The sequence below is a fragment of the Streptomyces sp. NPDC050315 genome, from assembly GCF_040655775.1.
Classification (GTDB): Bacteria; Actinomycetota; Actinomycetes; order Streptomycetales; family Streptomycetaceae; genus Streptomyces.
On sequence record NZ_JBFAKN010000003.1, the window covers coordinates 57,672 to 169,390 of the forward strand.

General features: G+C 71.2%; 108 protein-coding genes and 1 pseudogene (2 of these 109 cut by a window edge). 54 read left to right on the top strand and 55 right to left on the bottom strand.

Annotated features, from left to right (window positions below):
- Positions 1–547 carry the 5' portion of an SDR family oxidoreductase gene (locus AB0I82_RS11460; RefSeq protein WP_363256982.1) on the bottom strand. 506 nt of this gene lie to the left of the window's left edge, so the window shows 547 of its 1,053 coding nt (coding positions 1–547); it begins with the start codon at positions 545–547; the stop codon falls past the left edge of the window.
- A 261-nt stretch (positions 548–808) separates the two neighbouring features.
- Here AB0I82_RS11460 and AB0I82_RS11465 point away from each other — a divergent pair, with 261 nt between their 5' ends.
- The gene (locus AB0I82_RS11465; RefSeq protein ID WP_363256983.1) at positions 809–1,678 is read left to right on the top strand and encodes a helix-turn-helix transcriptional regulator; all 870 of its coding nucleotides are present in this window, start codon (positions 809–811) and stop codon (positions 1,676–1,678) included.
- 192 nt (positions 1,679–1,870) lie between these two features.
- Here the strand turns inward: AB0I82_RS11465 and AB0I82_RS11470 are convergent, their stop codons facing one another.
- A complete protein-coding gene (locus tag AB0I82_RS11470) occupies positions 1,871–2,284 on the bottom strand; it encodes a cupin domain-containing protein (RefSeq protein ID WP_363256984.1) in 414 nt (137 codons plus the stop codon).
- A gap of 61 nt (positions 2,285–2,345) precedes the next feature.
- Positions 2,346–2,666, bottom strand: coding sequence for a carboxymuconolactone decarboxylase family protein (locus AB0I82_RS11475; RefSeq protein ID WP_363256985.1), 321 nt, complete (start codon positions 2,664–2,666; stop codon positions 2,346–2,348).
- A gap of 218 nt (positions 2,667–2,884) precedes the next feature.
- On the opposite strand from AB0I82_RS11475, the gene AB0I82_RS11480 reads away from it, so the two are divergent.
- The 3 genes from AB0I82_RS11480 (at position 2,885) to AB0I82_RS11490 (ending at position 5,274) form a co-directional block, all read left to right on the top strand.
- Positions 2,885–3,763 carry a helix-turn-helix transcriptional regulator gene (locus AB0I82_RS11480; RefSeq protein WP_363256986.1) on the top strand — a complete coding sequence of 293 codons (879 nt, stop codon included), beginning with the start codon at positions 2,885–2,887 and terminating at the stop codon, positions 3,761–3,763.
- Between the two features lie 163 nt (positions 3,764–3,926).
- Entirely contained in the window at positions 3,927–4,589 is a 663-nt protein-coding gene (locus tag AB0I82_RS11485) for a class I SAM-dependent methyltransferase (protein WP_363256987.1), read from the top strand.
- A 229-nt stretch (positions 4,590–4,818) separates the two neighbouring features.
- Complete coding sequence (locus tag AB0I82_RS11490; RefSeq protein ID WP_363256988.1) at positions 4,819–5,274, top strand: hypothetical protein; 456 nt, start codon at positions 4,819–4,821, stop codon at positions 5,272–5,274.
- Between the two features lie 88 nt (positions 5,275–5,362).
- Here the strand turns inward: AB0I82_RS11490 and AB0I82_RS11495 are convergent.
- A protein-coding gene (locus AB0I82_RS11495; RefSeq protein WP_363256989.1) for an IS5 family transposase occupies positions 5,363–6,240 on the bottom strand; the annotation gives its coding sequence in 2 pieces (ribosomal slippage) (positions 5,363–6,216 and positions 6,216–6,240; 879 coding nt in all).
- 184 nt (positions 6,241–6,424) lie between these two features.
- Between AB0I82_RS11495 and AB0I82_RS11500 the strand changes: the two genes are divergently transcribed.
- From AB0I82_RS11500 to AB0I82_RS11530, 7 genes are all read left to right on the top strand, one after another.
- Positions 6,425–7,042 carry an AAA family ATPase gene (locus tag AB0I82_RS11500; protein WP_363256990.1) on the top strand — a complete coding sequence of 206 codons (618 nt, stop codon included), beginning with the start codon at positions 6,425–6,427 and terminating at the stop codon, positions 7,040–7,042.
- A gap of 79 nt (positions 7,043–7,121) precedes the next feature.
- Positions 7,122–7,658: a DUF2243 domain-containing protein gene (locus AB0I82_RS11505; RefSeq protein ID WP_363256991.1), complete on the top strand. Its 537-nt coding sequence runs from the start codon at positions 7,122–7,124 to the stop codon at positions 7,656–7,658.
- Positions 7,658–8,473 carry a cytochrome c oxidase assembly protein gene (locus AB0I82_RS11510; RefSeq protein WP_363256992.1) on the top strand — a complete coding sequence of 272 codons (816 nt, stop codon included), beginning with the start codon at positions 7,658–7,660 and terminating at the stop codon, positions 8,471–8,473. Before AB0I82_RS11505 ends, AB0I82_RS11510 begins: the two co-directional genes overlap by 1 nt.
- 318 nt (positions 8,474–8,791) lie before the next feature.
- Positions 8,792–9,016, top strand: a complete 225-nt coding sequence (locus AB0I82_RS11515; protein WP_363256993.1) for a hypothetical protein — start codon at positions 8,792–8,794, stop codon at positions 9,014–9,016.
- Between the two features lie 234 nt (positions 9,017–9,250).
- Positions 9,251–10,717, top strand: coding sequence for an aldehyde dehydrogenase family protein (locus AB0I82_RS11520; protein WP_363256994.1), 1,467 nt, complete (start codon positions 9,251–9,253; stop codon positions 10,715–10,717).
- Between the two features lie 39 nt (positions 10,718–10,756).
- On the top strand, positions 10,757–12,301 hold the full coding sequence (locus tag AB0I82_RS11525) for a GMC oxidoreductase (protein WP_363256995.1): 1,545 nt from the start codon (positions 10,757–10,759) through the stop codon (positions 12,299–12,301).
- Positions 12,301–13,764 (top strand): APC family permease, encoded by a 1,464-nt coding sequence (locus AB0I82_RS11530; RefSeq protein WP_363256996.1) that lies wholly within the window; start codon positions 12,301–12,303, stop codon positions 13,762–13,764. Before AB0I82_RS11525 ends, AB0I82_RS11530 begins: the two co-directional genes overlap by 1 nt.
- Here AB0I82_RS11530 and AB0I82_RS11535 read toward each other — a convergent pair.
- Complete coding sequence (locus AB0I82_RS11535; RefSeq protein WP_363256997.1) at positions 13,697–14,761, bottom strand: SDR family oxidoreductase; 1,065 nt, start codon at positions 14,759–14,761, stop codon at positions 13,697–13,699. The two genes, AB0I82_RS11530 and AB0I82_RS11535, sit on opposite strands and share 68 nt — an antisense overlap.
- Positions 14,762–14,895: 134 nt before the next feature.
- Here AB0I82_RS11535 and AB0I82_RS11540 point away from each other — a divergent pair, with 134 nt between their 5' ends.
- The 10 genes from AB0I82_RS11540 (at position 14,896) to AB0I82_RS11585 (ending at position 24,949) form a co-directional block, all read left to right on the top strand.
- Positions 14,896–15,369 carry an SRPBCC family protein gene (locus AB0I82_RS11540; RefSeq protein WP_363256998.1) on the top strand — a complete coding sequence of 158 codons (474 nt, stop codon included), beginning with the start codon at positions 14,896–14,898 and terminating at the stop codon, positions 15,367–15,369.
- A 1-nt stretch (position 15,370) separates the two neighbouring features.
- On the top strand, positions 15,371–16,999 hold the full coding sequence (locus AB0I82_RS11545; RefSeq protein ID WP_363256999.1) for an NAD(P)/FAD-dependent oxidoreductase: 1,629 nt from the start codon (positions 15,371–15,373) through the stop codon (positions 16,997–16,999).
- Between the two features lie 131 nt (positions 17,000–17,130).
- Positions 17,131–18,303, top strand: coding sequence for a Gfo/Idh/MocA family oxidoreductase (locus AB0I82_RS11550; RefSeq protein WP_363257000.1), 1,173 nt, complete (start codon positions 17,131–17,133; stop codon positions 18,301–18,303).
- An 8-nt stretch (positions 18,304–18,311) separates the two neighbouring features.
- Positions 18,312–19,247, top strand: a complete 936-nt coding sequence (locus AB0I82_RS11555; RefSeq protein WP_363257001.1) for a PmoA family protein — start codon at positions 18,312–18,314, stop codon at positions 19,245–19,247.
- Between the two features lie 14 nt (positions 19,248–19,261).
- The gene (locus AB0I82_RS11560) at positions 19,262–20,008 is read left to right on the top strand and encodes a cupin domain-containing protein (RefSeq protein WP_363257002.1); all 747 of its coding nucleotides are present in this window, start codon (positions 19,262–19,264) and stop codon (positions 20,006–20,008) included.
- A gap of 3 nt (positions 20,009–20,011) precedes the next feature.
- Positions 20,012–21,286, top strand: a complete 1,275-nt coding sequence (locus AB0I82_RS11565) for an extracellular solute-binding protein (protein WP_363257003.1) — start codon at positions 20,012–20,014, stop codon at positions 21,284–21,286.
- Positions 21,287–21,297: 11 nt separating this feature from the next.
- Positions 21,298–22,257: a sugar ABC transporter permease gene (locus tag AB0I82_RS11570; RefSeq protein ID WP_363257713.1), complete on the top strand. Its 960-nt coding sequence runs from the start codon at positions 21,298–21,300 to the stop codon at positions 22,255–22,257.
- Complete coding sequence (locus tag AB0I82_RS11575) at positions 22,257–23,123, top strand: carbohydrate ABC transporter permease (RefSeq protein WP_363257004.1); 867 nt, start codon at positions 22,257–22,259, stop codon at positions 23,121–23,123. Before AB0I82_RS11570 ends, AB0I82_RS11575 begins: the two co-directional genes overlap by 1 nt.
- Complete coding sequence (locus tag AB0I82_RS11580) at positions 23,120–23,800, top strand: hypothetical protein (protein ID WP_363257005.1); 681 nt, start codon at positions 23,120–23,122, stop codon at positions 23,798–23,800. The genes AB0I82_RS11575 and AB0I82_RS11580 overlap by 4 nt, the downstream gene beginning before the upstream one ends.
- Before the next feature lie 111 nt (positions 23,801–23,911).
- Positions 23,912–24,949, top strand: coding sequence for a CDP-alcohol phosphatidyltransferase family protein (locus AB0I82_RS11585; protein WP_363257006.1), 1,038 nt, complete (start codon positions 23,912–23,914; stop codon positions 24,947–24,949).
- A gap of 15 nt (positions 24,950–24,964) precedes the next feature.
- Here AB0I82_RS11585 and AB0I82_RS11590 read toward each other — a convergent pair whose 3' ends face one another.
- Entirely contained in the window at positions 24,965–25,732 is a 768-nt protein-coding gene (locus AB0I82_RS11590; protein WP_363257007.1) for an SDR family oxidoreductase, read from the bottom strand.
- 200 nt (positions 25,733–25,932) lie between these two features.
- On the opposite strand from AB0I82_RS11590, the gene AB0I82_RS11595 reads away from it, so the two are divergent.
- Complete coding sequence (locus AB0I82_RS11595; RefSeq protein ID WP_363257008.1) at positions 25,933–26,442, top strand: cupin domain-containing protein; 510 nt, start codon at positions 25,933–25,935, stop codon at positions 26,440–26,442.
- Positions 26,435–27,241 (top strand): SDR family NAD(P)-dependent oxidoreductase, encoded by an 807-nt coding sequence (locus AB0I82_RS11600; RefSeq protein WP_363257009.1) that lies wholly within the window; start codon positions 26,435–26,437, stop codon positions 27,239–27,241. The genes AB0I82_RS11595 and AB0I82_RS11600 overlap by 8 nt, the downstream gene beginning before the upstream one ends.
- Here the strand turns inward: AB0I82_RS11600 and AB0I82_RS11605 are convergent.
- The 8 genes from AB0I82_RS11605 to AB0I82_RS11640 form a co-directional block, all read right to left on the bottom strand.
- Positions 27,231–28,175: a LysR family transcriptional regulator gene (locus AB0I82_RS11605; protein ID WP_363257010.1), complete on the bottom strand. Its 945-nt coding sequence runs from the start codon at positions 28,173–28,175 to the stop codon at positions 27,231–27,233. The genes AB0I82_RS11600 and AB0I82_RS11605 overlap by 11 nt on opposite strands.
- Positions 28,176–28,283: 108 nt before the next feature.
- Positions 28,284–28,535, bottom strand: a complete 252-nt coding sequence (locus AB0I82_RS11610; protein ID WP_363257011.1) for a hypothetical protein — start codon at positions 28,533–28,535, stop codon at positions 28,284–28,286.
- Between the two features lie 175 nt (positions 28,536–28,710).
- The gene (locus AB0I82_RS11615) at positions 28,711–30,027 is read right to left on the bottom strand and encodes a cysteine desulfurase (protein ID WP_363257012.1); all 1,317 of its coding nucleotides are present in this window, start codon (positions 30,025–30,027) and stop codon (positions 28,711–28,713) included.
- The gene (locus AB0I82_RS11620; RefSeq protein ID WP_363257013.1) at positions 30,014–31,405 is read right to left on the bottom strand and encodes a family 2B encapsulin nanocompartment shell protein; all 1,392 of its coding nucleotides are present in this window, start codon (positions 31,403–31,405) and stop codon (positions 30,014–30,016) included. Before AB0I82_RS11620 ends, AB0I82_RS11615 begins: the two co-directional genes overlap by 14 nt.
- 322 nt (positions 31,406–31,727) lie before the next feature.
- Positions 31,728–32,513 carry a class I SAM-dependent methyltransferase gene (locus AB0I82_RS11625; RefSeq protein WP_363257014.1) on the bottom strand — a complete coding sequence of 262 codons (786 nt, stop codon included), beginning with the start codon at positions 32,511–32,513 and terminating at the stop codon, positions 31,728–31,730.
- Positions 32,514–32,555: 42 nt separating this feature from the next.
- The gene (locus AB0I82_RS11630) at positions 32,556–33,746 is read right to left on the bottom strand and encodes an aminotransferase class V-fold PLP-dependent enzyme (protein ID WP_363257015.1); all 1,191 of its coding nucleotides are present in this window, start codon (positions 33,744–33,746) and stop codon (positions 32,556–32,558) included.
- Between the two features lie 4 nt (positions 33,747–33,750).
- Positions 33,751–35,070, bottom strand: coding sequence for a pyridoxal-phosphate dependent enzyme (locus tag AB0I82_RS11635; RefSeq protein ID WP_363257016.1), 1,320 nt, complete (start codon positions 35,068–35,070; stop codon positions 33,751–33,753).
- Positions 35,060–36,562, bottom strand: a complete 1,503-nt coding sequence (locus tag AB0I82_RS11640; protein WP_363257017.1) for a Y4yA family PLP-dependent enzyme — start codon at positions 36,560–36,562, stop codon at positions 35,060–35,062. The genes AB0I82_RS11635 and AB0I82_RS11640 overlap by 11 nt, the downstream gene beginning before the upstream one ends.
- Positions 36,563–36,936: 374 nt before the next feature.
- Between AB0I82_RS11640 and AB0I82_RS11645 the strand changes: the two genes are divergently transcribed.
- Complete coding sequence (locus tag AB0I82_RS11645; RefSeq protein ID WP_363257018.1) at positions 36,937–37,236, top strand: hypothetical protein; 300 nt, start codon at positions 36,937–36,939, stop codon at positions 37,234–37,236.
- Positions 37,237–37,252: 16 nt separating this feature from the next.
- Here the strand turns inward: AB0I82_RS11645 and AB0I82_RS11650 are convergent, their stop codons facing one another.
- The 4 genes from AB0I82_RS11650 to AB0I82_RS11665 form a co-directional block, all read right to left on the bottom strand.
- The gene (locus AB0I82_RS11650; protein WP_363257019.1) at positions 37,253–39,391 is read right to left on the bottom strand and encodes a glycoside hydrolase family 3 N-terminal domain-containing protein; all 2,139 of its coding nucleotides are present in this window, start codon (positions 39,389–39,391) and stop codon (positions 37,253–37,255) included.
- 299 nt (positions 39,392–39,690) lie between these two features.
- Positions 39,691–41,334 carry an MDR family MFS transporter gene (locus tag AB0I82_RS11655; protein ID WP_363257020.1) on the bottom strand — a complete coding sequence of 548 codons (1,644 nt, stop codon included), beginning with the start codon at positions 41,332–41,334 and terminating at the stop codon, positions 39,691–39,693.
- Complete coding sequence (locus AB0I82_RS11660; RefSeq protein WP_363257021.1) at positions 41,331–42,563, bottom strand: glycosyltransferase; 1,233 nt, start codon at positions 42,561–42,563, stop codon at positions 41,331–41,333. The genes AB0I82_RS11655 and AB0I82_RS11660 overlap by 4 nt, the downstream gene beginning before the upstream one ends.
- 251 nt (positions 42,564–42,814) lie before the next feature.
- Positions 42,815–44,128 (bottom strand): UDP-glucose/GDP-mannose dehydrogenase family protein, encoded by a 1,314-nt coding sequence (locus AB0I82_RS11665; protein WP_363257022.1) that lies wholly within the window; start codon positions 44,126–44,128, stop codon positions 42,815–42,817.
- Between the two features lie 155 nt (positions 44,129–44,283).
- Here AB0I82_RS11665 and AB0I82_RS11670 point away from each other — a divergent pair, with 155 nt between their 5' ends.
- Positions 44,284–44,937 carry a TetR/AcrR family transcriptional regulator gene (locus tag AB0I82_RS11670; RefSeq protein ID WP_363257023.1) on the top strand — a complete coding sequence of 218 codons (654 nt, stop codon included), beginning with the start codon at positions 44,284–44,286 and terminating at the stop codon, positions 44,935–44,937.
- Between the two features lie 10 nt (positions 44,938–44,947).
- Here AB0I82_RS11670 and AB0I82_RS11675 read toward each other — a convergent pair whose 3' ends face one another.
- On the bottom strand, positions 44,948–47,068 hold the full coding sequence (locus AB0I82_RS11675) for an NB-ARC domain-containing protein (protein WP_363257024.1): 2,121 nt from the start codon (positions 47,066–47,068) through the stop codon (positions 44,948–44,950).
- A gap of 219 nt (positions 47,069–47,287) precedes the next feature.
- On the opposite strand from AB0I82_RS11675, the gene AB0I82_RS11680 reads away from it, so the two are divergent.
- On the top strand, positions 47,288–48,418 hold the full coding sequence (locus AB0I82_RS11680) for an LLM class flavin-dependent oxidoreductase (RefSeq protein ID WP_363257025.1): 1,131 nt from the start codon (positions 47,288–47,290) through the stop codon (positions 48,416–48,418).
- Positions 48,418–49,164 (top strand): glucose 1-dehydrogenase, encoded by a 747-nt coding sequence (locus AB0I82_RS11685; RefSeq protein ID WP_363257026.1) that lies wholly within the window; start codon positions 48,418–48,420, stop codon positions 49,162–49,164. The genes AB0I82_RS11680 and AB0I82_RS11685 overlap by 1 nt, the downstream gene beginning before the upstream one ends.
- A gap of 58 nt (positions 49,165–49,222) precedes the next feature.
- Here the strand turns inward: AB0I82_RS11685 and AB0I82_RS11690 are convergent, their stop codons facing one another.
- The 5 genes from AB0I82_RS11690 to hsaA are packed head-to-tail and all read right to left on the bottom strand — an operon-like array spanning position 49,223 to position 54,413.
- Complete coding sequence (locus AB0I82_RS11690) at positions 49,223–50,893, bottom strand: FAD-dependent oxidoreductase (protein ID WP_363257027.1); 1,671 nt, start codon at positions 50,891–50,893, stop codon at positions 49,223–49,225.
- On the bottom strand, positions 50,893–51,417 hold the full coding sequence (locus AB0I82_RS11695; RefSeq protein WP_363257028.1) for a flavin reductase family protein: 525 nt from the start codon (positions 51,415–51,417) through the stop codon (positions 50,893–50,895). The genes AB0I82_RS11690 and AB0I82_RS11695 overlap by 1 nt, the downstream gene beginning before the upstream one ends.
- Positions 51,405–52,316 (bottom strand): VOC family protein, encoded by a 912-nt coding sequence (locus AB0I82_RS11700; protein ID WP_363257029.1) that lies wholly within the window; start codon positions 52,314–52,316, stop codon positions 51,405–51,407. Before AB0I82_RS11700 ends, AB0I82_RS11695 begins: the two co-directional genes overlap by 13 nt.
- A 34-nt stretch (positions 52,317–52,350) precedes the next feature.
- The gene (gene hsaD, locus AB0I82_RS11705; protein WP_363257030.1) at positions 52,351–53,244 is read right to left on the bottom strand and encodes a 4,5:9,10-diseco-3-hydroxy-5,9,17-trioxoandrosta-1(10),2-diene-4-oate hydrolase; all 894 of its coding nucleotides are present in this window, start codon (positions 53,242–53,244) and stop codon (positions 52,351–52,353) included.
- The gene (gene hsaA / locus AB0I82_RS11710) at positions 53,244–54,413 is read right to left on the bottom strand and encodes a 3-hydroxy-9,10-secoandrosta-1,3,5(10)-triene-9,17-dione monooxygenase oxygenase subunit (protein WP_363257031.1); all 1,170 of its coding nucleotides are present in this window, start codon (positions 54,411–54,413) and stop codon (positions 53,244–53,246) included. Before hsaA ends, hsaD begins: the two co-directional genes overlap by 1 nt.
- A 142-nt stretch (positions 54,414–54,555) precedes the next feature.
- On the opposite strand from hsaA, the gene AB0I82_RS11715 reads away from it, so the two are divergent.
- Entirely contained in the window at positions 54,556–55,419 is an 864-nt protein-coding gene (locus tag AB0I82_RS11715) for an IclR family transcriptional regulator (RefSeq protein WP_363257032.1), read from the top strand.
- Between the two features lie 24 nt (positions 55,420–55,443).
- Here the strand turns inward: AB0I82_RS11715 and AB0I82_RS11720 are convergent, their stop codons facing one another.
- The 5 genes from AB0I82_RS11720 to AB0I82_RS11740 form a co-directional block, all read right to left on the bottom strand.
- Positions 55,444–56,457, bottom strand: a complete 1,014-nt coding sequence (locus AB0I82_RS11720; RefSeq protein ID WP_363257033.1) for a ferredoxin--NADP reductase — start codon at positions 56,455–56,457, stop codon at positions 55,444–55,446.
- Complete coding sequence (locus AB0I82_RS11725) at positions 56,450–56,692, bottom strand: hypothetical protein (RefSeq protein ID WP_363257034.1); 243 nt, start codon at positions 56,690–56,692, stop codon at positions 56,450–56,452. Before AB0I82_RS11725 ends, AB0I82_RS11720 begins: the two co-directional genes overlap by 8 nt.
- A gap of 1 nt (position 56,693) precedes the next feature.
- Positions 56,694–57,842, bottom strand: a complete 1,149-nt coding sequence (locus tag AB0I82_RS11730; protein WP_363257035.1) for a Rieske 2Fe-2S domain-containing protein — start codon at positions 57,840–57,842, stop codon at positions 56,694–56,696.
- Between the two features lie 118 nt (positions 57,843–57,960).
- Positions 57,961–58,875: an SDR family oxidoreductase gene (locus AB0I82_RS11735; RefSeq protein ID WP_363257036.1), complete on the bottom strand. Its 915-nt coding sequence runs from the start codon at positions 58,873–58,875 to the stop codon at positions 57,961–57,963.
- Positions 58,872–59,669, bottom strand: coding sequence for an SDR family oxidoreductase (locus AB0I82_RS11740; protein ID WP_363257037.1), 798 nt, complete (start codon positions 59,667–59,669; stop codon positions 58,872–58,874). The genes AB0I82_RS11735 and AB0I82_RS11740 overlap by 4 nt, the downstream gene beginning before the upstream one ends.
- A gap of 89 nt (positions 59,670–59,758) precedes the next feature.
- Here AB0I82_RS11740 and AB0I82_RS11745 point away from each other — a divergent pair, with 89 nt between their 5' ends.
- From AB0I82_RS11745 to AB0I82_RS11780, 8 genes are read left to right on the top strand one after another with little or no spacing between them, the layout of a single operon-like run.
- Positions 59,759–60,523, top strand: a complete 765-nt coding sequence (locus AB0I82_RS11745) for an enoyl-CoA hydratase family protein (protein WP_363257038.1) — start codon at positions 59,759–59,761, stop codon at positions 60,521–60,523.
- Positions 60,520–61,383, top strand: a complete 864-nt coding sequence (locus tag AB0I82_RS11750) for a CoA-transferase (protein ID WP_363257039.1) — start codon at positions 60,520–60,522, stop codon at positions 61,381–61,383. Before AB0I82_RS11745 ends, AB0I82_RS11750 begins: the two co-directional genes overlap by 4 nt.
- On the top strand, positions 61,380–62,162 hold the full coding sequence (locus AB0I82_RS11755; protein WP_363257040.1) for a CoA-transferase: 783 nt from the start codon (positions 61,380–61,382) through the stop codon (positions 62,160–62,162). Before AB0I82_RS11750 ends, AB0I82_RS11755 begins: the two co-directional genes overlap by 4 nt.
- On the top strand, positions 62,162–63,235 hold the full coding sequence (locus tag AB0I82_RS11760; protein ID WP_363257041.1) for a nitronate monooxygenase: 1,074 nt from the start codon (positions 62,162–62,164) through the stop codon (positions 63,233–63,235). Before AB0I82_RS11755 ends, AB0I82_RS11760 begins: the two co-directional genes overlap by 1 nt.
- Before the next feature lie 45 nt (positions 63,236–63,280).
- Positions 63,281–64,210 (top strand): tyrosine-protein phosphatase, encoded by a 930-nt coding sequence (locus AB0I82_RS11765; RefSeq protein WP_363257042.1) that lies wholly within the window; start codon positions 63,281–63,283, stop codon positions 64,208–64,210.
- A gap of 13 nt (positions 64,211–64,223) precedes the next feature.
- Positions 64,224–65,141 (top strand): LLM class F420-dependent oxidoreductase, encoded by a 918-nt coding sequence (locus AB0I82_RS11770; protein WP_363257043.1) that lies wholly within the window; start codon positions 64,224–64,226, stop codon positions 65,139–65,141.
- Positions 65,138–65,482, top strand: coding sequence for a hypothetical protein (locus tag AB0I82_RS11775; protein ID WP_363257044.1), 345 nt, complete (start codon positions 65,138–65,140; stop codon positions 65,480–65,482). Before AB0I82_RS11770 ends, AB0I82_RS11775 begins: the two co-directional genes overlap by 4 nt.
- Positions 65,479–66,075, top strand: a complete 597-nt coding sequence (locus AB0I82_RS11780) for a Dabb family protein (protein ID WP_363257045.1) — start codon at positions 65,479–65,481, stop codon at positions 66,073–66,075. The genes AB0I82_RS11775 and AB0I82_RS11780 overlap by 4 nt, the downstream gene beginning before the upstream one ends.
- A 37-nt stretch (positions 66,076–66,112) precedes the next feature.
- Here the strand turns inward: AB0I82_RS11780 and AB0I82_RS11785 are convergent, their stop codons facing one another.
- Genes AB0I82_RS11785 through AB0I82_RS11800 form a run of 4 tightly spaced genes read right to left on the bottom strand, consistent with a single transcriptional unit; the run spans position 66,113 to position 69,878 of the window.
- The gene (locus AB0I82_RS11785) at positions 66,113–67,270 is read right to left on the bottom strand and encodes an acetyl-CoA C-acetyltransferase (RefSeq protein ID WP_363257046.1); all 1,158 of its coding nucleotides are present in this window, start codon (positions 67,268–67,270) and stop codon (positions 66,113–66,115) included.
- 23 nt (positions 67,271–67,293) lie between these two features.
- Positions 67,294–67,908 carry a TetR/AcrR family transcriptional regulator gene (locus tag AB0I82_RS11790; RefSeq protein ID WP_363257047.1) on the bottom strand — a complete coding sequence of 205 codons (615 nt, stop codon included), beginning with the start codon at positions 67,906–67,908 and terminating at the stop codon, positions 67,294–67,296.
- Between the two features lie 21 nt (positions 67,909–67,929).
- Positions 67,930–68,715 (bottom strand): SDR family oxidoreductase, encoded by a 786-nt coding sequence (locus tag AB0I82_RS11795; RefSeq protein WP_363257048.1) that lies wholly within the window; start codon positions 68,713–68,715, stop codon positions 67,930–67,932.
- Entirely contained in the window at positions 68,712–69,878 is a 1,167-nt protein-coding gene (locus tag AB0I82_RS11800; protein ID WP_363257049.1) for an acyl-CoA dehydrogenase family protein, read from the bottom strand. The genes AB0I82_RS11795 and AB0I82_RS11800 overlap by 4 nt, the downstream gene beginning before the upstream one ends.
- Before the next feature lie 65 nt (positions 69,879–69,943).
- On the opposite strand from AB0I82_RS11800, the gene AB0I82_RS11805 reads away from it, so the two are divergent.
- The 4 genes from AB0I82_RS11805 to AB0I82_RS11820 are packed head-to-tail and all read left to right on the top strand — an operon-like array spanning position 69,944 to position 74,053.
- On the top strand, positions 69,944–70,795 hold the full coding sequence (locus tag AB0I82_RS11805; protein ID WP_363257050.1) for an enoyl-CoA hydratase: 852 nt from the start codon (positions 69,944–69,946) through the stop codon (positions 70,793–70,795).
- The gene (locus AB0I82_RS11810; RefSeq protein WP_363257051.1) at positions 70,795–71,973 is read left to right on the top strand and encodes an acyl-CoA dehydrogenase family protein; all 1,179 of its coding nucleotides are present in this window, start codon (positions 70,795–70,797) and stop codon (positions 71,971–71,973) included. Before AB0I82_RS11805 ends, AB0I82_RS11810 begins: the two co-directional genes overlap by 1 nt.
- Positions 71,973–72,962 (top strand): acyl-CoA dehydrogenase family protein, encoded by a 990-nt coding sequence (locus tag AB0I82_RS11815; protein ID WP_363257052.1) that lies wholly within the window; start codon positions 71,973–71,975, stop codon positions 72,960–72,962. Before AB0I82_RS11810 ends, AB0I82_RS11815 begins: the two co-directional genes overlap by 1 nt.
- Positions 72,959–74,053, top strand: coding sequence for an acyl-CoA dehydrogenase family protein (locus AB0I82_RS11820; RefSeq protein ID WP_363257053.1), 1,095 nt, complete (start codon positions 72,959–72,961; stop codon positions 74,051–74,053). The genes AB0I82_RS11815 and AB0I82_RS11820 overlap by 4 nt, the downstream gene beginning before the upstream one ends.
- On the opposite strand, the gene AB0I82_RS11825 is transcribed toward AB0I82_RS11820, so the two are convergent.
- Positions 74,050–74,652, bottom strand: a complete 603-nt coding sequence (locus AB0I82_RS11825) for a PadR family transcriptional regulator (RefSeq protein ID WP_363257054.1) — start codon at positions 74,650–74,652, stop codon at positions 74,050–74,052. The two genes, AB0I82_RS11820 and AB0I82_RS11825, sit on opposite strands and share 4 nt — an antisense overlap.
- A gap of 131 nt (positions 74,653–74,783) precedes the next feature.
- Here AB0I82_RS11825 and AB0I82_RS11830 point away from each other — a divergent pair, with 131 nt between their 5' ends.
- Positions 74,784–76,454 (top strand): FadD3 family acyl-CoA ligase, encoded by a 1,671-nt coding sequence (locus AB0I82_RS11830; protein WP_363257714.1) that lies wholly within the window; start codon positions 74,784–74,786, stop codon positions 76,452–76,454.
- 108 nt (positions 76,455–76,562) lie between these two features.
- Positions 76,563–77,171, top strand: a complete 609-nt coding sequence (locus AB0I82_RS11835) for a PadR family transcriptional regulator (protein WP_363257055.1) — start codon at positions 76,563–76,565, stop codon at positions 77,169–77,171.
- A gap of 13 nt (positions 77,172–77,184) precedes the next feature.
- Here AB0I82_RS11835 and AB0I82_RS11840 read toward each other — a convergent pair.
- A pseudogene (locus AB0I82_RS11840) lies at positions 77,185–77,903 on the bottom strand (DinB family protein).
- 183 nt (positions 77,904–78,086) lie between these two features.
- Here AB0I82_RS11840 and AB0I82_RS11845 point away from each other — a divergent pair.
- On the top strand, positions 78,087–79,070 hold the full coding sequence (locus AB0I82_RS11845; RefSeq protein WP_363257056.1) for an alpha/beta hydrolase: 984 nt from the start codon (positions 78,087–78,089) through the stop codon (positions 79,068–79,070).
- Positions 79,071–79,077: 7 nt separating this feature from the next.
- Here the strand turns inward: AB0I82_RS11845 and AB0I82_RS11850 are convergent, their stop codons facing one another.
- Entirely contained in the window at positions 79,078–79,782 is a 705-nt protein-coding gene (locus AB0I82_RS11850) for a TetR family transcriptional regulator (RefSeq protein ID WP_363257057.1), read from the bottom strand.
- A 179-nt stretch (positions 79,783–79,961) separates the two neighbouring features.
- Between AB0I82_RS11850 and AB0I82_RS11855 the strand changes: the two genes are divergently transcribed.
- Together AB0I82_RS11855 and AB0I82_RS11860 are read left to right on the top strand one after the other, a co-directional pair.
- Positions 79,962–81,557, top strand: coding sequence for an APC family permease (locus AB0I82_RS11855; protein WP_363257058.1), 1,596 nt, complete (start codon positions 79,962–79,964; stop codon positions 81,555–81,557).
- Positions 81,558–81,615: 58 nt separating this feature from the next.
- The gene (locus AB0I82_RS11860; protein ID WP_363257059.1) at positions 81,616–83,277 is read left to right on the top strand and encodes an amidohydrolase; all 1,662 of its coding nucleotides are present in this window, start codon (positions 81,616–81,618) and stop codon (positions 83,275–83,277) included.
- A gap of 15 nt (positions 83,278–83,292) precedes the next feature.
- Here AB0I82_RS11860 and AB0I82_RS11865 read toward each other — a convergent pair whose 3' ends face one another.
- Together AB0I82_RS11865 and AB0I82_RS11870 are read right to left on the bottom strand one after the other, a co-directional pair.
- Complete coding sequence (locus AB0I82_RS11865) at positions 83,293–84,366, bottom strand: glutathione S-transferase C-terminal domain-containing protein (protein WP_363257060.1); 1,074 nt, start codon at positions 84,364–84,366, stop codon at positions 83,293–83,295.
- Positions 84,367–84,445: 79 nt separating this feature from the next.
- Positions 84,446–85,330, bottom strand: a complete 885-nt coding sequence (locus tag AB0I82_RS11870) for a putative protein N(5)-glutamine methyltransferase (RefSeq protein ID WP_363257061.1) — start codon at positions 85,328–85,330, stop codon at positions 84,446–84,448.
- Positions 85,331–85,849: 519 nt separating this feature from the next.
- Here AB0I82_RS11870 and AB0I82_RS11875 point away from each other — a divergent pair.
- From AB0I82_RS11875 to AB0I82_RS11890, 4 genes are all read left to right on the top strand, one after another.
- Positions 85,850–86,254, top strand: a complete 405-nt coding sequence (locus tag AB0I82_RS11875; RefSeq protein ID WP_363257062.1) for a rodlin — start codon at positions 85,850–85,852, stop codon at positions 86,252–86,254.
- A gap of 169 nt (positions 86,255–86,423) precedes the next feature.
- On the top strand, positions 86,424–86,843 hold the full coding sequence (locus AB0I82_RS11880; protein WP_363257063.1) for a CBS domain-containing protein: 420 nt from the start codon (positions 86,424–86,426) through the stop codon (positions 86,841–86,843).
- 155 nt (positions 86,844–86,998) lie between these two features.
- Positions 86,999–87,274, top strand: a complete 276-nt coding sequence (locus AB0I82_RS11885) for a hypothetical protein (protein WP_363257064.1) — start codon at positions 86,999–87,001, stop codon at positions 87,272–87,274.
- A 50-nt stretch (positions 87,275–87,324) separates the two neighbouring features.
- A complete protein-coding gene (locus tag AB0I82_RS11890) occupies positions 87,325–87,516 on the top strand; it encodes a hypothetical protein (RefSeq protein ID WP_363257065.1) in 192 nt (63 codons plus the stop codon).
- 39 nt (positions 87,517–87,555) lie between these two features.
- Here the strand turns inward: AB0I82_RS11890 and AB0I82_RS11895 are convergent, their stop codons facing one another.
- The 4 genes from AB0I82_RS11895 to bla form a co-directional block, all read right to left on the bottom strand.
- Positions 87,556–88,983 (bottom strand): hypothetical protein, encoded by a 1,428-nt coding sequence (locus tag AB0I82_RS11895; protein WP_363257066.1) that lies wholly within the window; start codon positions 88,981–88,983, stop codon positions 87,556–87,558.
- 90 nt (positions 88,984–89,073) lie between these two features.
- On the bottom strand, positions 89,074–89,799 hold the full coding sequence (locus tag AB0I82_RS11900) for an FCD domain-containing protein (RefSeq protein WP_363257067.1): 726 nt from the start codon (positions 89,797–89,799) through the stop codon (positions 89,074–89,076).
- 8 nt (positions 89,800–89,807) lie between these two features.
- Positions 89,808–91,559, bottom strand: a complete 1,752-nt coding sequence (locus tag AB0I82_RS11905) for an IlvD/Edd family dehydratase (protein ID WP_363257068.1) — start codon at positions 91,557–91,559, stop codon at positions 89,808–89,810.
- Positions 91,560–91,703: 144 nt separating this feature from the next.
- Positions 91,704–92,648 (bottom strand): class A beta-lactamase, encoded by a 945-nt coding sequence (bla, locus tag AB0I82_RS11910; protein WP_363257069.1) that lies wholly within the window; start codon positions 92,646–92,648, stop codon positions 91,704–91,706.
- A gap of 303 nt (positions 92,649–92,951) precedes the next feature.
- Here bla and AB0I82_RS11915 point away from each other — a divergent pair, with 303 nt between their 5' ends.
- Positions 92,952–95,207 carry a glycosyltransferase family 4 protein gene (locus AB0I82_RS11915; RefSeq protein WP_363257070.1) on the top strand — a complete coding sequence of 752 codons (2,256 nt, stop codon included), beginning with the start codon at positions 92,952–92,954 and terminating at the stop codon, positions 95,205–95,207.
- 33 nt (positions 95,208–95,240) lie between these two features.
- On the opposite strand, the gene AB0I82_RS11920 is transcribed toward AB0I82_RS11915, so the two are convergent.
- The 5 genes from AB0I82_RS11920 to AB0I82_RS11940 form a co-directional block, all read right to left on the bottom strand.
- Positions 95,241–96,269 carry a hypothetical protein gene (locus tag AB0I82_RS11920; protein WP_363257071.1) on the bottom strand — a complete coding sequence of 343 codons (1,029 nt, stop codon included), beginning with the start codon at positions 96,267–96,269 and terminating at the stop codon, positions 95,241–95,243.
- 527 nt (positions 96,270–96,796) lie between these two features.
- Positions 96,797–97,312 (bottom strand): GNAT family protein, encoded by a 516-nt coding sequence (locus AB0I82_RS11925; RefSeq protein WP_363257072.1) that lies wholly within the window; start codon positions 97,310–97,312, stop codon positions 96,797–96,799.
- Between the two features lie 77 nt (positions 97,313–97,389).
- Complete coding sequence (locus AB0I82_RS11930) at positions 97,390–97,554, bottom strand: hypothetical protein (RefSeq protein WP_363257073.1); 165 nt, start codon at positions 97,552–97,554, stop codon at positions 97,390–97,392.
- A gap of 18 nt (positions 97,555–97,572) precedes the next feature.
- On the bottom strand, positions 97,573–98,331 hold the full coding sequence (locus AB0I82_RS11935) for a glucose 1-dehydrogenase (RefSeq protein WP_363257074.1): 759 nt from the start codon (positions 98,329–98,331) through the stop codon (positions 97,573–97,575).
- Between the two features lie 150 nt (positions 98,332–98,481).
- Positions 98,482–98,748 carry an Atu4866 domain-containing protein gene (locus AB0I82_RS11940; protein ID WP_363257075.1) on the bottom strand — a complete coding sequence of 89 codons (267 nt, stop codon included), beginning with the start codon at positions 98,746–98,748 and terminating at the stop codon, positions 98,482–98,484.
- 139 nt (positions 98,749–98,887) lie between these two features.
- Here AB0I82_RS11940 and AB0I82_RS11945 point away from each other — a divergent pair, with 139 nt between their 5' ends.
- The gene (locus tag AB0I82_RS11945) at positions 98,888–99,736 is read left to right on the top strand and encodes a helix-turn-helix transcriptional regulator (protein WP_363257076.1); all 849 of its coding nucleotides are present in this window, start codon (positions 98,888–98,890) and stop codon (positions 99,734–99,736) included.
- 413 nt (positions 99,737–100,149) lie between these two features.
- Here AB0I82_RS11945 and AB0I82_RS11950 read toward each other — a convergent pair whose 3' ends face one another.
- The 7 genes from AB0I82_RS11950 to AB0I82_RS11980 all read right to left on the bottom strand — a co-directional run bounded on the left by AB0I82_RS11950 (position 100,150) and on the right by AB0I82_RS11980 (position 108,597).
- Positions 100,150–100,692 (bottom strand): SUKH-4 family immunity protein, encoded by a 543-nt coding sequence (locus AB0I82_RS11950; RefSeq protein ID WP_031057753.1) that lies wholly within the window; start codon positions 100,690–100,692, stop codon positions 100,150–100,152.
- A 213-nt stretch (positions 100,693–100,905) separates the two neighbouring features.
- Positions 100,906–101,520 carry a TetR/AcrR family transcriptional regulator gene (locus AB0I82_RS11955; protein ID WP_363257077.1) on the bottom strand — a complete coding sequence of 205 codons (615 nt, stop codon included), beginning with the start codon at positions 101,518–101,520 and terminating at the stop codon, positions 100,906–100,908.
- A 142-nt stretch (positions 101,521–101,662) separates the two neighbouring features.
- Positions 101,663–102,562, bottom strand: a complete 900-nt coding sequence (locus AB0I82_RS11960; protein ID WP_363257078.1) for a 2-hydroxy-3-oxopropionate reductase — start codon at positions 102,560–102,562, stop codon at positions 101,663–101,665.
- A gap of 58 nt (positions 102,563–102,620) precedes the next feature.
- Entirely contained in the window at positions 102,621–103,445 is an 825-nt protein-coding gene (locus tag AB0I82_RS11965) for a TIM barrel protein (protein ID WP_363257079.1), read from the bottom strand.
- Positions 103,446–103,559: 114 nt separating this feature from the next.
- Positions 103,560–105,347 (bottom strand): glyoxylate carboligase, encoded by a 1,788-nt coding sequence (gcl, locus tag AB0I82_RS11970; RefSeq protein ID WP_363257080.1) that lies wholly within the window; start codon positions 105,345–105,347, stop codon positions 103,560–103,562.
- 249 nt (positions 105,348–105,596) lie between these two features.
- Positions 105,597–107,261 carry a pentapeptide repeat-containing protein gene (locus tag AB0I82_RS11975; protein ID WP_363257082.1) on the bottom strand — a complete coding sequence of 555 codons (1,665 nt, stop codon included), beginning with the start codon at positions 107,259–107,261 and terminating at the stop codon, positions 105,597–105,599.
- 79 nt (positions 107,262–107,340) lie between these two features.
- Complete coding sequence (locus tag AB0I82_RS11980; protein WP_363257083.1) at positions 107,341–108,597, bottom strand: acyl-CoA dehydrogenase family protein; 1,257 nt, start codon at positions 108,595–108,597, stop codon at positions 107,341–107,343.
- Between the two features lie 150 nt (positions 108,598–108,747).
- Here AB0I82_RS11980 and AB0I82_RS11985 point away from each other — a divergent pair, with 150 nt between their 5' ends.
- Positions 108,748–109,389, top strand: a complete 642-nt coding sequence (locus AB0I82_RS11985) for a TetR family transcriptional regulator (RefSeq protein ID WP_223734609.1) — start codon at positions 108,748–108,750, stop codon at positions 109,387–109,389.
- Between the two features lie 12 nt (positions 109,390–109,401).
- Here the strand turns inward: AB0I82_RS11985 and def are convergent, their stop codons facing one another.
- Positions 109,402–109,956 (bottom strand): peptide deformylase, encoded by a 555-nt coding sequence (gene def / locus AB0I82_RS11990; RefSeq protein WP_363257084.1) that lies wholly within the window; start codon positions 109,954–109,956, stop codon positions 109,402–109,404.
- A 438-nt stretch (positions 109,957–110,394) separates the two neighbouring features.
- On the opposite strand from def, the gene AB0I82_RS11995 reads away from it, so the two are divergent.
- Both AB0I82_RS11995 and AB0I82_RS12000 read left to right on the top strand, forming a co-directional pair.
- Positions 110,395–111,639: a MurT ligase domain-containing protein gene (locus AB0I82_RS11995; RefSeq protein ID WP_363257085.1), complete on the top strand. Its 1,245-nt coding sequence runs from the start codon at positions 110,395–110,397 to the stop codon at positions 111,637–111,639.
- A gap of 31 nt (positions 111,640–111,670) precedes the next feature.
- Positions 111,671–111,719, top strand: the start of a protein-coding gene (locus tag AB0I82_RS12000) for a glutamine amidotransferase (RefSeq protein WP_363257086.1). The gene runs 680 nt beyond the window's last position; the window shows 49 of its 729 coding nt (coding positions 1–49); it begins with the start codon at positions 111,671–111,673; its stop codon lies off the right edge, out of view.

Genomic DNA, 111,719 nt, shown 5'->3' on the forward strand with positions numbered 1-111,719 from the left:
TGCGGAAGAATCCCGGCTCCACGATGGTGGTCCTGATGCCGTAGGGCTCGACGTCGTAGCGCAACGACTCCATCCAGCCCTCGACGGCGAATTTCGAGGTCGCGTACGCGGCGCAGAACTCCAGGCCCACAACGCCCGCCAGGGACGAGAGGGTGATGACGTGGCCGGAGTGCTGCTTGCGCAGCACTGGCAGGATCGCGCGGGTGATGTTCATCGGTCCGAAGACGTTCGTGTCGATCTGCGCACGCATCTGCTCCGGGGAAATCTCCTCGAAGTAGCCGGCATAGAAGTTCGCCGCGTTGTTGATCAGTACGTCGATGCGGCCGAATCGCTCGACGGCCTGTGTGGCGGCCGCGTGGGCGTTGTCCAGGTCGGTGATGTCCAGGCGGGTGACCAGCAGATTGTCCTGCTCTCCGCCGAGCGCTTCGAGGACCTTGGCGGGAGTACGACCGGTGGCGACGACCTGGTGGCCGGCCTTGAGGGCGGCGCGGGCGATGTCGGCGCCCATGCCGCGGCCGGCGCCGGTGATGAAAATGACCTTGCCCATGAGGGTTCCTTCGCGGCGCCGTCCTCGGCGCCTGGTGGTTGGGATTCGCGGGGAAGGCAGGAGTCCGTCTTCACGCCCCGCACTCGCCTCCGCAATAAATGATCTGCCGGTGCAGCAGAATTCATTTCTGCGTCTCGCTGAATTCGACGTTCGCACGCCCACGCGCACCCGCAAAGGGGAGAGCTTCCTCCTGGGAAGAAAACATCATGGGAAGAAACTTTCCCCCTCTCTTTTACAGAGAATGGTGCGAAACTCATCCACATGACTCGCCACGCGCATCGCAACGAGCTGGGCGAGTTCCTCAAGCAGCGGCGCTCCGAGCTCAACCCCCGCACCGTGGGGCTGCCGGAGTCCGCCGGTCCGCGGCGGGTCAAGGGCCTGCGCCGCGAGGAGGTCGCCCAGCTCGCCGCCATCAGCACCGACTACTACACCCGCATCGAGCAAGGCCGTCTGCAGGCATCGACACCGGTGGTCTACACACTGGCCCAGGCGCTACACCTCGACGACGACCAACGAGCCTACTTGTTGGAGCTCGCCGGCAAGACCGGCGCGCGCCCCCGGCGGCGCCCCGTCCAGAAGGTGCAGCCGCAGCTGCAGCGCCTGCTGGACGATTTGAGCTCCACCCCAGCACTCGTCATGGGACGCCGCATGGACATTCTGGCGTGGAATTCCCTCGCGGCGGCGCTCGTCACCAACTATGCGCAGGTCCCGGAGAAGAAGAGGAACTACACCCGGATTCTCTTCTCCGACCCTTTGATGCGGACCTTGTATGCCGACTGGGAGGGCGTCGCCCGCATGGCGGTGGCCCAGCTACGGATGGAGGCGGCGAAGTACCCGGACGACGCGCGTCTCATGGCCCTCGTCGGGGAGCTGTGCGTTCAGGACCCGGACTTCCGCAAGTGGTGGGCTGCCCACCATGTCTCGTCCCTCACCGTCGGCACCAAGACACTGCACCATCCCGTGGCCGGTGAACTCGTGCTCGACTGGGACACCCTGACCGCCAGCACGGACCCGGACCAGCAGCTGATCGTGTGGACCGCAGCAGTGGGCACACCGGCCCACGACGGTCTGCGCATACTCGCTTCCTGGGCCGCCGACCAGAACCTGCCCGCCTCGAACACGGCGGGATGACGGGCCCGGCCGCTGAGCCGACGGCCGCACGCGCGGCCGTCGGCTCAGCGGTCGAGGTCACCGTCGATGGAAACGCCGTGCGGGATGCTGGCATCGGAGCGGCGAACGAGGCGATGACGAGCTGACCGACCTGGACGCTCTTCATGTCACTGCCGGTTTCCTCGACGATGCCGCCAGGCGTGTTCGAGGCTCTCAGCGGCTGACGGCGGCCAGTGCGGTCTTGTACTGCTCGTCGGTGACAGGCTCCAGCCAGGTGGTGCCGTCGCCGCTCTCGTCGCCCACGACGATGGCGATGTGAGCCATCAGCGTCGTGTCGGTGCCACCGTGCCAGTGCTCCTCGCCCGCCGGGCACTTGACGATGTCACCGGCGGTGATGCGCGCCACCTCGCCGTCTCGCGTGCCGACCAAGCCGATGCCGTCGGTGACATACAGAACCTGGCCCTTGGCGTGGGAGTGCCAGTTGGTCCGGGCGCCGGGGGTAAAGCGCACCAGACCGGATGCAAGACAGGCCGGGGCGGAGGGCGCCTCGATCGGGTTGAGGTAGACATCGCCGGTGAAGCGCTCGGCCGGGGCCTTGAGGGTGGAGGTTTCCGTGATGTGTTCCACGATTGCGTTCCTTACTCCAAAGACGTGGGCGGCTGCGGGCAAAGCCGGGGACGGCTCGATGTCAGGCCGCCCGCTCGTCGGCGATCTTCTTCAGCTGAGAGATCGCGGTCATGGCGTTGGGCCATCCGGCGTAAAAGGCCAGGTGAGTGATGGCCTCCGACAGCTCCTCGACGGTGAGACCGTTCTCCAGGGCCACACCTAGGTGGTACGGCAGCTGCTCGCTGCGGTACAGCGCAGCCAGCACACTGACCGTCACCAGGCTCCGGTCCCGCGGAGACAGCTCAACGCGTTCCCACACGTCACCGAAGAGAACATCGTCGGTGACCTCCACGAGTTTGGGCGCAATCTGGCCCAGCTCCCGAGGTGCGGACTGCTTCGCCATCTCATAACTCCCTGCAGTGGTTCGAATACGTTCCGATGGAAACACTGTCCGCGAGACCTCCTTCGGTCGCAGCCCGGACAGGCGGCACAAAGGGGGCCAGCCGGTACGCAGCGCCACCGACATCGAGGGAACCGCAGGTCACCTGCGTACGGAAGGTACTGTCGTTACAGGTACTCGCAGGCCCCCCACATCGATCAGGGCATGCTTAACCTGGCCATATGGACAGCGCCAACGACATCCGCGAGTTCCTCACCAGCCGCCGCGCCAAGCTGACCCCCCAGCAAGCCGGCCTGCCCGCCTTCGGTGGGAACCGCCGCGTACCTGGCCTGCGCCGCGAAGAAGTCGCCCTCTTGGCCGGTGTCAGCATCGACTATTACGTCCGCCTCGAGCGCGGCCGCCTAGCCGGCGCCTCCGAGGAAGTACTCAACGCCGTTGCGAACGCGCTCCAGCTCGACGAAGCCGAACGCTCGCACCTTTACGACTTGGCAGCCGCCCAGCGCACCAGGCCCGCCCGCCGCGCCGGCAAGCCGCGCGTGAGCGTCCCCGCCAGCATGCAGCGGATCCTTGATTCGATGACCGACAGCCCGGCCTTCATCCGCAACGGCCGCCTGGACATCCTGGCCATCAACCGGCTCGGCCGAGCCCTGTACGCCCCGCTGTTCACCACGGCAGCACCGCTCCCAGTCAATATCGCCCGCTTCCAGTTCCTCGATCCCACGAGCCGGGACTTCTTTCCCGACTGGGAAGCCTCCCTGAACACCACCGTCTCGCTCCTACGGACCGAAGCCGGCCGCGCCCCGCATGACACGGAACTCACCAGCCTGATCGGGGAACTGGTCACCCGCAGCGACGAGTTCCGAATCGCCTGGGCCAAGCACAACGTTCGCCTACACCACACCGGCCGCAAACCCTTCCACCACCCACACGTTGGCGACCTCGTCCTCGACTTCGACGCCTTGGCGCTGCCCGCCCAACCGGGGCTGACTCTCACCGCTTACAGCGCCGAGCCCGGAACCCCGGATCATGACGCATTGCGGCTGCTGTCCAACTGGGCTGCCACGCGGGATTCCCAGCGCGAACCCATCTCGCGAGATTGACAGCAGGTCGCTGCCGCCGCGACGCCTCGCTGCGGGGCTCCGCAGTGCAGCCGAGACTGACATCGTCGAGGTCGAGCAAGGTCTCGTGCTTGTGCTGCTTGTTCCAGACTTGGCAGCCGGTGCCGAGGGCGCCCGCCGCCGTGCGCCCGGCTAACGTGCTGCCATGGTGATGCTGTCTCATCTTCACCGCTTCAACCAGAGGCACCCGTGGAGTCACAACGACCACTACGGCCCCTGGGTTGACGACCAGGTGGCCGCGTCCGGAGCCCGCCACGTCCTCGACGTCGGGTGTGGCACGGGCAATCTCGCCGTACTGCTCCGCCGTCGCGCCGCCACCGTCACCGGCCTCGAACCCGACCCTGCGACCGCACGCGCCGCGGCAAAACGCTTCGCCGACGACCCTGCCGTCACCATCGTCGAAACCGACTTCGCCGGGCGCGACCGGCAGCGGCGCTGGGACGCCATCACCCTCGTCGCCGTCCTGCACCACCTCCCGCTGGTGCCCACCTTGCGCGAGCTCCGCGGCTGTCTCGCGCCGGGCGGGCGCCTGGTGATCGTCGGCTGCTACCGCGAGGCCGGGCTCCCCGACCTGCTCGCCACCCTGCCGGCCGCGCTCGCGAACCCAGTCATCGGGCTGGCCAAACACCCGGCCCGCGCCACTGCCCCGCCGCTGCACCTGACCGCACCCACTACCGATCCGCGGGAGACGCTGGGCGACATCCGGGCTGCGGCCGCATTGGAACTGCCCGGCGCCCGGATACGCCGTCGCCTGTTCTGGCGGTACACCCTGGTCTACGACGCCCCCGCCGGACGCAACCGGACCTGACCCGCGCGTCCCCCTCGAGGCGCTCCGTCGATCGCATCCGCGCGGTGCCACTGGGCGGGCTCGGCTGCGAAACGGCTCAGTGACATCAATTCACAGGTTCTGGTCCACTTTCCGTAGAGCCGGTCGACATTGTGGTCGCCCCGACACGGCAGAACCGATGCGGCCTAGGTCCTGCCTGGCAATTGGTCTCGCTGTGGCAAGCTTCCTCACGGGGGAAGGAGAAGCACTGGTGCGGCTGGAGCGTGGAGCGACTGGGTTCTGGAGTCACGGCGACGAACCGGTTGCGGAGACTGACGTAACACTCTTGCGTAGCGTCTGCTGGGAAGCAGCAAGACGGATTGCCGGCCGTGTCAGCGAATCAGCCTTTGCCGGAGCGTCCAGCTTCCACGCACTCACCATCACCAGCCCCTCGAAGACGTACGACGTTCTGTGCCACAAGAACCTGTCGGTTGTCGCCTTCGCCAGTGCACCCCTTGTGCCCGGACAGCCGCTGTCAGGCTTCGGGGACCCGCCGCCGTGGGCGGACGACCTTGAGGTTGCCGGTTTCCGCTGCCTGACTGTTGAGGACTTGCGGATGCCGATGTCCAAAGTGAAGGTGACGGAGCTGGCGGAAGCAGAGCTCACTCAGATCCGTTACTGGCGCCCCGAGGTGTTGGGCGACTTGCTGTTCAACTGGTGGGACTGATTCCTCGCCGTCGGGCCGCCTGTAGCGCTCAGCGGGCTCACGGACCCAGAGGATGAGCGAGGCGACGTGAGGACTGTCTGTCACCTCCTCACCGGAGCCAGAGCCGGATCGCGGCGAGGGCGACCGTGCCCTGGAACACGTACGCCCTCTTGTCGTATCTGGTTGCTACGGCCCGGAAGCCCTTGAGGACGTTGACGGTTCGCTCGGCTTCGTTCCTGCGGGCATAGCGGCCCCGGTCGAAACCGGTGGGCCTGCCACCGCGGCTTCCACGACGTTGGCGGTTGGCCTGCTGGTCCCGGCGCTCGGGAATCGTGTGCCGAATCTGCCGTCGCCGCAGGTACCGACGGTTACGGCGAGAACTGTACGCTTTGTCACCGCAGACGTGGTCCGATCGCGTCCTCGGATGCCCGCCGGTCGACTGCGGAACACGCATACGATCCAGGATTGGAATCATCTGCGGGGCGCCACCCCACTGCCCGGGTATGACCAGAACAGCCAGCGGACGGCAACCGCCGTCGCTCGCCAGGTGAATCTTGGTGGTGAGCCCGCCGCGTGAACGGCCGAGCGCCTCGTCGGGCCGGTGGTGGGCGGGCTGCCCGCGTCGGCCTGATATCTGCGCCGGGCGGTGACGTGCCCCGGCGGCATGCTGATGGGCACGGCGAGAAGTGGAATCGACGCCGGCCATCGACCAGTCGATGCGGCCCTCCACATCAGCGTCGGCCTGAACAGCCCGCAGGATCCTGTCCCCCATACCATCGGCTGACCACCTGCGATGCCGGTCATGACCGGTCTGCCCCTTTCCGCATCGCCTCGGCAGGTCCCGCCACGGAACACCGGTTCGCTGCCGAAACGGGACCCCGTTGATTACCTTGCCGTGGCACGTCCATCGCCTGCCCCGACCCGTGTTCTTCGGCAAGTGCCGCTCAAGACGAGCCCACTCCGATCCGACAGATCACCTCGCCCCACGCCGACCGGAGCGACACCAGCACGGCTCCGTCACGCGATCCGTCGGACACGGCCTAGGCCAGAAGCCTCTGCCAGAACCGCGCGGAGACGCTCTTGCCCGGCATCACAGAAAGATTTTCGGCCCCCCGCAGGCTGCCATGCCACCCCCCCCATTCCCCACCCAACGGCGCGAAAGGTGTCCGCCATGTCGTCCACGTCCGCATCCACATCCACGTCCGCATGTCCGCCCGCCGACCGTTTCGTCGTTGTCACCGGCGGCCCCGGGGCCGGGAAGAGCACGCTCATCGACCGGCTGGCGGCCGCGGGGTACGCCCGCTCGGAGGAGGCGGGACGAGGAGTGATACGGGATCAGATGGCCATCGGAGGCCGCGGCCTGCCCTGGGCCGACCGGGAGCTGTTCGCCGAGCTGATGCTGTGCTGGGAGCTGCGCTCGTACCGGATCGCCGCGAAGCCGTCGGCCTCCGGGGAGCCGGCCACCGGGCCCGTCTTCTCCGACCGCGGCGTCCCCGACATCGTCGGCTATCTGCGCCTGCAGGGGCTCCCCGTGCCGGCCCATGTGCACGCCGCCGCGCAGGCGTACCGGTACCACCGCCGGGTGTACGTCGCCCCCTTCTGGCCGGAGATCTACGCCGCGGACGCGGAGCGGAAGCAGTCCCCGGAGGAGGCGGAGCGGACGTATCACGTGATGGTCGAGACGTACGCGGAGTACGGCTACGAGCCGGTCGAGCTGGCGCGGGTGCCGGTCGAGGAGCGGGTGCGGGACGTGCTGCGGATGGTGGATGGGTTTCGGACGGGTGAGTGACGGTCGGGCGGGTGCGGGAAACCGGTACGGGGATCGGGGGCAGCGGAGTACGGAAGTACGGACCGGAAGGAGCGACCGTATGGCCATCGCCACGGGCGAGGTACGGGACGGGCCGGATCCCCGCAGCATTCGGCTGCCGGGGATCGTGTTGGGTGTGGGGCTCGGTGGGTTCGTCGACGGGATTCTGTTGCACCAGCTCCTGCAGTGGCATCACATGCTGACCAGTACGAACACCGACCGCATCGGCATCAAGTACTACTCGCCGCACACGGTGTCCGGGTTGCGGATGAACACCGTGTGGGACGGCATCTTTCACACCGTGTGCTGGCTCGCGGTGCTCATCGGGCTGGCGCTGCTGTACTCCCGGGTCACGCACGGGCGGCGGCGGGTGTGGGGGTCGCGGGTGTTGTGGGGCTGGGTGCTGGCGGGCTGGGGGCTGTTCAACCTCGTCGAGGGGCTGCTGGACCATCAGATTCTCGGTATTCATCACGTGCATGGCGGGCCGTACCAGGTCTGGTGGGACATCGGCTTTCTGGTGATGGGGGCGTTGCTGCTCGTCGGGGGTTGGGCGCTTCAGCGCGGCGGGCGGGCCCTTCCCCCTGAGCGGGGTGCCTGATGGGTGGTCATGAGCACCACGCCGGGGGCGGGCACTCGCTGCCCGGTGGCCCGCTTCCGACGCTGGTGGCCGTGGCCGGGCTATTACTGCTCGCCGTCGCCTATCTGCTGCTCGTACGGCGGGCCGCCCGGCGCCGCCCCGCCAAGGGGTGGAGCCCCTGGCGTACCGCGAGTTTCCTGACGGGGTGTGCGGTGGTGGCCGGGGCGCTGCTGCCCCCGCTGGGGACGTTCGCGCACGGGGACTTCCGCGGTCACATGCTGCAGCACCTGCTGATCGGGATGTACGCGCCGCTCGGGCTCGTCCTCGGCGCGCCGATCACACTGCTGCTGCGGACGCTGCCGCCCCGCCGCGCCCGGCGGCTGGCCGGCCTGCTGCACAGCCGCCCGCTGCGGCCGGTGGCCCACCCGGTCACCGCCCTCCTGCTGAGCACCGGCTCGCTGGCGCTCCTGTACGGCACCCCGCTGTACGACGCGACCGCGGCGCGCCCCGCACTGCACTGGCTGGTGCACGCGCACTTCCTGCTCTCGGGCTGCCTCTTCGCCTGGGTCGTGGCGGGGCCGGACCCCGCTCCGGCGCGGCCGGGTGTGCCGGCCCGGCTGGTCCTCCTTGGCGTCGCCGTCGCCCTCCACGCGACGTTCTCGCAGCTCCTGTACGGCGGCTTCCTCATCGGCGTGCACGCGCCGATCGACCAGGTACGGGGCGGCGCGGAGCTCATGTACTACGGCGGCGACCTCGCCGAGCTGCTGCTGGCCGGCGCGCTGGTTGCCACCTGGCGCCCGGCACCGCTTCGCGCGCGCATGGGAGGACTTCCGTAAACCGGAACGCCGGTGTACCGTCCTAATCAGACATTTCGGACAGCGAGGGAGTTGCGTGGGCCCCACTGGGGCGACGGCGGCAAAGGGGAATGCCCCAGTGCGGCCACGCATCACCGATGACCGAATGACCGCAGCGATCATCGCTGCATCCGGCGCGAGACGGTCCGCGAGACGGTCGGTGACAACCTGACCCTGCCGTTCATTTCCGCCCGGCAAAAGCAGTGGCAGGCAAATCCGCGCCCTCATGCGAATTCACCATGCATTGGCTCGCCGGCAAGGGCGAAGCCATCATGAAAAACACCGATTAAGGAGTCGGTCATGATGAAGAAACTCATTGCCACCATTTTCGCCGCGGCCCTGCTCAGCGTCGGCGGTATGGGAGTCGCGTCGGCCCACACGCCGGACGTGCCGCCGACGACATCTGTTACGCACACCTATAAGTGCGGGTTCCCGCTCGGCACATTCAAGGTGACCGCCCCGCAGTACCTGATCGCGCAGTACGACGCGCGGCTCGCCGCTTACGGCTGCACCCACGCCCCGTAGCCGCACCCCTACCCCGTAAAGGAAAAGTGCCGGTGGCCCCACCCGCGGGTGGGGCCACCGGCAGTCTTCTGTGAGGTCCGTCCTCTTAGCCCGACCGAGTCACTTTCCCCGCCCTCGCCGGGGCCCTTCGGTGTGCCCCGCCGCGCGCCGGGCCGGACTCGGAACGATGGTGCGGGTCCAGGCCCCGGCGTAGGCGTACGGCCCCGGAGTGGCGGGGAGCGAGGAGACCAGCAGATGGCTGACCTGTACATCGATGGTGCGTGGACGGGGGCGGCGGCGGGCGGCCGGCGTGATGTGGTCAATCCGTTCGACGCCTCCGTGGTGACGACCGTCGACGACGCGGACGGTACGGACGTCGACCGGGCGGTGCGGGCCGCCCGGCACGCGTTCGACGACGGCGAGTGGGCCAACGCCGCGACCCGGCGCCGCGCCGACATCCTGCACCGGGTGTACGAACTGCTGCTGCGCGACCTGGAGGACATCGCCCGCACGGAGACGCAGGACACCGGCAAGACGATCGCGGAGTCCCGGCTCGACATCGAGGACATCGCGAATGCCTTTCGGTATTTCGCCGAGATTGCTGATAAAGACGGCGGGCGGGTCGTAGATGTCGGCCCGGACGTGCTGAGCCGGGTGGTGTATCAGCCGGTCGGAGTGTGTGCGCTGATCGCGCCGTGGAATTATCCGCTGCTGCAGGCGACCTGGAAGGTGGCGCCCGCGCTCGCGGCCGGGAACACCTTCGTCCTGAAGCCGAGCGAGACGACGCCGCTGACGACGATCATTCTGTTCCGGCTGCTGGAGGAGGCGGGCACGCCGCCCGGAGTGGCGAATCTCGTCCTCGGTCCGGGCTCGACGGTCGGTGCCGCGATGACCCAGCACCCGGACGTGGACATGGTGTCCTTCACGGGCGGGCTGGCCACCGGCCGCACGATCATGGCGGGCGCCGCGGCGGACGTGAAGAACATCGCGCTGGAGCTGGGCGGCAAGAACCCCAATGTGGTCTTCGAGGACTGCGACTTCGACGCGGCGGTGGATTACGCGCTGGATGCCTCCTTCCTGCACTCGGGGCAGGTGTGTTCGGCGGGGTCGCGGCTGATCGTGCAGGAAGGGCTGTACGACCGGTTCGTCGAGGCGCTGGCCGCGCGGGCGCAGCGCATCCGGCTCGGCAACGGCATGCACGAGGACACCGAGAGCGGGCCGCTCAGCTCCGCCGAGCACCGCGAGAAGGTGGAGGGCTATCTGGAGGTCGCCCGCAACGAGGGCGCGCGGCTGGTGTGCGGCGGGCGCCGCCCCGACGACCCCGAGCTGTCCCGCGGCTTCTTCGTGCTGCCGACGATCTACGCCGACTGCGACCGCTCGATGCGGATCGTGCAGGAGGAGGTGTTCGGCCCGGTGGTGACGGTGGAGCGGTTCCGGGACGAGGAGGACGCGGTACGGCTCGCCAATGACACCAAATACGGGCTGGCGGGCGCCGTGTGGACCAGTGACGCGAGCCGGGCGCAGCGGGTGGCGCAGCGGCTGCGGCACGGCACGGTCTGGATCAACGACTTCCATCCGTACGTCCCGCAGGCCGAGTGGGGCGGCTTCGGGCACTCCGGCGTCGGGCGCGAGCTGGGGCCGACCGGGCTGCGCGAGTACCAGGAGGCCAAGCACATCTACCAGAACCTGCGGCCGGCCCCGTCCGGCTGGTTCAAGGGCTGAGGCGCGGACGTGACGACCGGAGGGAGCGAGGAGCGGGGCATGGGTGAGGACGAGACGGAGTACGACTACGTCATTGTGGGCGGGGGCACGGCCGGGTGCGTGCTGGCCGCGCGGCTGACCGAGGATCCGGACTGCCGGGTGTGCGTGGTCGAGGGCGGGCCCAGCGATGTGGGCGACGAGAAGATCCTGCGGCTGCGCAACTGGATCAATCTGCTGGATTCGGAGTACGACTACGGCTACACGACCGTGGAGCAGCCGCGCGGCAATTCGCACATCCTGCACTCGCGGGCGCGTGTGCTCGGCGGCTGTTCCTCGCACAACACCCTGATCAGCTTTCTGCCGCTGCCGGAGGACATGGACGAGTGGGCGGCGCTGGGCTGTACCGGCTGGGACGCCTCGACGGTACTGCCGTACCGCGACCGGCTGCAGAACCGCATCGTCCCGGTGGCGGAACAGGACCGCAATCCGATCGCGAAGGACTTCGTGACGGCCGCGGCGTCCGCGCTGGGCGTGCCGGTGGTCGAGGACTTCAACGTCCGGCCGTTCGCGGACGGGGTGGGCTTCTTCTCGCTGGCGTACGAGGCGGAGGGCAACAAGCGCTCGTCGGCGTCGGTGGCGTATCTGCATCCGGTCCTGGACCGGCCCAACCTGACGCTGAAGCTGGAGACCTGGGCGTACGAGGTGGTGCCGGGCGGGGACGGCCGGACGACGTGTGTTCGGGTGCGCGGCAAGGACGGTGGCGAGGCGACGCTGCGTGCCGAGCGCGAACTGCTGCTGTGCGCGGGCGCGATCGACACGCCGCGGCTGCTGATGCTCTCCGGCATCGGCCCGGCGGACCGGCTTCGCGAGCTGGGTATCGAGGTGCGGGTCGATCTGCCGGGAGTCGGTGAGAATCTCCTCGACCACCCGGAGTCGGTGATCCTCTGGGAGACGGAGGGGCCGCTGCCGCCGAACTCGGCGATGGATTCCGACGCGGGGCTGTTTTTGCGCCGCGATCCGGACGGCGGGCCGCGACCCGACCTGATGTTCCACTTCTACCAAGTGCCGTTCACCGTCAACACGGAGCGGCTGGGCTATCCGCGGCTGGAGCACGGCGTGTGCATGACGCCGAACGTGCCGCGGGCCCGCTCCGTGGGCCGGATGTGGCTGCGCAGCGCGGACCCCGCGGAGAAACCGGCGCTGGATTTCCGGTACTTCACCGATCCGGACGGGCACGACGAGAAGACGATCGTGGACGGGCTGAAGGTGGCGCGCGAGGTGGCGGCGGCGCCCCCGCTGCGGGACTGGCTGAAGCGGGAGGTGGCGCCGGGCCCCGATGTCACCTCGGACGCGGCACTGTCCGAGTACGGGCGCCGGGCCGCGCACACCGTGTACCACCCCGCGGGCACCTGCAGGATGGGCGGGGACGACGACCCCATGGCCGTACTCGATCCCCAGCTGCGGGTGCGCGGTCTGGACGGCATCCGCGTCGTGGACGCCTCCCTCTTCCCGACGATGCCGACGATCAACCCGATGGTGACGGTCCTGCTGGCGGCCGAACGGGCGGCGGACCTGCTCCGGGGCACGGGCGGAGGCGGTCGGTGATGACCACGGCGAACACTCCCACTGAGCCCGGTGACGGGTCCGTCCCCGGCTCGGAGTTCCGCAAGGACATGGGCCCGTGGGCGAACTTCGCGCTCGGGTTCACCTACCTCTCCCCCGTCGTCAGCACCTACACCCTCTTCGCCACGGCGCTCGGCGAGGGCGGCCCGCCCATGGTGTGGGCATTCGTGCTGGCCGGGTGCGGACAGTTCCTGGTCGCGCTGATCTTCGGTGAGGTGGTCGCGCAGTTCCCCATCGCGGGCGGCGTCTACCCGTGGGCCCGGCACCTGTGGGGCAAGCGCTGGGCGTGGATGACCGGCTGGGTCTACATGTGGGCCCTACTGGTCACGATCACGTCGGTGGCGTACGGCGCGGGCCCGTACATCGCCATCCTGATCGGCTTCAAACCCACCGTCCACACCACCGTCCTGTGCACGGTGATCCTCATCATCGTCGCCGTACTCATCAACTACGCGGGTACGAAGTGGCTTTCGTGGGCGGCCGTGATCGGTTTCGGCGCGGAGCTGATCGGCGCGCTGATCGTCGGCGTCTATCTGCTGGCCACCCACCGCGAGCACAATCTCGGCGTCATCTTCGACACCTACGGCACCGAGGGCGACGGCAGCTATCTGCCGGTCTTCCTGGCCGCCGCGATCATCGGCTTCTACCAGTACTACGGCTTCGAGGCGTGCGGGGACACCGCCGAGGAGGTCGCGCACCCGGGCCGGGTGATCCCGAAGGCGATGCGCCGCACGATCTACGTGGGCGGCGCGGCGGCCACCTTCACCTGTCTGTCCCTGCTGCTCTCCGTCACCGACTACCGCGCGGTGATCTCCGGCAAGGACACCGACCCGGTGGTGCATCTGCTGTACGACGCGCTGGGCGAGGCCGGGGCCCGGCTGGTGATGGCCGTGGTCCTCATCTCCTTCCTCTCCTGCACGATCAGCCTCCAGGCGGCGGCCGGCCGGCTGATCTACTCGTACGCGCGCGACCAGATGATCGTCGGGCACCGGCTGCTGCGGAAGTTCGCGCACGCCAGGGCGGTGCCGGGCTGGGCGCTCTTCGTGTCGGCCGTCATCCCGGCGATCATCGCCTTCGGCTCCCTGGTGTCGGAGGACGCGCTCACCAAGATCGTGTCGTTCGCGATCCTGGGCATCTACGGCTCGTTCCAGATGGTGGTACTGGCCGCCTTGCGCGCCCGGCTGAAGGGCTGGCAGCCGAGCGGCGAGTACCGGCTCGGCCGCTGGGGCCTGGTGGTGAACGTCGGGGCGCTGGCGTACGGCATCTTCGCCATCATCAACATCTGCTGGGCGCGCACGCCCGAGGCCCCCTGGTACGACAACTACATCGTGCTGCTGTGCGGTGGCGTCGTCGTCCTGGTGGGCGTGATCTACATGTTCACCACGCACCATTACGGGCGCAGCGACGCACCGTGCGGGGACGCGATCCCGGAGTCGCGGCGCTGAGCTGTCGGCTGCCGGGGGCGCGGCCACCCGTCACCCGAAGAGCCGCGTACGCGGCGCCCGTCAGCGCCGCCGCGGTGAGCAGGCGGCGGGCGGCCGTCCGGCGGCCGCCGGCCCAGCCGCCGCGGACGGCGCCGCCCGGCAGCGGGTGCGGCACGTTGCCGACGCTGTCCGGTGCGGATTCGGTGCGGGACAGGTGCGCGCGGTTCATCTGGTACGCGAGGACCTTCTCCATCAGGCGCGGCGTGAGCTTGGTCTGTGCGGCCAGGAACGCGGCGGCGGGGCCTACGTAGGCCTCGCGGCGCGGCGAGCGGACCAGTTGGAGTGCCTTACGGGCCGCCCGTTCGGGGGTGTAGACGGGGGCCATCGGGATGACCTTGCGGCCCGAGTAGTTGGCGGCGCTCTCGAAGAACGGGGTGTCCATGGTGGCGGGCAGCATCGTGCAGACGTGCACGTCCCGGTGGCCCTCCAGCCACAGTTCCTGGCGCAGACTGCTGCCCAGCGACCGGACGGCGGCCTTGGCCAGCGCGTAGGGCGCGTTGTACGGGACGGGCGAGACGCCGACGACCGAGGAGACGTTGATGAGGGTGCCGCTGCCCTGGCGGCGCATCACGGTGAGCGCGGCGCGGGCTCCGTACACATAGCCCATGACGTCGGTGTCGATCACCTTGCGGCAGACGTCCGCGGGGATCTCGTCGAGCGCGCCGAAGGCGGCGACGGCGGCGTTGTTGATCCAGACGTCGATCCGGCCGAAGGCCGCGACGGCCTCCCGGGCGAGCCGGTCCACCGCGGCGGCGTCGGTCACCTCGGTGGGGACGGGGAGCGCACGCCCGTTGCCGCGTCGGCGGCAGCGGCGGGCGACCTCGTTCAGCTCCTCGGCGCGCCGCGCGGCCAGTACGACGTGCCAGCCGCGGTCCGCGAACGCCTCGGCGCACGCCCGCCCGACGCCACTGGACGCACCGGTGATCACCACGACACGGCCCTCACCCTGGGACACCATGGCCGCCTCCTCCATACGTACGGTCGCGGACCGGTCCGCGGTGGCTGTGAGGCTCACACGTACCCGGACGGGCATAATGCACACATATCGGATCTTCGACCGACCTCCCTCCGTCACCCCGCATGGAGCGCGTCATGGCTGTACGGCACCAGCTCATCGCACGGAAGCCGGCCGCCGTCTGGGCGGTTCTCGAGGACTGCACCCGGTACGGCGACTGGGTGGTCGGGCCCTCGCACTCCGACCCGCAGGACGGCGACTGGCCGAACGTCGGCTCCTCCCTCTGCTACAAGCTCCGGCTGGGCGGCCGGGAGCTGGCGGGCCATACCGTCGTCCGGCGGCACGAGCCGCCGCGGTGGCTGGAGCTGGAGGCGTACTGCGACCCGCTCGGCTCGGCCCGGATCGCGCTGGACATCCGGCCCTGGGGCGAGGAGACGCTGGTCATCCTTGATGAGCACCCGTTGCGCGGCTACGGCGGCCTGCTCCACAACTTCGCCCTGGACGCCCTGCTGCAGCTGCGCCACCGCAACATGCTCAAGCGCCTCGCGACGGTGGTCGAGGAGCTGCCCCGGGACGCGGAGGCCGGGGCCGGGCGCGCGATGGGGCGGTGACATGCCCGACGCGGTGGTGATCGGCGCGGGGCCCAACGGCCTGGTGGCCGCCAACCTCCTCGCCGACGCGGGCTGGAGCGTCACCGTGCTGGAGGCGCAGCCCGAGCCCGGCGGTGCCGTCCGCAGCGACCGGGGCGTCCACCCGGACTACATCAGCGACATCTTCAGCGCGTTCTACCCGCTCGCGGCCGCCTCGCCGGTCGTGCGCGGGCTGGAGCTGTACCGGTACGGCCTGCGCTGGAGCCACGCGCCGCACGTTCTCGCGCACCCGCTGACCGACGGCAGCTGCGCGGTGCTGGCCCGCGACCGCGCGGTGACCGCGGCCGGACTGGAGGGCTTCGCGGCGGGGGACGGCGAGGCGTGGGAACACCTGTGCCGCATCTGGGACCGGCTCGGCGACGACATCATGCGGGCGCTGTTCACGCCGTTCCCGCCGGTGCGCGCCACGGCCCGGCTGGCGGCCCGGCTGCGCGGCGCCGGGGGGCTGCGGCTGGCCCGCAGCCTGGTGCTGCCGGTACGCCGTCTGGGTGAGGAGGAGTTCGCGGGCGACGGCGGGCGGCTGCTGCTGGCGGGCAACGCGCTCCACGCGGACCTGGCGCCGGAGGCCGCGGGCAGCGGCGGGTACGGCTGGCTGCTGGCCATGCTCGGGCAGGCGGTCGGCTTCCCGGTGCCGGTCGGCGGGTCGAGCGCGCTGACCACCGCGCTGGTCACCCGGCTGACGGAGCGCGGCGTCGCCGTGCGCTGCGGGGAACGGGTCACCGAGGTCGTCGTGCGGCACGGCCGCGCCGTGGGGGTCCGCACGGCGGGCGGCGAAACGGTCCCGGCCGACCGGGCGGTACTGGCGGATGTACCGGCGCCGGACCTGTACGGGGAGCTGGTCGGCGCCGGGCACCTGCCGGCGCGGATCTTCGACGATCTGCGCCGTTTCCAGTGGGACTTCGCGACGTTCAAGGTCGACTGGGCGCTGGACGGCCCGGTGCCGTGGACCGCGCCGGAGGCGGCCGGAGCCGGAACCGTCCATCTCGCCGACGGCGTGGACGAGTTGACCCGCTTCGCCGCGCAAATCGCCATGGGCCTGGTCCCCGACCGACCGTTCGCGCTCTTCGGCCAGATGACGACGGCGGACGCCACCCGCTCGCCCGCCGGTACGGAGTCGGCGTGGGCGTACACCCACGTACCGCAGACCGTGAAGGGAGACGCGGGGCCCGACGACCTGACGGGCCGTTGGGACCCGGGCGAGCAGGAGGCGATGGCCGACCGCCTGGAGGAGCAGGTGGAGCGGTTCGCGTCCGGCTTCCGCGGCCGCGTCCGGGCCCGGCGCATCCTCGCGCCACCCACCCTCCAGACCATGAACGGCAACCTGCACGGCGGCGCGCTCAACGGCGGCACCGCAGGCATGCACCAGCAACTGATCTTCCGCCCGCTCCCCGGCACGGGCCGCCCGGAGACCCCGCTCCCCGGCCTCTACCTCGCCTCGGCCTCCGCCCACCCCGGCGGCGGAGTACACGGCGCCCCCGGCGCCAACGCGGCCCGTGCCGCCCTCCGCGCGGGCGGTCCCTCCCGCTTCCTCGCCACGGCACAGGGCGCGCTCGCCAAACGGGGGCGGGGCGGCGAGAAGGGCCGTACGTAAGCCGTTCCAGCATTCGGCCACCGTTCGTCCCACCGAACTTCCATTCCTGCACGGGTCTTGTCGTGGTGCGCGGCGCGGGCCTAGTGTCGCCAGCCGGTAAGCGCTTTCTATCCGAGGGAGCTGTTCCCGGCATGCCCGTTGCCGAACCGCCCGCCCAGCCGCCGTCCCACCCCGTCTCCCCCACTTCCCCCGTCCGCGCCGTAGTCGTCGGCACCGGCGGCATCGTCACCGGCAGCCATCTGCCGGCCCTGCGCGAACTGCACGGTCGCGTACGGCTGGTGGCCGCCGTCGACACCGATCCCGCGCGGCTCGCCGCCTTCCGTGACCTGGCGGGCGACGAGGTGCGCGGCTACGCCGATCTCGCCGACATGCTCGCCGCCGAGCGCCCGGATCTCGTACTCCTCGGCACCCCGCCAGCCCTGCACGCCGAGCAGGCGACGGCCGCGCTGCGGGCCGGTGCCTGGGTGCTGTGCGAGAAGCCGCTGTGCCTGTCGCTCGCCGAGTACGACGCGATCGCGGCGGCGGAGGGCACCGAAGAGGGCGGCACCGGCGGCCCGTACGCCTCCGTCGTCTTCCAGCACCGGTACGGATCGGGCGCGGTGCACGCGCGCGAGCTGCTGCGCTCCGGGGAGCTGGGGCGGCCGCTGGTCGCGCACTGCCAGACGACCTGGTACCGGGACCGCGCGTACTACTCCGTGCCCTGGCGCGGCCGTTGGGCCACCGAGGGCGGCGGGCCGACCATGGGCCACGGCATTCACCAGATGGACCTGCTGCTGCATCTGCTCGGCGACTGGACCGAGGTACGGGCGATGGCGGGCCGGCTGGTGCACGACGTGGAGAGCGAGGATGTCTCGACCGCGCTCGTCCGGTTCGCCGACGGCACCATGGCCACCGTTGTGAACAGTGTGCTCAGCCCCGACGAGGTGAGCCGCATCCGTATCGACTGCGCGGACGCCACGGTCGAACTGACCCATCTGTACGGGCACTCCAACGACGACTGGGCGTACACCCCGGCCGTGCACGCCCGCGACGACGAGCGGCGTACAGCGCACTGGCGCACCCCGGCCGCCGACATCCCCAGCTCGCACGCCGCGCAGCTCGACGGCTTCCTGGATGCCATGGAGAAGGGCGTCCGCCCGCCCGGCAGCGGCAGGGAAGCGCGCCGCACGCTGGAATTCCTCGCCGCGCTCTACAAGTCGGCGTTCACCGGGCGGCCGGTCGGCGCGGGCGAGATCGGTCCGGACGACCCGTACTACCACGCCATGCACGGCAACCACCCCGACTGGGCCCCGAAGGAGCAGTGACCGCCGCGATGAGCGCATCGACACCGATCACCGTCACCCACACCCACGGCGAGCGCATACAGGTCGCCGCCGCGGGCACCGAGCTGCTGTCGTACGTCTACGCCCCCGACCCGGTGGCTTTCGAGTCCCGCAAGCCGTACGTGCATCCGTTGCGCACCCTCGCCGGGCACACCGTCAGCGGCTACCGGCCCAACGACCACCGCTGGCACAAGGGCCTGCAGATGACCGCGAGCCATCTCTCCGGACAGAACTTCTGGGGCGGCAACTCCTATGTGCATGGGAAGGGTTATCTGCCGCTGCACGAACGGATCGGCTCCATGCGGCACGACGGCTTCGACACCTTCGATGTCGCCGAGGACCGGCTGGACTTCACCGAATCGCTCACCTGGGTCGAGAACGGCGGCCAGGAGTGGGCGCGCGAGCGGCGCACGGTCGCGGTGCATTCGGTGGACACGGAGGCCGGCGCGTACGCGCTGGACTGGTCGATCCGGCTGACCAACGTCCGTGGCGAGACGCTGCGCTTCGGGTCGCCGACGACGGCGGGCCGGGAGATGGCGGGCTACACCGGGTTGCAGTGGCGCGGCCCCCGGGCCTTCACCGGTGCGCAGGTGCTGACCCCGGCCGGGCCGAGCACCGACCAGGAGACGATGGGGAAGCCCGTCACCGAGCACCCGTGGATCGCGGTCGTCGGCGAGCACGACGACGTGGACGGGCACGCCACCCTGGCCTTCGCGCACGCCCCGGAGAACACCGAAGCGCCGCACCCCTCGCACTGGTTCGTGCGCTCCGAACCGATCCCGACCGTCGCGTTCTCCTGGGCGTTCTTCGAGGAGTTCGCGCTGGAGCCGGGCGAGTCCTTCGCGTACCGGTACCGGGTGCTGGTGGCCGACGGGGCGTGGGACGCGTCCCGTATCGAAGCCCAGCTGAAGTCGCTGGCCTGGTGAGAGGGGAGCCGGTCATGGTCATGGACGCGCCGCTGCCGGGCGGCATCGGACTGTCGCACCTCAGCGCCTATGAGTGGGAGGCCGCCGACGGTGTGTGCGGGGGCAGCCCGCATCTGCACCTCGCCTGCACGGAGGCGTATGTCGTCACCGGGGGCCGGGGCGCGGTACAGACGCTGAGCGTGCCGGACGGCTACCGCGAGACGCCGCTGGAGCCGGGCGTGATCGCCTGGTTCACGCCGGGGACCGTGCACCGCATGGTCAACGGCGACGGGCTGCGGGTGACGGTACTGATGCAGAACGGCGGGCTGCCGGAGGCGGGGGACGCGGTCTTCACCTTCCCGCCCGAGGTGCTGGCCGATCCGGCGGCGTACGCTGCTGCCGCCGCGCTGCCCGCGAAGGACGGCCCCGATGCGGAGGCGGGTGCGCGGAAGCGCCGGGATCTGGCCGTCGAGGGGTATCAGGTGCTGCGTACCGCACTGGCGGACGGTGACGACGGGCCGTTGCGTGCCTTCCAGGAGGCGGCCGCCCGGCTCGTCGCGCCCAAGGTCGACGGCTGGCGGGAGCGCTGGCGCGAAGGCGCGCTGGCCGCCGCCGAGCGCACCGGGGCACAGCTCGACGCGCTCACAAAAGGCGACGCCGCGCATCTCGCCGAGGGCGGGGTCCGGTCGGCCGGACCGACCCGGCGCGGCGGGTACGGCATGTGCGGCCGCCGCGACGAGTACGAACTGCCCGGTACGACGCTTCCGTACTACGGGGAGTGAGCCGTGCGACGTCCCAGAACCCTCGCGGCCGTTGCGCTCGCCCTCTGTCTGACCCTCGCGGGCTGCGGCGGCGGTGGCGCCTCCACCGCCGCCGGCGGCAAGGTCACGCTCCGCTTCACCTGGTGGGGCAACGCGGACCGGGCCGCCCGCACCGAGAAGGCCGTCGCCGCCTTCGAGCGGGCGAATCCCGGCATCGACATCCAGACCTCCTACTCCACGTACGAGTCGTACAAGCAGAAGCTCGCCACCCAGGCGGCGGGAGGAGATGTCCCCGACCTGATCCAGCTGGACTACCGGCAGATCAGCCAGTACGCGGGCTCGGAGATACTGCTCGACCTCGGCAAGCAGCGCAAGGTACTGCCCACCGAGGACATGGACTCCGGGCTGCTGAAGACCGGCCAGGTGGACGGCGTGCAGTACGCGCTGCCGATGGGCGTCGGCACGCAGGCCCTCGCGTACGACAAGGAGGCGTGGCGGAAGGCCGGGCTGCGCGCCCCTAAGGCGGGCTGGACCTGGGAGGACTGGGCGGACGCGCTGCGGAAGCTGAAGGCCGCCGGGTTCGAGCGGCCGATGACCGACCCGGGCTCGATGGAGGACTGGTTCGAGGTCTGGCTGCGCGGACAGGGCAAGCGGCTGTACGGCGCTGACGGGCAGGCCGCCTTCAGCGCGGCGGACCTGGCCCGCTTCTGGACCTTCACCTCGAAGCTGCGCAAGGAGGGGCTGGTGAGCCGGGCCGAGGACACCACGCAGATGGCGGGCTCGGTGGAGGACTCGCCGATGGGCCGCAAGCGGGCGGTCGCGGAGTTCAACTGGGATGCGCCATCGGCCGGTTACGAGGCCGTGTACGGGGACCGGCTGGCGCTCGCGCCGATGCCGGCGGGCCCGGACGGCACCCCCGGTCAGTACTACAAGCCGTCGATGCTCCTCGGGATCGCGGCCGGCAGCGCGCACCCGCGCGAGGCGGCCCGCTTCCTCGACTTCCTGCTCAACTCCGACGCGGCCGCCGACATCCTCGGCGTGGACCGCGGCACCCCGGTCAACAGCCGGCAGCGGGACCGGGTCCTGCCGAAGGTGACCGGCTTCCAGCAGCAGGTCGCCGGCCTCCAGGAGTCCCTGGCGGGCAAGCTCAAGGACCCGCCGGCCGCGCCGCCGCGCGGTGACAACGGCCTGCAGTCGACCTTCCAGCGCGACTACGACCAGGTGGCCTTCGAGCAGGCGTCCCCGCGCGAGGTCGCCGAGGACTTCCGCACCGAGGCACGGACGGAGCTGAGGCCGTGAGCACGCGAGCGATGGAGCCGACGACGGCCACGCTGCCCCGGCAGCGCCCGGCCTCCGCGGGGCAGGCGCGGAAACGGCGGCCGAAGCGGGAACGGGAGGGCGCCGCCTGGGTGTTCCTCTCCCCCTGGGTGCTGGGCGCCACGATCCTCACCCTCCTCCCCATGGCGATCTCCCTCTACCTCTCCTTCACCGACTACAACCTCTTCGACCCGCCGTCCTGGGTGGGCCTGCGCAATTACACGCAGATGTTCACCGAGGACCCGCGGCTGCTCCGCTCGGTGGGGAACACCCTGCTGTACGTCCTGGTGGCCGTGCCCCTCCAGCTCGTCCTGGCGCTGGCGGTGGCGGTGGCCCTGAAGTCGATGAAGCGCGGCAAGGGCTTCTACCGGTCGGCGTTCTACGCCCCGTCGCTGCTCGGCGCCTCGATGAGCATCGCGCTCGTGTGGCGGGCGCTGTTCAACGACGGCGGCACCGTCGACAACGTACTGGGCTCCCTGGGCCTGCACACCGGCGGCTGGGTCAACCGGCCCGGCTGGGCGCTGCTGTCCGTGGCACTGCTGACGGTGTGGCAGTTCGGCGCGCCGATGGTGATCTTCCTGGCGGGACTGCAGCAGATACCGAAGGAGCTGTACGAGGCGGCGTCGGTGGACGGCGCCGGGCGGTGGCGGCAGTTCGTCTCGATCACCCTGCCGATGCTGTCCCCGGTGCTCTTCTTCAACCTCGTCCTGCAGACCATCCAGGCGTTCCAGGTCTTCACCCCGGCGTTCGCGGTGAGCGGCGGCCGGGGCGGCCCGGCGGACTCCACCCTCTTCTACACGCTCTACCTCTACGACCGCGGCTTCACCGCCTCGCACATGGGCTATGCCTCCGCGATGGCGTGGGTGCTGCTGATCGCCATCGGCATCGTCACCGCGGTGCTCTTCCGCACCTCCCGCTCCTGGGTCTTCTACGCGAACGAGGAGGGCCGCTGATGACCGCACAGCCGATGGCCGTAAAGCCGATGACCGCCAACCGGTCTCGCATCGCTCTGCACATCGCCTGTCTCCTCGTCCTGCTCGTCATGCTGTACCCGCTGGGCTGGCTGGTCGCGACGTCCTTCAAGCCGGCCGACGAGGTGCTCGCCAGCCTCGCGCTGCTGCCGTCCCGGCTCGCCACGGAGAACTACACGACGGCCGCGGCCGGCATCGAGGGCGTGAGCCTGCTGAAGCTGTTCGGCAACTCGCTGACCATCTCGATCGGTGCCGTGCTCGGCAATGTACTGAGCTGCTCGCTGGCCGCGTACGCCTTCGCGCGGCTGCGGTTCCGGCTGCGCGGGCCGCTGTTCGCCTTCATGATCGCCACGATCATGCTGCCGCACCACGCGGTGCTCATCCCGCAGTACATCGTCTTCAACCAGCTCGGCATGGTGAACACCTTCTGGCCGATGGTGCTGCCGAAGTTCCTGGCGACCGACGCGTTCTTCGTCTTCCTCATCGTGCAGTTCATGCGCGGGCTGCCGCGCGAGCTGGAGGAGGCGGCGAAGATCGACGGCTGCGGGCCGTTCCGTACGTTCGCGCGGGTCGTGCTGCCGCTCACCCGGCCCGCGCTGATCACCACCGCGATCTTCACCTTCATCTGGACCTGGAACGACTTCTTCACCCAGCTGATCTACCTCTTCGAGCCGGACAAGTACACGCTCACCCTCGCCCTGCGCACCTTCGTGGACACCTCCAGCCAGTCCGCCTACGGCCCGATGTTCGCCATGTCGGTGCTCGCGCTGCTCCCGATCGTGCTCTTCTTCCTCGCCTTCCAGCGCTTCCTGGTGGAGGGCATGGCGAACTCGGGGGTCAAGGGATGAGCGCCCCGACGGACACGGCTTCCGGCCGCCGGGAGCCGGGCGAGCTGTTCGGGCCGCGCTTCGCGTTCTTCGCCGATGTGCTCGCCATCGGGCTCGCCACGACGGTGGCCGCTCTGCCGCTGGTGACGGCACCGGCCGCGCTGGCCACGGCGTGCACGCTGCTGCGCAGGCGGCAGTGGTACGACGAGCCGTGCACGGCCGGGCGGTACTTCGCCGCGCTGCGCGCCCGGCGGTGGCGCGCCGATCTGGCCGCCGGCGGAGTGCTGCTGGGGCTCGGCGCGCTGGTCGCGGCGGACGCGGCGCTGGCAGCGGCGGGGCTGCCGGGAGCGGTGCCGTTCGCGCTGTTCCTGGCGGCGGTGGGCGCGGTGCTGGCGGTGACGGGGCTGCGGGCGTGTGCGTCGTACGACATGGCGGAGGGCCGGCCCGGCGGTGCGCCGGACGGCACGGCGGGCGGCTGGCGGGCCGCGGTGCGGACGGGCGCGGCCCGCACCGTGCGGGACCTCCCCGGCAGCCTCCTGGTCCTGCTGGCCCTGGCCACGGCCGCGGTCTGCGCAGGGACCGTGCCGCCCCTGCTCTTCCTGCTGCCGGGGCCGTTGGCGGTGGCGCTGACGGCGGTCGAGGCGCGCCGAGCGGGCCCGTCCGCGACGGCGGGTACACCAAAGGCATCGACTCACTGATCCAGTACGACCCTTATCCCCGGCAAAAGGTTGCCCCGGGCGACCCTTGTGTATTCATCCAGCACTTCCTTAACTTCAGGTGAAGCCCGTATAAACACCAGGAAGTCGAACATGCGCAGAGACATACCGCCCCTCGCCGAGGTGCGTCGCCTTACCCAGAAGAAGCGGGACGCATGGTGGACCGTGCTGCTGGTCGACCCGGTCGCCACTCCTCTGGTGCGGCAGACCGCGATGCGCACGCGGATCACCCCGAACCAGATCACCTGGGGCGCGCTCCTCCTCGGCCTGGTCTCCGCGGCCTGTTTCACGCAGGGCGACTGGCGCTGGCTCGTCGCCGGTGCCGTGGTGTACCACCTGAGCTTCATCCTGGACTGCATGGACGGCAAGGTCGCCCGGCTCACCGGGCAGGGCTCCGTCTTCGGTGCCTGGCTGGACTACATCTTCGACCGCATCCGCGTGATGGCCTGCGCCGTCGCCCTGATGGGCGGTCAGTACCACCGCACCGGCGACACCTTCTACATCTGGCTCGCGGCGGGCGTGGTCGCGCTGGACGGCCTGCGGTACATCAACTCGCTGGAGATCTTCAAGACCCGGCACACGATGCGCAAGCAGATCAAGGCGCGCATCCGGGCGGCGCGGCGGGCCGAGGACACGGCGGAGGTCGCGTTCATGGAGGACCTGCTGCGCGACAACCCCGAGGCGGACATCGAGCAGGACATTCAGCAGGACGTCCAGCAGAACCTCCAGCAGGACCGGGTGGAGGCCATGGAGGTCGTGGCAGTCGCGGAGGCCACGGAGAGCGCGCCGGTGCTGGTGACCGTACCCGCGTCGAAGCGGCGGAAGAAGAAGGCCGACGTCATCGACCTGCAGCGGGAATTCCGCAGCCGCTTCCCCGGCTATCTGCGGGCCCGTTCCTACCTGCTGCGGCACCGCGTCCGTACCCACCTCATCAGCGGCATCGAGTTCCAGATGGGCGTCTTCATCGTCGGGCCGCTCTTCGACGCGGTCATCCCGGTCACCGTCGTTTCGGCCGTTCTCCTGCTCCTCTTCGAACTCGCCATCGTCTACAAGCTGCTCCTCTCCACCCGGGACTTCGCCCGCACCCTCGACTCCTTCGAGACCACGAAGACACCGGCGGCCGCGGCCTGACCGCCGGGGCGGCTGTCACTGCCGGCCCTCCGGGCGCAGCCGCAGGCCCGCCATGCCGCCGTCGACGGCGAGCGAGGTGCCGGTGACCGAGGCGGCGGCGGGCGAGGCCAAGTACGCGATGGCCGCGGCGACTTCGTCGGCAGTGACCAGGCGGCCCATCGGCTGCCGGGCGTTGAGCGCGGCGCGCTCGGCCTCGGGGTCGTCGGCCGCGTCCAGCAGCCGCCCGACCCATGGAGTGTCGGCGGTGCCGGGGTTGACGCAGTTGACGCGGACGCCCTCGCGGACGTGGTCGGCGGCCATGGCGAGGGTGAGCGAGAGCACGGCACCCTTGGAGGCCGAGTACAGCGCGCGCTGCGGGAGTCCGGCGGTGGCGGCGATGGAGCAGGTGTTGACGATCGCGGCGTGCGCGGACTCCCGGAGGTACGGGAGCGCCGCGCGGCTGGTGCGGACGATCCCGAGGACGTTGACGTCCAGGACGCGGTGCCACTCGGCGTCGGTGTTGTCCTCGACCGTGCCGGCCGCGCCGATGCCGGCGTTGTTGACCAGGATGTCGAGACCGCCCAGGTCACGGGCCGCGGCCGCGACGGCTTCGCGTACGGAGTCGTCGTCGCTCACGTCGGCCCGGTAGCCGCTCAGCGCCTCCTCGTCGGTGTCGAGCTTGTCGGGTACGAGGTCCAGTACGGCCACCCGGGCACCCCGCGCGGCGAGCAGCCGGGCGGTGGCCAGGCCAATGCCCGAGGCGCCGCCGGTGACCAGAGCCTTGAGACCGTTCATGTCGTCCATGCCCGCTCCTCCTGGAGTGCGTTGTGGTCCGTCGTCGGATAGATACATCGGATGTATTGACCCGGCGGCGTGAACATACGGTCACGTCGAACCGCGGCACAAGAGGCCGCGTACGGCTGCGTGACGGCCCGTCGGATACGGGTACGCATCACGGCGACGAGAGGGGGCGAGCCGTGCCGGGTACGGACGGTCCACACCGCATGACGCCGGCCGAGGTGGCCGAGCGGTACGGGTTGCGGCCGCTGGCCACCGAGGGCGGGCTGTTCCGCCGGACTTGGGCGGGGCCGCCGGACGCCACGGGTCGCCCGGCCGGTTCGGCGATCCTGGTGCTGCTCACCACGGACGCCGACGGTTTCTCCGCCCTGCACCGGCTGCCCTTGGACGAGATCTGGCACTTCTACCGGGGCGATCCCGTCGAGCTGCTGCTCCTCGGGCCGGGCGGCGCCGGACGGACCGTACTCCTCGGCGGCAGCCGCGGCGAGGTGCAGACCGTGGTGCCGGCGGGTACGTGGATGGGCGCCCGGGTGATCCCGGGCGGCAGCTGGTCGCTGTGCGGCACGACGATGGCGCCCGGCTTTCTGCCCTCCGACTACGAAGGCGGCGACGTGGACGTGCTCACCAGGCAGTATCCCCGGTACGCGGAGCGGATCCGGGAGTTGTGCCGGCCCGGAGCGCCGCTGCGGATGCCGGACGGTGCCGGCGATGAGTGACGCGGGAGCGGCGGGCGGCAGCCTGGCCGGGCGGGTGGCGCTGGTCACCGGCGCCAGCGGGCTCATCGGCGGCGGGATCGCCCGGCGGCTCGCGCGGGCCGGGGCTGCCGTGGTGGCCCACTGGTACCGGGGCGAGGAGCAGGCCGCGGCCCTCGTCAAGGAGATCACTGGGACGGGCGGCAGCGCGCTGGCCGTACGGGCCGACGTGACGCGGGAGGAGGAGTGCCGGCGGCTGGTCGACGCGGCGGCCGACTGGCGCGGCCGGCTGGACATCCTGGTCAACAACGCGGGGATCCAGCCGGTCCAGCCGCTCGCCGAGATGACGGCGGCCGACTGGCGGCGGCTCTCCGAAGCCAATGTGACCAGCGCGTTCTGCTGCACCCAGGCGGCGGTCGGGGCGATGACGCGCGGGAGCGGTGAGGGGGCCGGGGACGGCCGGGGCCGTGGCTCGGTCGTGCACATCGCGTCGATCGAGGGTTCGCAGCCCGCGCCGGGGCACGCGCACTACAGCGCCGCCAAGGCCGCGCTGATCATGTTCGCCCGCTCGGCGGCCCTGGAGTACGGTCCCCTCGGCATCCGCGTCAACACCGTCTCCCCCGGCCTGATCGACCGGCCGGGCCTGGATGCGGACTGGCCGGAGGGCGTCGAGCGGTGGACCCGCGCCGCGCCGCTCACCCGGCTCGGCCGCCCCCAAGACATCGGCGACGCCTGCGTCTTCCTCGCCTCGGACGCGGCCTCCTGGATCACCGGTACCGACCTGGTCGTGGACGGCGGTGTCAGCGCCCGCCCTACGTGGTGACGGCCGCTTCCCCGTTCTCCGGCTCGTCCAGGTCGCAGCCGTGATCGCAGATCAGGTCGACGATCGTGCGCAGCAGTTCGGAGTCGTCGTCCGCGCGCCAGACCAGGTGGAAGCGGTGTTCGGGGCCCGGCTCGCTGAGCGGCAGGACGGCGACGCCCGGGCAGGTGATGTTGGCGGGGTCGGAGACATCGGAGGGGTGGGCGTGCACCAGTCCGGACGCCGTGCCTGCTGCCACCAGCGCGAGCAGCTGCTCCTGTTCGCGCAGCCGGTGGTGCTGCCAGAGCGGGGCCACGCCGTGGTCGGCGAAGAACCGTACGGTCGCGTCGTGCACGCCGGGCGCGGTGTCCCGCTCGTTGATCAGGAACGGCATGCCCTCGAACGCGCCGAGCGGCACCGGGACCTGCTTGGTGAGCGGCCCGGGCGCGGGCACCGCCACATGGTCGTCGCGGTACCTCCCGACGATCAGGGACGAGGTGCCGTGCGGCGGCAGCGGGTCGCGGACCAGCGCCAGGCCGAGCTCGCCCTGTACGAGGGCGTCCAGGGCCTGCAGGCTGAACATGGGGACGGACACCACGGCCACGTCGGCGTGGGCCCGCGCCACCTTGCCGATCAGTACGTCGACGAGGCGGGCCGCGCCCGGGGCGCAGCCGATGCGCAGCTCCCCCAGCCGGGCGGCGCGCAGGGTGTGCGCGGTGTCCTCGATCTCGGCGGCGGAGGCGAGGGTGCGGCGCGCGGCGGGCAGCAGTTCGCCGCCCGCGGGGGCGAGCTCCACATGGCTGCTCGTCCGGTCGAACAGGACCAGGCCCAGTTCCCGTTCCAGGTCGCTGATGCGCCGGCGGACGGCGGCGGGCGCGACGTGCAGCCGGGCCGCGGCGCGGCCGTAGTGCAACTCCTCGGCCACCAGGGCGAAGTACTCCAGGTCACGTAGTTCCATGTTTCGCTCCCCACCTTGTACATGGCGGACCCCGCTCTCCCGGAGGAGAGCGGGGCTGGTGCTCGGCAGGTCTCGGTGGACGAGGCCGGGCCGGCTGGAAGCGCCAAATCAGTCGTCGCTGTCCTCGTCGTCGGAGCTGTTGTCGGCACCGGTCTCCACGAGCATGGTGTGGGTCTCCGCGCCCGCGGCCGACCCGCCGTGGTGGTGGCTGGCGGAGCCGCTCTGGTAACCGGAGTCGGTGGACGCAATCTTGGTGTTCAGGAACTCGGGGTCGTCGGCCACGGCTGTGCCGCCGGCCGCCAGAACGAGGGCTGCCACGGGAACGACGACGGCGGTCAGGCGCTTCGCAGTGCGGTTCATCTTCGGTTCCTCCATTGGTTGCACAGGGGCGAGGCGGCTTCCTCCGCCGCCCGGCAGTCGATGAGTAACCACACGTCACAGCTGTCACACACCGCGTCACCTGAATGGAAGGGACGGAGTGGCGCGAACGGCTCCGAGGTGCCTGCGGCCGGCCCTTCCGGTCACGGCGCGTCGGTCACGGTTGGCGCATGTTCTGCAGCGAAGCGACCAGGGTGTCCACCTCCCGCGGTGTGTTGTAGAGGGCGAAGGAGGCCCGGACCGCGCTCTCCAGGCCGTAGTGGCGCAGCGCGGGCTGGGCGCAGTGGTGGCCGGCCCGGACGGCGATGCCGTCGCGGTCCAGACACTCGGCGACCGTTGCCGGGTCGTACCCCGCGAGCGTGAAGGTGAGGACGGAGATGCGCTCGGGGGCCGCGCCGATGACGTCCAGTCCGGGGACGCCGGCCAGGGCCTGTACGGCGTACTCCGTCAGGGCCTTCTCGTAGGCGGTGACGGCGGTGCGGTCCTGGGACGTCAGCCAGTCGATCGCGGCGCGCAGGCCGACGGCGCCGGCGATGTTGCCGGTGCCCGCCTCCAGCAGATGCGGTACGGGCGCGAAGGTGGTCCGGCCGAAGTCGACCGAGTCGATCATGTTGCCGCCGCCCTGCCACGGCCGCATGCCCGCGAGCACCTCCGGCTTCCCGTACAGCGCGCCGATCCCCGTGGGGCCGAAGAGCTTGTGCCCAGAGAAGACGTAGAAGTCGGCGTCCAGGGCCTGGACGTCCACCGGGAAGTGCGCGACCGCCTGGGCGCCGTCCACCAGCACCTTCGCGCCGTACCGGTGTGCCAGTGCGGTCATCTCCCGGACGGGCGGGACGGTGCCGAGCACGTTGGAGGCGTGGCTGAGCGCCACCAGCTGGGTGCGGTAGGAGAGCAGGTCGGCGAAGGCGTTCTGGTCGATCTGCCCGTCCGGGCCGAGCGGTACGGGCACCACCCGGGCATGCCGCTCCTTCGCGATCATCTGCCACGGCACGATGTTGGAGTGGTGTTCGAGGACGGGGACGAGGATCTCGTCGCCGGCGCCGAGGTTGGCGCGGCCCCAGGTCTGGGCGACGAGGTTGACCGCCTCGGTGGTGCCGCGGACGAAGACGACGCTGTCCGCGGAGGCGGCGCCGAGGAACGAGGCGACGGCCGCGCGGCTCGCCTCGTACGCCTCCGTGGCCTCGCGGGCCATGGTGTGGGCGCCGCGGTGAATGTTGGAGTTGGCGGAGCCGTAGAAGGCGGCGAGCGCCTCGATGACCTGGCGTGGCTTCTGGGTGGTGGCGCCGTTGTCGAGCCAGACCAGCGGGTGTCCGTTGACCGTCCGGTGCAGGACCGGGAAGTCGCGCCGCGCGGTCTCGGGGTCGAAGCCCCGGCCGGGGCTCACCGCCTCCCTGGGCGCCGCCTCCAGGGTCCGGGCCTCGGGGCCCTTGAGGGCACCCAGCAGCTCAGGAGTCAGCATCTCAGGAGTAGTCATAGTACTTGGACACCTCGACGTTCTGGAGCACGGCGATGGCGTCCTCGACCAGGACCGCGGTGTTGAAGTACGCGGTCATCAGGTAGGAGGTGATCGCCTTCTTGTCGGTGCCCATGTTCCGCATGGACAGGCCGGGTTCGACCTCGTCGGGCACCTCGGAGGGGCGCAGGCCCACCACGCCCTGCTCGGCCTCGCCGGCCCTGACGAGCAGGATCTCGGTGGTGCCGGCCGCCGCGCCGGAGCCGTTGCTGAACCCGACCTTGTCGGACGGCAGCAGCGGCACACCGCGCCAGGTCAGCAGCGGGCTGCCGAAGCGGGTGTCCATCACCGGGGGCACACCCCGGCGGGTACATTCCCGGCCGAACGCCGCGATGGCCTTCGGGTGGGCGATGAAGTAACCGGGCTGCTTCCAGACCTTGGTGAGGAGTTCGTCGAGGTCGTCGGGGGTGGGTGCGCCGGTGCGCGCCTGGACCCGCTGGCCCGGGGTGACGTTGTGGAACAGGCCGAATTCGGGGTGGTTCAGCATCAGGGCTTCCTGGCGCTCGCGCAGCGCCTGGATGGTCAGGTCGGCCTGGGCCCGCACCTGGTCGTTGGGTTCGTTGTAAAGGTCGGAGACGCGGGTGTGGACGCGCAGCACGGTCTGGGCGACGGTCATGTGGTATTCGCGCGGCGTGTCCTCGTACTCGACGTAGGTGCCGGGCAGTTCGGGCTCGCCCACGTGGCCGCCGGCGAGCTGGATGGGGGCCTCCTTGCCGGCGAGGGGCGCGCCACCCTCGCTGTACGCGGTGATCGCGTTGCACAGCGCTTCGTCGCGGTCCGAGAGCCGGCCGAGGACGGCGCGCTCGACGCACAGCGCGACGCCGGGGGTGAGCGCCTTGACCTGGTACGGCGTGCGCTCGCCGCGGGTCCAGGAGTCGAGGTCGAAGAACTGGCCGTCGCCGACCACTTCGAGCACGGTCTCCTCGCCGTAACGGGTGGTCACGCGCTTCTCCGCGCGGCCGTGCGCCAGCACCCACAGCCGGTCGGTGGACTCGCCCTCCTGGATCAGTAACTGACCGGCGTCGAAGGAGACTTCGGTGAACGCCTGGGCCAGTTCGCCGAGCAGCGCCGGGTCCGCCTCGCGCAGGTACGGGATCTCCCGCAGGTCTTCGCTGACCACGCGGCGGGTGCCTTCGTGGTCGGTGTCGATGGTGATCCGGTCGTCGCCGAGCAGGAACGTACGGCGCCGGTTGACGCGGAAGACGCCGGAGTCGACGTCCACCCAGGGCAGCGCGCGGAGCAGGTAGCGCGGGGTGATGCCGCGCATCTGGGGCGCGGTCTTCGTGGTGGTCGCGAGTTGCCGGGCGGCATCCGGGCTGAGGGTGAGACGGTCGTTCACGGGAACTCCTGGAAGTCGGTGGGGGGTTGCCCCGTACGGACGGGCCCGGACACGGTGAAGCGGCGCCGGGAACGAGAGTGATCGTCACGGCGGGCACTTATCGACCACAAGACGGCGTTGTGTTTCATAGTCCTGAAACAATCGGACCGGTTCTTGTGCCAATTAGTCCGGAATGCAACCACTTTGCGCGTCAAGAGGGCGTGACCAGCGCTCACTTCCGCGGCCCGCGCCGCCGACAGCCGTCGGCCCGCCGCCGTCCGATTCCCGGATACGACGCAATAACATCCGTACAGTCGTACGGTCTTCCGTCAGCGGTCAGCCGTCAGCGGACCGCGACGAGCACGAAGTCCGTGCTGCACTGCCAGACGGTGCCCACGTCGTGGAAGCCCGCCGCGCGGAGCAGGGCGAGGTGCCGGCGCAGGGAGAGGCCGTTGTGGCCGCCCGCGGCGGACTGCGGTACGGGGCGGGGTGCGAGCAGGCCGGCCAGTTCGGGGTCCCGGGCCGCCGCCGCCCACCAGGAGTTCCAGTCCTCGCGGTCCGGCGCGCCCTGCCGCTCGGCCCGGCGGCGCCCCACGTGCTGGGCGATCCGCGCCGTACGGCTGCCGTCCGGGCGGAGCATGTCGCTGTTGACGAGGACGCCACCGGGCCGCAACAGCGCGGCGAGGTCCTCGTACGTGCGCCGCAGGGCGTCCTCGGTGAGGCAGTGCAGCGCGGTGGCGGAGACGGCGGCGTCCAGCGGGCCCGGCAGTTCCAGCGCCGCGGTCCAGCCGTCCGCGCCGAGGGTCGCCTGGACGAAGCGGGCGGCGTCCGCGTGGTGGGCCCGGCCCAGTTCGAGCAGCAGCGGATCACTGTCCACGGCCACGATCGCGGCGTACGGCAGTCGCCGGGCCAGCCGCGCGGCCAGCGATCCGGGCCCGCAGCCGAGATCGGCGACGAGCGGCCGGTCCCGCCCGCCCAGTACGCGCCCGTCCCGTACGCGCTCCGCCAGTACGTGCTCGACCACGTCGGCGATCACCGTGAACCGCTCCTCGCGGTCGATCGCGTACCGCTGTTGCTGGCGCTCCCAGCGCGCCACCCACCGCCCGGCCGTCACCGTCTCCAGTCCCACCGGCCCGAAGATACAGATGAAAACGGTTCCCGTGCGCGCAACTCACTGGAGTGCGGTCAGCGTGGCGAGCAAGCGGTCGATCTCTTCCGGGGTGTTGTAGACGTGCAGGCTCACCCGCACCGCGTGCTCGCGCTCGCCGGCACTGCCCTGGCAGAGGCCGTCGGAGCGGACCATGAAGCCGTGGCTGAAGAGGATGAAGCCGAGGTCGCCGGAGCCGATGGCGCGGTGCCGGAAGGTGACGATGCCCTGGCGCCCCTGGACGCCGGAGTCCGCCGCCAGGCTGCGCCGGCAGCCGAGCACGTCGTACGCGGGCAGCCGGCGCAGCCCGTCGGTCAGGCGCGCGGACAGCGCGCGGATCCACCGGTCGATCCGGTCCGTGCCCGCGGCGTCCAGCCAGTCCAGCGCGGCCCGCAGACTCGCCGCGCCGGTGGTGTCGGGGCTGCCGTCCCAGCCGCCGGGCACGAACCGCGGGCCGCGCGCGTTGCGGGACCAGACGGCGCCCGAACCCGGCAGCGCCAGGGCCTTGTGGCCGGAGAAGACGAGGAAGTCCACGTCGAGTGCGGCGAGGGAGACGGGGAGGTGGCCGACGCTCTGGGCGGCGTCGAGGCAGATCGCCACGTCCGGGCCGACGGCCCGGCGGACGCGGTGGACGTTCATGTCGCCGCCGTAGACGTGGTGCACGTGCGTGGCCGCCACGAAGCGGGTCCGCGGGGTGACGAGCCGGGCCAGGGCCGCCGGGTCGTAGTCGCGGGAGCCCGGTTGGTACGGCATCGGGCGGAGGTGGACGCGGATGCCCTGGCGGGCGAGCAGGTCGCGGGCCTCCTCCCACGGCGCGATGTTGGCCCGGTGGTCGGCGAACGGCACGACGATCTCGTCCTGGTCGGCGAGGACGCCGGTGAGCCAGTCGCGGGCGACGCTGCGCAGCCCTTCGGTGGTACCGCTGACCAGGTGCACCCCGGAGCGGTCGGGGTCCGGGTCGGCGAGGAACTCCTTGATCCGCTCACGGGTCCCGCTCATGAGCGCGGTGGTGCGGTTGGCCCAGGTGTAGGTCCCCCGGCCGGCGTTGGCGTTGCTGGTGGTCAGGTAGGTGTGGACGGCGTCCAGTACAGCCTGCGGTTTCTGCGTGGTCGCCGCGCTGTCGAAGTACGCGAGCTCCGGGTGGGCCGTGATGATCGGGAACTGTGCCCGGAGGGCGGCCTGCCAGTCGCGCAGCTCCTCAAGGGCAGCGGCCACGGTCTCACTCCCGTACGAGCGGGGCGCCCGCGTCCCGCCAGGCGATGATGCCGCCGGAGAGGCTGCGCACGTCGGGGTGGCCCATGCGGGTCAGCAGCGCGGCGTACCGGGCGGACTGCTCCCCCACCGGGCAGGCCAGCAGCACGGGCCGGCTCTTGCTGAACGGCAGGCCGCCCTGGAGGAGTTCGGCGAAGAGCTCGTCGACGATGTTCACCGAGTCGGCGATGTGCAGCGCGGCGTAGGAGAAGGGGCTCCGCAGGTCGACGACGAGGGGGCGGTCCCGGTCGATCCACTGCTCGGCTTCGGTGGCGTCGATCTCGGTGGCGGCCGCCACCTCCGCGTCGGTGAGGGTGGCGACGGAGTTGCGGTGCGCCGGCCGGCCCAGGAGGTCGGGCCGCCGCCGGCGTACGTAGCTCAGATAGCCCTCGATCCGGTCGCACACGATGAACACCGCGGTACGACGCTCCGTCAACTCCGCGTCCAGCGCGCGCAGATGGCGTACCGCACCGGAGTACGCGGCGCCGCCGGTCGGCCCGGCCGGCATCCCGCACCGCCGGGCCAGCGTCACCATGCCCTCGATGGCGTCGTCGGCGGTCACGGTCGCGAGGGTGTCGTAGGTCGACGGGTCGAACAGGCCGACCCCCTGCACCTCGTCGATGGTGCGGATGCCCGGGATGAAGTCCGCCTTGTGCGCCACCAGCCCGAGGACGTGCACGCCGGGGTCGTGGGCGCGCAGCACCCGGGCGACACCGGTGGAGGAGCCGGCGGTCCCCACGCACGCGACGAAGTGATCGGGGGCCCGGCCGCCCAGGTCGGCGACGATCTCCGGCCCGGTGCCCGCCATGTGCGCCTCGGTGTTGCGCGCGTTGTAGTACTGATCGGTGTACACGTACGGGCTGTCCGACCCGCTGAGCTCCTGGTGGAAGAGGGTCAGCGGGTCGTCCGTACTGCTGGGGTCCAGGCACTCCGTCTGCCCCGGCAGCTCCTCGACCTCGGCGCCCAGCAACAGCAGCAGGTCCCGCATCTCCGGGATGCGGATGCGGTTGGTCACGGTCTTGAACGGCACACCGTGCATTCCGGCGAGCAGGGAGAGGGCCTTGGCGGTGTTCCCGCTGGACAGCTCGACGACCGTGTGGCCGTCCTCGGCGGCGACCTTCAGGCCCGGTCGGACCATGTTCCAGGCCGCCCGGTCCTTGACCGATCCGAAGGGGTTCAGCATCTCCAGCTTGGCGTACAGGTCGATGTGGCGCAGGCCGTGCACGGCCGGATCGACGCGGACGAGCGGAGTGTCGCCGATGGCATCGGTGATGCTGTCAAGCCTCATCCGCGTCCTCCCCGGCACCGTGCCGCCGCGTGCCGTGCTGCTGAACGACCGGCCAGTACTCCTCGTCCAGGCACCAGCGCCAGTCCGCCCCGTCGCCGTCCCGCCAGACGGCGACCTTGCGGGCGACGGGCTGCCGCTGGGCCTCGCCGGCCCGGAAGTCCATGCAGTAGCCCGCGGTGTTGGCGAAGGCGAGCAGGTCGCCCGGGCGCGGTGAAGACGGCAGGAACACCGTCCGCCGCGTGATCATGTCGGCCTCCAGGCAGAGATTGCCGGCGAGGTGGACGCCCACCGGGCCGCCCGCGTCCGGCGCCCGCTGCCCGTCGCGCGGGACGAGGACCGGGTCCATCAGGACCCCGTGCTCCTCCAGTGCCACGTCGTCGGCGCCCGCCGCCAGCCGCACCAGCCGCTCCCCCGCCCCGGTGTCCCGCACCTCCACGACGCGCGCCAGCGTGATCCCGCACTGGTCGGCCAGCGCCCGCCCCGGCTCGATGTGCAGTTCGTACAGGCCCTCCAGGAGCAGCGTCGCGAGCGCCCGGCCCAGGGTCGGCGCTGGCTGGGACAGCAGCGCGTCGAGGTACTTCTCGGCGGCGACGGGGCGGTGCGCGGGGTACAGCGCGAGGGTGCCGCGCAGCGTCCCGGCCTCGCACGTGAGGCCGTAGCCGTGGCGGCGCCAGGTCAGCGCGGGGCGCCGCCCCATCACCGCCTGGGTGAGCTCCGTGGTGTACCGCTCCCACTGCGCGCCGTCGGCGAGGTAGCTGACGCCGAAGCCGCCGCCGATGTCCACGGCGCGGGGATCGAGGCCCCGGGCGCGGCACGCGTCCATGGCGCGGACGCACCCTTCGAGGGCCACGGCCTTCTCGGCGAGGCTGGTGGTGTCGAGGTGGTACCCGACGCCGGCCAGGCGTACCGCGTCCGCACACCGTTCCGCGGCCGTGAGCAGCGCGTCGAGCTCCGCGACCGGTGTCCCGAACCGGCTGGGCCGGGTCAGCACCCGGGTCCCTTCGGAGGCGAACTCCGAGAGCCGCAACAGCACGTCGGTGCACGGCAGTTGGTAGCGCCGCACCAGGGCCGCGAGCTGCTCCAGTTCGGCGCGCCCGTCGAGGTGTACGACGACGCCGGCGCGGGCCGCCAGCCACAGGAACTCCGGGGTCTTCGGGCCGGTCGCCACGATCCGGTCCGGTGTGAAGCCCGCACCGAGCGCGTGCCGCAGCTCGCCCAGCGACGCGACGTCGATGCCCGCGTCCGTCGCCGCGAGCCGCCGCACGAGGGCGCTGGACCGGTTCGCCTTGTGCGCGAAGAAGATCCGGCCGGTCAGCCGGTGCGTACGGTAGACGGCGCGGAAGCGCGCGAGGTTGTCGGCGAGCTGGTCGGGCAGCAGGACGTTGAGCGGCGATCCCAGCCCGTCGGCGAGCGCGTGCAGGAACGGGCCGGCGGCCAGCAGCGACGCCGGCCGGGGCGCCAGCCGGGGCTCCAGGTACAAGGGGACGCCCATCCCGAGGCTCCTCCTGTCCTGATGCGGACCGCATCGTGCCTGCTCCGTTCGGCGGCATCCGGCCACCGACGGCAACTGCGACAGTTGTTCGACGGATCCATTTCCCGTGCTGCGGTCGCGCTACGCCCCTCGCCGCCCGATCTCATGTCGCATGTGGACGCGGCGGGTCCGCCCGGCGTACCGCACGTACCGCCGCCCGCCGAGCCCCGCTCCCCCACGCCGGGCATTCACGGCTGGGCCTGCTGCCACACGCGGAGACGAACCAGACATCGGCGATAAAATGCGGTGACTGATCTAGCATTCGGGACACACTGGCGCACTCTGTCCAATACCGCGCAAAGATCATCCACAGTACGGCAGATCAGGAGGAAGTCATGGCGACGGCCACGCACACCACCCACCAGGGCCACACCCATCAGCACGGAGCCGGCTGCGGTCACGTGGCGGTGCCGCACGGCGACCACGTCGACTATGTGCACGACGGCTGCCTGCACCGCGCCCACGAGGACCACGTCGACGAGTGCGAGCCCACCGCGCACACCGAGCACCAGAACCACCCCCACCAGCACCAGGAGGGCTGCGGCCACGTCGCGGTCCCGCACGGCGACCACATGGACTACGTCCACGACGGCCACCGCCACGCCGAGCACAACGGCCACTGGGACGACCACTGACCCCGGGGCCGGCCGGTCAGCTCACCGTGAGGCCCACCTTGGCGGTGGCGGCCGAGCTGGTGCCCACGTAGAGGTCGAACGCGCCCGCCTCCACGGTGAAGTGGCCATGGCTGTCGTTCGTCCAGAAGCCCAGGTCCGCGGCGCCGAGACGGAAGCGCACCGTGGTGCGCTTCCCCGGCTCCAGCGTCACCCGGCGGAAGCCGCGGAGCCTGCGGACCGGCTGGGTGAGGGAAGCGGCGCGGTCGTGGACGTAGAGCTGTACGACCTCGTCGCCCGCCCGCTCACCGGTGTTCCGCACCTCGATGGAGACCTCCAGGGTGTCGCCCTTGCGCAGCGCGTCGGCGGTGACACTCGACCGGCTGAGCTGCGGCTCGCCGAGCGTGAAGTCGGTGTAGCTGAGCCCGAAGCCGAACGGGAACTGCGGGCCGTCGGGCAAGTCCAGGTACTTCGAGGTGTACTTGTTGTCCGCATCGTAAGGACGCCCGGTGGACTCGTGGTTGTAGTGGATCGGGATCTGGCCGACCGTACGGGGGAAGGAGGCCGGGAGCTTGCCGCCCGGGTTCACGGTGCCGAACAGGACATCCGCGATGGCGTGGCCGGCCTCGATGCCGGGGTGCCAGGCTTCCAGTACGGCGGGCGCCTGCGCGAGCCAGTCGCCCACGGTCAGCGGTCTGCCGTTCACGAGTACCACCACGAACGGCTTGCCGGTGGCCGCGACCGCCTCGATCAGCTTCTCCTGCGCGCCCGGCAGCGAGATGTCGCTGCGCGCGGCGGCCTCGCCACTGATCGCCGGGGGCTCGCCGACCACGACCACCGTCACATCGGCGGCCTTGGCGGCGGCGACGGCCTCGCCGATGCCGCCGGTGTCCTTGCCCGCCGCGTCCACGCCCTTCGCGTACGTGACCTTCGCCTTCGGCGCGGCTTTCTTGACCGCGTCCAGCACCTTCACCGCCGGGAACTTCTTCTCGGCGGCCGGGATGACCCAGGTGCCGAGGAGGTCGGCGGAGTCGGCGAAGGGGCCGACGACCGCGATCGAGGAAGCCTTGGCGGAGAGCGGCAGTACCGACTTCTCGTTCTTGAGCAGCACCATGGAACGGGCCGCTGCCGCGCGGGCCGCCTTGCGGGCCTCCGCCGTGGGCTCCGTGATCTCGTCCTTCTCCTCGACGTAGGGCTGGTCGAAGAGGCCGAGCTGGAACTTCAGCTGCAGCACCCGGTACACGGCGTCATCCAGCCGCTGCGGTTCAATCTTCCCGGCGCGCAGCAGCTTCTTGCCGTTCTCGACGAAGTGGGTGCTGGTCATCTCCATGTCGACGCCGGCGTTCAGCGACAGCCGTGCCGCGTCGGCGCCGTCCTCCGCGAAGCCGTGCGCGATCAGCTCCTTCACACCGGTGAAGTCGCTGACCACCAGCCCGTCGAAGCCCCACTCCTTCTTGAGGATGTCGGTGAGGGTGTGCGGGTTGGCGTGCGCGGGGACGCCGCTGATGGTGTTGAAGGACGCCATGACGGTCGCCACGCCGGCGTCCAGGGCGGCCTTGAACGGCGGCAGGTAGAGGTTGCGCAGCCGGGATTCGGAGACGTCGACCGTGTTGTAGTCGCGGCCGCCCTCCGCGCCGCCGTAGGCGACGAAGTGCTTGGCGCAGGCCGCCATCCGGTCCTTGGCCTTGAGGTCCTTCGGGTCCTCGCCCTGGTAGCCGCGTACCTTGGCGGCGGCGAACGCCGAGGTGAGGTACGGGTCCTCGCCATTGCCCTCCGCGATACGGCCCCAACGCGGCTCGTGGGTGACGTCCATCATGGGCGCGAAGGTCCAGTGCACGCCGTTCGAGCGGGCTTCCTTGGCGGAGACCTCGGCGTCCGCCGCGGTGACTTCCGGGTCGAAGCTGGCCGCCTGGGCGAGCGGAATGGGGAAGTTGGTCCACATGCCATGGATCACGTCCAGGCCGAAGACCAGCGGGATGCCCAGCCGGGACTCCTCGACGGCGATCTTCTGCAGGGCGTTGGTGGTCTTCGCTCCGAAGATCGAGAAGACCGAGCCGAGCATGCCCTTGCGCGCGGCGTCCTCGACCGCCTTGGTCTCGCCGCCACCGGGGCCGGTGTCCCAGGTCCACGGCAACTGCTGGAGCTGGCCGAACTTCTCGTCGACCGTCATCCGGCCCATCAGTTGCTTGATCTTCTGATCGTACGGACCGGAGGCACGGGGAACGCCTCGTGCGGCCGGTGCGGCGGCTTGCGCGGCCGGTGCGGTGGCGGCTTGCGCGTTCCCCGCCCCCAGGAGCCCGCCGGCAATGGCTGTACCACCGGCCGCACTCAGAAGCGTGCGGCGTCGCATCCCCTGCATGAGTTCACCTTTTCGGCAATGGGCAGGCCACATTGCCTGCCCCGAATTCAGAAGGTGAATGGACGTTAAGTTTTCTCTGACGGACGGGTCAAGAGGCGCGACGCAGCTCCCCGCATGTGTCACTCGTCCGAAAGCTTGAGGTTCGGCACCCGCAGCACCGCGACGAGGAAGGCCAGCAAGGTCACCGCCGCGCCCGCCAGGAACACAATGCGCATCGCGGCTACATAGCCCTCAAGGAAGGGCAGCGCCAGGCGCGCGTCGAGGGTGTGCAGGAAGGCCGAGTCCTCCAGATTCAGGCCGCCGTGCGGACGCAGTACTCCGCTCAGCGCCCGGGCATTGTCGGGCTCCTCGGCGAGCCGGCGCAGGGACGGCTGGCGGAACGCCGCGTCGAGCCGTTCCCCGATCCTCGACCCGGCCAGGGAGAAGAGGATCGACAGGAAGGCCGCGGCGCCGACCGTGCCGCCGTTCGACCGGAAGAAGTTCACCGAGGCGGTCGCGGCGCCCATGTCCGTACGCGGCACCTCGGACTGGGCCAGCGTCGTCATGGTCTGCATCGCCGCGCCCAGCCCCGCTCCCATGAAGAGCATGCCGATCGAGACGTACCACAGCGGGCTGTCGACGCTGAGCGTCGCGTAGACGAGCATGGCGGCGGTGAAGCAGCCGATGCCCGTGACCAGGTGCACCTTCAGGCGCCCGGTACGGGAGATCAGCCGGCCGACCGTCAGGGTGACGGCGACGTTGGCGACCGTGGTGGGCAGCATGGCCAGCCCCGCCGCCATCGGGCTCATGCCCTGCGCGAGTTGGAGGTACAGCGGCAACGTGGTCATCGCACCGAACATGCCGATGCCCACGACGAAGTGCAGGAGGACACCCAGGCGGAAGCTGCGGACGTGGAAGAGACGCAGGGGCAGCAGCGCCGCCTCGCCCATGCGCCGTTCGATCAGTACGAAGGCGACGAGTCCGATGGCGCCGGTCGCGTACAGGGCGAGGGCCGGCGGCGAGGCCCAGCCCCAGCTGCGGCCCTGCTCGGCGATGACGAGGAGGGGGACGACGCCGACGGCGAGGGCGAGCGCGCCGCCGTAATCCAGGCGGTGCCGTACGGGCTGGTGCGGCACGCGGCGCAGTACGCGCGTGATCACGGCCAGGGCCACTGCTGCCAGCGGCACATTGATGAGGAAGATCCAGCGCCAGCCGGTAATGCCGAGCAGCGTGCCACTGCCCGCGAACACGCCGCCGACCACCGGCCCGACGATGCTGGACCCGGCGAAGACGGCCATGAACCAGCCCTGGTAACGGCCTCGTTCGCGCGGCGAGGTGATGTCCGCTATCACGGTCATGGCCAGCGACATCAGACCGCCGCCACCGAGGCCCTGGACCGCGCGGAACGCGGCCAGCTGGTGGATGGACGCGGCGAAGCCGCACAGCAGCGACCCGGCGGCGAAGAGCAGGATCGCGACCAGGTAGACGGGGCGGCGGCCGTGGATGTCGGAGAGCTTGCCGTACAGCGGCGTGGCGATGGTGCCGGTGACGAGGTACGCGGTGGTCACCCACGCCTGAGCGGTCAGCCCGTGCAGGTCGTCGGCGATGGTGCGGAGCGCGGAGGAGACCACGGTCTGGTCGAGCGCGCCGAGGAACATGCCGAGCATCAGGCCGGACAGGACGGTGACGACCTCGCGGTGGGACAGCCGCGCGGGCGGCCCGGCCTCGTCGGCCGGTCCGCCCGCGGGCCGCTCCGGCTTCCGGAGGGCGTCGGAGGAGGTCACGCGTGCTCTCCGACGAGCCTCTCCAGATCGGCCACCGCGTGCTCGATCTCCGGCAGCGCCAGCATCTCCAGCCGCGCGCGGCGGGCGGTGGCGGCGGCGCCGGGATCGGCCAGTACCTGCCCGCAGGTCGCGGCGATGCCGTCGGGGGTGGGGTCGGTGATGTGCCGGCCGAGGCCCAGCTCCTCGACGCGCTGCGCGTTGGAGGGCTGGTCGCCGAACTGCGGGAGGACCGCCAGCGGCGTCCCGGTGCGCAGCGCCTCGCGGATGCTGTTGAAGCCGCCGTGGGTGAGGAAGAGGTCGACGCACTCCAGGAGGAGCGGCTGCGGCAGCCGGTCGGTGACGTGGACGTGCGGCGGCAGCGCCGTGGTGTCCACCGGTACGCCGGCGGTGGCGACGATCACCGTGCATTCGTCCAGCGCGGCCGCGGCCTCGACGATGGTCTGCAGCAGCTTGGCGGGGTCGGGGATCTCGAAGGGCATGTCCGGCTGCTGCCCCTGGTCCCGCCGCTGCTGGATCATGGGCAGCGCCGTGCCGAGAGCGGCCCACACCAGCGGCCGGTCGGTGGGCAGTCGGGCGACCCAGGAGGGCAGTACGGAGCTGCGGTCCACGTTCACGGTCTGGCGGTACGCCCAGGGAGCCGGCAGATGGCGGGCGAAGGAGAAGTCCGCCGGTACGTAGTCGACGCGGCCGTGCCGGACGATCGACAGCGGGTCCTCCTGAGCGGGCAGCCCGAGTTGGGCGCGCAGGGCGTTCAGGCCGGGGTGGACCAGCGCCGGGTCGAGGACGTTGCTCGCGCCCGAGGGCGTGGGCAGCTGGGGAATGCCCAGTTCCTCGGCGATGAGGCAGGAGCTGAGGTCCATGCCGTCGCGCAGGATGAGGTGCGGACGGAAATCCAGTACGACGGGGCGCAGCAACTCGCGGAGCTGCTCGGCCATCGGGCCGGACAGGGCCCGGACCATGAAGCGCATCACGGCGGCCTGCTGCTCCTCCGGACTCAGCGCCGCGGTGTCCGCGATCCCGGCCAGGTCCTTTGCCGGGTCGACGAACTTCTGCGGCTCGAATTCCGGCAGACAGGTCAGGACGTGCAGGTCGTCGTGGCGGAAGAGCGGGGCGAGCTCCTCATTGGTCGCGACGCGCACCTCGTGCCCCGCCGCCGCGAGGGCGCGCAGGAGGGGCAACTGGGCACGGCCGTGTGAGGGACTGCCGAGGGTGGTGCACAGGACTCGCATGGGAGGGGCCTTTCGGTTGGTCTGGGCTGGGCTGGGGGTGGGGGTGGGGCGACAGGCCCCGGTCACTGTCAGTGGTGGGTTGTAGCGTTTGTGGGAGTGCGGTGGAGGCGGGGGAGGGGGCTTTCATCGTCGGCCGGGGTCGTCCCGGCGGCTCTCCCCGGAATGGGGAGAGGGAGGGGCCCTGCCAGGAATCAGGCGGCAGAGAGCGGCCCTGCCAGCGCTCACCCGGCCAGCCCTCACCAGGCCACCGCTCACCCCGCCATAGCCCAAGCCCTCCCCACGCTCTGCCGCACCAGCCCCACCCGCTCCAGCCGCCCCTCATCCAGCACGTTCCGGAAGTCATGGACGATGCGGCCGTCGAGGCGCGCGGCGACTGCCTCCCAGTCCAGTTCGAGGAAGTCGGGCCATTCGGTGAGTACGAGGACGGCCTCGGCTCCCTCGGCCGCCTTGAGCGGATCGTCCACGAGCGTGACCAGGTCGCTCAGGTCGGGCCGGGTCTCGGTCAGCGCGGGGTCGTAGGCGTACAGTTCGGCGCCGCGTTCCCGCAGCTGCCGGGCGATGGCCAGTGCGGGCGAGTCGCGCAGGTCGGCGGTGCCGGCCTTGAACACCAGGCCGTACAGGGCCAGTCGTACGCCGTCGAGCGAGCCGTCGCCGCGCGAGGACTGAGCCGCGACGCGCTCCACCAGGCGGGCCTGGTGCTCGACGTTGGTCTCGATGGTGGCGCGCAGCAGCGGAAAGTCGATCCCGGCCGCCTCGCACACGGACAGCAGCGCGTGGGTGTCCTTGGGGAGGCAGGAGCCGCCCCAGCCGGGGCCCGGCTGCAGGAAGGCGGCGCCGATGCGCGGATCGTGGCCGATGCCCGCCGTGACGTCGCCGATGTCCGCGCCGAAGCGCTCGCACAGCGTCGCCAGATTGTTGGCGAAGGACAGTTTCATGGCGAGGAAGAAGTTGGCCGCGTACTTGGTGAGTTCGGCGCTGGCGGCGTCGGTGACGACCAGCGGTGCCGCGAGGTCGGTGTACAGCTCCGCCACTCGCCGGGCGGCCTCGGCGTCCGCTCCCCCGACCACGATCCGGTCCGGGTGCAGGAAGTCGTGCACGGCGCGTCCCTCGCGGAGGAACTCCGGGTTGCTCACCACGGAGACGTCCGGCCGGCCGAGCAGCGCGGCGACCCGGTCCGCCGTACCGACCGGCACCGTGGATTTGTTGACCACGACGGCGCCGTGCGGCAGTTCGGTACGGATCTCCTTTGCTACGGCCTCGACGGCGGCCAGGTCGGCGGCGCCGCCCGCGCCCATGGGTGTCGGGAGGCAGAGGAAGACCACGTCGGCGTCGCGTACGGCGGCCGGGGTGTCCCCCACGAATTGCAGGAGGTCCGATTCCAGCCCTTCTCGGACCAGTTCCGGCAGTCCGGGTTCCAGGATGTCGACCTCGGCCCTCCGCAAGCGCTCGACCTTGCCCGGGTCGGCGTCCGCGCACACCACCCGGTGCCCGAGGGAGGCCAGGCAGGCGCCGGTGGTCAGGCCCACGTAACCGGTACCGATGACGGCAACTCGTCTCTCAGCCACTGCTGTTCGCCCCTTCGAATGATCGTCGGCGATCGACCCTAGGCATGACCCCTGGAGCAGGTCAACGATCGATGACAACAAGCGATGACTTCCGGACACGGCGCGAATCCTGGACCATGTGCTGCTGAACGACGAGCCGAAGAAGGTACGAACGCGTGGACGGATCGACAGTGAAGGCGACGGACGACATCAAGGACGACACCGGCGAACGGCCCGTACGGGCGCGCAAGAACAGCGCGGCGGACACCCGCAGCGCCCTGATGGCGGCCGCGGCACTGCGCTTCGGGAGGTACGGCTACGACGGCGCCAGCATTCGGGACATCGCCGGTGACGCGGGGGTCGACGCCGCCCTCGTATACCGCTATTTCGGCTCCAAGGAAGCCCTGTTCGCGTCGGTCACCATGGACACCGCGATCTTCGACTCGCTGCTGGAGGTGCCGCTCGACGAGGTCGCCGCCTGGGTCTCCGACTTCGTCTCCACAGGCCCGTCGGACGAGGCACTGCCGCACCCGTTGTTGTCCGTGCTCCGCTCGTCCAGCCGCGAGGAAACCGCCCGGATGTTCCGCGACAACGTCGCCGAGGTGTTCTCCGGCCGGTTCGCCGAGCGCCTGGAGGGACCCGACGCGGAGCTGCGCGCCGAGCTGCTCGCCGCCTGGCTCCTCGGTACGAGCCTGATGCGGGCGTTCCGCACCCCGGCCCTGGACGCGGCCACGACCGCCGCCCTGGAGTCCCACCTCCGCGCCGGCGTCACCGGTCTCGTCAACCCACGCACCTGCGACTGCGGCTGCACCTGCCCGTGCGGCGTTTGAACCGGCGCCCTCACGAGCCGGGCCGCGCGTCGGACGGAACCTTACTGAGGGTGTACGTAATGCCGGCGTCCAGGTCGGTGTCGTAGCCGGCGCGGAAGGCCGCCTCGTACGCGTCGTCGCCGAGGGCGTCGCGGGCCTGCTGTTCGCAGGCTTGGTGGGCGGCGACGAGTTCGGCGACGCCGGCCTGCGCCCGGCCGATGGTCTCCCAGACTTGTTGACCGAGGCCGAGCAGCCGGGCGGCGCGCTCGCCCTGACCGGTGGCCACCGCCGCCGCGGCCAGCACGTCCAAGCTCAGCCCGACCGCCGCATTGTCTTGCAGCCGGTGTGTCACCTCAAGGGCCAGCCGGCCGTACACCTGCGCGGCTTCGTACCGACCGCGCGCCAGCTCGGCCTGTGCGCGCAGGAGGTGGCCGAGGGCACGTGCCAAGCGTTCACCATGACGGTCACAAACGGCCCGTAGCTTCTCCTCATGGGCGATGGCTTCCTCGATGCGGCCCTGGGCGACGTACGCGCGGATGCTCGCCAACCGGGCCCAAAACCCGGGGACGGTGAGCTCACTGCCGTGTCGCCCGGTGCCGAGCAGGCGCTCCGCCAAGCGCTCCACCTGCCCCGGGTCACTGCGCAACGTCGCCGCGCACATGGCCAGGGCCAGCGCGAAATCCGCCGCATCGGTGTCACCGAGACGCTCGGCGTCCACGGCGCACTCGGCGCTCCGGGCGGCGGTGGCGTCGGCATCGCACAGGATCACCGAGGCCAGGCCGCAGGCCCACAGGGCCCGGTTGCGGATCCGGCTCGGCTCCGTATCCGCGGCCAGGGCCTGGTCCAGATACAGGCGCCCCTCCCGGGCGAATTCGCAACCGAGCCAGAAGAACCACAGGGTCCCGCCCAGTTCCAGCGCGGTGTGGTCTCCCGGCGCCGGAGTGGTCAGGCAGAACTCCAACGCGGCACGGATGTTGTCGTAATCGCCGGTCATCCGGTCGTACCAGGCGTACTGGTCGGGCCCCAGCCAGGCGGCGGAGCCTGCCCGGGCCAGCGCCAGGTAGAAGTCCCGGTGGCGGCGGCGCGCCCGGTCCTCCTCGCCCAGGCGCCGCAGCCATCCGGCGCCGTACTCACGGATGGTGTCCAGCATCCGGAAGCGCGGGCCGTCGCCCAAGGACGGGGCGGAGGTGAGGAGAGAGGCGTGGGCCAGCGCGTCCAGCAGGGCCGGGATTCTTTCCGCGGGGAGTTCCGTATCGGCGCACACCCTCCGGGCCGCGTCCGCGTCGAAGCTGCCGGCGAACACCGACAGTCGTGCCCACAGCAACCGTTCGGCGGGGGTGCACAACTGGTGGCTCCAGCCGATCGCGGTACGCAGCGCTTGATGCCAGGGCGGCTCGGCGTCGTGGGCCACCTCATCGGTCTGGCCGAGTACGGCGAAGCGGTCCGCCAGCCGCTCGGTCAGGTCGGCCACGGACAGCTCGCTCAGCCGCGCCGCGGCCAGTTCGATGGCGAGGGGGAGGCCGTCCAGGCGCCGGCACAGTCGGACGAGGTCGGGGCGGTTGGTGGCGGTGACGGTGAAGCCGGCCACCGCCTCGGTGGTCCGCCGGGCGAGCAGCGCCATCGCGTCCGTCTCCCCCGTCCCCCGGTCGTCGGCCTCGGGGACCGGTAGCGGGGCCACCGTCAGCACCCGTTCCTCGATGATCCGCAGCGGGCTGCGGCTGGTCACCAGGATGCGCAGCCCCGGGGCCGCCGCCAGCAGCGCCTGCGCGATCACCGCGCAGGTGCCGGTCAGGTGTTCGCAGGTGTCCAGCACCAACAGCAGTTCCCGGTCCGCCAGATACTCGGCCAGCACCTCGATCATCGGGCTGCTCGTCCGATCGACCAGCGGGAGCGCCTCGGCGATGGCGTGCGGCAGCAGCGTGCCTCGCTGCAGTGTCGACAGCTCCACCCACCACGCACCGTCCCGCAAGCGCGGCTGTGCCTCGGTCGCGGCCCGCAGGGCCAGCCGGGTTTTCCCCACACCGCCGACGCCGGTCAGGGTGACCAGCCGGGATTCCTCGAACAGCCGCCGGGTCCGGTCCAGCTCCACGTGACGACCGATCAACTCGCTTGCCTCGGCGGGCAGCCGCCCCGTCTGCCGCTGTACCGACACGATCACTCCTTCTCCGAAAAGGCCAGACTGCCGCCTCTCACCACGCCGTAGGACCGGGCGGGAGAAAACGATCGATGCCGACCGGCTGTGGACCGTAACGGACCCGGGCGGACCACAGTGCGCGTGCATCCCACACCCTTCCCAGAGACCCGTGCGCCTGGTAGGACTATTTCTAATAGAAATAGTCGGGACAGTAATAGTCGAGCGAAGGAGCCCGTCGTGAAGTTCTCGATGATCTTCGAGGCGCAGATGGCCGACCCGTCTCCCGCATCCGAGCAGCAGGTGATCCGGGACTGTGTCGAACAGGCCGTGTTCGCCGAGGAGATGGGCTTTGACCGGATCTGGGCGGTCGAGCACCACTCGCTGACGCAGTACGCGCACATGAGCGCGTCCGAGGTCTTCCTGTCCTGGGTGGCGGCGAAGACCTCCCGGATCCGGATCGGCCACGGCGTGGTGACCATGCCCTTCGGCTACCAGCACCCGGTACGGGTCGCCGAACGGTCCGCCATGCTCGACGTGCTCTCCGGCGGCCGCGTCGACATCGGCTCCGGACGCGGCGCCACGAAGCAGGAGATGTCCATGTTCGGGGTGCGGCCCGAGGACACCTATCCGCAGATGGAGGAGGCGCTGCGGATCGTCAGCAGCGCCTGGCGCGAGGAGACCTTCGAGTGGCACGGGTCGCTCGACATCGGCCCCGGCGCCGTGCTCCCCCGCCCCGTCCAGGCCCCGCACCCGCCGCTGTTCATGGCGTGCAGCAAGCACGACACCCTCAAGCTCGCCGCCGAACTGGGCGTCGGGGCACTGGTGTTGGGCTTCGCCGGCGCCGACGACATCCGCGAGATGCGCAAGGTGTACGACGAGGCCATCTCCGTACGCGGTACCGAGCGCTTCGTCTCCACCGAGGTCAACGACCACTTCTCCGCGCTGTGTCCGACGATCGTCCTGGACGACGCCGACACCGCCTACCGGATCGGCACCCGCGGCCAGCGGTTCTTCGCGGAGTCCATCGCGCACTGGTACGGGAACGGCCCGAAGCCGACCGTGTACGCGGAGGACGAGGACCACGTCGCCGCGATGGGGCGCCGCCGCGACGAGCTCGTCGCCAAGCTGCACGAGGCGGACATCCCGGCCCGCCCCGCCGACACCGGCACCTACAACGCCGAGCACGCCTACGGCACCGCGGAGACCGCCATCGACTACGTCGAGCAGCTGCGCAGGATCGGCGTCGACGAGGTGATGTGTCTGATCCAGATGGGTACCGTGCCGCAGGACGTGTGCATGGAGACCATCCGGCAGTGGGGCGAGACGGTCATCCCACACTTCCGCGCCCTGGAAGGGAACGCGCGCTGATGGCGCCGCGGCTGACCGGGAAGGTCGTACTCGTCACCGGTGCGGGACGCGGCCAAGGTGCCGCCGAGGCCCGGCTGTTCGCGGAGCACGGGGCGCGCGTCGTCCTCACGGATGTGCAGGAGGACGCGGGTCACGAGGTCGCCAAGTCGCTCGGCGACCAGGGGGTCTTCGTCGCCCACGATGTGACCGACGCGGTCGGCTGGCAGCGCGTGACCGAGGCCGCGCTGGATGCCTTCGGCCGGATCGACGCGCTGGTGAACAACGCCGCGCTGTGGCGCACCGCGCCCATCGAGGAGGAGAGCGAGGCGAATCTGCAGCGGCTGCTCCAGGTCAATCTGGTCGGGCCGTTCCTCGGTCTTCAGGCGGTGGTGCCCGCGATGCGTGCGACGGGTGACGGCGGGTCGGTCGTCAATATCTCGTCCACGGCGGGGCTGGTCGGCATCCAGGGGCACGCCTCGTACGGGGCGACGAAGTTCGGGCTGCGGGGGCTCACCAAGTCCGCGGCGCTCGACCTCGCCCGGCACCGCATCCGGGTCAATTCCGTGCACCCCGGCATGGTGGACACCCCGATGGTCGCGGCCGCGCTCGGCGCCGACGCCGGGGAGCGCGAGTGGCCGAACGTACCGCTGCGCCGGATGGGCCGCCCGGAGGAGGTCGCGGAGCTGGTGCTGTATCTGGTGTCGGACGCGTCGGCGTACGTCACGGGCGCCGAGTTCGCCATCGACGGCGGGCTCACCGCGCAGTAACCAACGAAAGCAGCAGGAAGCCCGCCGGTTCCGTACCGGCGGGCTTCCTCGTATTGGATCAGCGCGAACTCAGCTTCTCCGCAATGGCATTGACCGCGATCCAGCTGAACGTCATCGCGGGCCCGATCGTCGCCCCCGGCCCCGGGTACGTCTCGCCCATCACCGCGGCCGAGGCGTTCCCGGAGGCGTACAGGCCCTCGATGGCCGAGCCGTCCTCGCGCAGCACGCGGGCGGTCGCGTCGGTGACCGGGCCGCCCTTGGTGCCGATGTCGCCGGGGTGGACGGGGACGGCGTAGAAGGGCGGCTTGGTCAGTGGGGCGAGGTTGGGTGCGGGGAGGGTGGGGTCGCCGTAGTAGCGGTCGTAGACGCTGTCGCCGCGGCCGAAGTCCTCGTCGCGGCCCGCGCGGGCGAAGCCGTTGAAGCGGTCGAGGGTCGTCCGCAGCCGGTCGGCGGGCAGGCCCGTCTGTGCGGCCAGCTCCTCGACCGTGCCCGCCTTCTTCACGAAGCCGTTCGCCGTCCACTTCTTCGGGAACGGCTGCCCCGGCAGCAGCCCCATGAAGACGTACCGGGCCTTGGAGGTGGCGTCGAGGATCAACCAGGAGGGGACGGTGGAGGCGGCGGGCCGGTGGTTGGCGTACATCGCGTCCACGAACTCGTGGTACGGCGCGGCCTCGTTGGCGTACCGTGCGCCGGACTGGTCGACGATCACCATGCCGGGGATGCCGCGGTCCGCGACCAGGAAGAACGGCTTCTCGCCGGGCGCCACCACGGACGGGGCGCCCCACACCTTGTCCATCAGGTCGGTGGCGGCGCCCGCCGCGACGGCCGCTTCGAGGGCGTCCCCGGTCTGGCCCTCCGCCGCCGAGGACCACTCGGCGGAGGTGGGCGCGGGGAGGTACTTCTCGCGCAGCCGGTTGCTGTGCGAGAAGCCGCCGGAGGCGAGGACGACGCCGCCGGTGGCCCGTACGGTGACTTCCCGGTTGCCACGCGCTACCCGTACGCCCGTCACCCGGCCGTCCTCGGTCACGAGGGAGGCGAGCGGCGCGGAGAGCCACAGGTCCGCGCCGAGCCGGCCGAGCGAGTGCCGCATGCGGGCGACCAGCGCCTCCCCGAGCGCCACCGGCTTCCGGCCGGTCGCCCGGTCCTTCAACGCCTGGAGGCCCACCTTCAGTGAGGTGCGCCGGCCCGCCCACGTGCGGGCCGCCATGTTGAGGTAGCGGAAGTCGTAGGAGGTGATGGTGAGGCCGTACGTGGGCAGTCCGGCGCGGCGCAGGGTGCCGTACTGTTCCGGGGTCAGCCGCTTGAGGTCGAAGATCTCCGGTTCGATGGAGCGGCCCTGCGGGTAGCCGCCGAGGCGCTCCGGGTAGTAGTCGCTGTACCCGGGGGTGTACCGGAAGCGGACGGCGGTGCGGTCGTGGAACTCGCGGACCATCGACGGGCCGTGCTCCAGATACGCGTCCTTGCGCTCGGCCGGTACGCGGTCGCCGACCGTCGCGTCCAGGTATGCGCGCGCCTTCTCCCTCGTGTCGCCCAGGCCCGCGGCGTCCAGGTGGAAGTTGCCCGGTACCCAGATGGCGCCGCCGGACAGCGCGGTCGAGCCGCCGTACCGGTCGGTCTTCTCGACCACGAGCGCGGTGAGGCCGCGCAGTCGGGCGGTGAGGGCCGCGGCCATCCCTGCGGCGCCCGACCCGATCACCACCACGTCGTACGTGTGATCCCAGGCGTCCATCAGAAGGCCCCCACTGCGTAGCGGCTGCGGAAGTAGAGGAGCGGGCGGCCGTCCTCGGGCGCGTCGAGGGCGAGTACTTCGGCAGTGACCAGATGATGGTCGCCGGCCTCGTGCACGGTGCTCAGTACGCACTCGATGTGCGCCAGCGCTCCGTCGATGCGTACGGTGCCGTGCTCGCCGGTGGTCCAGGGCACGCCGGCGAACTTGTCGGGGCCGCTGCGGCCGAGCGCGGCGCAGATCTCCCGTTGGTGCTCGGCGAGGATGTTGACGCAGAACCGGCCGGTCCGTTCGATGCGCGGCCAGCTGGTGGAGGCCTTGCCGACGGCCAGCATGACCAGCGGTGGGTCGAGGGAGAGGGAGGCGAAGGACTGGCAGGCGAAGCCGGCCGGGCGGCCGTCGTCGTCCAGGCCCGCGACGATCGTGATGCCGGTGGCGAACCGGCCCAGCACGTCCCTGAACCCGGCCGGGTCCACCGTGCCGCCGGTGCGCCGCGCCGTCCCCGTGCCGCCGATCAGCCGTTCCACCGGTGCCCCCAGAAACTGTCGGCGGTGATCTCCTTGGCGACCCAGGTGGCGGGGTCCACGATCAGCCCGTCCCAGCCGTACTCGACCTGGAAGCCGCCGGGTGCCTGGGCGTAGAAGGAGACCATCCGGTCGTTGGTGTGCCGGCCGAGGGTCGAGGCGATCGGTATGCCCGCGTCGTGCATACGGTCCAGGCCGCGCCCCACGTCGTCCAGCGTCTCCAGCTCGACCATGAAGTGCACGATGCCGGGCGGCAGTTCACCCGGATAGAGGCCGAGGCTGTGGTGGCGCCGGTTGGGGCTGAGGAAGTGCATCAGGTGGAAGTCGCGCTGCTCCTTGGCGGTGGGGACGGCCTGCGGGGGCAGCTTCATGGAGTCGCGCAGCTGGAAGCCGAGCACGTGCTCGTAGAAGTCCAGCGCCGCTTCGATGTCGGGGACCGGCAGGACGACGTGGCCCAGGCCCAGGTCTCCGGTGCCGTCGGCCGTGCCGGTGACGAAGCGGTTGCCGTACGGGGTACCGAGCGGGGTGTGGTCCTGCGCCTGGCCCCAGTAGAGCTCCAGCGGGTTGCCACAGGGGTCGGTGAACTGGATCAGGCCCTGGACACGGCGCTCGGCGAGTACGGCGTCGTCGGCGGCCTTGACGGCGACACCGGCCGCCTCCAGTTCTCGCCCCGCGGCCGCGAGCGCGGCGGCGTTGGCGACCTCCCAGCCGGCGGCCTGCAGCCGGTCCGTGGTACCGCGGACGATGGCGAGGCGGTGGGCGCGGTCGTCGATGCGCAGGTACAGCGTGTCGTCGTCGCTGCCGGTGGCCGCCACCATGCCGAGGAGGTCCAGCGCGTACGTGCGCCACTCCTCGAACTTGGTGGTCTCCACGCGCAGATAGCCCAGTGCGCGGATGTCCATGATGGGTCTCCTTCCAAGCGTTGCGGGAGGGGCGTCAGTGGGAGAAGCTGCTGTTCATTGGAGAAAAGAAGGCGATGGCGAGGCGGTTGAACTCGTCGGCCTGCTCGGTCTGCGCCCAGTGGCCGCAGTGCGGGAAGACATGCAGCCGGGCGTCGGGGATGGTCTTCAGGGCCACCAGCGCGCCGTCGAGCGGATTGGTGCGGTCCTCACGGCCCCAGGTGAGCAGGACGGGCTGGGTGATGCGGTGGGCCTCGCGCCAGAGCATCCAGTCCTGCGCCCAGGCGGGGTTGGCGAAGGCGGCTGCCATCCGGGCGTTGCCGAGCTTGGTCTCGGGGTCGGTGGCCGAGGCCCAGCGTTCCTCGACCAGTTCGTCGGTGACGATGGACTGGTCGTACGCCATGACGCTCAGGAAGGCGCGCAGCTGTTCCTTGGTCGGCTCGGGCGCCGCCTGGAATTCGAAGAGCCGCTTGATGCCTTCGGTCGGGTCGGGCGCGAAGAGGTTGAGGGAGATGCCGCCGGGGCCCATCAGCAGCAGCTTGCCGACCTTGGCCGGGTGGTTCAGTGCCATCCGGACGGAGGTGCCGCCGCCGAGCGAGTTGCCGATGAAGTGGGCCTGTTCGATGCCGAGTTCGTCCATCAGGGCGGCGACGGCGCCGGCGCTGTAGCTGAAGTAGTCCTTGTCGAGCTCGGGCTTGGCGGAACGGCCGAAGCAGGGTTGGTCGACGAGGAGGGTGCGGAACGTCCGGGCGAAGACGGGCAGGTTGGAGCCGAAGTTGCTCCAGCCCGAGGCGCCGGGGCCGCCGCCGTGCAGCATGATCACCACGGGCGCGTCGGCCGGACCCGCCTCGTGGAAATGCAGCTCGATGCCGCCTGCCTTGACCGTGCGGGACGTCGACTCGTACGTGATCGCCATGAGCTGATCCCCCATCAGAGCATCGTGTCCTGGATGTCGAGGCCGAGCGCTGCCTGTCCGAAGAGCACCAGCGCGCGCTCGGGGTCGTTGGCGGCGTGCCCGCGGCCGGTGTGCGCGTCGCGCCAGGCGCGCTGGACGGGGTTGGGGCCGTTGCGCATCGCGCCGCCGCCGGCGTTCTCCACCAGCAGATCCACCGCCGCCACCGCGCGTTCCGTGGCGAGCACCTGGTCGCGGCGGACGCGGGCGCGCAGCTCCGCCGACGGGTCCTCGCCGCGCTCCGCGCACGCGTACAACTCGCTCATGTTGCGGCGCAGCTGCAGCCAGCAGGCGTCGATGTCGCTGGCAGCGCGGGCGATGCGGACCTGCGCGAAGGGGTCCTCGGCGACCTTCTGGCCGTAGGAGACCCGGATGCGCTCCTTGGTGGCCGCCGTGTACGCCTCGTACGCGCCCTCGGCGATGCCGACGATCGGGGTGGAGATGGTGGTGGTGAAGACCGAGGCGTACGGCAGCCGGTACAGCGGCTCGGGGTTGAGCTCCTGGCCCGGCGTCCGCAGCGCGCTCACCGGGCCGAAGCTCAGCGCCCGGTAGTCGGGTACGAAGGCGTCCTTGATGACGATGTCGTTGCTGCCGGTGCCGCGCAGGCCCACGGTGTCCCAGACCCGGTCGATGGTGTACTGGGTGCGGGGCACGAGGAAGGTGCGCATGTCGACCGGCGTGCCGTTCTCGCCGAGGACGAGGCCGCCGAGCAGCGCCCAGTCGGCGTGGTCGCAGCCGGAGGAGAAGTGCCAGCGGCCGGAGATCCGGAAGCCGCCGTCGGCCACGGTGACCTGGCCGGTCGGGGCGTAGGAGGAGGCGATCCGGGTGGTGCGGTCCACGCCCCAGACCTCCTCCTGTGCCCTCGGGTCGTACAGGCCGACGTGCCAGGGGTGGACGCCGACCACGGAGGCGACCCAGCCGGTGGAGCCGCACGCCTTGGCGATCTCCTTGACCGCCTCGTAGAAGAGCACCGGGTCCGCCGCGCAGCCGCCGTACGCCCGGGGCTGCAGCAGCCGGAAGAATCCGGTCTCCTCGATCTCCTTGACCGAGGCGTCGGGCACCCGGCACAGCTCCTCGGCCTCGGCGGCGCGTTCGCGGAGCACGGGGGTCAGCTCCCGGACGGCGGCGAGGACCTCGTGTTCGCTCATGGGCGTCCCCTCTCGGGTCGTGGACGTGCGAAGTTGCCGTGAACGTACGCCTGACTATTTCTTTTCGAAATAGTGGGTTCCCGCTGAGCGGGAAGCGTGGCACGCTCTCGGCATCCCTCCCCGCTCCTCGCAGGAGTCGCCGATGACCGTGCAGTCCGCGCAGTCCCCGCCGTCGCTTCTGGAGAAGGCCGCACTCGTCCTGGGTGCTTTCCAGGGCGCCACGCCCCGGCTGACGCTCACCGAGGTGGTACGCCGCTCCGGGCTGCCCCGCTCGTCCGTGCACCGCATCCTCGACCAGTTGGTGCAGCTCGGCTGGCTGGAGCGGGACGGCCGGGACTACCGTCTGGGGATGGGAATGCTGGAGCTGGGCGCGATGGCCGCGCACCACAACCGGCTGCGCCGGGCCGCGCTGCCGCATCTGCACGCGCTGCACGAGAAGACCGGGCACGTGGTGCACCTCGCCGTGCTCGACGGACCCGAAGTGGTGTACCTGGAACGGCTCGGCGGCATCGCGGACGCGTCGGTGCCGTCCCGGATCGGCGGCCGGCAGCCGGCGTACTGCACGGCCACCGGCAAGGCGATCCTGGCGTTCGGCGAGGCGGCGCTGGTCGCGGAGGTGCTGCGGGCCGGGCTGCGGCCGCGCACGGCGTACACCCTCACCCGGCCCGGACCCTTCCGCGCGGAGCTGGCGCGGATCCGCGAGCGGGGCGTGGCCTTCGACCGGGAGGAGAGCTTCCGCGGCGTGGCGTGCGTGGCGGCGCCGCTGCGGGGCGCCGGGCGCGCGATCGCCGCGGTCTCGGTGTGCGGCAACGGCCTCCACCGGGAGCTGGAGCGGCTGGCCCCGGCGGTGCGGGGGACGTCGCGGGCGATCTGGGCGTCGCTGTACGGTCCGGGGCGGGCGGCGGCCGTCCCCCGTACGGCCGCCGCGCCGGTCCCGGAACCGGCCCTGGAACCGGCGCAGATGGACACGATGATGTCGTGGATGCGGTTCGCGGAGTGGATGTGAGCCCTCGCGAGCCGGGCTCCCGGGTCAGGAGTAGCTGACCGCGATCTCGTCGGTGAGGGGTACGGCCTGGCAGGCCAGCACATACCCCTCGGCGAGGTCCTGTTCGTCCAGTACGTCGTTGCGGAGCATCTTCGTCTCGCCGGACACGATCCGGCAGGCGCACGCGCCGCAGGAGCCCTCGCGGCAGGAGTACGGAGCGTCGACGCCCGCCGCGAGCAGCGCGTCGAGCAGGGGGGTGCGGGTCGGCCAGCGGACCGTACGGGTCTCGCCGTCCAGCTCCACCGCCACCGTGCCGCCGCCCTCCTCCGCCACCGGAGCGTCCGGCGTGTCGAAGACGTCCGCGCCGAGCGAGAAGAAGCGTTCCCGATGGACGCGGCGGCCGTCCAGCGCGTTCTCGACCGCGTCCATCAGCGGTGCGGGCCCACACACGTACGTGTCACGCGCCGCGTACGGCGCGAGCACGGCGGCCAGCCGGTCCGCGGCGGGCAGCCCCTGGACCGACTCCAGCCAGTGCAGCACGACGAGGCGTTCCGGGAAGTCCTCGGTCAGCTCGCGCAGCTCGTCGCGGAAGATGACCGCGGACTCGTCGCGGTTGGCGTACAGCAGCGCGACCCTGCCCCGCCCGCCGGCCAGCGCGGACTTGGCGAGGGAGACGACGGGCGTGATGCCGCTGCCGCCCGCGACGAGCAGCAGGTCGCGGTCGAGCGAGTCCGGCGTGAAGGTGCCCGCCGGGGGCAGTACTTCGAGCTCGTCCCCGGTCGCCACGTGGTCGCAGATCCAGTGGGAGCCGTAGCCGCCGGCCACCCGCTTGACGGTGATCTTCAGGGGCTCGCCGGTGTGCGGCGAACTGGACAGGGAGTAGCAGCGGGCGGCCGTACCGCCGTCCGCGCCCGGCAGCTTCAGGGTCAGGAACTGCCCGGGACGGTAGGCGAACCGGTCCTCGTCCCCCGCAGGCGGCTGCAGTACGAGCGACCGCGCCTCGGCCGTCTCCTCGATCACTTCGAGGACCCGCAGCCGGTACGTACGCGGCTCAGGCATCGGCGGCCTCCAACGTGGTGACGCGCAGGATTCCCTCGGCCGCGGCCCGGTCGATGCTGTCGCGCAGCGCCGCGCAGGTCCGGATCCGCGCTGCGGTCTCCCCCGCGGCCACCAGGGCGCCGAACTCCGGGCAGGCGGCCGCCGCTTCGGCCGTCCACTGCACGGAGGTGTGGGCGGGGCTGAACTTCTCGCACAGGACCTGATTGCCGCAGGCCACGCACTCCACCGGCTGCATGTCAGGCCCCGGCCCCCGTCTCCGCCGCCCGGCGGGCCAGGTTTTCGTCGACCTCCGCGCGCCACGCCTTGTTGGCCCGCTCGGTGTCGATCTCGAACTCGAACCGCCGCGTCATCTCCTCCGGCACCTCGGCCACGTCCCGGTAGAACTGCTCGTACCAGCGGCGCAGCTGGTAGACCGGGCCGTCCTCCTCGGTCAGCAGGGGATTGTCGATGCGGGTCTTGTGCCGCCAGATCTCCACGTCCTGCTCGAAGCCGGTCGCAAGTCCCCGGGAGGTGGCCGCCGCGGTCTCGGCGGCCTCCGCGTCGGTCATGCCGGGCAGCTTCTTGACGATCGCGCCGTATTGCAGCAGGAAGCTGTGCTCGTCGATCGGGTAATGGCAGTTGATCAGCACCATTTCCATTTCGAGACCGTCCGCGCCGGGCACCGGGGACCAGAGGCGGTCGATCATGTAGGAGGGGCCGTAGTACGAGGCGTCGGAGCGCAGCGGGGCGCTGAGGCCGCCCAGGTCCACGTCCTCGCGCGGGGTGCTCTCCATGTACTGGGTGGCGATGTGCCCCTCGAAGACGTTCTTGAAGTACGTCGGGAAGGCGTAGTGCACGTAGTAGAAGTGCGCCATGTCGACGATGTTGTCGACGATCTCCCGGCAGTTGGCGCCTTCCACCCGGAGGGTGTGCCAGGTCCAGTCGCTCCACTCGTCGCTGAAGGCGCCCTCGATGCGCGGGATGGTCACCTCGGGGGGCGGCGGGTTGCCCTCGGGGTCGTGCCAGACGAACAGCTGGCGGTTCTCCTCCAGGGTGAGCCAGGCGCGAGTGCGGGCGCGCGGGGGGACGCGGCGGGCGTACGGGACCTCCGCGCACCGGCCGTTGCCGGACCAGCGCCAGTCGTGGAACGGGCAGGCGAGGGTGTCGCCCTTGACGGAGCCGTGCGCGAGGTTGCCGCCCATGTGCGGGCAGTAGGCGTTCAGTACGTGCAGCGTGCCGTCGTGCTCCCCCTGGAAGACCACCAGTTTGGTGCCGAACGCCTCGATCTCGTGCGGCTTCCCGTCCTTGAACGCGTCGGCGAGGCCGAGGCAGTGCCAGCCGCGGGCGAAGCGGGCGGGCGGCCGGCCCGCGTCGATGACGCGGACCTGGTCATGGAGAGCACTCATCTTCTCTCGTCCTCCTCCGGGCAAGGGGCTGTCCGGGGAGGCTAGGGCGGGGCCGGGCCGCGCCGGGAGGCCGAATTCCCGGTGAGCGGGAAAGCGGCCCCCAGCGGGCGGGCAGGGCTCAGCGCGCCCCGTACACCGGCTGCGGCGGTTCGGCCGCCGCGAGCAGTTTCCGCGCGGTCTCGCCCGCCTCGGCCGGGGTCCAGCGGGCGCCCTTGTCGGCGGTGGGCCCTGGACGCCAGCCCTCCATGACGGTGATCCGCCCGCCCTCCGCCTCAAAGATCCGGCCGCTCACCCCGTCGGAGGCGGCGGAGGCCAGCCAGACGACGAGCGGGGAGACGTTCTCGGGGGCCATGGCGTCGAACTCGTCCTCCCCCGGGGCCGCCATCGTCTGCGCGAAGGTCTCCTCGGTCATCCGGGTGCGCGCGGCCGGGGCGATCGCGTTGACCTGGACGCCGTACCGGGCCAGTTCGGCGGCGGCGACGAGCGTGAGGCCGACGATGCCGGCCTTGGCGGCGGAGTAGTTGCCCTGGCCGACGCTGCCGAGCAGCCCGGCGCCCGAGCTGGTGTTGATCACCCGGGCCTCGGGTGTGCGCCCGGCCTTCGCCTCCGCGCGCCAGTGCGCCGCGGCGTGCTTCAGCAGCAGGAAGTGGCCCTTGAGGTGGACGCGCAGTACGTCGTCCCAGTCGTCCTCGTCGAGGTTGACGAGCATCCGGTCGCGGAGGAAGCCCGCGTTGTTGACCAGCGCGTCCAGCCGCCCGTACGTGCCGAGCGCGGTGCTGATCAGCGAGGCCGCGCCGGCCGCCGTGGCGATGTCGCCGCCGTGCGCGACCGCCTCGCCGCCGGCGGCCCGGATCTCGTCGACGACCTGCTGAGCCGGCCCGGCGGCGGCCGCGCCACTGCCGTCCAGGCCGACGCCCAGGTCGTTGACGACCACCTTGGCGCCCTCGGCGGCGAGGGCGAGGGCGTGCGCGCGGCCCAGGCCGCGGCCGGCTCCGGTGACGACGGCGACGCGTTCACTGCACAGTCCGGTCATGGCGTGTGCTTCCCTTCCGTGTGGTTGACGGTGGCGGCGTCGAGGAACGCCGGGCGCTCCCCTCCCCCGTGGACGAGCAGACTCGCGCCGCTGAGGTACGCGGCACGGCCGGAGGCGAGGAAGACGCAGGCGTCGCCGATCTCGTCGGGTTCGGCGAGCCTGCCGAGCGGTACGGTGCGGCCGACGGCGGCGAGCCCCGCCTCGTCCCCGTAGTGCAGGTGGGACAGTTCAGTGCGGACCATCCCGAGGGTCACGGTGTTGACACGTACCTCCGGGGCCCATTCCACGGCCATCGAGCGGGCCAGGTTGTCCAGGCCCGCCTTGGCGGCACCGTAGGCCGCGGTGCCCGGTGACGGGCGGCTGCCGCTGACGCTGCCGATCATGGTGATCGAGCCGCCGGTGGGTCCCTCGCGCAGCAGGTCGTACGCGGCGAGCGAGGCGTTCAGCGGGGCGAGCAGGTTGAGTTCGACGACCCGCGCCGCGTGCCGGCTGCCACCGTCGGCCAGCAGGCGGTACGGAGTGCCGCCCGCGTTGTTGACGAGCGTGTCCAACCGCCCGTACTCGCTCTGTACGGTGGCGAAGAACGCGCCCACCGCGTCCGGGTCCCGGAGATCCACGGAGTGGAAACGGGCGGTGCGTCCGGCCGCTTCGACGGGCCGGTCGGGGGGCCGGCGCGCGCAGGTCACCACCTCGGCCCCGGCTTCCAGCAGGGCGCGCGCGATGCCCGCGCCGACGCCCCGCGTGCCGCCCGTGACGACGGCGACGTGTCCCGACAGATCGATGATCGCTGGCATTCAGCACCTCCCGCGGCGCGCCGTCCGCTGCTACCTTGCCTGCAACACGCGCCTAACAAACGTTTGGTGGAAAGGTAGCTGATCTGCTCATGGGTGTCTCCACCTCCGCGCCCGAAGAGGGCATCGCGGTCGTCACCGTGGACTTCCCACCGGTGAACGCACTGCCGGTGAACGGCTGGTACGAGCTGGCCGCCGCGCTCCGCGCCGCCGGTGCCGATCCGAAGGTGCGCTGCGTCGTCCTCGCCGCCGCCGGCCGCGGCTTCAACGCCGGCGTGGACATCAAGGAGATGCAGCGCACGCCCGGCCACGACGCGCTCATCGGCGCCAACCGCGGCTGTTACGAAGCCTTCGCCGCCGTGTACGACTGCGAAGTCCCGGTGGTCGCCGCCGTCCAGGGCTTCTGCCTGGGCGGCGGCATCGGCCTGGTCGGCAACGCGGATGCGATCGTGGCGAGCGACGACGCGACGTTCGGCCTGCCCGAGCTGGACCGGGGCGCGCTGGGCGCGGCCACCCATCTCGCCCGGCTGGTCCCGCAACACCTGATGCGGACGCTGTACTACACCTCACGCACCGTCACGGCCGAGGAACTGCGTCGGCACGGCTCCGTGTGGCAGGTCGTCCCGCGCGAGCAACTCATGGCCGCGGCAAGGGTGTTGGCGGGGGAAATCGCCGCCAAGGACGGCACCCTGCTGCGGCTCGCCAAGGCGGCAATCAACGGCATCGACCCGGTCGACGTACGCCGCAGCTACCGCTTCGAGCAGGGCTTCACCTTCGAGGCCAATCTCAGCGGCCTCGCCGACCGGCACCGCGACGCGTTCGTCGGGAACGCCGCGACCACGGAGGGCAGCCAGTGACCGACAAGACCATGACGGCCGACGCGGTCGTCGCCCGGCTGAGCAGTGGTATGACGCTCGGCATCGGCGGCTGGGGATCGCGCCGCAAGCCGATGGCCCTGGTACGGGCCCTGCTCCGATCGGACCTCACCGATCTGACTGTGGTGTCGTACGGCGGCCCGGACGTCGGGCTGCTCGCCGCCGCCGGGAAGATCCGCCGGCTCATTACCGCGTTCGGCACGCTGGACTCCGTACCGCTGGAGCCGCACTTCTGCACTGCCCGGCAGCGCGGCGACTTCGAACTCACCGAGCTGGACGAGGCAATGGTCATGTGGGGCCTGACCGCCGCCGCGCACCGGCTGCCCTTCATGCCGATCCGGGCAGGCCTCGGCTCGGACGTGATGACGGTGAACCCCCAGCTTCATACGGTCACTTCGCCGTACGAGGACGGGGAGGAGCTGGTGGCCGTACCCGCCCTGCGGCTGGACGCCGCGCTCGTCCACCTCAACCGGGCCGACGCACAGGGCAACGGCCAGTACCTCGGACTCGATCCGTACTTCGACGACCTGTTCTGCCAGGCCGCCGACGCCGCGTACGTCTCCTGCGAGCGCGTGGTGGACACGGCCGAGCTGCTCAAGGACCAGGGGCCGCAGTCGCTGCTGGTCAAGCGGCCATTCGTGACCGGCGTCGTGGAGACGCCGCACGGCGCGCACTTCACCTCCTGCGCCCCGGACTACGACCGCGACGAGGCGTTCCAGCGGGCTTACGTCCGGGCGGCCAAGGACCCGGAGGCGTGGCGGGCCTTCGCCGAGCGGTTCCTGTCCGGCGACGAGCACAGCTACCGGGCCGCGGTCGCGGCGTTCCACGAGGAGTCCGCATGAACACGGCTACGACTACGGCTACCGCTTCGGCGACCCGCGCCGAGTACTGCGTGGTGGCCTGCGCCGAGGCGTGGCGCGACGCGGGCGAAATCCTGGCAAGCCCCATGGGCACGATCCCGTCGATCGGCGCCCGGCTGGCCCGGCTCACCTTCTCCCCCGACCTGCTGCTCACGGACGGCGAGGCGCTGCTGATGGCGGACGTACCGGCCCTCGGGGCACCGTCCGGGACGACCGAGGGCTGGCTGCCGTACCGTCAGCACCTCGCGCTCGTCGCGAGCGGCAGGCGGCACGTCATGATGGGCGCGAGCCAGATCGACCGTTACGGCAATCAGAACATCAGCTGCATCGGTGACTGGGCGCAGCCGAAACGACAGCTCCTAGGAGTGCGCGGCGCGCCGGTCAACACCCTCAACAATCCGACGAGTTACTGGGTGCCGCGGCATTCAACGCGGGTGTTCGTCGAGAAGGTCGACATGGTCTCCGGCGTCGGTTACGACCGCGCCGCCGCGGCCGGTCCTTCGGCAACCCGGTACCACCGCATCCCGGAAGTCATCAGCGACCTCGGCGTGTTCGACTTCGAGACCCCGGACCGCACGATGCGGCTGCGCTCGCTGCACCCCGGCGTCACGGTCGCCCAGGTACGGGAGGCCACCGGCTTCGCGCTGACGATCCCCGAGGACGTGCCGTACACCCGTGAGCCCACCGCAGACGAACTGCGGTTGATCCGCGAAGTGATCGACCCGAACGGCGTGCGCGAGCGCGAGGTGCCCTCGCCGTGATGGACATCAGTACGGACATCAGCATCGAGACCGCACTGACGAAACTCGTCGGCGTCCGCCACCCCATCGTGCAGACCGGTATGGGCTGGGTGGCCGGTCCCCGCCTGGTGTCGGCCGCCGCCAACGCGGGCGCGCTGGGGATCCTCGCCTCCGCCACCATGGCCACCGACCGCCTCCGTTCGGCCGTCCGCGAGGTCAAGTCCCGTACGGACGCACCCTTCGGGGTCAACCTGCGGGCCGACGCGGGCGATGCGGCCGAGCGGGTACGGATCATCATCGAGGAAGGCGTACGGGTCGCCTCGTTCGCGCTCGCGCCCTCCCGTGAGCTGATCGCCCGGCTGAAGGACGCCGGGGTGGTCGTCATCCCGTCCATCGGCGCCCGGCGGCACGCCGAAAAGGTCGCCGCCTGGGGCGCCGACGCGGTGATCGTGCAGGGCGGCGAGGGCGGCGGCCACACCGGTGAGGTTGCCACGAGCGTGCTGCTGCCGCAGGTCGTGGACGCGGTGGACATCCCGGTCGTCGCGGCAGGCGGGTTTCGCGACGGCCGCGGTCTGGTCGCGGCGTTGGCGTACGGCGCCGCCGGGATCGCCATGGGCACCCGCTTTCTCCTCACCTCCGACAGCACCGTGCCGGATGCGGTGAAGGCCCGCTATTTGGCGGCGACGGTCAAGGACGTCACCGTCACCACCGCCGTCGACGGACTCCCCCACCGGATGCTGCGCACCGAACTGGTCGACGCGCTGGAGCGCTCGGGCCGGGCCGCCTCGCTGGTACGGGCGGTACGCCACGCCGCGGGCTTCAAGCGCGAGTCCGGGCTGTCCTGGGCGCAGCTGGTCCGGGACGGTCTGGCAATGCGGCACGGCAAGGAACTGACCTGGAGTCAGGTCCTGCTGGCCGCCAACACCCCCATGATGCTCAAGGGCTCGATGGTGGACGGCCGTACGGATCTGGGCGTGATGGCGGCGGGCCAGGTCGCGGGCCTGATCGACGACCTGCCGTCCTGCGCCGAACTGGTCGACCGCGTCATGACCGAAGCCCACGCCACCCTCCGCGCCCTGCCTCGTACGGACTGAATCCCCCCCCCCGGAACACCCCCTCCACCCAAGGGAGTTGATCCCATGCGCGCTGCCCGTATACGCCACACGACCGGAGTCGCACTCTCCGCCCTGGCCCTCGGCTGCTTGCCCACGTCCGCCGTGGCCGACGCACCGATCGGGCCCACGGTCAGCACCACCGCGCCCGCTCACGGGACCGCAACCGTCCGCCACATTCCCCTCCAAGGCGCGGTGAACGTCCGCGACCTGGGCGGCTACCGCACGGAGCGGGGCCGTCACGTGCGCTACGGCCAGGTCTTCCGGGCCGACGCGCTCAGCAAGCTCACCGACGCGGACGTCACCAGGCTCGCCGGACTGGGCCTGCGCACGGTGGTCGATTTCCGCGTCCCCCTGGAGGTGGAACACGACGGCGCCGACCGCCTCCCGAAGGGACTCACCGCAGCCTCCCGGCCCGTGGACGACCTCGGACTGTACGCCCGCACCATGGACGCCATCGGCTCCAAGGACCCCGTCAAGCAGCGGGAGGTACTCGGCGACGGCAAGGCGGAAGAGCTGATGCGCGCCATCTACCGCAATTTCGTCACCAGCCCCGAGAACCGCCGCCAGTTCGCCACGGTCCTCCGGGACATCGCCCGGCACGGGCGTTCCCCGCTGCTGTTCCACTGCACCTCGGGCAAGGACCGCACGGGCTGGCTGAGCTACCTCCTGCTGCACGCCGTCGGCGTCCCGGCCGGCACCGCGAGGTACGACTTCCTGCTCTCCAACACCTTCCGCGCCGACGCCGACCGCAAGACCCGCGAACAGCTTCAGCAGGCCGGTCTGATGGAGGATCCGGACCTGCTCGTCCCGATCCAGGAAGTCCGCACGGACTACCTCCGAGCGGCCCTGGACCAGGCCGAGCAGGACTACGGCAGCCTCGACGGCTATCTCACCGACGGCCTCGGCCTGGACGCGTCGGCCCTGGCCCGGCTCCGCGCCCGGCTGCTGAAGTGAGAGGGGTACCGGCATGCTCCGACTGGGAATGATGGCACCGTTCACCGACGGCCTGATCACCTCGGGCGGCTTCCTCCGCGACCTCGCGGGCACGCTGGAGGAGTGCGGCGTCGAGTCGCTGTGGACGGTGGAGCACGTCGCCGTCGCCGACGAGTACGAACCGCTCTATCCGTACTCCGCCGACGGCCGGATACCGGGCAGTTCCGGGTCCGTCCCCATGCCCGATCCGCTGGAGACCATCGCCTTCCTCGCCGGCGCTTCGGAAACCCTGCGCTTCGGCACCGCGATGATCGTCGCCCCGTTGCACAGCCCGGTGGTACTGGCCAAGCGCGCCGCGACGATCGACCGGCACTCCGACGGCCGCCTCATGCTGGGCCTCGGCATCGGCTGGCAGAAGGAGGAGTACGCCGCCGTCGGCGTGCCCTACCGGGACCGCGGGCGGCGGCTGGAGGAGTGCGTCGGCGCGATGCGCGCGCTGTGGAGCGGCGGCCCCGCCTCGTACCAGGGGCGGCACGTCTCCTTCGAGGGCCTGCACTCGCTGCCGCGGCCCGCGAGCGGTGCCGTGCCCGTGGTGCTCGGCGGGAACAGCGATCCGGCCGTCCGCCGCGCGGGCCGCATCGGCGACGGCTGGTTCCCGTACACGATCACCCCGGAGGACTTCGCCCGCCAGGCCGACCTGCTGCGTGCCGCCGCGCGTGAGGCGGGGCGGGCCGAGGACGCCGTGGAGATCACGGTGTGGCCCGGCTCCTGCGACCGCGAGCGCGCGTCGGATCCGTCCTGGGTACGCGGCTACGTCGACGCGGGCGCGACCCGCCTCGTCATCGCGCCCCATATCCGGGGCGCGGACGGCCTGTCGGGCTCCCGTGGACTCGCAGCCCTGCGCGAGCAGATCGACCGCTACCGCACCGAGGTCCTGGAGAAGCCGGCATGAGCGAATCCGACACGAGCGGGGTTCAGGTGCTCGATCTCGTTGTCCTCCCGGCCGGCGAGGTCGAGCCATGGCTGCGGCGCTGGCGCGCCGACTATCTGCCGGGTGCCCTCGGCCGCGGCATGGTCGCGGAACGCCTCTGGCGCACCTGGACCGGGCCGGACACGGTGGCGGTCCGTGTCCTGTGGTCGCTGACGGACAGCGGCGCGTTCTTCGTTGCGCGCGCCGTGTCCGCCGGTGATCAGCGGGTCACCGAATTCTGGGCGCGTACCGATGAGATCGCGCTGGACCGCGACCGCCAGGTACTGGAACCGGTCGGCCTCGAAGAGGGGGTGACGTCATGACCCGCTGGGTGGCACTGCTCCCGGCCGAAGGAGCCGAGGCGTACAACAAGGTGCGCGGGCTTCCCGGGGTGTCGGACGGCTCGGCGGCGCCCGACCTCCCGGGCAGTTTCGGCGGCCGGGGCGCCACGTGGGATGTGACGGCGGACCGGTCTCCCGTCGCCCTCGCCGCCGGCCTCGGTCTGCCGGAACCGCTCGACACGGTCGCGCTCGCCCCCGTACGCGGCCGGGTCGTCCCCCTCTGCGGCCCGCGCGTGAAACGGACGCTGTTCCTCGCCGTACGCGCCGGGACACCCGCTGGTCTCATCGAGCGACTGGAGGCCGACCTCCTCGCCATGCCCGGCCATATCTCCACCATCCGCTCCTGGTCGCTGAGCCGCGTGGACCAGGCGCTCACGCCCTCCCGGTGGACGCACGTCTGGGAGCAGGAGTACGCGGACGTCGAGGGCCTGACCGGGGAGTATCTCGGCCATCCCTTCCACTGGACCTGCGTGGACCGCTGGTTCGACGGTGAGATCCCGGGCGCCGGGATCGTGGAGCCGCAGTTGGCCCATGTCTTCCGCTGGAGCCGGGAGCCGGTCCTGCTCTCCCACTGAAGCGCTGAAGCGCTGAAGACATGGGCCCTGCGTCACGTCAGAGGCGCTCGATGATCGTGACGTTGGCCTGGCCGCCGCCCTCGCACATCGTCTGGAGGCCGTAACGGCCACCGGTGCGCTCCAGCTCATGGAGGAGTGTGGTCATGAGCTTCGTGCCGGTGGCCCCCAGCGGATGGCCGAGGGCGATGGCGCCGCCGTTGACGTTGACCTTCTCGGGGTCGGCGCCGGTCTCCTTCAGCCAGGCCAGGACGACCGGCGCGAACGCCTCGTTGATCTCGACCAGGTCGATGTCGTCGATGGTCAGGCCGGTCTTCTTCAGGGCGTGCGCGGTGGCCGGGATCGGCGCTGACAGCATGCGGATGGGGTCCTCGCCGCGTACGGAGAGGTGGTGGATCCGGGCGCGCGGGGTGAGGCCGTGCTCCCGTACGGCGCGCTCGGAGGCGAGCAGCATCGCCGAGGCGCCGTCGGAGACCTGGGAGGAGACCGCGGCGGTCAGCCGGCCGCCCTCGACCACCGGCTTCAGCCCGGCCATCTTCTCCAACGAGGTGTCCCGGCGCGGGCCCTCGTCGGCGGCCACGTCCCCGTACGGTACGAGTTCGCGGTCGAAGCGGCCCTCGTCGATGGCGTGGATCGCGCGCTGATGCGACCGCAGCGCGAACTCCTCCATGTCCGTACGGGAGATGCCCCACTTCTCGGCGATCAGCTCGGCGCCGTGGAACTGGTTGACGGGCGCGTCGCCGTAACGGGCGCGCCAGCCCTCGCTGCCCGCGTACGGGCCTTCGGTGAGCCCGAGCGGTTCGGCGGCCCGGCGGCTGGCGAAGGCGATCGGGATCATCGACATGTTCTGCGTACCGGCCGCCACGACCAGGTCCTGGGTGCCGGAGAGCACGCCCTGCGCGGCGAAGTGGACGGCCTGCTGCGAGGAGCCGCACTGCCGGTCGACGGTGACGCCCGGTACTTCCTCGGGCAGTCCGGCCGCCAGCCAGCAGGTGCGCGCGATGTCACCGGCCTGCGGCCCGACCGTGTCCAGACAGCCCATCACCACGTCCTCGACGGCGGCCGGGTCGATACCCGTGCGCGCCATCAGGGCCTTGAGTACATGGGCCCCGAGGTCGGCGGGGTGGACGGCGGCGAGCCCGCCGTTCCGGCGTCCCACGGGGGTGCGTATCGCGTCGACGATGTATGCCTCGGCCATGACGGGCTGCTCCTCGGTCGGTGTCAGGTGCGTACGGCGACCCCGTCCAGCACCATCGAGAGGTACTGGCGGGCGATCTCCTCCGGGCTGTGCTGTCCGCCCGGGCGGTACCAGCTCACCGCGACCCAGACGGTGTCGCGGATGAAGCGGTAGGTGAGCCGGATGTCCAGGTCGGCGCGGAACACGCCGTCGGCCACTCCGCGCTCCAGCGTGCCCAGCCACGCCTTCTCGAACTTCGTCTGCGAGTCGGCCAGGTAGCCGAAGCGCGGCTGGGTGGCGAGGGTCCGGGCCTCCTTCTGGTAGATGGCGACGGCGTCGCGGTGCCGGTCGATCTCCCGGAAGGACTCGGTGACGAGGGCCTCGATGGTCTCCCGGGGGCCGAGCCCGGCGGCCAGCACGGTGTCGTAGCCGTTCCACAGCTCGTCCAGGAAGGTGGCGAGGATCTCGTCGAGCATCGACTCCTTGGAGTCGAAGTGGTAGTAGAGGCTGCCGGCCAGCATCCCCGCGGCGTCCGCGATCTTGCGTACGGTGGTGGCGTTGTAGCCCTGTGCGGCGAACACCTCCGCTGCGGTGTCCAGCAGCTCGCGGCGGCGCTCGGGGGACGGGCTCACGTTGGGTTTCTTCTTGGCGGTTGGCACGGTCCCATTGTCGCCCGGCTCTCACGCGCGCTGGCTGCTGACCGGCACGACCTCGCCGGTCATGTACGACGAGTAGTCGCTCGCCAGGAAGACGATCACGTTGGCGACCTCCCAGGGCTCGGCGTACCGTCCGAACGCCTCGCGCGCGGTCAGCTCCTGCAGCAGTTCGTCGGTGGTGACCTTGGCGAGGTGCGGGTGCATGGCCAGGCTCGGCGCCACGGCGTTGACACGCACGCCGTACTCGGCCGCCTCGACCGCCGCGCAGCGGGTCAGCGCCATCACTCCGGCCTTGGCGGCGGCGTAGTGGGCCTGGCCGCGCTGGGCGCGCCAGCCGATGACGGAGGCGTTGTTGACGATGACACCTTCCTGGCCGGCTGCCTTCATCCGCCGCATTGCCGCCCGGGTGCAGCGGAAGGTGCCGTTGAGTGTGACGTCGAGGACCCGTTCCCACTGTGCGTCGGTCATGTCGACCAGGTCGGCGGTGCCGCCGAGCCCGGCGTTGTTCACGACGATGTCGAGCCGGCCGTGGCGCTCCTCGACCAGGTCGAGGAGGGCGGTGACCTGCGCCTCGTCGGTGACATCACAAGGCAACGCCGCGACCTTGTCCGCGCCGAACTCCGCGGCGAGCGCTTCCGCGGACTCCTTGAGCCGGCGGGCGTGTGCGTCGGAGAGGACGACGCGCGCGCCTTCCTCCAGGAGCCGGCGCGCGGTGGCGCCGCCGATGCCCGCGCCCGCCGCGGCGGTGACGACGGCGGTGCGTCCGACGAGCAGGGCGTGCCCGGGCACGTACGGGGGCGGCGGGGTCACGCGCGTACCTCCTTCGGCAGGCCGAGCACGCGCTCGGCGATCACGTTCCGCTGGATCTCGTTGGAACCGGCGTAGATGGTGTCGGAGCGGGAGAAGAGAAAGAGCCGCTGCCAGTCGGTGAGGTCGTACGGCTCGCCCGCGGCCAGCATGCCGTCGGCGCCACAGACATCCATGGCGAGTTCGCCGAGCTCGCGGTGCCAGGTGGCCCAGAAGATCTTCCCGATGGACGCCTCGGGGCCCGGGGCCCCTGCCGCGACGCCGTCGAGCATCCGCAGCGCGTTGCAACGGATGGTCGCAAGGCCGGTCCACGCACGGGCGATCCGGTCGCGGATCAGCGGGTCGGCGGCGGCGCCGTTGGCCTTGGCCAGCTCGATGACGGCGGCCAGCTCGCGGCGGAAGCCGACCTGCTGCCCGAGGGTGGACACACCGCGCTCGAACCCGAGGGTGGCCATGGCGATGCGCCAGCCGTCCCCCGGGGCGCCGACGATGTTCTCGGCGGCGGCGCGCGCGCCGTCGAAGAACACCTCGTTGAATTCGGAGGTGCCGGTGAGCTGGGTGATCGGGCGGATCTCCACGCCGGGCTGGTCGAGCGGGACCAGCAGGTACGAGAGTCCGTTGTGCCGGGTGGAGCCGGGCTCGGTGCGGGCCACGACGAAGCACCAGTCCGACTCGTGCGCGAGGGACGTCCAGATCTTCTGCCCGCTGATCACCCACTCCTCGCCCTCGCGCTCGGCCTTGGTCCGTACGTTGGCCAGGTCGGAGCCGGCGTCCGGCTCGCTGTACCCCTGGCACCACAGCTCCTCGACCGAGACGATCTTCGGCAGGAAGCGGGCCCGCTGCTCGGGCGTGCCGAAGGCGATGAGGGTGGGGCCGAGCAGCTGCTCGCCGATGTGGCCGACGCGGGCCGGCGCTTCGGCGAGCGCGTACTCCTCGTGGAAGGCGACCTGTTGGGCGAGGGTCGCGCCGCGGCCCCCGTACTCCTCAGGCCAGCCGATACAGGTCCAGCCGGCGGCCGCCATGTACCGCTCCCAGGCGAGGCGTTCGGCGAATGCCTCGTGCTCTCTGCCGGGCCCGCCGCGGCCGCGCAGACCCGCGAACTCTCCGGTGAGGTGGGCCCGCAGCCAGGCGCGGGCCTCGGTGCGGAACTCCTCGACGCTGCTCATGGCCGTACGTTAACCTACCAAACACTTGTTAGGGAAGCTTGGTTTTCCCGGAGGAGGAGTCGCAGATGCCCACTGTGCCCGACGACGAGCCCGTACGTTACGAGCGGCAGGGACCGGTCGCGACCGTCACCATGAACCGGCCCGACTACCGCAACGCCCAGAATTCGGCGATGACTTACGCCCTGGACCGCGCCTTCTACCGCGCGGCCGAAGACAACGACGTCAAGGTCGTGGTCCTCGCGGGCGCCGGCAAGCACTTCTCCGCCGGCCACGACATCGGCACCCCGGAGCGCGACGCCCATCTCCCCTTCGACCGCAAGGCCGGCCTGTGGTGGGACCACAGCGACAAGGCGGGCGCGGAGAGCCGCTACGCCCGCGAGTCCGAGGTGTACCTCGGGATGTGCCGCCGGTGGCGCGAGCTGCCCAAGCCGGTGATCGCGAGCGTGCAGGGCGCCTGCGTGGCGGGCGGCCTGATGCTCGCCTGGATCTGCGACCTGATCGTGGCCTCCGAGGACGCCTTCTTCGCCGACCCCGTCGTCCGCATGGGCATCCCCGGCGTCGAGTACTTCGCCCACCCCTGGGTCATGCCGCCCCGCATCGCCAAGGAATTCCTCTACACCGGCGACCGGATGACGGCCCAACGGGCGCACGGAATCGGCATGATCAACCGAGTTGTACCGCGCGCTGAACTCACCGATACAACAATGGAGTTGGCGCGCCGCATCGCCGAGATGCCGCGCATGGGACTCGCCCTCACCAAACGCGCCGTGAACCAGGCCGAGGACCTCCAGGGCCTGCACACCGGCCTGGACTCCGTCTTCGGCCTGCACCACCTCGCCCACGCGCACAACGCCGAGACCGCCGCCGACTCCCTCGGCGGCATGAACATCAAGGGCATGAAGGAGGCGTCCTCCTGATGGACCTGGACCTCTCCCCCGCCGACGAGGCGTTCCGGGCCGAGGCCCGCGCCTGGCTCGCCGCGCACGTGCCCCGCGCCCCGCTGCCCTCCCTGGAGACGGCGGAAGGGTTCGCGGCCCACCGGGAATGGGAACGCGAACTGGCCGCCGGGCGCTGGTCGGTGGTCTCCTGGCCCGAGGAGTACGGCGGCCGCGGCGCGTCCCTGCTGCAGTGGCTGCTCTTCGAGGAGGAGTACTACGCGGCCGGGGCGCCCGGCCGGGTCAGCCAGAACGGCATCAACCTGCTCGCCCCGACCCTCTTCGAGCACGGCACACCCGAGCAACTGACGCACGTACTACCGGACATGGCGAGCGGCGCGACGATCTGGGCCCAGGCGTGGTCCGAGCCGGAGGCGGGCTCCGACCTGGCGTCGCTGCGGTCGACGGCGGTACGGACCGATGGAGGGTGGCTGCTCAGCGGGCAGAAGACCTGGTCCTCCCGGGCCGCCTTCGCCGACCGGGCATTCGGACTCTTCCGCAGCGACCCGTCCGGCGCGGCCGAGGGAAAGCCGCACCGTGGGCTGACGTATCTGATGTTCCCGCTGGACGCGGACGGGGTGACCGTACGGCCCATCGGGCGGCTCGACGGCAAGCCCGCCTTCGCCGAGATCTTCCTCGACGAGGTGTTCGTGCCGGACGCGGATGTGATCGGGGAGCCGGGGCAGGGCTGGCGGGTGGCGATGAGTACGGCGGGCAACGAGCGCGGGCTGACACTGCGCAGCCCGGGCCGCTTCCTCGCGGCCGCCGACCGGCTCGTCGCACTGTGGCGCGAGCGCGCCGATCCGGCCGACACCGCGCTGCGCGACCGGGTGGCCGACGCGGTCATCGGCGCCCGCGCGTACCAGCTCTTCACGTACGGGAGCGCGTCGCGCATCGCCGCCGGAGGGTCTCTCGGCGCCGAGTCGAGCCTGAACAAGGTCTTCTGGTCCGAGTACGACATCGCACTGCACGAGACGGCGCTCGACCTGCTGGGTCCGGAGGGTGAGCTGGCGGACACGGCCGGGGACGCGCCCGCGCACGGGAGTTGGGCCGAGGGGTACACCTTCTCCCTCGCGGGCCCCGTATACGCGGGCACCAACGAAATCCAACGCGACATCATCGCCGAGCGGCTGCTCGGTCTGCCGAAAGGACGCCGGTGATGCGGTTCCTCCTCGACGACGCACAACGGGAGTTCACCCGCTCCCTGGACGCCCTGCTCACGGCGGCCGACACACCCGCGGTGAGCCGGGCCTGGGCCGGCGGCGACACCGGCCCAGGCCGCCGGTTGTGGACCCGCCTGGCCGACCTCGGCGTCTTCGCCCTCGCGGTACCGGAGGCGTACGAGGGAGTGGGCCCGCTGCCGATCGAACTCACCGTCTCTTTCGTGGAGTTGGGACGCCATGCAGTGCCGGGCCCGGCGGTGGAGACGGTGGCGGCCGCGGCCTTCCTGGACCGGCTGGGCAATGAGGCGGCTGCTGCGGAGTGGCTGCCCGGCATCGCCTCGGGCAAGACGCTCGCGTCCTTCTGCGTGGTCACCGGCGGGAGCCCGTACGCGCTCGACGCCGCGGCCGCCGATGCGGTACTCGTCGTCGACGGGGACACCGTACGGCTGGCGGAATCGGCCGGTCCCGTGCAGCCATCCGCCGACCCGGCGCGTCGCCTGGCCCGGCCGCTCGGCGGGGCGGTGCTGGCGCGGGGGCCGCGGGTGACGGCCGCCGCCGCGTACGCCACCGACATCGCGGCGCTGGCCACGGCGGCGCAGGCACTCGGGCTGGGCCGCGCGCTGCTGGCACACACCGTGGAGTACGTCCGCCAACGCCGGCAATTCGGCGTCGCCGTCGGCTCCTTCCAGGCGGTCAAACACCGGCTGGCCGACACGCTCATCGGGCTGGAGTTCGCGCAGCCACTGGTGCACGCGGCGGCGCTGGGCCTGGCATCGGGCGATCAGGCGGACGTACCGATGGCGAAGGTGGCCGCCTGCGAGGCCGCGTACACCGCGGCCCGCACCGCCCTCCAGCTGCACGGCGCCCTCGGCTACACCGACGAGCTCGCTCTCTCCCTCTGGATACGCAAGGCCCGCGCGCTGCGGTCGGCGTGGGGCACCCCGGCGGACTGCCGCGCCCGCGTGATGGAAGGAGCCGGGGCATGAGGGAGCTGACGCCGACGGCGGAACAGGAGGAGCTGCGGTCCGCCGTACGCGCGGTGCTCACGCGGCACGAGGGCGCGGCGGCCTGGCGCCCTCTGACGGAGCAGATCGGCGTCGCGGGGCTGGCGGTGCCCGAGGAGTACGGCGGCGCGGGCTGCGGCCCCCGTGAAGTACACGTGGTAATGGAAGAGTTGGGACGCACACTGAGCCCCGTACCATTCCTCTCCTCCGCCGTGCTCGCGGTACAGACACTGCTGGCGTCGGGCGACGCGGCAGCGTGCAAGACACTGCTGCCCCAGCTGGCCGAGGGCCGGTCCATCGGAACACTGGCCTGGTCCGAAGGGAGATCCTGGTACCCGGCAGCAATCCGGACGACGACGGCCGCCCCGGGTCCGTCCGGCACATGGCAGCTCACCGGCACCAAGGAGTACGTACTCGACGGGGCGACAGCCGAGATACTGCTCGTGGCAGCACGTACCGGAGCCGGAGTGTCGCTCTTCCAGGTGGCGACGGACTGCGCGGGGGTGCGGAGCGAGGCATCGGTGACGATGGATCAGACACGGTCCATGGCGCGTGTTGTGCTCGACGGTGCCGAGGCACGGCTGATCGGCACGGACGGCGACGGCGGCCGAGTCCTGGACCGGGTACTGGGCCTGGCCTGCACGGCACTGGCCGCCGAACAGGTCGGCGCGGCCGAACGCTGCCTCGAACTCACCGTCACCCACGCAAAGAACCGCGTGCAATTCAACCGCCCCATCGGCTCCTTCCAGGCGGTCAAACACCGGCTGGCGGACGCGTACGTAATGGTGGAGTCGGCCCGCTCGGCGGCACTGGGCGCGGCATTCGCGGCAGCGGCCGACGACGGGACGGAGGCGGCCCGGGCCGCGGCCGTCGCCAAGTCCGTCTGCTCGGAGGCCTTCTCCGCGGTGGCAAGCGAAATGATCCAGCTACACGGCGGCATCGGCATCACCTGGGAACACGAAGCCCACCACTACTTCAAACGCGCCCACAGCACGACCCAACTCTTCGGCCCACCGTCGTGGCACCGGTCGCGACTGGCAACAGACCTGGGCCTGCCGGCCGCCGTCCTCTAGTCGGTACCCGGAGGGCGCAGGCCCTCCCGGTCCGCCAACTCCGCCAGTTCGGCGAGCATTTCGGTGGCTCGGTCGCGTTCTGCCGCGTAGTAGCGTTCCGCCCATTTGAGGGTGAGTTCGGTGTAGGCCCAGGTGGCCTCGGTGGCGGCGCCTTCGGCGTCCGCCGCCGCGCGTCGGCGCATGGTTTCGGCGTAGTCCTGGTGTGCGGCGAGCACGTCGCGCATCCGGGCCGGGCCCATCAGGTGGCCGAGCCACAGGCGCAGCATGACGCCGTGCTTGAGGACCGGCGGCTCGACCGGTGCCTCCCGCGTCCAGGTGCGGACGGCGGCCGTCCCCGTCTCGGTGATCCGGTACACGCGCTTGCTCCGGCCGCCGTTCTCCGGCGTGACCATCCGCGAGGCGGCGTAACCGGCCTTCTCCAGCCGCTTGAGCTCACCGTAGATCTGGCTGAACGACGGGCTCCAGTAGAAGAAGCCCAACGACCAGTCCGCCCATTTCTTCAGGTCGTAACCGGACAGCTCCTCCCCGAAGGAGAGCAGCCCGAGCACGGCCCAGCCGGTCGCGGGGAGGTCAGCGCCGCGTGATTGTTCTTCCGCCACCACCGCAGTCTAGGGAGTCGCCGCGTCGCTTCTCCCACTGGACGGGACTTCGCCCTGGCCACTGGGGCGGGTGACCGGTGTGATGGCCGCGGGACACGGCAGCGGAGCAGGAGGGCGTGATCGTGATCAGCATGGACAGCCGCGAGAGCGGCGAGGCGGACGCGCACGGGCCCGGCACGGTCGCGCAGTTGGCGGACTCCGCCGCGGCCGCGTTCGGGGAGGCGGAGGCGCTGGCCGACGGCGAGGTGCGGTGGAGTTTCGCGCGGCTGCGGGACGAGGTGCACGCGGCGGCGCGGGCCGCCGTCGCGCACGGCGTGGCGCCCGGCGACCGGGTGGCGATCTGGGCGCCGAACAGTCGGCAGTGGATCGCGGCGGCGCTCGGCGTGGTCTCGGTCGGCGCCGTCCTGGTACCGGTGAACACGCGCTACAAGGCCGCGGAGGCCGCCGACATCATCCGGCGCAGTGGTGCCCGTCTCCTGTTCACCGAGCGCGGCTTCCTCGGCACGGATTACGTGGCGATGCTGCATGACTCGGGTGCGGATCTGGGTCGGCTGCGCGACACGGTGGTACTGCGTGACCGGGCGGCGTCCCCAGCGGCGGACCCGGCGGCGGCCCCACCCGCATCGCACACGTACGGAGCCGTCTCCTGGGACGACTACCTGGCGGCGGGCGCCGCGGTTCCCGATGCCGAGCGGGCCGCCCGTACCGCTGCCGTACGCCCCGACGACCTGTCCGACATCCTCTACACCTCCGGCACCACGGGCCGCCCCAAGGGCGTGATGATCACGCACGGGCAGACCATCCGGGTCTACGAGAACTGGTCCCGTGCGGTCACACTGCGCCCCGGCGACCGCTATCTGCTCGTCAACCCCTTCTTCCACACCATGGGGTACAAGGCGGGGGTGCTCGGCTGTCTGCTGCGCGGTGTGACGATGCTGCCCGAGCCGGTCTTCGACACCGAGCTGATGCTGCGTCGGATGGCCGAGGAGCGGGTGAGTGTGCTGCTCGGGCCGCCGACCGTCTTCCACGGCCTCATCCGCCACCCCGGGCGCGAGCGGCACGACCTGTCGGCGCTGCGGCTGGCCGGTACCGGCGCCGCCATGGTCCCCACCACGCTGATCGAGGAGATCCGCCGGGAGCTCGGCGCGACGGATGTCTTCACGGCGTACGGGCTGAGCGAGTCGACCGGGGTGGTCTCCATCTGCCCCGTGGACGCCGATGCCGCGACGGTCGCCCGTACCGTCGGCGTCGCACTGCCCGGCACCGAGCTGCGGGTCGTGGGTCCGGACGGCCGCGAGCTGCCGCCCGGCCGGCCCGGCGAAGTGGTCACGCGCGGCTATCACGTCATGGCCGGCTACCTCGACGACCCGGAAGCCACCGCGCGCGCCATCGACGCGGACGGCTGGCTGCACACCGGTGACGTCGGCGTACTGGACGAGCACGACTATCTGTCCCTCACCGACCGCCTCAAGGACATGTATGTCGTCGGCGGCTTCAACGCGTATCCGGCGGAGGTGGAGCATGCGCTCGGCGCGCACCCCGGCATCGCCGAGGTCGCCGTCGTCGGGGCACCGGACGAGCGGCTCGGCGAGGTCGGCGTGGCCTTCGTCGTCCCTGATGCCGCGCAGGAGCCGCCGACCCCGGACGGGCTCACCGCCTGGGCCCGGGAGCGGCTCGCCAACTTCAAGGTGCCGCGCCGTTTCCATCTCGTACCGGAGCTGCCGCGCAACACGAGCGGCAAGATCCTCAAGACCGAACTGCGCCGCGCGGCCCGCGACGGCCTGCCGTCCCCGACCGACTGACCACCGCGTCCCCGGCCGACCGACGCCCGTCCCCGACCGACTGATGCCCCGGCGGTCCGGCCGACGCCCCAGCCGCTCACCTGCACGGTCGGTCCTATACTCGCCCCCGTGACCGACTCGACCGCGCCCTTCGACCCCGCTGAACTGCCGCCCACCAGCTGGGCGGTGCTCGGGCTGCTCTCCTTCGGGGAGGAGCTGTCCGGATACGACCTGAAGAAGTGGGCCGATGCGAGCCTGCAGTTCTTCTACTGGAGCCCGTCGGCCAGCCAGGTCTACGGCGAGCTCAAGCGGCTGGAGAAGCACGGTTACGTCACGTCGCGGACGGTCGTCCAGGACGACGGCGTGCGCGGCAAGCGGCTGTACAGCATCACGCCGAGCGGCAAGGCGGCGGCCGCCCGGTGGGTCAGCGAAGCACCGGTCGAGCCGCCGGTCCTCAAGCACGGCGTCATGCTGCGGCTGTGGCTCGGCCACCTCACCGACCCCGACGAGCTGCGCGCCATCCTCGAACAGCACCGCACGTACACGGAGCAGATGACCCGCCGGGCCCGCGCCACGGCCGAGGGCTCGGCCAAGGAGCCGTCCTGGGCGTACACCGAGCTCGTCCTGCGCTGGTCGGAGAAGTACTACGCGGCGGAGCGGGAATTCGCCGAGTCGGCGCTGCGGGACCTGGACGAGGTGGCCGCGAAGGTCCGGGCGGCGGAACAGAAGCGCGACTGAGCACCCGGGCCGCCTAGCTGAAGCGCGCCCGCCACAGGTCGCGGAGCAATGCGATCTCGGCCATGTGGTGGATCAATTCGAGGTTGCCGCCCGCCAGCACGCTGACGAACGGGTCGTCGGGGTCGGAGCCGTGCGGGTACTGCGAGAAGCCGACGGTGTCGAGCTGCTCGTCGGTGAGGGTGCCGATGCTGTCGCGCCAGCGGTCGACCGACGCCCAGAACCGCTCGAGTGCCAGGTCGGCGGAGGGGCTGAAGTCGACCATCAGCTTCGGGTCCTGCCGCCGTTCGCCGAAGGTCCACTCCCATCGGCCCACGAACTCGAAGTGCAGGTGCGCCAGCCGCCACGCGATGGTCGTGACCGGCGTGACGTCGGGCTCCGGCACACCGGTGTGGGCCAGGACCTGCTCGACGCGCTCGACGCTCACGCTCCAGTCCTCGGCGATCTTGTCGACGGTCATGCCGTCGGCGGCCTGCCGGGCGACCTCGCCGTACTCGCTCGCCGGGATGTCCGGGGCGCCCCGGTCCAGCACCCACTCACCCGGCCCGAACGCCCTGGGCGTCACCGCCTCGCCCCGGCGCCGGATCGACCAGCAACCGGGCACCGGCTCCCAGAGGTACTCCTCGTCGCGAGCCCCGTGAGCCGCACCTGCGCCATCTCCCTGGCCTGGTCGAACTGGTCGAGCAGTACGCCCAACCGGTCGGTCCGTTGGCCCTCGAGCTCCGTACCCGCCATACCCGGCTCCCCCTGGCTGTCTGGCTGTCTCTCAGTGCGCTGGGGCGGAAGGTAGCGGCTCGCCTCGCGGGGCGCCACCGATTTCCCGCACTCACGACCAGAACTATTTCTATTAGAACTATCGATGGGGAATACTGTCGAGCGGCAGGTCGACAGAGACGTGACGACGAGGTGAGACCGCGCATGCCGTTGGATCCCGTGGCGAAAACCATCATCGAGCTGACCGAGGCACGCTTCCCGCGGCTGGGCACCGAGGTCCTCGACGCGGCCGAGGCACGCCGGATTCTCGCGGCGGCGCAACCGGCCCGCGCGGTGACCCCGGTGCCGGTGGCCCGGGTCGAGGACCGACGGGTGCCGGGGCCCGCCGACGCTCCCGACGTACCGGTACGGCTGTACTGGCCGCGCGAGGACGCCGACGGCGGGTTGCCCATGGTGGTGTTCTGCCACGGCGGCGGCTTCGTGATCTGCGACCTGGACTCGCACGACGCCATCTGCCGGGACCTGGCCAACGCAACGGGCGCGCTCGTCGTCTCCGTGGACTACCGGCGGGCGCCCGAACACCGCTTCCCCGCCGCCGCCGAGGACGCCTACGCGGTACTGCGCTGGGCCGCCGCGCACGCCGCCGAGGAGGGCGGCGATCCGGCCCGTATCGCGGTGGCCGGCGACAGCGCGGGCGGCAACCTCGCCGCGGTACTCCCCCTGATGGCCCGCGACCGCGGCGGCCCGATGCCGGTCTTCCAGCTGCTGATCTACCCGATGCTCGACCCCGCCCGGAACACCCTCTCGTACGAGGAGAACGCCCGGGGGTACTTCGTCACCGCGGACCACCTGCGCTGGTACTGGGAGCAGTACCTCGGCACAGACGGGGACAGTGACAGCCACGGCGACGTGCATCCCTACGCCTCGCCGCTCGCCGCCACCGACCTCTCCGGGCTGCCGCCGGCCCTCATCCTGACCGCGGAGTACGATCCGCTGCGCGACGAGGGCGAGGCGTACGGCAGTCGGCTGCGGGAGGCCGGTGTCAGGGTGGACGTCCGGCGTTACGACGGGGTCTTCCACGGGTTCTTCGGGATGCCGGGCCAACTGCCCGCGGCCGCCGAGGCGAACGAAGCGGCGCACGCTGCGTTGCGTACCGCCCTCAACTCCTCTCCCACTCCCACTTCCTGACGCAACATCAGCTTTCCGGAGCCTGCGCCTTCAGCGCCGCCAGCAGTAGATCAAGCGCGTGCTCCACGGCCGGGCCCGCCATCGTCGGGAGGTGGCCCCGGACCGCATGCAGGTTCGGGAACGCATCGGCGGGCAACTGCGCGTACGCCTCGCTCCATGCCTGTTCGTCGCCGGCCCGCTGGTCGGCGGGGAGGCGGAGTACCGCGGCGTCCAGGGCCGCGTGGCCGAGGACGGTGTCGACGAAGGCGTGGTAGTGGCGCACGGCCGTGGCATCGTCGAAGCCGGCCCGGCGCAGCAGGCCGACGCCCGTCTCGACCGCGCGCTGTTCATGGGGGCGGCGGGTGACGCGGTACGAGCTGAGTACGGTGACGCGCGGGTGGCGCAGCGCCGCGCGGTAGGCGCGCAGCCCGAAGTCCCGCAGCGCCGCCGCCCAGTCGTCGTGCTCCTCGGGCTTGAAGCCGTCGAGCGCTTCGCCGATGAGGCGGTCGCCCAGCGCGAGCAGCAGGTCCTCGGCGCCGCGGTAGTAGCGGTAGACCGCGCTGGGGTCGGCGCCTAGCGCGGTCCCGAGCTTGCGGATGGTGAGGGCCTCGGCGCCGTGCTCGTCGAGGAGTTCCAGCGCCGCATCGAGGATCAGCTCCGCCGACAGGACCACGCCGCTCTTGGTGGGGCGGCGTCGCCTGCGTTCGGCGGGGACGCGGTCGGGTGGTGCCACGGTCGGCCCTTCGGTCGTCGATTCCGGTGATGCCCGGGTACAGGGGCCAGTCAATCACCCCTCTCACCGCCACACGACCTTACGTCAACACCATTGACATAGAACTGGCGGCGGCGGTTTCATCGGCGCACGCCGGTCCGCCACGGCGCTCCCTCCTCCCCGCTCCAGGAGCGTGCCCCATGCCCCCTGCAGTGCCGCCGCATCCACCGGGCCCCCGTATGCGCCGTTCGCTCGGCGTCAAGGACGGCGTGGCCATCGCCGCCTCCAGTACCGCCGCGACCACCAGCATCGGCATCGGAATGGGCACCCTCGCGGTGTACGCGGGCCGCCAGACGCCCGCCCTGCTGGTGCTGGCGTTCCTGCCGATCCTCGGCATCGCCCTCGCTTACTCCCGGCTCAACCGCTCCGAGCCCAACTGCGGCAACGGCTATACCTGGGTGGGTCGCTCCATCGGCCCCTGGCCGGGCTTCCTCACCGGCTGGGTGGTGCTGGTCGGCAACGTCGTCTTCATGGCGTACACCGGCGCGGTCACCGGCTCGGTGATTCTGCAGTTCCTCAACAAGCTGGGCGCACACGCTGTCTTCGGCGTCGCGCTCGACCCGAACTCCACGGCGACCAGTACCGTCATCGGTCTCGTCGCGCTGGTGGCCGTGACCGTCACCGCGGTCACCGGCGTCCGCTCCGCGACCCGGCTCCAACTCTGGCTGCTGATCTTCGAGTACGCCGTACTGCTCGCCTTCTGCGCCTGGGGCCTGGCCGTCGGCGACCAGCCCTTCTCCTTCTCCTGGCTCAATCCCTTCGAGATGGGTTCGACGACCTCGCTCGTCCAGGGTTTGATCCTCGCGGTCTTCATCTACTGGGGCTGGGACGCGGCGTTCACGGTGAACGAGGAGACGAAGAGCGCCGGTGACGCCGCGCGCGGCGGATTGATCGCACTCACCGTCATGCTGGCGCTGTTCGTCTTCGCCGCCGTCTCCTTCCAGCGCGTGATGGGCAACGGGGAGTTGGTGCGCAACGGCCCGCAGGCGCTCACCTTCCTCGGCGCGCACCTCGCCCCCGAGCCGTGGGCGTCCCTGCCGCTGGCCGCCCTGATGTGCTCAGCCTTCGCCTCCCTGCAGGCCGCCGTCATCCCCACGGCCCGGGCCGCGCTCGCCATGGGCCGCGACCGCACCCTGGGCGGTGTCTGGACGAAGGTCAGCCCGCGCTTCGGGACGCCCGCCGTGGGTACGGTCGTCATCATGGCCATCGCCGCGGCCGTCGCCGTACTCGCGCTCGGCATCCCCAAGCTCAACGAGATGATCCTCGCCGCGGTCAACTCGATCGGCCTGGTCGTCTCCCTCTACTACGGCCTGACCGCCCTGGCCTGCGCGTTGCGCTTCCGCACCGACCTGCGCGCCGGGGCCCGCGCCGCGCTCACCGGCGTGGTGATCCCCGCACTCAGCGGCCTGATCCTCTTCGGGCTCGGCGGCTATCTCGCCGTCCACTACGCGACCATGAGCGACCACTTCGAGGCGCGGCCTGACAACGGCTGGTTCATGCTGCTCGTTCCCGTACTGATCGTCGCCTCCGGGCTGGTGGTCGCGGCCCGCGCCAAGTGGGGCCGTCGGTCGCCGTACTTCGTCACGGGGCGCGGCACGGACGCCGAGGCGATCGACCTACCGATGAACGGCGGCGGCGAGCCGACGAACCGCGGTGGCGAGCCGATGCACCGCGGTGACGAGCCGATGAACGGCGGTGACGAGCCGACCGCCCCACCGTCCGAACCCGCCCGCTGACCCGCACCCGCCTTGCCCTCCCCCGCGCCACCCCACCACCGACCCCAGGAGCCCAAACATGCCGCACCCGCACTCGCACCCCGCCGACCTCGTCTTCACCGGCGGCCCCGTCCACACCGTGGACCCCGCCCGCAGCCGCGCCACCGCCCTCGCCGTGCGCGGTGAACGCATCGTCGCCGTCGGACACGACGAGGTGCACGAGCTGATCGGCCCGCGTACCGAAGTCGTCGACCTGCACGGCCGGTTGCTCGTACCGGGCTTCCAAGACGCGCATGTGCACCCGGTGGGCGGCGGGGTGGAGTTGGGGCAGTGCGACCTGAGCGGGGCGGTCACCACCGAGGAGTACCGCCGCCGCATCCGCGCGTACGCCGACACTCACCCGGACGCGGAATGGATCACCGGCGGCGGCTGGTCGATGGAGGCGTTCCCCGGCGGCACGCCCACCCGACAGTTCCTCGACGCGTTGGTACCCGACCGCCCGGTGTACCTCGTCAACCGCGATCACCACGGCGGCTTGGCCAACACCCGCGCCCTGGAACTCGCCGGGCTCGACGCCCGTACGCCCGACCCCGCCGACGGCCGGCTGGAGCGGGAGGCGGACGGGCACCCCACCGGGATGCTCCAGGAAGGCGCCATGATGCTGGTCGCCGCCGCCGTCCCCCCGCCGACCCTCGCCACGCTCACCGAGGGCCTGCTGCGCGCCCAGGCGCTCCTCCACTCGTACGGCATCACCGCCTGGCAGGACGCCCTGCTCGGCAACCACGCCGGGATGGCCGACCCGTCCCCCGCCTACGCGGCCGTCGTCGACTCCGGACAGCTGACCGCCCGCGTCACCGGATCACTGTGGTGGGACCGCGCCCGCGGCACGGAGCAACTCCCCGAACTCCTCGCCCACCGCGAAAAGTTGACTGGCGGTCGGCTACGCGCCACCACCGTAAAAATCATGCAGGACGGCATCGCCGAGAACCACACGGCCGCCCTCCTCCACCCCTACCTCACCGCCTGCGGCTGTGCCTCCGACAACAGCGGCATCTCCTTCATCGAGCCCGAGGCGCTGCGCCATTACGTCACGGAGTTGGACGCGCACGGCTTCCAGGTCCACTTCCACGCGCTCGGCGACCGGGCCGTCCGCGAGTCCCTCGACGCGGTCGAGGCGGCCCGCAAGGCCAACGGCTGGACCGACCACCGCCCGCACCTCGCCCACCTCCAGATCGTCCACCCCGACGACGTACCGCGCTTCCGCCGCCTCGGCGCCACCGCCAACATCCAGGCGCTCTGGGCCACCCACGAGCCGCAGATGGACGACCTCACCATTCCCTTCCTCGGCGCCGAACGGACCACCCACCAGTACCCCTTCGGCGATCTGCTCCGCTCCGGCGCCACCCTCGCCGCCGGCAGCGACTGGCCGGTCAGCAGCCCCGACCCGATGGCCGCACTGCACACCGCAGTGCACCGCCGCCGCCCGGACGCCGCCGCCGATTCCCCCGCCTTCATCCCCGAACAGCGCCTCGACCTCGGCGCGGCCCTCGCGGCGTACACCGCCGGCAGCGCGTATGTGAACCACCTCGACGACACCGGCACCCTGCGCGCCGGCAACCTGGCGGACCTCGCCGTCCTCGACCGCGACCCCTTCGAGGACCCGTCCGGCGACATCGCGGCGACCCGGGTCCTGCAGACGTACGTCGGCGGCGCCCGGGTGTACGCCGCCGACGACGCGTAAGACCGCGTCACGCCTTCAGGGACGCCCGGCGGGTGGCACCTCCTCGCCGGGCGGGACCGGCCCCGGCGGTGTGCCGTCCCCGAAGGGCCGACCGCCCAACTCCTCCCGGTGATGCGGCGTCAGCCAGCCGGCGAGATCGGGCCCGCGAGGCACAATGCCGGTCGGGTTGATGCCCGTATGCACCCGGTAGTAGTGCCTCTTAATGTGATCAAAGTCGACCGTGTCACCGAACCCCGGCGTCTGGTAAAGGTCCCTCACATACGCCCACAGCACCGGATCCTCGGCCAGCTTGTACCGATTGCACTTGAAGTGGCCGTGATAAACGGCGTCGAACCGCACCAGCGTCGTGAACAGCCGAATGTCCGCCTCAGTGATCGTGTCCCCGACCAGGTACCGCCGCTCGCTCAGCCGCTCCGACACCGCCTCCAGCCGCCGGAACACATCCTCGTACGCCTCCTCGTACTCCCGCTCCCCGGTCGCGAACCCGGCCCGATACACGCCGTTGTTGACGTCCCGGTAAATCCCCTCCATCACCTCGTCGATCTCGGCGCGCAGCGGCTCCGGGTAGAGGTCGGGCGCGCCGGGGCGGTGCAACGCGGTCCACTCGGTCGCGAGGTCGAGGGTGATCCGCTGGAAGTCGTTGGTGACGAGCTTCCCGCTCGGCACGTCGACGATCGCGGGCACACTGACCCCGCCGGGATACCCCGTCTCGCGCGCGTCGTACGCCTCACTGAGATAGCGGATGCCGAGGACGGGGTCGCGACCTCCCGGATCCAACGTGAAACGCCAGCTGCGATCGTCCTGGATCGGATCGGCAATCGCCAGCGACAGCGCGTCCTCCAGTCCGAGCAGCCGCCGGGAGATCACGGCACGGCTGGCCCAAGGACAGGCCCGACTGACCACCAGCCGATACCGCCCCGCCTCGACGGGCCAGCCGTCCCGGCCGTCCGCGGTGATCCGATCGGCAAAGTGACTCCGCGACCGCTTGAACCTCTTTCTCCCGTACTCGGTGTTGCCATCGGGCGCGCCGCCACTGTTGTCGGGCGTGCTGGTGCTGGTGCTGGTGTCGGCGGAACGGTGCGTGCTCATTCCCGTCCGTCTCCCTCCGGTATGCGGGTGGCCGGTCTCCAGGAAAGGGTTCCCGCCATGATCCGGTTCTCACAGCACTTCAGCCGCGCGGGTCAGGGTGGCCCGGGGTCGCGCTCTCGCTGCAGCCGATGCCGCGGGCACTGTCGGCACTCCCGATCACAACAGTCGCGTACTCCTCCTCCGAGGTGACCACGCGCGGCGTCAGGCCGCTGTGGCGGAAGGCCTCTGCGGCCGACGCCGCCTGGCGTTCGCTCGTTTCGATCAGGAGGTGGCCGCCCGGTGTCAGCCACTGGGGGGCTTCGGCCGTTACCCGGCGGAGGATGTCGAGGCCATCGGTGCCGCCGTCCAGGGCGACCAGGGGCTCGTGGTCGCGGGCCTCCGGTGGGAGCAGGCCGACCTGGTGCGTGGGGACGTACGGGACGTTGGCGACGAGGACGTCGATGCGGCCGCGCACGGCTGTTGGGAGGCCTTCGTACAGGTCGCCTTCGCTCACCTCGCCCACGGTGCGGGGGATGTTGCGGCGGGCGCAGCGGACCGCGGCCGGGTCTATGTCGGCCGCGTACAGCTCGATGCCGGGCGCGGGTGCGGCCGCGGCCAGTGCGGCGCCGACCGCGCCGGAGCCGCAGCACAGGTCGGCCACGACGGGGCGGCCGGCGCGAGCGGTGGCAGCGGCGGCGATGAGCGTGCTGGCCTGCCGGGCGAGGAATTCGGTGCGGCGGCGGGGTACGAAGACGCCGGGGGCCACGGCCACCCGCAGCCCGCAGAACTCCGCCCAGCCCAGCACCAGTTCGAGGGGCAGACCGGCGGCGCGCCGCTCCACCATGGCGTCGAGTACGTCCGGAGTGCCGGCCGCGGCGAGGAGCAGGTCCGCCTCGTCCTCGGCGAACACCGAGCCGGTGGTCCGGAGTCGGGCGATGGCGGCGGAGCGGAGGGAAGGGAGAAGGGGGGACGCGAGAAGTGACATGGGAGCCTTTCGGATGTGCCTGGCAACTGCCGGGCACGCTCCCTCGCTTCGGCCCGCTACGCCGGTGGCGCCGCGCGGACCGCGCGGATGCGAGCAGGGAGAACCCGGCCTGGTTCAGCGGTAATGGGTCTCACCTCCTCGGTCGTCAGCGATCGCTGCGATCGCTGCGGACGCTCACAGTACCTGACGATGGGCGGAACCCGACGACCGACGGGACCTGACGAACGGCGGAAACCTGACGACCGGCGGGACCTGACGACCGGCGGGCCGCGCCGTCCACCGTGGTACGGGGTCCGGGTAACACAGAGGTACGGGGCCCGCCGGTCCGGTCTCCCGCGTCGGACGATATCGATCGACACTGTGAGACTCGCTGTCAACACTGCCCACATCGCACCAGCGCCATGTCAGGCACCTTCCACGCGGACACGCCGATGGATGGGTGAATAGGACAGGACAGGACGTACGTGGGGCTGTACTGGGCCACACCTCCCTTCATTGCCGTTTGTCCATAGGAGAGACATGCGCATCCGTGCCACCCTGGCCGCCCTCACCCTCGCCACCGCCGGCCTCGCTGCCAGTGCGGGCAGTGCCGTTGCCGCCGGTAACGACGGCGGTGCCAAGAACTTCAGCGGCAACGGCGCCTCGACGTCGTACGGGAACTCGGCCACGCACGGCCAGCAGAGCCCGCAGGCGGGCCTGGTCCAGAACTCGCTCAACGACCTGTGCATCGGCCTGCCGGCCAAGGTCAACGTCGGTTCGCTGATCGGCCTGATCCCGATCACCGTCCAGGACGTCAACATCCTGGCGAACCCGCAGAACCAGCAGTGCACCAAGAACTCCACCCAGAACAAGGGCGACGAGCCGCTGTCGCACCTCATCGACGACGTCCCGGTGCTCTCCGAGAACGGCCACGGCAACAGCTGAGCCGTACCCGCACCCCCGCGGGGCACCACCGTCACGGCGACGGTGGTGCCCCGCGGCACGTCCCCGCTCCCCCACATGCGAGCACGCGCACCGGCGACCACAATGGGAGGGCCGGGACCTGCGGCGCGCCCGGCGTCGCGCCGGCCGTCCGGCATGGGAGGTACGGTTCATGACCACTGCCGGAGACATCATGCACCCCGGCGCCCAGTGGATCCCCGAGGACGCGACCCTGGACCGCGCGGCGCAGCTGATGCGGGAGCTCGATGTGGGAGCCCTGCCGATCAGCGACGCGAACGAGCGGTTGTGCGGCATTCTCACCGACCGCGACATCGTGGTCGGGTGCGTGGCCATGGGGCACGACCCGTCCCAGGTCACGGCGCACGAGATGGCGAAGGGCACGCCCCGCTGGATCGATGCGGGTGCCGACATCAGCGAAGTGCTGGAGGAGATGCGCGGACACCAGATCCGCCGGCTGCCGGTGATCGAGAACAAGCGGCTGGTCGGCATGATCACCGAGGCCGATCTGGCCGGTCACCTCACCGATGACCAGATGGCCGACTGGACCGAAAGCATCACAGCGCAGCGCTGATCACCTCTGGTCCAGCAGCCGTCCGTTACCCGTCGTGGGCCCGTACCGCGGGCCCACCGCCGGTTCGGCGGGTGTTCTCGGTACGCGGGACACAACGGGGCCCGTTGGGCGTACGGTGGTCCATGGCGCGAGGTGGTCGCACGAGGAGGCCGGCCGTGGAGGCGACGTTGAAGACGGTGATCGGCGGAGAGCTGGTGGAGCTGCCGGGCACCATCGCCGGTATCCGCGCCGTCCTCGACGAGGAGCAGGCGCGCGCGTTCGACCAGGAGATCCCGCACGTCCCGGCCGGCGAGCTGCCCGCCAGACTGGCCCGCTGGGCCCTGGGCGGCACCGCCGCCGACCTCGAGGACCAGGAGCTCTTCGAGCGCCTGGAGCGCGGCGAGGACATCGGTGCCGTACCGGCCGACGACAGCCGGCCGGAGGTGGCGTGACCCGCCGCCGCCTCCAGTACGCACCCCCCGCAGACCAAGCCCGCGACTCCATGGACACCACCCTGCGCACCCGCTTCGACGCAGGCATGCGCCGCCTCGCCGACGACCCGTACGGCCACGGCTCCACAGCAATCAAAAAGGAACGCGAACGCCGCGAGGCAACCGTCGCCGGCGTCGTCATCCGTTACTACGTGAGCGAAAGCGTTTTGACGGTGACGGTGGTGCGGATCGTGTACTTCTGATACTTCCGATTCCGGGATTCTCCCGGTCTCCGGGCGGACTCAGCCCGCCAGCCCGGCCTCCCACTTGCGCCGCCGCAGTACGTAGTCGCTGAAGAGATGCCGGCTCCGGTCGAGCAGCTCGCCCACCTCCGTATCGCCGGGCCGTACATCCGCCGACGGGCGCCAGCGCTGCACGGCCTGGCCGGCCCAGGTGCGCAGCTTCACGTCCGGGTCCTCCAACAGCCCGACCGCCGCGCGCAGGGCGACGATCCCGCCGTGCGCGTCGAGCAGTCGGAAGGCGGCGACCCGGACGTGCCGCGGCTGCTCGGGCGCGGTGCGCTGCAACAGCCGGTCGGCGGGCAGGTCCTTCGCCGATGGCAGCAGGGCGATGGCGGTCTCGCGTACGACTCCGGGGGCCGGGTCGTCGAGCAGCGGCCGCAGCCGTTCCGCGTCCGCGCGGTCCAGTGCCCGCAGCCCGGCCACCGCCTGCGCCCGCACCCCGGCTGCCGGGTGTGCCAGGAATGACCACAACAGCCCGGCGTCGGCGCGGTCTCCGCACTCGGCCAGCCCGATCACCGCCCCGGGCGGCAGCTCGGGATCGTCCGGTACCGCACACCGCTTCCGGTACCAGGCCGTCGCATCGATTCCGTGCTGTCGTACGACGTACCGGGCGCAGGCGCGCACCAGCGCGGACCGGTCGCTGAGGAACGGCTCCGCCTGCCGCGGCCGCCCCGCCCGCCGCAGCGCGGTGACGCCGGTAGAACGGGTGCCTGGGTTGCGCGCGGTCAGCAGCAGTGTGAGCACGTCGTCGTGGACGTTGTCGTTGGCGTCCCTGTCGTGCAGGGCCAGGGACTTGAGCGCGGCTGTGGCGCAGAGGTCCTGGACCACGGTGTCCGGGTCCCGGCCGGCCGCGCGGGCCAGCTCGACGGGGCCGAGGAGCTGCCGCTCGACGGCCAGCCGGTACGCGAACCGTCGCACGGTGCGGTCGGCGTCGGCGAAGAGCCCGGCGAAGTGCCCACGGGGTGCCCGGCGCATGACCTCTTCGAGCAGCTGGACGCCGAAGTCACCTCTGTTGCGGCGGCCGACGCGCAGGATCAGTGGCGCGAGTGCGACGGCGGTGTCCCCGTCCAGGGTCTCACTGAGCAGCTCCCGGGCGCGCTCACGGACCGGCTCGACCCAGTCGGCGCAGCGGATCACGATCAGCGGCAACAGGGCGGGGTATCGCCCCGAGCCACGTACCGCCGCCTCACGGACCCGTCCGTCGCGGTGGCAGAGGGTGAGTGCGAACCGAGCCTCATCGAGTCCCGTCGGGTCTCCGGGCAACGGGGCGGTGTACTGCAACTCCGCGCGCCACCAGGCCACCGTCCGCACTCCCGAGTCCAGCGCGAGCCAGTCATCGGCGTCGGCGACGTCCAGCACGTCCCGCAGCGGCGCGCCTGCCGCGAGCCGCACCGCCGCCCCACTGCCGCCGTTGATGTCCGCCCGCATTTCCGCCCCACTTCCCCCGGCTGTACCGGATGATCGTAGAGCCCGGGGTAGGTGCGGGTCGCGCCAATTAGCAGCAGGCCGCCACTCACCTCACCCTCCGTACACGCAAGCCCCCCTTCCCTCCTCCAGCAGCCGTTCCACCTCCTCGTGGGCCGCGTCGATGATGCGTGTGACGGCATGGGCAGCCTCGGACGGGTGGTTCGCCGCGACCGCTTCGGCGACTTCCTCGTGGCGGTGGACCGCTGTCATGTCGATGTCGGTGGGCATCAAGGCGAGGGTGTGACGGGACGTCAGGAGTTCCTCTGTTACCTCGGCCAGTTGGGCGAACATGGTGTTGCCGGAGGCGGTGAGGAGTGTGCGGTGGAAGGCGGTGTCTGCGGTGACGAAAGCCGTGTGGTCGCCGGTTCGGGCGGCGTCCGCCATCGTGCGGGCGTGGGTGGTGAGTGCGGTGCGGGCTTCGGGGGGTGCGGTGGATGCGGCGAGGGCTGCGGCGGAGGGTTCGACGGCGGCGCGGAGTTGGGCCAGTTCGCGGAGTTGGGTTTCGCGTTGGGGGGATGCGAGGCGCCAGCGGATGATTTGGGGGTCGTAGAGGTTCCACTCGGTGCGCGGGCGTACGGTGATGCCGACGCGGGGGCGGCTGGTGACGACGCGTTGGGATTCCAGTACGCGGACGGCCTCGCGGGCCACTGTGCGGGAGACGCCGTACCGCTCCTGTATGTCCTCCAGGCGCAGCACCTCGCCCGCGCGGATCTCGTCCGCGGCGAGTGACCGGCCGATGCGGTCGACCACCTGCCCGTGCAGGCCCTGAAGTTCCACGCCGGGACTCAGAATGCCTGGCGGGGCGGTGTCGAGTCGGTCGCGCCGCGCAGGAAGTCCAGGTCGACGCCGGTGTCGGCCTGGGTGACGTGCCGGTCGTAGAGGTAGCTCCAGCCGCGTGCCGCAGGTGCGCGGGGCGGCTGCCAGGCCGCGCGGCGGCGTTCCAGCTCGTCGTCGCCGATCAGTACGTCGAGGCGGCGGGCCGGCACGTCGAGGCGTACGGAGTCGCCGGTGCGGACGAGGGCGAGCGGGCCGCCGACCGCCGCTTCGGGGGCCACGTGCAGGACGCAGGTGCCGTACGCGGTGCCGGACATCCGGGCGTCGGAGATGCGGACGAGGTCGCGGACGCCGGCGTCGAGGAGCTTCTTGGGGAGCTGTACGTTGCCGACCTCGGGCATGCCGGGGTAGCCCTTCGGGCCGGTGTTGCGGACGACGAGGACGGTGTCGGCGGTGACGTCGAGGTCCGGGTCCTCGGCGACGGCGAGGTACTCCTCCAGCGAGTCGAAGACCAGTGCGGGCCCGGTGTGGCTGAGCAGCTTGGGGTCGGCGGCGGACTGCTTGATGACCGCGCCGTCGGGGGCGAGGTTGCCGCGGAGTACGGCCGTGCCGGTGCCGGCGGGCTGGACGGGGCGGTCGAGCGGGCGGATGACCTCGCGGTCGTGGACCTCGGCGCCCGCGCAGTTGTCGACCAGGCTGCGGCCGGTGACGGTGACGGTGTCGTGGTGCAGGTGGTCGCGGAGGTCGTTGATCAGGGCCGGGAGCCCGCCCGCGTACGCGAATTCCTCCATCAGGAAGCGGCCGGAGGGCATCAGGTCGATCAGGAGCGGGAGTTCGGCGCCGAGGCGGTCGAAGTCGTCGAGTGCGAGCGGGACTTCGAGGCGTCCGGCGAGGGCGAGGAGGTGCAGTACGGCGTTGGTGGAGCCGCCGATGGCGGCGTTGATGCGGATGGCGTTCTCGAAGGCGGCGCGGGTCATGATGCGCTGCGGAGTGAGGTCGGAGCCGGCCAGTTCGACGGCGCGGAAGCCGGTCTCCTCGGCGAGGGTGCCGCGGCGGGAGTCGACGGCGGGCAGCCCGGAGCCGCCGGGGACCATCATGCCGAGCGCTTCGGTGAGGCAGGCCATGGTGGAGGCGGTGCCCATGGTCATGCAGTGGCCTGCGCTGCGGGTCAGCGCGGTCTCGAACTCGGTGAATTCCTCCTGGGTGACCGTGCCCGCGCGCAGCTCCTCGGTCATCCGCCAGACGTCCGTGCCGGAGCCGACGGCGCGGCCCCGGAAGCGGCCGTTGAGCGTGGGCCCGCCGGTGAAGACGAGCGCGGGGACACCGGCGCTGGCGGCGCCCATGAGGGCCGCGGGGGTGGTCTTGTCGCAGCCGGTGAGGAGGACGACGGCGTCCAGGGGGTTGGCGCGGATCTGCTCCTCGATCTCCATGGCGGCGAGGTTGCGGTACAGCATGGTGGTCGGGCGCATGATCGGCTCGCCGAGCGACATCGCGGGGAATTCCAGCGGGAAGCCGCCGGCCTGCAGTACGCCACGCTTCACGGCATCCGCGAGGATCTGCAAGTGGCCGTTGCAGGGCGTGAGTTCGGAGTAGGTGTTGCAGATGCCGATGACCGGGCGGCCGTCGAAGTTGTGTCCGCCGCGGCCCATGGCGCGCAGCGAGTGCCGGGCGATGAAGCCGTTCTTCCCGCCGTCGCCGAACCAGGCGCGGGAGCGGAGCGCGGGCCGCTCCGGCGGGTGCGGGGAGGATGCGTACGCGGCCATGCGAGGTCCTTCCGTACGGGCGTGCCGGACCGGGGACCGGAGGCGGAGCTGCACCCTCCGGCCTTCAATGGTGCTATCAAAGCACGGTACGGTGCCGGGCTGTCCAGAGCCCGGCACGTGCCGTTCTGACGGGTGCGTGCCGCCTCAGGTGAGTTCGGCGGCGATGTACTCGGCGGCCTCGGCGAGGAGTTCCTGCTGGTACGGGGCGTCCTTGGTGGGCTTGCTGGACATGAGCGCGATGACGAGCGGCGGGGTCTTCGGGGGCCACACGACGGCGAAGTCGTTGAGCGTGCCGTAGTCGCCGGTCCCGGTCTTGTCGGCCACGGTCCACCCGCGCGGCAGACCGGCCCGGATGCGCCGGGCGCCGGCTTCGGTGGCGTTGCGTTCCATCAGGTCGCGAAGGAAGGCGCGCTTCTCGGGCGGCAGGGCGTTCCCCAGCACGATCTTGCGGTAGTCGGTGCCGAAGGCACGGGGGGAGGTGGTGTCGCGGGGGTCTCCCGGGGTGGCTTCCGTGATGTACGGCTCGATGCGGTCCATGCGGGTGACCTTGTCGCCGAGGCCGCGCGCGTACGCCGTCAGCCGGTCCGGGCCGCCGAGGTCGCGGAGCAGCAGATTGCCGGCCGTGCCGTCGCTGTAACGGATTGCCGCGTCGCAGAGTTGACGGATCGTCATGCCGGTCGCGACGTGCCGCTCGGTGATGACGGCGTTCTTCAGGAGGTCGTCCTCGGCGTACCGCACGAGCGTGTCCAGGTGGGACATCGGGTTGTGGTGCAGGACCGCCGCTGCCGCCAGCCCCTTGAACGTCGAGCAGAAAGCGAAGCGTTCGTCCGCCCGGTGGGCGATGACGGCTCCGCTGCCGGTGGCCAGCGCGTACACCCCCAGGCGCGCGTGGTACTTCCGCTCCAGCCCGGTCAGGCGGGGATGGCGCTCGCTCGCCCCGGAAGCGGAAACGGAAGCGGAGGGAGAAGCTTTTGAAGTGGACTCGGTTCCGGAAGCGGACGGCTTTGCCTGCGCGCATCCGGCCAGGGGCAGGAATGCCGCCGCCCCTAAAAGAGCGCGGCGGGAGGGACCCTTCGGTAATGACGTCATTGTCTTCCCTTCGCTGTTTTCCCGGTCTCTTTCCCTGTCTCAGGAGAGTCGTGAAGATAGCAAGGCCGTGCGGACGCATCTGGCCCGTCCGCCACCCCTGACCACCCCTTTCACCAGGCACGATGCATACCGGCCGTTTGGGGGGCAGGTTCGCGACACGCTTGCGCGAAAACTCATAGAGTATCAATTTCCGTCATATTCTCCGGTTCTGTGCAGAAGCGTGACGACGTGGTCGTGTCAGGCATGGTCCGGGAAGCGGCGGCGTGTTCTCCGCCCCCTGTTTGGGCAGCACGCCGCCTGAAGGTGTGCTTCCTCCTTTTCAACCTCTACGGCATCGGCGGCACCATCCGGTCGACCGTCAATCTCTCCGGCGCCCTGGCGGACGCCGGGCACGACGTCGAGATCGTTTCGATGATCAGGACCCGGGCCACCCCGGCGCTGCCCGTCCATCCGCGAGTACGGACCGTGCCACTGGTCGAGGCCCGCAGGGACCAGCCCGGCTTCGACCCGGCGCACGACCCCAAGGGCAACCCCTCGCGCGTCTACCCCGCCTGCGACGGCCCGTACAAGCTGTGCAGCGCGCTGGTCGATACGCGGATCGAGGAGTACCTGCGGGACACCGACGCGGACGTGGTCATCGGGACCCGGCCCGGCATCAATGTCTACCTCGCGCGCTTCGGGCCCGCCCGCGCGCTGCTGGTCGGGCAGGAGCATCTCACGCACGACATGCACCGGGCGGAGGTGCGGGCAGTGCAGAACGCGGCGGTGGCCCGGCTGGACGCCTTCGTCACGGTGTCCCGGCAGGACGCCAGGATCTACCGCGAGGCGCTGCCCGACGTGGCCACGGAGATCCGCTGCATTCCCAACGCGGTGCCGCAGCCGGACGTGTCGCCCTCCTCGGGACGCAACAAGCTGGTGGTCGCGGCCGGCCGGCTCATCCGCATCAAGAACTACCGGCTGCTGATCGACGCGTTCGCGCGCGTGGTCGAGCAGCGGCCCGACTGGAAGCTGCGGCTGTACGGGCGCGGCCCCGAGGCGCGGGCGCTGCGGGCCCGCATCCACGAGCTGGGGCTGTGCGAGCAGGTGACGATGATGGGCGCGCACGCGCCGATCGAGCCGGAGTGGGCCAAGGGATCGATCGCGGCGGTCTCCTCGGACGGCGAGTCCTTCGGGATGACGATCGTGGAGGCGATGCACGCGGGGCTGCCGGTGGTCGCCACGGACTGCCCGTTCGGGCCGGGCGAGATCATCTCCGACGGGGTGGACGGGCTGCTCGTACGGCCGGGGAACGCCGAGGAGTTCGCCGCGGCGCTGCTGGATCTGATCGCGGACGACGAGCGGCGGGCCGCGATGGCCGCGGCAGCGCGCGCCAAGGCGCTGGACTACGCGCCTTCGGCCGTCGCCCACGCCTACGTCAAGCTCTTCGAGGACCTCGCCGCGAAGACGGGCAAGTGCTGCGCTCCTCCGGAGGCGCGGAAGAAGCTTGCCGGGGCGCATGCGCTGGGCGGGTACGCCGGTACCGCGGCGCAGGGCAGGGCGCTGCGCGCGGGCAAGGCGCTCGCCCGGCGCGTGGCACGCCCCCTGCTCCAGCGGCCGGTGACCGCCGTGCCGCTGCTCGGTGTCCTGCGGAAGGTCTCGCCCGCGGCTGCCGCGCGGGTCGACGGCACGGCACGCAGGCTGCGCCCCGAGGCGCGCTGCGCGGTGGCCGAGGACGGCGCGCTGGTCCTGACGTTCCCCGCCGTGGGGCTGACCGGCCCGGCCGATCTGGTACTGCGCCGCCGCAACTCCGCCGAGGAGCTGCGAGTACCGCTGCCGCCGCCCCACCAGGAGGGCCGCGGCGGCCCGTACCGGGTCCGGCTGCGGCTGGCCCGGGTGCCGCTCGCCGAGGGGCACTGGGAAGCGTGGGTACGGCGGCGCGCGGACGGGGCGCTGCGGCCCGTGCGGTCCACGATGGTCGAGCGGGCGGCGCTGGTCGGCCGGTCCCCGGAGGTGGCCGACGGCGCCGTGCGGTCCTGGATCCCGTACGCCACCGAGCGCGGGCGGCTGGCGCTGCGCGTGTGGCAGCGCGAGGCCCACGCGGAGGCGGTGTGGGTCGCGGTCGGGCCTTCGGTCACCTACGTCGAGGCCGAGCTGCTGGGCGCGGAGCCGTCGGCGGAGGCCGTGGTGACGGCGACGCGCCGCGGGGCGCGGCCGACCGTGCTGCGGCTGCCCGCGACGGAGCTGGGCGCCGACCGGTTCTGCGTGCTGCTGCCGCACGAGGACTTCACCGGCCGGGTGGCCGGGTCGGCGCCGCGGGACCGGGAGTTCTGGGACCTGCGGCTGGTACTGCCGGGCGGCAGGGCCGTACGGATCGGGCGGATCGGCGGGGACATCGTCGCGCGCAAGGACATCGACAGCCATCCGTCGGCGTACCGCGGCGAGGGCGCGGCCCGCGCGCGGGTCCGTCCGTACTTCACCGACTCCAACGACCTGGCTCTCGTGGCCGCGCCGGCTCCGGCACCGGACACCGCGGCCGTCCACGCGGCCGCACCCCGGTGCGCCCATCTGCGGAACGGCTGAAAGTCACCTCTCGGCAGGCCGACAGGCCTCGGTTCACAGCGACTTCGTCGTACCGGCGAAGACCGACCAGGTCACCGGGCGGCCCAGAAAGGGGCTGAAGGAGCGGGCGCGCGGGCCGACGATGCTGCGCTTGCGGGTGGCGCGGTGTCCGGTGCCGCCGGCGGTCTCGGCGTGGCGGGCGTCGGCCGCGGTCGGGAAGGGCGCCCCGAACACGTCGTGCCAGATGCCGATCGCGCCGGTGTGGTCGCCGGCCTGCTCCCGGCGGCGGGCCTCCGCGGCCTGCGCGGCCAGTGCGGCCAGCACCTCGGCGCGGGCCGCGCGCTGTGCCTCGGGCCAGTCGGCGGTGAGGTCCTCGGAGCCGGTGGGGTCCAGGACGGGGCCGGTGACGGCCTGCGCGGCGTGCGTGAGGGTCGCGGCGATCGCGTCGGTGTGCTGCCGCGGTCCGGAGACCGCTTCGTAGGCCAGCGCCTCCCACAGCAGGCCGCTGGTGCCGCGCAGTACGGGGTGGCTGCCCCTTAACGCCTTGAGCATGCGCACCTGGTGGACGAAGCGGCCGTCGGTGGCGTGGTCGTGCCGGCCGATGACGCGGTTGAGCGTACGGACCGTGGAGCGCTCCCAGGAGTCCCGCTCCCAGTTGGCGGTGAGCAGGTCGGTGCAGCGCGGGTCGGCGAGGGCCGGGGTCAGGCCGAAGGTCACGTCCAGGTCGGCGAAGGTGACCTGGAGGGCGCGGGAGGTGCGGTCCTCGTCGCCGAACCGGGAGCCGGGGAACGCCTCGGTGACCGTGTCGCAGAGCATCGCCATGGCGTCGGCGGCGCCGCCGGGGCGCTTGACGAGGCGGGCGAAGCGCCGGTGGAAGACCATGACCATGCCGATGTCGTCCAGCGGGGCGATGCGGGTCTTGCGCGCGAAGCTGCCCTGCAGGCAGCTGCTTTCGATCAGGCCCGCGTTCTTCAGCGCCGCGGTGATCTGGCGGTGCCGGCGACGGGCCCTCTCGTAGCGGCCGGGTTCCAGGGCAAGGGCCTGGTCGAATGCGCCGAATGCGGTCCGGGCGGTGTACGTCATCGCGAGGGGCTCGTTTCTCTCGACGTCAGCGGGACGTGGGGGCGTGCCGGATGTTCCGGTTGGGCGCCGGCGGCCGGGCCGAACGCTTCCGGGGAGGAGCGAGCGTAGCGGGGAATCGTTTCAGCGGAAGGGGTCGAACATGACACATCATGCATGGGGAAAATCGTTCCTCTCCGACGCCGGCCGACGACCGGACAAGCCGCCGCAAGTTGTCTCGTGCCACTCGATGCCACTCCCGCACGACAGGTTCCGGTTCCCACCGCGCGCACACCGGTCCCGCCGGTCGGCCGCGCCTCCCGGCGATCGTGTTGCGCCCCATTCAACTACGCATATATCTGTCATGGAGCGCCGCAGAACAGCTCGTCCTGATCGATGATGAACTTAATTCCCCCTTCTCCGTCCACTGCCGACAGCGCTTGTTTCACGCCCTGTTGCCATCGCGACCGCATCCGACAGCGGCAGCGACCGTCTGGCATATGCCAGAGTCGCGTCAGCGGCATACCCCTCCGACGGGCCGCCGACACCGCTCAGTTGGTGAGATCCGCCGCCAACAGATCCATCAGAAGCGAGTCGTGCCAGGTGCCGTCGGGTCCGCGCTCGTACTGGCGCATGATCCCGACCGGCCGGAAGCCGACCTTCCGATAGCTGCGGATCGCCGCCTCGTTGTCCGCCGCCGGATCGATCGTGATCCGGTGATGACCACGCTCCGTCAGCAAGTGCCGCGCCAGCGTGCGCACGGCGTCGGTGCCGAGCCCCTGGCCGTGCAACGGCGACGTCAGATAGATGTCGATATTCGCGTGCCGATAGTCCGGATCCGATTCCTGCGACCACTGGATCGCGCCAATGATCCGGCCCGCGTACTCGATCGCGTACGTGTACTCGCCGGGCGAGGCGAGATCATCGGCGACCGCGGCCTCCAGGTCCTTCCCGCCGCGCCAGCGCGCGTACACCTCGGGTTCGCCCCGGATCGCGGCCAGGACGGGGATGTCGTCAGCCGTGGCGGGGCGCAGTACCACGTCGGCGCCGTACAGAGTCGTCTGCATACGCCATGACGCTAGCGGCCGGGCCCCGCCGCCGCACCGGTGCGGACCGGCATCCGCGATCTTCCGCTCGCGCGGGGCTACACCACCGTCCGCACGGCGTGCCGCTCGCGCAATGCGGTCTTGAGCACCTCGCCCGCCGCCGTGACCGGCAGCGCGTCCCTGCTGGAAGAGGTCCCGTCGGCCGCGGTGGAGTACGTCGCCGATCTGGTGAAGGTCCCGGCCGCCGACTTCGCGAAGTACACGCTGGACGGCCGGGTTGTTCAGTGCGCGGTGAGGCCGCCGTCGACCACCAGCTCCGATCCCGTGACGAACGAGGAGTCGTCGCAGGCCAGGAAGAGGATCGCGGGTGCGATCTCGTCGGCGCGGCCGGCTCGGCGCATGGGGGTGCGTTGGATGTCCGGCTGCTGGTCGCCCTGATCGTCCAAGAGTTCCTGGATCATCGGCGTGGCGATCACCCCGGGATGCACCGAGTTGATCCGTACTCCCTGCCGGGCGTACTCGACCGCGGCGGTCTTGCTCAACAGGCGCACGGCCCCCTTGGACGCCTGGTACGCCGCAGCCGCGCCGCTTCCTACCAGGCCGAGTACTGACGACGTATTGATCACCGAAGCGTTGCCGCTCGTACGCAGGAGCGGCAACGCCGCCTTCATGCCGAGCCAGGTGCCTTTCTGGTTCACGTCGATGACGCGGTCCCACGCCTCTTCCCGCGTGTCCTCGATACCCGGCCAGTCCAGGATGCCGGCGAGGTTCACGAGCACGTCCAGCGTTCCGAACCGGTCGCGTACGACGGTGATCGCTTCGTCCCACTCCCGCGCGGAGGAGACATCGAGGCGAGCAGCGACGACCTCCGCGCCGTGTGCCCCGATCCGGTGGGACAGGTCCCGCAGGGGGCCTTCGGCGATATCGGTGATCACTAGCCGGGCGCCTTCGCGGGCGAAGAGTTCGGCGGTCGCTGTGCCGAGGCCGCCGGTCGCGCCCGTGATCAGCGCGACCTTGCCGTCGAGTCGTTGTCCTGTCATGGATGTGGTCCTTGATTCTCGTTGATGCTGACTGGCGGTTGTCGTTGATGCTGACCGGCTGACTGGCTGGCTGACTGCTGTGTCGGGGCTTCTTGGTCCGCCGACGGCGGATGCGCCCCCGGTGCCCAGGGCGGTCGTGGCCCGGCCTCTCTACGACGACTTCTGCTCCCGGTAGAGCACGAGGTGCTCGTGATGGAGCACTCCGTCCCGGATGTCGCCCGTGGCGGTGAACCCGGTGTCGTCGACGTAGTCCAGGTGGCTGCCGGTCACCGTGTACCGGCCGGTGTACGCGCTGCGCCGCTCGCCGCGGGCTTCGTCGTAGCGGCCGTCGGGCAGCAGCTCCTGACGGATGTGACCATCCGCGGTCACCCACATCCCGACCACGTCGACGTGGTCGCCCTCAACGGTCCCGGCCATGGCGGACTCCTCTCCTCGAACGGTGTGGTCCTTCCCGCTCCACCGAGTCTGGGCAGGTCAGCGGTCATCAACCAGGACGCGTGCTGCCTGGGTGCGGCACACCCAGGCAGCGCACCGGGCCGCCGCCTAGCCTGAACGCATGGACGAAAACCACCTGGGAGACTTCCTACGCACACGCCGCGACGGCCTGCGGCCGGAGGACGTCGGCATGGCGAGCTACGGGGCCCGCAGAGTCGCGGGACTGCGCCGCGAGGAGGTCGCCGTCCTGGCCGGAGTGAACGCCGACTACTACACCCGCCTGGAACAAGGCCGCGAGCGCAACCCCTCACCCCAGGTGATCGACGCGCTCAGCCGCGCGCTGCGCCTCGACGCGGACGCACGCGCGCACTTGTACCGGTTGGCCGGGGCCACGCCGAACGACCAGCCCTCCGTCCACGCCGCCGAGCGGGTCAGCCCTTCGCTGCGACAGCTGATGGACGGCTACCCGAACACGCCGGCGTTCGTCATGAGCCGGGCCCTGGACCTCCTCGCCGTCAACGCCCTGGCCGAGGCCCTCTACGCCCCGTTCGAGCCGGCGGACAACTTGGCCCGCATGACCTTCCTCGACCCCGCGGGCCGCAACTTCTCCATGGACTGGGACCGGGCAGCACAGGCCACCGTCGCCAACCTTCGCGAGGCAACCGGATTTGACCCGGACAACCCGCGGCTGCGCGAACTCGTCCGCACCCTCACTGAGCACAGCGCGGACTTCACCCGCCTCTGGAACGCCCACACCGTGCGCGGCAAGACCCAGGGCGCCAAACACTTCCTCCACCCGGACGTCGGCCCCCTCACCCTCACCTACCAGGCTTTCGACGTACGCGACGCCCCCGGCCAGCAGCTCGTCATCTACCACGCCGAACCAGGCAGCCCCAGTGCCCAGTCCCTCGATCTGCTCGGTTCCCTCCACGCCACCCGGCGCCGGCCCCACCCCCGGCCCCACCGCTGATCAGCCGACGGAACATGGAAATGGGTCGGCAATAGTGCCCGGTCGAACTGCCCCGGCCCGCGCGCACCGGCGCCGAACCGGTCGGACACGTCCGCCTCGGCTACGCCCGCGCAGCGACCGCCCGGCAGTCCCTCGACGCCCAGCTCGACTCGCTCGGCGAGACGCGACCGGGAACCACGGGCAGTTGGGGATAGCCGAACGATCGATAAGTCATGGCGGCGTCACGAGCCGTGTCCAGGGGCGGGAGTTGACCGCCGTACCACGTCGGCTCGGGCGGTAGCCGGAACGACCCATTCGGCACATGAGTTGCACGCCTGTCACGGACCTCACGCGTCCCGTACTCGACGCAAAGAGGCCGGTAAAGGTCCGAGACCGATCGGCGGTGCGTCACCGGAGCCCTCTCTCCGGACGTGTCACCAGAGCCATCTCTCCAGGAACTCCACCCAGATGTAGCCGACGAAGCCGTCGAAGGCCGGCGGATCGATGGCCTTCAGCTGGACCGCCAGCCGCCCCAGCTCGGCCACCGCGGCACCCTCGTCGCCGTTCGGGTCGTTCAGGACCGCCGACCGGCTCACGTGCAGCCCGTAGTGGTGCAGCGTGCGCAGCCACAGCTCGATCGAGGAGTTGGCGAACCACGCCTCCCCGTCGGGCAGTACGTAATACACCGCACCGGAGTCGGGATCGACACCGAACGCCCAGGTGAGCGCGGGTGAGCGGCTGCCGTGCGCGTTCTGCGTCAGCCGGTACAGGAGCCGGCCGTCGCGGGTGCGCAGCTGCGGTTCGGGCTCGTGCTGGAAGCACGCCGTGCCGATGAGGTTGTCCACCACCGGTATGCCGGTGGTCACCAGTAACGCCTTCTGGCGGTCCGGTATCCGCCACTTCGCCACGGCGTCCGGATCGGCCCGGACGACCTGTCCGGCACCGGCCCACGCCACCAGCTCTTCGTATTTCGGCACAGGAGCCCCTCCCCCCACGGCTGACCGCACGCGGCGGGACTCTACCGGGAACAACCGTCCGGCGAGTCGGACATCTGACCACGCGGCGCGGCGCGAAGGAGCAGACAAAGGAGCAGACGGGGGCAGGAAAGAGAATTGAACGGTCGTTAAAAGCGGGTGTCCGGACCGGCATCCGAAGGTGTCCGGGCTCGGCCGGGCGCCCGCCGCCGCGGGTCAGCCGGACCGGCGCGGGAGGCTGCCGGCCGGCCGGTACTCGACGAGTACGAGCGCCAACTCGACGTACCGCTCGGCCAGTTCACCAACGCTCACATCACCGCCCGCGTGATACCACTGCGCCACCGCGTTGCACATCGCGATCACGCCGCGCCGGGCGTCCTCCGGGTGCGGCGTACGGAACACGCCCTGCGCGACGCCCCCGTCGACCACTTCGTGGAACAGCCGCGAGCCGTCGTACTGCCGCTGCCGCTGCTCCTTCATCCGGCCCTCGGAGAGGTGCCGCCACTCGGTCAGCAGCAGGCTGCTCTCCAGCCGGCGCTCGGCGCGGTACCGGACGGTGGCCCGCACCAGGGCGGCCAGCCGCTCCCCCGCGTCCGTACCGGCGCGCGCCAGCTCCGCCTCGCAGGACGCGAAGTACTGGGCGCTGCTCTCGTCCAGCAGGGCGTGCAGCAGCTCCTGCTTGCCGGCGTAGTAGTGGTACATCGCGGAGAGGCTGACCCCGGCGCGCCGCGCGATGCCGCGGATGGACGCCGCGCCGTAGCCGCGCTCGGCGAACTCGTGCCGGGCGGCATCGAGGATGGCCTTCTGGCCGGCAGGCCGCTCCGTACTCACCCGAGCCCTCCCCTGAACTTAACGAACGTTGGCTCAGTGTACGCAGCAGTGCGGAGCGGCGCGCAGCCGTACGCACGACGGAGCGCCGCCCGGACGAATCCGGGCGGCGCTCCGTGGTGCGGCGATCAGCCAGGGGCGGACATCAGTCCTTGACCGGCTGGCCCGACAGGCGCTCGACGCCGCGCAGCAGGGCCGAGTGGTCCAGGCCGCCGTCGCCCTGGGCGCGGAGCGAGGCCACGAGGTTCGCGACGACGGAGCCGACGGGCAGGGCCGCACCCACGGTACGGGCGGCGTCGGTGACGATGCCCATGTCCTTGTGGTGCAGGTCGATACGGAAGCCCGGCTTGAAGTCGCGGTTCTTGAAGTTGTCCTTCTTGCGGGTCAGCACGGTCGAGCCGGCCAGACCGCCGTTGAGGACGTCCAGGGCCGCACCGAGGTCGACGCCGGACTTCTCCAGGAAGACCACGGCCTCGGCGCACGCCTGGATGTTGACGGCGACGATGAGCTGGTTGGCGGCCTTGACCGTCTGGCCGGAGCCGTGCGGGCCGCACAGGACGATGGTCTTGCCCAGCGCGTCCAGGATCGGCTTCGCGGTGTCGAAGTCCGCCTGCTCGCCGCCGACCATGATGGACAGCACGGCCTCGATGGCGCCGGCCTCGCCGCCGGAGACCGGGGCGTCCAGGACGCGGATGCCCTTCTCGGCGGCGTTCTTGGCCAGGTCGATGGAGGTCTGCGGGGTGATCGAGGACATGTCGATCACCAGCGCGCCGGACTTGGCGTTCTCCAGGATGCCGTCGGGGCCGTAGGCGATGGCCTCGACCTGCGGGGACGCCGGGACCATGGTGATCACGACATCGGCGTCGCGGACGGCCTCGGCGATGCTCGCGGCCGCGGTGCCGCCGGCCTTGGCCAGCCGGTCGAGCTTGTCCTGCTCAAGGGTGTAGCCGGTGACGGAGTAGCCGGCCTTGATCAGGTTCTCCGCCATCGGGGAGCCCATGATGCCCAGGCCGATCCACGCGATCTTGGGGAGGTTGCTGCTCATGGAGAGTGTGATCCTTTCCAGCGGAATCAGGGGGTTCCAGGGATAAATATGTGGTCGGTCAGGCGCTGTAGAGCCAGCCGAACGCCTGCGAGCTGGGGCGGTCGCCGGGCTTGTACTCCAGGCCGACCCAGCCGTCGTAACCGGCCTTCTTCAGGCGACCGAGCAGGTCCGCCAGCGGCAGGTCGCCGGTGCCGGGCGCGCCGCGTCCGGGGTTGTCGGCGATCTGCACGTGCCCGGTCTTGTCCGCGTAGGCGTCGATGACCTCGTTGAGGTCCTCGCCGTTCATGGACAGGTGGTACAGATCCATCAGGAACTTGGCGTTGCCGAGGCCGGTGGCGTCGTTGACCTTGTCGACGATCTCGATGGCCTTCGGTGCCGAGACGATCGGGCAGAGCGGCGACTCGGGGGCGTTCAGCGCCTCGATCAGCAGCGTCGCGCCGATGCGGTCGGCCGCGCGGGCGGCGAGTACCAGGTTCTCCAGCGCCAGGGTGTCCTGGACCTGGGGGTCCACGCCGTCGACGCGGTTGCCGTAGAGCGCGTTGAGCGCCTTGCAGCCGAGCGACTGGGCGAAGTCGGCGGCCACGTCGATGTTGGCGCGGAACTTGTCGGACTCCTCGCCGGGGATGGAGAGGGCGCCGCGGTCGGGACCGGGGAGCTGTCCGGCGTAGAAGTTCAGGCCGACCAGCTGGGTGCCGGCGTCCTGCAGCGCGTGCCGCAGCGCGTCCAGTTCGGACTGCTCGGGCACCGGCGCATCGATCCACGGCCACCACAGCTCGACCTCGGTGAAGCCGGCGGCGGCCGCGGCGGCGGGGCGCTCCAGCAGCGGCAGTTCGGTGAAGAGGATCGACAGGTTGACGTCGAAACGGGTGTCGGTGAAGCCCATGAGGGGTGGTCTTCCTTCCGGTGCGGACGACAGGGGGTGGGGGCGGGCCTCCCGCGTACGGGATGCAGGCGGGAGGCCCGTCGGCGTCAGCTCTTGAGCTTCAGCTCTTCGGCGTCAGCTCTTCAGCGGCGAGATCGCGCTCGGCGCGTGCCACGGCTCGGTGGCGATCTCCTCGAACTCCGTGACATCGCTGATGTCCGCGGTCTTGCTCATCGAGATGTTGGTGATCCGCTCCAGGATCGCCTCGACGACGACCGGCACGCGGTGCTCGGCGGCGAGCTTCTTGGCCTGCTCGAAGGCGGCGCCCAGCTCGGCCGGGTCGGTGACGCGGATCGCCTTGCAGCCCAGGCCCTCGGCGACCTTGACGTGGTCGACACCGTAGACGCCCAGCTCCGGGGAGTTGATGTTCTCGAACTCCAGGTTGACCTGGAAGTTGATGTCCAGGCCGATCTGCGCCTGGCGGATCAGGCCCAGGTAGGAGTTGTTGACGAGGACGTGGACGTACGGGATGCGGTGCTGCGCGCCGACGGCCAGCTCCTCCAGCATGAACTGGAAGTCGTAGTCGCCGGAGAGCGCGACGACCTGCGCGTCCGGGTCGGCGGTGGCGACGCCGAGCGCGGCCGGGATGGTCCAGCCGAGCGGGCCGGCCTGGCCGCAGTTGATCCAGTGCCGCGGCTTGTAGACGTGCAGCATCTGCGCGCCGGCGATCTGGGAGAGGCCGATGGTCGTGACGTAGCGGGTCTCCGGCCCGAACGCCTTGTTCATCTCCTCGTACACGCGCTGCGGCTTCATCGGGATGTTGTCGAAGTGCGTACGGCGCTGCAGCGTGGCCTTGCGCTCCTGGGTGGAGGCGGCCCACTCGCCACGGTCGGGCAGCTTGCCCGCGGCCTTCATTTCCTTCGCCACCTCGACGAAGAGCTCCAGCGCCGCCTTGGCGTCGGAGGCGATGCCGTAGTCGGGGGCGAAGATCTTGCCGATCTGGGTGGGCTCGATGTCGACGTGGATGAACTTCCGGCCCTTGCGGTACACGTCCATCTTGTAACCGGTGTGGCGGTTGGCCCAGCGGTTGCCGATGCCGAGGACGAAGTCGGACGCCAGGAAGTTCTCGTTGCCGTAGCGGTGCGAGGTCTGCAGACCGACCATGCCGGCGTTGAGCTCGTGGTCGTCGGGCAGGACGCCCCAGCCCATCAGCGTCGGGATGACCGGGATGCCGGTCAGCTCGGCGAACTCCACGAAAAGGTCGGAGGCGTCGGCGTTGATGACACCGCCACCGGCGATCAGCACCGGGCGCTCGGCCTCGTTCAGCATCGAGAGGGCCTTCTCGATCTGGGCGCGGGTCGCGGCGGGCTTGTAAACGGGCAGCGGCTCGTACGTCTCGGGGTCGAACTCGATCTCCGTCTGCTGGACGTCGATCGGCAGGTCGATCAGGACCGGGCCCGGACGGCCGGACCGCATCAGGTGGAAGGCTTCCTGGAAAACGCCGGGGACCTGCGCGGCCTCCAGGACGGTCGTCGCCTTCTTGGTGACCGGCTTGGCGATCGAGGCGATGTCGACGGCCTGGAAGTCCTCCTTGTGGAGCACATGGGTCGGCGCCTGGCCGGTGATGCACAGGATCGGGATGGAGTCGCCGGTCGCGGAGTACAGGCCGGTGATCATGTCGGTGCCGGCGGGACCGGACGTACCGATGCAGACACCGATGTTGCCGGGGTTGGTACGGGTGTACCCCTCGGCCATGTGGGACGCGCCCTCCACGTGGCGGGCGAGCGTGTGCTGGATGCCGCCGCCGGCCTTCAGAGCCGCGTAAAAGGGGTTGATCGCCGCACCCGGCACGCCGAAGGCGTTGGTCACGCCCTCGCGCTTGAGGATCTCCACTGCCGCACGCGCGGCGGTCATACGAGGCATCGAGTACTCCTGCGTCGTCGGCCTGTCAGGACGCGGATACGTTCCGGCGCAAGGCCCGGAACTCGCTGTTTCCGCATCTTGGAAAACTTGTTTTGCTTTATGGAAGACGAAAGTAGAGCGAGACGCGGCAGGCGTCAAGAGCGGACCGCGTCCTTCAGCCGAACCGGGTCCGGACAGCACGACGCCCTCCCCGGCCGGTGAGCCGGGGAGGGCGTGTGTGGGAAGTGGCGGGCGGGCGGCTCGGGAGGGTCAGCCGCGCTTGATGCGGCCGCGGACGGCGAGGACCGCCAGGGCGAGGAGCGCCGGCTCGGAGAGTCGGGCCGCCATCTCGATGTACGTTCCCGCTGTGGTCAGGTTCTGGCCACTGGCGCGGAACACCACGGAGTGGATGACCACGTCGGCGGCCTTCTCGGCCCGCTCCCCCGTGAACCGCTCCAGGAAGGGCCGCTGCAGCTGCGGGTGCTGCTTCCCGAGGACGCCGGCGCTCGCCGGGTAGGGGCGCGCGGGCGTGTCCGGCAGGCCGAACGCCATCATCAGCACGATCGTGGCCGTCATGGCGAGGCCGAGCCCGACGAGGGCGCGGGAGGCGCGCAGGCCGTACCCGGAGAGCAGCCAGTACGCCTGCAGCAGCCAGCGCTCCGCCTTGTGCCGCCCGTGACTGTACCGGCGCATTTCCATTTCGCCGTAATAGAAATCCGCCGCTCCCGGCTCGTCCTTAGCGTCCTCACGGGCTTTACGGAGCTGGCGGTAGGTCGTGGTGAGCGTGGCGAGCCCCGGCACAGCGTCCGGCGACTCCGGCGGCTCACCCCAGGCATGCCGCGCGGGCGGGCGCCGGCTGGGCAACGTACGCCATTGCCGCTCTTCCTCGATGACCAGACGCTTGGTACACCAGCGGGGAATTCCCCGGCTCCACTGAACACCTCTCGGAGCGGCGGAGAGCCGCCATTTTCCTTCGAATCGGAGCTGGTCGAGATGGTGCGCACCGGAGAATCGGCAGCGGGTCAGATCGACGTCGCTGAGCAGCAGCATGGCGGCGTCGACGCCGCGGATCGAGGCGATCGATACGTCGATGTCGTGCGCGGCCGAGAGCGCTTCCTCGCTGGGGTGGCGGGGCGTGGAGTGGCCGGTCGCCACCGAACTCGGGAAGAGCAGCACTACGTCGGTGAGGTCGATTGTTGCCCATCGTGCGCGGAGGGCGACGGTGCTTTCGAAACGCGCGGCACGGGCGTCGATCCGCGCCGTCATGACGGAAATCTGCAGGGCGTTACGGAATTCCGCCTCATGCAGTACGAGCGTCCCGTGACATATGACGGGCCCCACCCAGCCACCGGCGAATAGCGCCCGATGGAATTCCGCGTCACCGCGAAATACCGTCTCGCCGAACCAGGCCCGACCGTCGAATTGAGCGCCGCCGAACCACGCCCGGTCATGGAATTCCGCCGTACCGAATCCGGCGTCCTCCGTAAACCGTACGCCGCCGAATCCCACGGGCCCCGCGAACGACGCCCCGTTGAACCAGCCACCCCGCTCGAATCGCGCCCCGTCGAAAACCACCGACGCCTCGAAACGCGCCGCCTCGAAGACCGCCTCGCCCTCGAACCGTACGCCCGAGAAGTCCGCGTCCACCGTGAACCGCGCCTCCGTGAACAGAGCGTCCCCGCACACCGCCCGGCCACCGTCATCGCGCAGCCGCGCCAGCAGATCCCTGACCAGCTCCCCGTCGAACGTCACCCCACGGCAGTCGAGATCGTCCCCGGGCCCCAGCCCCGCCAAGTACCCCTCACGCTCGGCGAGTTCGAGGTGTGCCAGGCACCGGCCCGCGCCCGCCCGTACGCCCCGGCACCCGACCGGATCGTCCGCGGTCGCTCCGAAGCCGCAGTGGTCCCAGTCCGGTGGTGTCGGAGTCGTGTCCATGCCGCTGATCCGATCAGCACGGACCGGGCAGCGCAACGGGCCGGAACAACCAGCGCGTTCCGGCCCGTTACGGGAAGCGTCAGCGGATCGGCATGCCCGCCAGGGTCCGTGCGATCACCAGTCGCTGGATCTCACTCGTACCCTCGAAGATCGTGTAAATGGCGGCGTCCCGGTGCATGCGCTCGACCGGGTATTCCCGCGTGAAGCCGTTGCCGCCGAGGATCTGAATGGCCTGGCCGGTGACCTTCTTTGCGGTCTCGCTCGCGAAGAGCTTGGACTGGGAGCCCTCGGCGGCCGTGAAGGGCTTGCCGTTGACCGCCATCCAGGAGGCGCGCCAGACCAGCAGCCGGGCGGCGTCGATCGACGTACGCATGTCGGCGAGCTGGAAGGCGACGCCCTGGTTGTCGATGATCGGGCGGCCGAACTGCTCGCGGGTCTTCGCGTACTCCAGGGCCTCCTCGTACGCGGCACGGGCGGTGCCGACCGCCATCGCGCCGACCGCCGGGCGGGACGCCTCGAAGGTGGCCATCGCGGCGTTCTTCACGCTCCCCCAGCTACCGCTGGGAGGTGCCCCCACGCCGCCGCCCGCCTTGGCGCGCTCGCGGGCGCGGGCCATGCGCTCGTCCAGCTTCTCCTTGCCGCCGAGCAGGCAGCTGCCGGGGATGCGTACGTTGTCGAGTACGACCTCGGCGGTGTGCGAGGCGCGGATGCCGTGCTTCTGGAACTTCTGGCCCTGGGAGAGGCCGGGGGTGTTCGGCGGGATGATGAAGGAGGCGTGGCCCTTGGAGCCCAGCTCGGGGTCGACGACCGCGACGACGACGTGGACGTTGGCGATGCCGCCGTTGGTCGCCCAGGTCTTGGTGCCGTTGAGGACCCACTCGTCCTTGGCCTCGTCGTACACGGCACGCGTACGCATCGAGGCGACGTCCGAGCCGGCGTCGGGCTCGGAGGAGCAGAAGGCGGCGACCTTGACGTCGTTCACGTCGCCGTACATCTGCGGGATCCAGGTGCCGATCTGCTCCTCGGTGCCGTTGGCGAGGACGCCGACCGCGGCGAGGCCGGTGCCGACGATCGACAGGGCGATGCCCGCGTCGCCCCAGAAGAGCTCCTCCATGGCCATGGGGATGCCGAGGCCCGTGGGGTCGAAGTACTGCTGGGCATAGAAGTCGAGCGAGTAGATTCCGATCTTGGCGGCCTCCTGGATCACCGGCCAGGGGGTCTCCTCGCGCTCGTCCCACTCGGCGGCGGCGGGGCGCATGACGTCCGCGGCGAATCCATGGATCCAGTCCCGGACTTCCTTCTGCTCGTCGTTGAGTTCCATGATGAACTCGGCCATGACCCCTCCAGCAGTGCGTTACTTGCGGTAACAGCAGTCTGTTACTCACGAGTAAGCACTGTCAACCTCAGCGACCGATATCTCCCGTCCCGGGACAGGGTGTTACGTTGCGCGAACAGCACGAAGTCACCAGGGCGGGGAGCCGGACGAATGGAAATGACACAGGAGAGCCGCCGTACGGCCAGTGAGCGCCGACGACGCGAGCTGCTGGAGGCCGCGGACCGCGTGGTGCTCCGCGACGGCCCCGAGGCATCGATGAACGCGATCGCGGCCGAGGCCGGGATCACCAAGCCGATCCTCTACCGGCACTTCGGCGACAAGGGCGGCCTGTACCGCGCACTCGCCGTACGCCACACCGACGCCCTCCTCGCCGGCCTGCGGGCCGCGCTGGACTCCCCCGTACCACGAAGGGACCGGGTCGAGGCCACGCTCGACACCTACCTCGCGGCCATCGAGGCCAGGCCGCAGGTCTACCGCTTCCTGATGCATCCGTCCGACGAGGGGCAGACGCCCGACAGCGGCTTCGACGTCGGCCGGCACTCCGCGCCCCTGCTGCGGCGGATGGGCGAGGAGCTCGCGCAGGTCATCGCCGAGCGGGTGGACCTGGGACCGGTCGGCGACGAGCTGGCGCGGGTGTGGGGCCACGGCATCGTCGGGATGATGCACGCGGCCGGCGACTGGTGGCTCCGCGAGCAGCCGTGTTCGCGAGCGCAATTGGTACAGCATCTCGCGGACCTGCTGTGGGGACGGCTCGCGGCGGCCGGTGACCGGCCGGGCGGACCGGGGTTCTGAGCCCCCTACGGGCTATTCCGCCGCTGTCCGCCCCGCCCACGGCGCCCTCGCCGCCGCCCGCAAGGCGCGGCGGCGGCGCAGGCCGGTGAGGTGGTCGATGTAGAGGCCGCCGTCCAGGTGGTCGCACTCGTGCTGCAGGCAGCGGGCGAAGAAGCCGGTACCGGAGATCCGGCACGGCTCCCCGTCCAGCGTGACGCCCTCGACCACCGCCTCGTCATGGCGCGGCGTACCGGCCTCGATCCCGGGCAGCGACAGGCACCCCTCGGGGCCGCGGAGGACCTCGCCGTCCACCGCCACGAGCCGCGGGTTGACCACGTGCCCGAGGTGGCGGACGTCCTCGTCGTCCGGGCAGTCGTAGACGAACACCCGCTGCGCGACGCCGATCTGGTTCGCGGCGAGGCCGACGCCCCGGGCCGCGTACATCGTCGCGAACATGTCCTCCACCAGCCGCGCCAGCGCCGGCCCGAAGTCGGTGACCTCCTCGCACGGCGCGTGCAGGGTCGGATCGCCGAGCAGCCGCATGGGGCGGACGCGGCCGGAACTGCCGGGGATGGAGCGGGTGCGCATGCGGGCAAGAGTACGTTCCGGGCAATGACCAGCGACGTTCCGGTCCGGGCACTGACCCGGGCACCGGCCCGGGCGGCGCTACTGGTACAGCGGCACCCGGCCCTACTGGCACAGCGGCGCCCGGCCCCACTGGTACGGCAGCGGACCGGGCACCACATCGGCCACGGCGACGGCCCGGGCACCACATCAGCTACCCGAACGTCCCCAGTACTCGGGCACCACTTCCCCCACCCGATCGTTCCCCGATACAAGGGGGGCCGAGAGCCGAAACGTCACCTCTGGACCCCCCTCACGGGTGGTCTGGTTCGGGCCCCGGCGCGGAAATCGATAGGCTGATCCCCAACCACAGCCTCCCGGCCGGCCGGGCCGGTACGGAGGGGCGTTCCACCGGCGGCCCCGGGGGCAGGAGGGCGCCGGATGCAAGGAGGATCTAGGACGATGGCAGGCAACACGGACCCGCTGTCGCCGCGGGCCAAGCTGGCCGTGACGGCGGGCAGGGCCGCGGCGGCGGCGTCGCGCGCGGTGGGCCGCGGCAGCGGATCGGTGATCGGTGGCAAGGTCGCGCTCCGGCTCGACCCCGACCTGCTGGCCCGGCTCGCCCAGCACCTGGACGTGGTCCTGGTGTCCGCGACCAACGGCAAGACCACCACGACGCGACTGATCGCCGAGGCGCTGCGGGCCAGCGGCCCGGTGGTCTCCAACGCGCTCGGCGCGAACATGCCGGCCGGCATCACCTCGGCGCTGGCCGGGGGTTCGGACGCGAAGTACGGCGTCATCGAGGTCGACGAGAAGTACCTCGCGGGCGTTGCCCGGGACGTCACCCCCAAGGCCATCGCGCTGCTCAACCTTTCGCGTGACCAGCTCGACCGCGCCGCCGAGACCCGCATGCTGGCGGAGAAGTGGCGCGAGGGACTGGCCGGTTCCAAGGCGCTCGTCGTCGCCAACGCCGACGACCCGCTGATCGTCTGGGCGGCCTCCTCGTCCGCCAACGTCGTGTGGGTCGCGGCCGGGCAGGAGTGGAAGGACGACGCCTGGTCGTGCCCGGCCTGCGGCGGTGTGATGCAGCGCCCCGGCGACGACTGGTTCTGCCCCGACCCCGATTGCGGCTTCCGCCGCCCGACGCCGAGCTGGGCGCTCTCCGGCGACCACGTACTGGACCCGCACGGCTCGGCCTGGCCGATCAAGCTCCAGCTGCCCGGCCGCGCCAACAAGGCCAACGCCACGACTTCGGCCGCGGTGGCCGCGGCCTTCGGCGTGCCCCCGCAGGTCGCGCTGGAGCGGATGTACTCCGTCCAGGCGGTCGCGGGCCGGTACGACGTGGTCTCCTTCATGGAGCGCGAGCTGCGGCTGCTGCTGGCGAAGAACCCGGCCGGCTGGCTGGAGACCTTCTCGCTGATCGACCCGCCGCCGACGCCGGTGATCCTGTCCGTCAACGCCCGCGGCGCCGACGGTACGGACACCTCCTGGCTCTGGGACGTCGACTACACCCGGCTCGCCGGCCACCCGATCTTCGTGATCGGCGACCGCAAGCTGGACCTCGCGGTCCGGCTGGAGGTCGCGGGCCTGGACTTCCAGGTGTGCGAGAACGTCGACGAGGCCGTACAGAAGGCACCGCCCGGCCGTATCGAGGTCATCGCCAACTACACCGCCTTCCAGGACCTGCGCCGCCGCGTGGGCAACTGACCCGATCCGCAACGGACAAGGACGAGCAAGCATGAGTGACAACAGCCTGCGTCTGGTGTGGATCTACCCGGACCTGCTGA

Excerpts from the sequence above, each read along its gene's own strand:
- AB0I82_RS11465 (WP_363256983.1), top strand. The coding sequence starts at position 809 with ATGACTCGCCACGCGCATCGCAACGAGCTGGGCGAGTTCCTCAAGCAG.
- AB0I82_RS11475 (WP_363256985.1), bottom strand. The coding sequence starts at position 2,666 with ATGGCGAAGCAGTCCGCACCTCGGGAGCTGGGCCAGATTGCGCCCAAA.
- AB0I82_RS11480 (WP_363256986.1), top strand. The coding sequence starts at position 2,885 with ATGGACAGCGCCAACGACATCCGCGAGTTCCTCACCAGCCGCCGCGCC.
- AB0I82_RS11485 (WP_363256987.1), top strand. The coding sequence starts at position 3,927 with ATGGTGATGCTGTCTCATCTTCACCGCTTCAACCAGAGGCACCCGTGG.
- AB0I82_RS11500 (WP_363256990.1), top strand. The coding sequence starts at position 6,425 with ATGTCGTCCACGTCCGCATCCACATCCACGTCCGCATGTCCGCCCGCC.
- AB0I82_RS11505 (WP_363256991.1), top strand. The coding sequence starts at position 7,122 with ATGGCCATCGCCACGGGCGAGGTACGGGACGGGCCGGATCCCCGCAGC.
- AB0I82_RS11510 (WP_363256992.1), top strand. The coding sequence starts at position 7,658 with ATGGGTGGTCATGAGCACCACGCCGGGGGCGGGCACTCGCTGCCCGGT.
- AB0I82_RS11515 (WP_363256993.1), top strand. The coding sequence starts at position 8,792 with ATGATGAAGAAACTCATTGCCACCATTTTCGCCGCGGCCCTGCTCAGC.
- AB0I82_RS11520 (WP_363256994.1), top strand. The coding sequence starts at position 9,251 with ATGGCTGACCTGTACATCGATGGTGCGTGGACGGGGGCGGCGGCGGGC.
- AB0I82_RS11525 (WP_363256995.1), top strand. The coding sequence starts at position 10,757 with ATGGGTGAGGACGAGACGGAGTACGACTACGTCATTGTGGGCGGGGGC.
- AB0I82_RS11530 (WP_363256996.1), top strand. The coding sequence starts at position 12,301 with ATGACCACGGCGAACACTCCCACTGAGCCCGGTGACGGGTCCGTCCCC.
- AB0I82_RS11535 (WP_363256997.1), bottom strand. The coding sequence starts at position 14,761 with ATGGTGTCCCAGGGTGAGGGCCGTGTCGTGGTGATCACCGGTGCGTCC.
- AB0I82_RS11540 (WP_363256998.1), top strand. The coding sequence starts at position 14,896 with ATGGCTGTACGGCACCAGCTCATCGCACGGAAGCCGGCCGCCGTCTGG.
- AB0I82_RS11545 (WP_363256999.1), top strand. The coding sequence starts at position 15,371 with ATGCCCGACGCGGTGGTGATCGGCGCGGGGCCCAACGGCCTGGTGGCC.
- AB0I82_RS11550 (WP_363257000.1), top strand. The coding sequence starts at position 17,131 with ATGCCCGTTGCCGAACCGCCCGCCCAGCCGCCGTCCCACCCCGTCTCC.
- AB0I82_RS11555 (WP_363257001.1), top strand. The coding sequence starts at position 18,312 with ATGAGCGCATCGACACCGATCACCGTCACCCACACCCACGGCGAGCGC.
- AB0I82_RS11560 (WP_363257002.1), top strand. The coding sequence starts at position 19,262 with ATGGTCATGGACGCGCCGCTGCCGGGCGGCATCGGACTGTCGCACCTC.
- AB0I82_RS11570 (WP_363257713.1), top strand. The coding sequence starts at position 21,298 with ATGGAGCCGACGACGGCCACGCTGCCCCGGCAGCGCCCGGCCTCCGCG.
- AB0I82_RS11575 (WP_363257004.1), top strand. The coding sequence starts at position 22,257 with ATGACCGCACAGCCGATGGCCGTAAAGCCGATGACCGCCAACCGGTCT.
- AB0I82_RS11580 (WP_363257005.1), top strand. The coding sequence starts at position 23,120 with ATGAGCGCCCCGACGGACACGGCTTCCGGCCGCCGGGAGCCGGGCGAG.
- AB0I82_RS11585 (WP_363257006.1), top strand. The coding sequence starts at position 23,912 with ATGCGCAGAGACATACCGCCCCTCGCCGAGGTGCGTCGCCTTACCCAG.
- AB0I82_RS11590 (WP_363257007.1), bottom strand. The coding sequence starts at position 25,732 with ATGGACGACATGAACGGTCTCAAGGCTCTGGTCACCGGCGGCGCCTCG.
- AB0I82_RS11595 (WP_363257008.1), top strand. The coding sequence starts at position 25,933 with ATGACGCCGGCCGAGGTGGCCGAGCGGTACGGGTTGCGGCCGCTGGCC.
- AB0I82_RS11600 (WP_363257009.1), top strand. The coding sequence starts at position 26,435 with ATGAGTGACGCGGGAGCGGCGGGCGGCAGCCTGGCCGGGCGGGTGGCG.
- AB0I82_RS11605 (WP_363257010.1), bottom strand. The coding sequence starts at position 28,175 with ATGGAACTACGTGACCTGGAGTACTTCGCCCTGGTGGCCGAGGAGTTG.
- AB0I82_RS11610 (WP_363257011.1), bottom strand. The coding sequence starts at position 28,535 with ATGAACCGCACTGCGAAGCGCCTGACCGCCGTCGTCGTTCCCGTGGCA.
- AB0I82_RS11615 (WP_363257012.1), bottom strand. The coding sequence starts at position 30,027 with ATGACTACTCCTGAGATGCTGACTCCTGAGCTGCTGGGTGCCCTCAAG.
- AB0I82_RS11635 (WP_363257016.1), bottom strand. The coding sequence starts at position 35,070 with ATGAGGCTTGACAGCATCACCGATGCCATCGGCGACACTCCGCTCGTC.
- AB0I82_RS11640 (WP_363257017.1), bottom strand. The coding sequence starts at position 36,562 with ATGGGCGTCCCCTTGTACCTGGAGCCCCGGCTGGCGCCCCGGCCGGCG.
- AB0I82_RS11645 (WP_363257018.1), top strand. The coding sequence starts at position 36,937 with ATGGCGACGGCCACGCACACCACCCACCAGGGCCACACCCATCAGCAC.
- AB0I82_RS11650 (WP_363257019.1), bottom strand. The coding sequence starts at position 39,391 with ATGGGCCGGATGACGGTCGACGAGAAGTTCGGCCAGCTCCAGCAGTTG.
- AB0I82_RS11660 (WP_363257021.1), bottom strand. The coding sequence starts at position 42,563 with ATGCGAGTCCTGTGCACCACCCTCGGCAGTCCCTCACACGGCCGTGCC.
- AB0I82_RS11685 (WP_363257026.1), top strand. The coding sequence starts at position 48,418 with ATGGCGCCGCGGCTGACCGGGAAGGTCGTACTCGTCACCGGTGCGGGA.
- AB0I82_RS11690 (WP_363257027.1), bottom strand. The coding sequence starts at position 50,893 with ATGGACGCCTGGGATCACACGTACGACGTGGTGGTGATCGGGTCGGGC.
- AB0I82_RS11700 (WP_363257029.1), bottom strand. The coding sequence starts at position 52,316 with ATGGACATCCGCGCACTGGGCTATCTGCGCGTGGAGACCACCAAGTTC.
- hsaD (WP_363257030.1), bottom strand. The coding sequence starts at position 53,244 with ATGGGGGATCAGCTCATGGCGATCACGTACGAGTCGACGTCCCGCACG.
- hsaA (WP_363257031.1), bottom strand. The coding sequence starts at position 54,413 with ATGAGCGAACACGAGGTCCTCGCCGCCGTCCGGGAGCTGACCCCCGTG.
- AB0I82_RS11715 (WP_363257032.1), top strand. The coding sequence starts at position 54,556 with ATGACCGTGCAGTCCGCGCAGTCCCCGCCGTCGCTTCTGGAGAAGGCC.
- AB0I82_RS11720 (WP_363257033.1), bottom strand. The coding sequence starts at position 56,457 with ATGCCTGAGCCGCGTACGTACCGGCTGCGGGTCCTCGAAGTGATCGAG.
- AB0I82_RS11725 (WP_363257034.1), bottom strand. The coding sequence starts at position 56,692 with ATGCAGCCGGTGGAGTGCGTGGCCTGCGGCAATCAGGTCCTGTGCGAG.
- AB0I82_RS11730 (WP_363257035.1), bottom strand. The coding sequence starts at position 57,842 with ATGAGTGCTCTCCATGACCAGGTCCGCGTCATCGACGCGGGCCGGCCG.
- AB0I82_RS11735 (WP_363257036.1), bottom strand. The coding sequence starts at position 58,875 with ATGACCGGACTGTGCAGTGAACGCGTCGCCGTCGTCACCGGAGCCGGC.
- AB0I82_RS11740 (WP_363257037.1), bottom strand. The coding sequence starts at position 59,669 with ATGCCAGCGATCATCGATCTGTCGGGACACGTCGCCGTCGTCACGGGC.
- AB0I82_RS11745 (WP_363257038.1), top strand. The coding sequence starts at position 59,759 with ATGGGTGTCTCCACCTCCGCGCCCGAAGAGGGCATCGCGGTCGTCACC.
- AB0I82_RS11755 (WP_363257040.1), top strand. The coding sequence starts at position 61,380 with ATGAACACGGCTACGACTACGGCTACCGCTTCGGCGACCCGCGCCGAG.
- AB0I82_RS11760 (WP_363257041.1), top strand. The coding sequence starts at position 62,162 with ATGGACATCAGTACGGACATCAGCATCGAGACCGCACTGACGAAACTC.
- AB0I82_RS11765 (WP_363257042.1), top strand. The coding sequence starts at position 63,281 with ATGCGCGCTGCCCGTATACGCCACACGACCGGAGTCGCACTCTCCGCC.
- AB0I82_RS11770 (WP_363257043.1), top strand. The coding sequence starts at position 64,224 with ATGCTCCGACTGGGAATGATGGCACCGTTCACCGACGGCCTGATCACC.
- AB0I82_RS11775 (WP_363257044.1), top strand. The coding sequence starts at position 65,138 with ATGAGCGAATCCGACACGAGCGGGGTTCAGGTGCTCGATCTCGTTGTC.
- AB0I82_RS11780 (WP_363257045.1), top strand. The coding sequence starts at position 65,479 with ATGACCCGCTGGGTGGCACTGCTCCCGGCCGAAGGAGCCGAGGCGTAC.
- AB0I82_RS11785 (WP_363257046.1), bottom strand. The coding sequence starts at position 67,270 with ATGGCCGAGGCATACATCGTCGACGCGATACGCACCCCCGTGGGACGC.
- AB0I82_RS11800 (WP_363257049.1), bottom strand. The coding sequence starts at position 69,878 with ATGAGCAGCGTCGAGGAGTTCCGCACCGAGGCCCGCGCCTGGCTGCGG.
- AB0I82_RS11805 (WP_363257050.1), top strand. The coding sequence starts at position 69,944 with ATGCCCACTGTGCCCGACGACGAGCCCGTACGTTACGAGCGGCAGGGA.
- AB0I82_RS11810 (WP_363257051.1), top strand. The coding sequence starts at position 70,795 with ATGGACCTGGACCTCTCCCCCGCCGACGAGGCGTTCCGGGCCGAGGCC.
- AB0I82_RS11815 (WP_363257052.1), top strand. The coding sequence starts at position 71,973 with ATGCGGTTCCTCCTCGACGACGCACAACGGGAGTTCACCCGCTCCCTG.
- AB0I82_RS11820 (WP_363257053.1), top strand. The coding sequence starts at position 72,959 with ATGAGGGAGCTGACGCCGACGGCGGAACAGGAGGAGCTGCGGTCCGCC.
- AB0I82_RS11830 (WP_363257714.1), top strand. The coding sequence starts at position 74,784 with ATGGACAGCCGCGAGAGCGGCGAGGCGGACGCGCACGGGCCCGGCACG.
- AB0I82_RS11845 (WP_363257056.1), top strand. The coding sequence starts at position 78,087 with ATGCCGTTGGATCCCGTGGCGAAAACCATCATCGAGCTGACCGAGGCA.
- AB0I82_RS11855 (WP_363257058.1), top strand. The coding sequence starts at position 79,962 with ATGCCCCCTGCAGTGCCGCCGCATCCACCGGGCCCCCGTATGCGCCGT.
- AB0I82_RS11860 (WP_363257059.1), top strand. The coding sequence starts at position 81,616 with ATGCCGCACCCGCACTCGCACCCCGCCGACCTCGTCTTCACCGGCGGC.
- AB0I82_RS11865 (WP_363257060.1), bottom strand. The coding sequence starts at position 84,366 with ATGAGCACGCACCGTTCCGCCGACACCAGCACCAGCACCAGCACGCCC.
- AB0I82_RS11870 (WP_363257061.1), bottom strand. The coding sequence starts at position 85,330 with ATGTCACTTCTCGCGTCCCCCCTTCTCCCTTCCCTCCGCTCCGCCGCC.
- AB0I82_RS11875 (WP_363257062.1), top strand. The coding sequence starts at position 85,850 with ATGCGCATCCGTGCCACCCTGGCCGCCCTCACCCTCGCCACCGCCGGC.
- AB0I82_RS11880 (WP_363257063.1), top strand. The coding sequence starts at position 86,424 with ATGACCACTGCCGGAGACATCATGCACCCCGGCGCCCAGTGGATCCCC.
- AB0I82_RS11890 (WP_363257065.1), top strand. The coding sequence starts at position 87,325 with ATGGACACCACCCTGCGCACCCGCTTCGACGCAGGCATGCGCCGCCTC.
- AB0I82_RS11895 (WP_363257066.1), bottom strand. The coding sequence starts at position 88,983 with ATGCGGGCGGACATCAACGGCGGCAGTGGGGCGGCGGTGCGGCTCGCG.
- AB0I82_RS11905 (WP_363257068.1), bottom strand. The coding sequence starts at position 91,559 with ATGGCCGCGTACGCATCCTCCCCGCACCCGCCGGAGCGGCCCGCGCTC.
- bla (WP_363257069.1), bottom strand. The coding sequence starts at position 92,648 with ATGACGTCATTACCGAAGGGTCCCTCCCGCCGCGCTCTTTTAGGGGCG.
- AB0I82_RS11920 (WP_363257071.1), bottom strand. The coding sequence starts at position 96,269 with ATGACGTACACCGCCCGGACCGCATTCGGCGCATTCGACCAGGCCCTT.
- AB0I82_RS11925 (WP_363257072.1), bottom strand. The coding sequence starts at position 97,312 with ATGCAGACGACTCTGTACGGCGCCGACGTGGTACTGCGCCCCGCCACG.
- AB0I82_RS11935 (WP_363257074.1), bottom strand. The coding sequence starts at position 98,331 with ATGACAGGACAACGACTCGACGGCAAGGTCGCGCTGATCACGGGCGCG.
- AB0I82_RS11940 (WP_363257075.1), bottom strand. The coding sequence starts at position 98,748 with ATGGCCGGGACCGTTGAGGGCGACCACGTCGACGTGGTCGGGATGTGG.
- AB0I82_RS11945 (WP_363257076.1), top strand. The coding sequence starts at position 98,888 with ATGGACGAAAACCACCTGGGAGACTTCCTACGCACACGCCGCGACGGC.
- AB0I82_RS11960 (WP_363257078.1), bottom strand. The coding sequence starts at position 102,562 with ATGAGCAGCAACCTCCCCAAGATCGCGTGGATCGGCCTGGGCATCATG.
- AB0I82_RS11965 (WP_363257079.1), bottom strand. The coding sequence starts at position 103,445 with ATGGGCTTCACCGACACCCGTTTCGACGTCAACCTGTCGATCCTCTTC.
- gcl (WP_363257080.1), bottom strand. The coding sequence starts at position 105,347 with ATGCCTCGTATGACCGCCGCGCGTGCGGCAGTGGAGATCCTCAAGCGC.
- AB0I82_RS11975 (WP_363257082.1), bottom strand. The coding sequence starts at position 107,261 with ATGGACACGACTCCGACACCACCGGACTGGGACCACTGCGGCTTCGGA.
- AB0I82_RS11980 (WP_363257083.1), bottom strand. The coding sequence starts at position 108,597 with ATGGCCGAGTTCATCATGGAACTCAACGACGAGCAGAAGGAAGTCCGG.
- AB0I82_RS11985 (WP_223734609.1), top strand. The coding sequence starts at position 108,748 with ATGGAAATGACACAGGAGAGCCGCCGTACGGCCAGTGAGCGCCGACGA.
- def (WP_363257084.1), bottom strand. The coding sequence starts at position 109,956 with ATGCGCACCCGCTCCATCCCCGGCAGTTCCGGCCGCGTCCGCCCCATG.
- AB0I82_RS11995 (WP_363257085.1), top strand. The coding sequence starts at position 110,395 with ATGGCAGGCAACACGGACCCGCTGTCGCCGCGGGCCAAGCTGGCCGTG.